This is a genomic window from Aeromonas intestinalis, from assembly GCF_054052485.1.
Map to the genome: position 1 here is coordinate 398449 of NZ_JBSTYK010000001.1, position 114504 is coordinate 512952.

General features: G+C 61.9%; 105 protein-coding genes and 9 tRNA genes (2 of these 114 cut by a window edge). 61 read left to right on the forward strand and 53 right to left on the reverse strand.

Features of this window, described 5'->3' with window-relative positions:
• The 17 genes from flhB to befA all read right to left on the reverse strand — a co-directional run.
• Positions 1-254, reverse strand: partial view of a flagellar biosynthesis protein FlhB gene (gene flhB / locus ACW5W7_RS01825; protein ID WP_434663426.1) — the beginning only. It extends 877 nt beyond the left edge of the window; the window shows 254 of its 1131 coding nt (coding positions 1-254); it begins with the start codon at positions 252-254; the stop codon falls past the left edge of the window.
• Between the two features lie 80 nt (positions 255-334).
• The gene (fliR, locus tag ACW5W7_RS01830; RefSeq protein ID WP_349918848.1) at positions 335-1132 is read right to left on the reverse strand and encodes a flagellar biosynthetic protein FliR; all 798 of its coding nucleotides are present in this window, start codon (positions 1130-1132) and stop codon (positions 335-337) included.
• A gap of 55 nt (positions 1133-1187) precedes the next feature.
• Positions 1188-1457 (reverse strand): flagellar biosynthesis protein FliQ, encoded by a 270-nt coding sequence (gene fliQ / locus ACW5W7_RS01835; RefSeq protein ID WP_349918849.1) that lies wholly within the window; start codon positions 1455-1457, stop codon positions 1188-1190.
• Between the two features lie 25 nt (positions 1458-1482).
• Positions 1483-2229, reverse strand: a complete 747-nt coding sequence (fliP, locus tag ACW5W7_RS01840) for a flagellar type III secretion system pore protein FliP (protein WP_434663430.1) — start codon at positions 2227-2229, stop codon at positions 1483-1485.
• Positions 2216-2590: a flagellar biosynthetic protein FliO gene (gene fliO / locus ACW5W7_RS01845; protein WP_434663432.1), complete on the reverse strand. Its 375-nt coding sequence runs from the start codon at positions 2588-2590 to the stop codon at positions 2216-2218. The genes fliP and fliO overlap by 14 nt, the downstream gene beginning before the upstream one ends.
• Positions 2587-2982 (reverse strand): flagellar motor switch protein FliN, encoded by a 396-nt coding sequence (gene fliN, locus ACW5W7_RS01850; RefSeq protein ID WP_025326247.1) that lies wholly within the window; start codon positions 2980-2982, stop codon positions 2587-2589. The genes fliO and fliN overlap by 4 nt, the downstream gene beginning before the upstream one ends.
• Before the next feature lie 58 nt (positions 2983-3040).
• Positions 3041-4111, reverse strand: coding sequence for a flagellar motor switch protein FliM (fliM, locus tag ACW5W7_RS01855; RefSeq protein WP_349918854.1), 1071 nt, complete (start codon positions 4109-4111; stop codon positions 3041-3043).
• A 31-nt stretch (positions 4112-4142) separates the two neighbouring features.
• On the reverse strand, positions 4143-4649 hold the full coding sequence (gene fliL / locus ACW5W7_RS01860; protein ID WP_434663436.1) for a flagellar basal body-associated protein FliL: 507 nt from the start codon (positions 4647-4649) through the stop codon (positions 4143-4145).
• Between the two features lie 57 nt (positions 4650-4706).
• Positions 4707-6698, reverse strand: coding sequence for a flagellar hook-length control protein FliK (locus ACW5W7_RS01865; protein WP_456500583.1), 1992 nt, complete (start codon positions 6696-6698; stop codon positions 4707-4709).
• Between the two features lie 90 nt (positions 6699-6788).
• Positions 6789-7229 carry a flagellar export protein FliJ gene (gene fliJ, locus ACW5W7_RS01870; RefSeq protein WP_349918860.1) on the reverse strand — a complete coding sequence of 147 codons (441 nt, stop codon included), beginning with the start codon at positions 7227-7229 and terminating at the stop codon, positions 6789-6791.
• Between the two features lie 23 nt (positions 7230-7252).
• Positions 7253-8584, reverse strand: coding sequence for a flagellar protein export ATPase FliI (fliI, locus tag ACW5W7_RS01875; protein WP_434663445.1), 1332 nt, complete (start codon positions 8582-8584; stop codon positions 7253-7255).
• Positions 8585-8690: 106 nt separating this feature from the next.
• A complete protein-coding gene (gene fliH / locus ACW5W7_RS01880) occupies positions 8691-9494 on the reverse strand; it encodes a flagellar assembly protein FliH (RefSeq protein ID WP_349918864.1) in 804 nt (267 codons plus the stop codon).
• Between the two features lie 69 nt (positions 9495-9563).
• Complete coding sequence (fliG, locus tag ACW5W7_RS01885; RefSeq protein WP_349918865.1) at positions 9564-10625, reverse strand: flagellar motor switch protein FliG; 1062 nt, start codon at positions 10623-10625, stop codon at positions 9564-9566.
• Positions 10618-12324 carry a flagellar basal-body MS-ring/collar protein FliF gene (gene fliF / locus ACW5W7_RS01890; RefSeq protein ID WP_349918867.1) on the reverse strand — a complete coding sequence of 569 codons (1707 nt, stop codon included), beginning with the start codon at positions 12322-12324 and terminating at the stop codon, positions 10618-10620. Before fliF ends, fliG begins: the two co-directional genes overlap by 8 nt.
• 54 nt (positions 12325-12378) lie before the next feature.
• On the reverse strand, positions 12379-12696 hold the full coding sequence (gene fliE / locus ACW5W7_RS01895) for a flagellar hook-basal body complex protein FliE (RefSeq protein ID WP_349918868.1): 318 nt from the start codon (positions 12694-12696) through the stop codon (positions 12379-12381).
• Positions 12697-12824: 128 nt separating this feature from the next.
• On the reverse strand, positions 12825-13211 hold the full coding sequence (locus tag ACW5W7_RS01900; RefSeq protein WP_456500584.1) for a hypothetical protein: 387 nt from the start codon (positions 13209-13211) through the stop codon (positions 12825-12827).
• 145 nt (positions 13212-13356) lie between these two features.
• Entirely contained in the window at positions 13357-14133 is a 777-nt protein-coding gene (befA, locus tag ACW5W7_RS01905; RefSeq protein WP_456500585.1) for a beta cell expansion factor BefA, read from the reverse strand.
• 353 nt (positions 14134-14486) lie between these two features.
• Here befA and rimO point away from each other — a divergent pair, with 353 nt between their 5' ends.
• The 12 genes from rimO to ACW5W7_RS01965 all read left to right on the forward strand — a co-directional run bounded on the left by rimO (position 14487) and on the right by ACW5W7_RS01965 (position 28943).
• On the forward strand, positions 14487-15815 hold the full coding sequence (gene rimO / locus ACW5W7_RS01910) for a 30S ribosomal protein S12 methylthiotransferase RimO (protein ID WP_456500586.1): 1329 nt from the start codon (positions 14487-14489) through the stop codon (positions 15813-15815).
• 580 nt (positions 15816-16395) lie between these two features.
• Positions 16396-18078 (forward strand): ABC transporter substrate-binding protein, encoded by a 1683-nt coding sequence (locus ACW5W7_RS01915; protein ID WP_456500587.1) that lies wholly within the window; start codon positions 16396-16398, stop codon positions 18076-18078.
• A 116-nt stretch (positions 18079-18194) separates the two neighbouring features.
• Complete coding sequence (locus ACW5W7_RS01920; protein WP_349918878.1) at positions 18195-19178, forward strand: ABC transporter permease; 984 nt, start codon at positions 18195-18197, stop codon at positions 19176-19178.
• A gap of 1 nt (position 19179) precedes the next feature.
• Positions 19180-20100, forward strand: a complete 921-nt coding sequence (locus tag ACW5W7_RS01925) for an ABC transporter permease (protein ID WP_349918879.1) — start codon at positions 19180-19182, stop codon at positions 20098-20100.
• On the forward strand, positions 20097-21119 hold the full coding sequence (locus ACW5W7_RS01930) for an ABC transporter ATP-binding protein (RefSeq protein WP_456500588.1): 1023 nt from the start codon (positions 20097-20099) through the stop codon (positions 21117-21119). The genes ACW5W7_RS01925 and ACW5W7_RS01930 overlap by 4 nt, the downstream gene beginning before the upstream one ends.
• A gap of 11 nt (positions 21120-21130) precedes the next feature.
• On the forward strand, positions 21131-22123 hold the full coding sequence (locus ACW5W7_RS01935) for an ABC transporter ATP-binding protein (protein WP_349918883.1): 993 nt from the start codon (positions 21131-21133) through the stop codon (positions 22121-22123).
• Positions 22124-22204: 81 nt separating this feature from the next.
• On the forward strand, positions 22205-23938 hold the full coding sequence (locus ACW5W7_RS01940) for a glycoside hydrolase family 9 protein (protein WP_456500589.1): 1734 nt from the start codon (positions 22205-22207) through the stop codon (positions 23936-23938).
• Positions 23931-24059, forward strand: coding sequence for a hypothetical protein (locus ACW5W7_RS01945; RefSeq protein ID WP_456500590.1), 129 nt, complete (start codon positions 23931-23933; stop codon positions 24057-24059). Before ACW5W7_RS01940 ends, ACW5W7_RS01945 begins: the two co-directional genes overlap by 8 nt.
• The gene (locus tag ACW5W7_RS01950) at positions 24052-24924 is read left to right on the forward strand and encodes a BadF/BadG/BcrA/BcrD ATPase family protein (RefSeq protein WP_456500591.1); all 873 of its coding nucleotides are present in this window, start codon (positions 24052-24054) and stop codon (positions 24922-24924) included. Before ACW5W7_RS01945 ends, ACW5W7_RS01950 begins: the two co-directional genes overlap by 8 nt.
• Positions 24909-26774 (forward strand): beta-N-acetylhexosaminidase, encoded by a 1866-nt coding sequence (locus ACW5W7_RS01955; RefSeq protein ID WP_456500592.1) that lies wholly within the window; start codon positions 24909-24911, stop codon positions 26772-26774. Before ACW5W7_RS01950 ends, ACW5W7_RS01955 begins: the two co-directional genes overlap by 16 nt.
• A gap of 195 nt (positions 26775-26969) precedes the next feature.
• The gene (locus tag ACW5W7_RS01960; RefSeq protein WP_456500593.1) at positions 26970-28523 is read left to right on the forward strand and encodes a methyl-accepting chemotaxis protein; all 1554 of its coding nucleotides are present in this window, start codon (positions 26970-26972) and stop codon (positions 28521-28523) included.
• 66 nt (positions 28524-28589) lie between these two features.
• A complete protein-coding gene (locus tag ACW5W7_RS01965) occupies positions 28590-28943 on the forward strand; it encodes an MGMT family protein (RefSeq protein WP_349918893.1) in 354 nt (117 codons plus the stop codon).
• A 9-nt stretch (positions 28944-28952) separates the two neighbouring features.
• Here ACW5W7_RS01965 and ACW5W7_RS01970 read toward each other — a convergent pair whose 3' ends face one another.
• Together ACW5W7_RS01970 and topA are read right to left on the reverse strand one after the other, a co-directional pair.
• Entirely contained in the window at positions 28953-29123 is a 171-nt protein-coding gene (locus ACW5W7_RS01970) for a hypothetical protein (RefSeq protein ID WP_456500594.1), read from the reverse strand.
• 113 nt (positions 29124-29236) lie between these two features.
• The gene (topA, locus tag ACW5W7_RS01975) at positions 29237-31861 is read right to left on the reverse strand and encodes a type I DNA topoisomerase (protein ID WP_456500595.1); all 2625 of its coding nucleotides are present in this window, start codon (positions 31859-31861) and stop codon (positions 29237-29239) included.
• A gap of 361 nt (positions 31862-32222) precedes the next feature.
• On the opposite strand from topA, the gene astB reads away from it, so the two are divergent.
• A complete protein-coding gene (gene astB / locus ACW5W7_RS01980) occupies positions 32223-33560 on the forward strand; it encodes an N-succinylarginine dihydrolase (protein WP_456500596.1) in 1338 nt (445 codons plus the stop codon).
• A gap of 64 nt (positions 33561-33624) precedes the next feature.
• Here the strand turns inward: astB and sohB are convergent, their stop codons facing one another.
• A complete protein-coding gene (gene sohB / locus ACW5W7_RS01985) occupies positions 33625-34632 on the reverse strand; it encodes a protease SohB (RefSeq protein ID WP_456500597.1) in 1008 nt (335 codons plus the stop codon).
• 220 nt (positions 34633-34852) lie between these two features.
• On the opposite strand from sohB, the gene ACW5W7_RS01990 reads away from it, so the two are divergent.
• Together ACW5W7_RS01990 and ACW5W7_RS01995 are read left to right on the forward strand one after the other, a co-directional pair.
• Entirely contained in the window at positions 34853-35608 is a 756-nt protein-coding gene (locus ACW5W7_RS01990; RefSeq protein WP_456500598.1) for a YciK family oxidoreductase, read from the forward strand.
• Between the two features lie 85 nt (positions 35609-35693).
• The gene (locus tag ACW5W7_RS01995; RefSeq protein ID WP_434663481.1) at positions 35694-36581 is read left to right on the forward strand and encodes a LysR substrate-binding domain-containing protein; all 888 of its coding nucleotides are present in this window, start codon (positions 35694-35696) and stop codon (positions 36579-36581) included.
• Between the two features lie 3 nt (positions 36582-36584).
• Here ACW5W7_RS01995 and ACW5W7_RS02000 read toward each other — a convergent pair whose 3' ends face one another.
• Positions 36585-37757, reverse strand: a complete 1173-nt coding sequence (locus tag ACW5W7_RS02000; RefSeq protein WP_456500599.1) for an MFS transporter — start codon at positions 37755-37757, stop codon at positions 36585-36587.
• 162 nt (positions 37758-37919) lie between these two features.
• On the opposite strand from ACW5W7_RS02000, the gene ACW5W7_RS02005 reads away from it, so the two are divergent.
• Both ACW5W7_RS02005 and ACW5W7_RS02010 read left to right on the forward strand, forming a co-directional pair.
• Positions 37920-39062: a MalY/PatB family protein gene (locus ACW5W7_RS02005; protein ID WP_456500600.1), complete on the forward strand. Its 1143-nt coding sequence runs from the start codon at positions 37920-37922 to the stop codon at positions 39060-39062.
• A gap of 136 nt (positions 39063-39198) precedes the next feature.
• Positions 39199-40539: a TAXI family TRAP transporter solute-binding subunit gene (locus ACW5W7_RS02010; protein ID WP_456500601.1), complete on the forward strand. Its 1341-nt coding sequence runs from the start codon at positions 39199-39201 to the stop codon at positions 40537-40539.
• Between the two features lie 69 nt (positions 40540-40608).
• On the opposite strand, the gene ACW5W7_RS02015 is transcribed toward ACW5W7_RS02010, so the two are convergent.
• Positions 40609-41517 (reverse strand): LysR family transcriptional regulator, encoded by a 909-nt coding sequence (locus ACW5W7_RS02015; protein ID WP_456500602.1) that lies wholly within the window; start codon positions 41515-41517, stop codon positions 40609-40611.
• A gap of 166 nt (positions 41518-41683) precedes the next feature.
• Here ACW5W7_RS02015 and ACW5W7_RS02020 point away from each other — a divergent pair, with 166 nt between their 5' ends.
• A complete protein-coding gene (locus ACW5W7_RS02020; RefSeq protein WP_349918911.1) occupies positions 41684-42940 on the forward strand; it encodes an adenylosuccinate synthetase in 1257 nt (418 codons plus the stop codon).
• Positions 42941-43321: 381 nt separating this feature from the next.
• Complete coding sequence (gene ygjK / locus ACW5W7_RS02025; RefSeq protein ID WP_456500603.1) at positions 43322-45799, forward strand: alpha-glucosidase; 2478 nt, start codon at positions 43322-43324, stop codon at positions 45797-45799.
• A 67-nt stretch (positions 45800-45866) separates the two neighbouring features.
• Here ygjK and tyrS read toward each other — a convergent pair whose 3' ends face one another.
• Complete coding sequence (gene tyrS, locus ACW5W7_RS02030; RefSeq protein ID WP_456500604.1) at positions 45867-47066, reverse strand: tyrosine--tRNA ligase; 1200 nt, start codon at positions 47064-47066, stop codon at positions 45867-45869.
• Between the two features lie 112 nt (positions 47067-47178).
• Between tyrS and ACW5W7_RS02035 the strand changes: the two genes are divergently transcribed.
• The gene (locus tag ACW5W7_RS02035) at positions 47179-48483 is read left to right on the forward strand and encodes a peptidoglycan DD-metalloendopeptidase family protein (RefSeq protein WP_456500605.1); all 1305 of its coding nucleotides are present in this window, start codon (positions 47179-47181) and stop codon (positions 48481-48483) included.
• Positions 48484-48510: 27 nt separating this feature from the next.
• Entirely contained in the window at positions 48511-49623 is a 1113-nt protein-coding gene (locus tag ACW5W7_RS02040; protein ID WP_456500606.1) for an anhydro-N-acetylmuramic acid kinase, read from the forward strand.
• Positions 49624-49811: 188 nt separating this feature from the next.
• Here ACW5W7_RS02040 and ACW5W7_RS02045 read toward each other — a convergent pair whose 3' ends face one another.
• From ACW5W7_RS02045 to ACW5W7_RS02065, 5 genes are all read right to left on the reverse strand, one after another.
• Positions 49812-50687 carry a patatin-like phospholipase family protein gene (locus ACW5W7_RS02045; RefSeq protein WP_456500607.1) on the reverse strand — a complete coding sequence of 292 codons (876 nt, stop codon included), beginning with the start codon at positions 50685-50687 and terminating at the stop codon, positions 49812-49814.
• A gap of 391 nt (positions 50688-51078) precedes the next feature.
• A complete protein-coding gene (locus tag ACW5W7_RS02050; protein WP_456500608.1) occupies positions 51079-51489 on the reverse strand; it encodes a hypothetical protein in 411 nt (136 codons plus the stop codon).
• A gap of 389 nt (positions 51490-51878) precedes the next feature.
• Positions 51879-52751 (reverse strand): hypothetical protein, encoded by an 873-nt coding sequence (locus ACW5W7_RS02055; RefSeq protein WP_456500609.1) that lies wholly within the window; start codon positions 52749-52751, stop codon positions 51879-51881.
• Positions 52752-53033: 282 nt separating this feature from the next.
• Positions 53034-53399, reverse strand: a complete 366-nt coding sequence (locus ACW5W7_RS02060; RefSeq protein WP_434663492.1) for a hypothetical protein — start codon at positions 53397-53399, stop codon at positions 53034-53036.
• Between the two features lie 75 nt (positions 53400-53474).
• Positions 53475-53936 carry a GNAT family N-acetyltransferase gene (locus tag ACW5W7_RS02065; RefSeq protein ID WP_434663495.1) on the reverse strand — a complete coding sequence of 154 codons (462 nt, stop codon included), beginning with the start codon at positions 53934-53936 and terminating at the stop codon, positions 53475-53477.
• 821 nt (positions 53937-54757) lie between these two features.
• Here ACW5W7_RS02065 and ACW5W7_RS02070 point away from each other — a divergent pair.
• Positions 54758-56023, forward strand: coding sequence for a Rid family detoxifying hydrolase (locus ACW5W7_RS02070; RefSeq protein WP_456500610.1), 1266 nt, complete (start codon positions 54758-54760; stop codon positions 56021-56023).
• A 77-nt stretch (positions 56024-56100) separates the two neighbouring features.
• Here ACW5W7_RS02070 and ACW5W7_RS02075 read toward each other — a convergent pair whose 3' ends face one another.
• Both ACW5W7_RS02075 and tkt read right to left on the reverse strand, forming a co-directional pair.
• Positions 56101-56622, reverse strand: a complete 522-nt coding sequence (locus tag ACW5W7_RS02075) for a hypothetical protein (RefSeq protein WP_456500611.1) — start codon at positions 56620-56622, stop codon at positions 56101-56103.
• A gap of 148 nt (positions 56623-56770) precedes the next feature.
• Positions 56771-58762: a transketolase gene (gene tkt, locus ACW5W7_RS02080; RefSeq protein WP_456500612.1), complete on the reverse strand. Its 1992-nt coding sequence runs from the start codon at positions 58760-58762 to the stop codon at positions 56771-56773.
• A 329-nt stretch (positions 58763-59091) separates the two neighbouring features.
• Here tkt and metK point away from each other — a divergent pair, with 329 nt between their 5' ends.
• The 8 genes from metK to aegA all read left to right on the forward strand — a co-directional run bounded on the left by metK (position 59092) and on the right by aegA (position 66998).
• On the forward strand, positions 59092-60243 hold the full coding sequence (gene metK / locus ACW5W7_RS02085; protein ID WP_349918934.1) for a methionine adenosyltransferase: 1152 nt from the start codon (positions 59092-59094) through the stop codon (positions 60241-60243).
• A gap of 77 nt (positions 60244-60320) precedes the next feature.
• Complete coding sequence (locus tag ACW5W7_RS02090) at positions 60321-60839, forward strand: SprT family zinc-dependent metalloprotease (protein WP_456500613.1); 519 nt, start codon at positions 60321-60323, stop codon at positions 60837-60839.
• A gap of 70 nt (positions 60840-60909) precedes the next feature.
• Positions 60910-61623, forward strand: a complete 714-nt coding sequence (locus tag ACW5W7_RS02095) for an endonuclease (protein WP_349918937.1) — start codon at positions 60910-60912, stop codon at positions 61621-61623.
• A 204-nt stretch (positions 61624-61827) separates the two neighbouring features.
• Positions 61828-62559, forward strand: a complete 732-nt coding sequence (gene rsmE / locus ACW5W7_RS02100; RefSeq protein ID WP_456500614.1) for a 16S rRNA (uracil(1498)-N(3))-methyltransferase — start codon at positions 61828-61830, stop codon at positions 62557-62559.
• Positions 62560-62680: 121 nt separating this feature from the next.
• Positions 62681-63631, forward strand: a complete 951-nt coding sequence (gshB, locus tag ACW5W7_RS02105; protein ID WP_434663515.1) for a glutathione synthase — start codon at positions 62681-62683, stop codon at positions 63629-63631.
• A gap of 157 nt (positions 63632-63788) precedes the next feature.
• Positions 63789-64343 (forward strand): YqgE/AlgH family protein, encoded by a 555-nt coding sequence (locus tag ACW5W7_RS02110; protein ID WP_456500615.1) that lies wholly within the window; start codon positions 63789-63791, stop codon positions 64341-64343.
• Positions 64344-64424: 81 nt separating this feature from the next.
• Complete coding sequence (ruvX, locus tag ACW5W7_RS02115; RefSeq protein WP_349918945.1) at positions 64425-64844, forward strand: Holliday junction resolvase RuvX; 420 nt, start codon at positions 64425-64427, stop codon at positions 64842-64844.
• 153 nt (positions 64845-64997) lie between these two features.
• A complete protein-coding gene (aegA, locus tag ACW5W7_RS02120) occupies positions 64998-66998 on the forward strand; it encodes a formate-dependent uric acid utilization protein AegA (RefSeq protein WP_456500616.1) in 2001 nt (666 codons plus the stop codon).
• 185 nt (positions 66999-67183) lie between these two features.
• On the opposite strand, the gene ampC is transcribed toward aegA, so the two are convergent.
• Positions 67184-68365 carry a class C beta-lactamase gene (gene ampC, locus ACW5W7_RS02125; protein ID WP_456500617.1) on the reverse strand — a complete coding sequence of 394 codons (1182 nt, stop codon included), beginning with the start codon at positions 68363-68365 and terminating at the stop codon, positions 67184-67186.
• A 187-nt stretch (positions 68366-68552) separates the two neighbouring features.
• The gene (locus tag ACW5W7_RS02130; RefSeq protein WP_456500618.1) at positions 68553-69992 is read right to left on the reverse strand and encodes an alanine/glycine:cation symporter family protein; all 1440 of its coding nucleotides are present in this window, start codon (positions 69990-69992) and stop codon (positions 68553-68555) included.
• A gap of 727 nt (positions 69993-70719) precedes the next feature.
• On the opposite strand from ACW5W7_RS02130, the gene tal reads away from it, so the two are divergent.
• Positions 70720-71670, forward strand: coding sequence for a transaldolase (gene tal, locus ACW5W7_RS02135; protein ID WP_349918950.1), 951 nt, complete (start codon positions 70720-70722; stop codon positions 71668-71670).
• 232 nt (positions 71671-71902) lie between these two features.
• Positions 71903-72082, forward strand: a complete 180-nt coding sequence (locus ACW5W7_RS02140) for a DUF3545 family protein (RefSeq protein ID WP_349918952.1) — start codon at positions 71903-71905, stop codon at positions 72080-72082.
• A 73-nt stretch (positions 72083-72155) separates the two neighbouring features.
• Here the strand turns inward: ACW5W7_RS02140 and ACW5W7_RS02145 are convergent, their stop codons facing one another.
• Together ACW5W7_RS02145 and ung are read right to left on the reverse strand one after the other, a co-directional pair.
• Entirely contained in the window at positions 72156-72704 is a 549-nt protein-coding gene (locus ACW5W7_RS02145; RefSeq protein ID WP_349918954.1) for a hemerythrin domain-containing protein, read from the reverse strand.
• 183 nt (positions 72705-72887) lie between these two features.
• Positions 72888-73571, reverse strand: coding sequence for a uracil-DNA glycosylase (gene ung, locus ACW5W7_RS02150; RefSeq protein ID WP_349918956.1), 684 nt, complete (start codon positions 73569-73571; stop codon positions 72888-72890).
• A 620-nt stretch (positions 73572-74191) separates the two neighbouring features.
• Here ung and grcA point away from each other — a divergent pair.
• Positions 74192-74572, forward strand: coding sequence for an autonomous glycyl radical cofactor GrcA (grcA, locus tag ACW5W7_RS02155; protein WP_349918957.1), 381 nt, complete (start codon positions 74192-74194; stop codon positions 74570-74572).
• Positions 74573-74667: 95 nt separating this feature from the next.
• Here the strand turns inward: grcA and ACW5W7_RS02160 are convergent, their stop codons facing one another.
• From ACW5W7_RS02160 to hemA, 7 genes are all read right to left on the reverse strand, one after another.
• Positions 74668-75963: a dicarboxylate/amino acid:cation symporter gene (locus tag ACW5W7_RS02160; protein ID WP_456500619.1), complete on the reverse strand. Its 1296-nt coding sequence runs from the start codon at positions 75961-75963 to the stop codon at positions 74668-74670.
• A gap of 307 nt (positions 75964-76270) precedes the next feature.
• The gene (gene kdsA / locus ACW5W7_RS02165) at positions 76271-77125 is read right to left on the reverse strand and encodes a 3-deoxy-8-phosphooctulonate synthase (RefSeq protein WP_349918961.1); all 855 of its coding nucleotides are present in this window, start codon (positions 77123-77125) and stop codon (positions 76271-76273) included.
• Between the two features lie 64 nt (positions 77126-77189).
• Positions 77190-77990, reverse strand: coding sequence for a SirB1 family protein (locus ACW5W7_RS02170; RefSeq protein ID WP_349918962.1), 801 nt, complete (start codon positions 77988-77990; stop codon positions 77190-77192).
• 11 nt (positions 77991-78001) lie between these two features.
• On the reverse strand, positions 78002-78385 hold the full coding sequence (locus ACW5W7_RS02175) for a SirB2 family protein (RefSeq protein ID WP_349918964.1): 384 nt from the start codon (positions 78383-78385) through the stop codon (positions 78002-78004).
• Positions 78385-79254, reverse strand: coding sequence for a peptide chain release factor N(5)-glutamine methyltransferase (gene prmC / locus ACW5W7_RS02180; protein WP_456500620.1), 870 nt, complete (start codon positions 79252-79254; stop codon positions 78385-78387). The genes ACW5W7_RS02175 and prmC overlap by 1 nt, the downstream gene beginning before the upstream one ends.
• Positions 79254-80342, reverse strand: coding sequence for a peptide chain release factor 1 (prfA, locus tag ACW5W7_RS02185; protein ID WP_456500621.1), 1089 nt, complete (start codon positions 80340-80342; stop codon positions 79254-79256). Before prfA ends, prmC begins: the two co-directional genes overlap by 1 nt.
• Before the next feature lie 51 nt (positions 80343-80393).
• The gene (gene hemA, locus ACW5W7_RS02190) at positions 80394-81653 is read right to left on the reverse strand and encodes a glutamyl-tRNA reductase (protein WP_349918969.1); all 1260 of its coding nucleotides are present in this window, start codon (positions 81651-81653) and stop codon (positions 80394-80396) included.
• 119 nt (positions 81654-81772) lie between these two features.
• Between hemA and lolB the strand changes: the two genes are divergently transcribed.
• The 7 genes from lolB to ychF all read left to right on the forward strand — a co-directional run bounded on the left by lolB (position 81773) and on the right by ychF (position 88672).
• Positions 81773-82357 carry a lipoprotein insertase outer membrane protein LolB gene (gene lolB, locus ACW5W7_RS02195; protein ID WP_456500641.1) on the forward strand — a complete coding sequence of 195 codons (585 nt, stop codon included), beginning with the start codon at positions 81773-81775 and terminating at the stop codon, positions 82355-82357.
• Positions 82354-83244 carry a 4-(cytidine 5'-diphospho)-2-C-methyl-D-erythritol kinase gene (gene ispE / locus ACW5W7_RS02200; RefSeq protein WP_456500622.1) on the forward strand — a complete coding sequence of 297 codons (891 nt, stop codon included), beginning with the start codon at positions 82354-82356 and terminating at the stop codon, positions 83242-83244. The genes lolB and ispE overlap by 4 nt, the downstream gene beginning before the upstream one ends.
• Positions 83224-83298 (forward strand) — tRNA-Gln (locus ACW5W7_RS02205). The genes ispE and ACW5W7_RS02205 overlap by 21 nt, the downstream gene beginning before the upstream one ends.
• A gap of 237 nt (positions 83299-83535) precedes the next feature.
• On the forward strand, positions 83536-84483 hold the full coding sequence (locus ACW5W7_RS02210) for a ribose-phosphate pyrophosphokinase (RefSeq protein ID WP_349918973.1): 948 nt from the start codon (positions 83536-83538) through the stop codon (positions 84481-84483).
• A 90-nt stretch (positions 84484-84573) separates the two neighbouring features.
• On the forward strand, positions 84574-86562 hold the full coding sequence (locus ACW5W7_RS02215; protein WP_456500623.1) for a bifunctional metallophosphatase/5'-nucleotidase: 1989 nt from the start codon (positions 84574-84576) through the stop codon (positions 86560-86562).
• Positions 86563-86749: 187 nt separating this feature from the next.
• The gene (gene pth, locus ACW5W7_RS02220; RefSeq protein ID WP_456500624.1) at positions 86750-87346 is read left to right on the forward strand and encodes an aminoacyl-tRNA hydrolase; all 597 of its coding nucleotides are present in this window, start codon (positions 86750-86752) and stop codon (positions 87344-87346) included.
• Positions 87347-87580: 234 nt separating this feature from the next.
• Complete coding sequence (ychF, locus tag ACW5W7_RS02225) at positions 87581-88672, forward strand: redox-regulated ATPase YchF (protein WP_456500625.1); 1092 nt, start codon at positions 87581-87583, stop codon at positions 88670-88672.
• 230 nt (positions 88673-88902) lie between these two features.
• On the opposite strand, the gene ACW5W7_RS02230 is transcribed toward ychF, so the two are convergent.
• The gene (locus ACW5W7_RS02230) at positions 88903-90102 is read right to left on the reverse strand and encodes a BamA/TamA family outer membrane protein (protein ID WP_456500626.1); all 1200 of its coding nucleotides are present in this window, start codon (positions 90100-90102) and stop codon (positions 88903-88905) included.
• A 528-nt stretch (positions 90103-90630) separates the two neighbouring features.
• Between ACW5W7_RS02230 and ACW5W7_RS02235 the strand changes: the two genes are divergently transcribed.
• From ACW5W7_RS02235 to ACW5W7_RS02270, 8 genes are all read left to right on the forward strand, one after another.
• Positions 90631-90707: transfer RNA gene (locus ACW5W7_RS02235), tRNA-Met, on the forward strand.
• 7 nt (positions 90708-90714) lie between these two features.
• A tRNA-Gln gene (locus ACW5W7_RS02240) sits at positions 90715-90789 on the forward strand.
• A 147-nt stretch (positions 90790-90936) separates the two neighbouring features.
• Positions 90937-91011: transfer RNA gene (locus ACW5W7_RS02245), tRNA-Gln, on the forward strand.
• A 38-nt stretch (positions 91012-91049) separates the two neighbouring features.
• Positions 91050-91126 (forward strand) — tRNA-Met (locus ACW5W7_RS02250).
• 9 nt (positions 91127-91135) lie between these two features.
• Positions 91136-91210: transfer RNA gene (locus ACW5W7_RS02255), tRNA-Gln, on the forward strand.
• A gap of 153 nt (positions 91211-91363) precedes the next feature.
• Positions 91364-91438, forward strand: a tRNA-Gln gene (locus ACW5W7_RS02260).
• Positions 91439-91476: 38 nt separating this feature from the next.
• Positions 91477-91553: transfer RNA gene (locus ACW5W7_RS02265), tRNA-Met, on the forward strand.
• 8 nt (positions 91554-91561) lie between these two features.
• Positions 91562-91644: transfer RNA gene (locus tag ACW5W7_RS02270), tRNA-Leu, on the forward strand.
• Between the two features lie 184 nt (positions 91645-91828).
• Here ACW5W7_RS02270 and ACW5W7_RS02275 read toward each other — a convergent pair.
• Positions 91829-93661, reverse strand: a complete 1833-nt coding sequence (locus ACW5W7_RS02275) for an SLC13 family permease (protein ID WP_349918983.1) — start codon at positions 93659-93661, stop codon at positions 91829-91831.
• Between the two features lie 276 nt (positions 93662-93937).
• Here ACW5W7_RS02275 and pnuC point away from each other — a divergent pair, with 276 nt between their 5' ends.
• The 5 genes from pnuC (at position 93938) to ACW5W7_RS02300 (ending at position 97179) form a co-directional block, all read left to right on the forward strand.
• On the forward strand, positions 93938-94660 hold the full coding sequence (gene pnuC, locus ACW5W7_RS02280; protein WP_456500627.1) for a nicotinamide riboside transporter PnuC: 723 nt from the start codon (positions 93938-93940) through the stop codon (positions 94658-94660).
• Between the two features lie 74 nt (positions 94661-94734).
• Positions 94735-95061 carry a N(4)-acetylcytidine aminohydrolase gene (gene yqfB / locus ACW5W7_RS02285; RefSeq protein ID WP_456500628.1) on the forward strand — a complete coding sequence of 109 codons (327 nt, stop codon included), beginning with the start codon at positions 94735-94737 and terminating at the stop codon, positions 95059-95061.
• A gap of 96 nt (positions 95062-95157) precedes the next feature.
• The gene (locus tag ACW5W7_RS02290; protein ID WP_456500629.1) at positions 95158-96078 is read left to right on the forward strand and encodes an alpha/beta hydrolase; all 921 of its coding nucleotides are present in this window, start codon (positions 95158-95160) and stop codon (positions 96076-96078) included.
• Between the two features lie 60 nt (positions 96079-96138).
• Positions 96139-96489 (forward strand): DUF1622 domain-containing protein, encoded by a 351-nt coding sequence (locus ACW5W7_RS02295; protein WP_456500630.1) that lies wholly within the window; start codon positions 96139-96141, stop codon positions 96487-96489.
• 93 nt (positions 96490-96582) lie between these two features.
• A complete protein-coding gene (locus tag ACW5W7_RS02300) occupies positions 96583-97179 on the forward strand; it encodes an HAD family hydrolase (protein WP_456500631.1) in 597 nt (198 codons plus the stop codon).
• Between the two features lie 58 nt (positions 97180-97237).
• On the opposite strand, the gene ACW5W7_RS02305 is transcribed toward ACW5W7_RS02300, so the two are convergent.
• The 5 genes from ACW5W7_RS02305 to ACW5W7_RS02325 all read right to left on the reverse strand — a co-directional run bounded on the left by ACW5W7_RS02305 (position 97238) and on the right by ACW5W7_RS02325 (position 102803).
• Positions 97238-98035, reverse strand: coding sequence for a DUF1338 domain-containing protein (locus tag ACW5W7_RS02305; protein WP_434663548.1), 798 nt, complete (start codon positions 98033-98035; stop codon positions 97238-97240).
• Positions 98036-98093: 58 nt separating this feature from the next.
• Positions 98094-99560: a succinylglutamate-semialdehyde dehydrogenase gene (gene astD / locus ACW5W7_RS02310; protein ID WP_456500632.1), complete on the reverse strand. Its 1467-nt coding sequence runs from the start codon at positions 99558-99560 to the stop codon at positions 98094-98096.
• Positions 99561-99630: 70 nt separating this feature from the next.
• Positions 99631-100650, reverse strand: a complete 1020-nt coding sequence (astA, locus tag ACW5W7_RS02315) for an arginine N-succinyltransferase (RefSeq protein ID WP_349918996.1) — start codon at positions 100648-100650, stop codon at positions 99631-99633.
• A 75-nt stretch (positions 100651-100725) separates the two neighbouring features.
• Positions 100726-101943 carry an aspartate aminotransferase family protein gene (locus tag ACW5W7_RS02320; RefSeq protein ID WP_456500633.1) on the reverse strand — a complete coding sequence of 406 codons (1218 nt, stop codon included), beginning with the start codon at positions 101941-101943 and terminating at the stop codon, positions 100726-100728.
• A gap of 278 nt (positions 101944-102221) precedes the next feature.
• Positions 102222-102803 (reverse strand): aminodeoxychorismate synthase component II, encoded by a 582-nt coding sequence (locus ACW5W7_RS02325; RefSeq protein ID WP_456500634.1) that lies wholly within the window; start codon positions 102801-102803, stop codon positions 102222-102224.
• A gap of 520 nt (positions 102804-103323) precedes the next feature.
• On the opposite strand from ACW5W7_RS02325, the gene kduI reads away from it, so the two are divergent.
• The 3 genes from kduI (at position 103324) to ACW5W7_RS02340 (ending at position 105580) form a co-directional block, all read left to right on the forward strand.
• Positions 103324-104160, forward strand: a complete 837-nt coding sequence (gene kduI, locus ACW5W7_RS02330; protein WP_349919001.1) for a 5-dehydro-4-deoxy-D-glucuronate isomerase — start codon at positions 103324-103326, stop codon at positions 104158-104160.
• Between the two features lie 83 nt (positions 104161-104243).
• Positions 104244-105005: a 2-dehydro-3-deoxy-D-gluconate 5-dehydrogenase KduD gene (kduD, locus tag ACW5W7_RS02335; RefSeq protein ID WP_349919002.1), complete on the forward strand. Its 762-nt coding sequence runs from the start codon at positions 104244-104246 to the stop codon at positions 105003-105005.
• Between the two features lie 65 nt (positions 105006-105070).
• Entirely contained in the window at positions 105071-105580 is a 510-nt protein-coding gene (locus ACW5W7_RS02340; RefSeq protein WP_349919004.1) for a YgjV family protein, read from the forward strand.
• Positions 105581-105649: 69 nt separating this feature from the next.
• On the opposite strand, the gene kdgR is transcribed toward ACW5W7_RS02340, so the two are convergent.
• On the reverse strand, positions 105650-106447 hold the full coding sequence (gene kdgR / locus ACW5W7_RS02345; RefSeq protein ID WP_349919006.1) for a DNA-binding transcriptional regulator KdgR: 798 nt from the start codon (positions 106445-106447) through the stop codon (positions 105650-105652).
• Between the two features lie 345 nt (positions 106448-106792).
• Between kdgR and kdgK the strand changes: the two genes are divergently transcribed.
• From kdgK to ACW5W7_RS02370, 5 genes are all read left to right on the forward strand, one after another.
• Entirely contained in the window at positions 106793-107764 is a 972-nt protein-coding gene (kdgK, locus tag ACW5W7_RS02350) for a 2-dehydro-3-deoxygluconokinase (RefSeq protein WP_456500635.1), read from the forward strand.
• Entirely contained in the window at positions 107748-108368 is a 621-nt protein-coding gene (locus tag ACW5W7_RS02355; protein WP_349919010.1) for a bifunctional 4-hydroxy-2-oxoglutarate aldolase/2-dehydro-3-deoxy-phosphogluconate aldolase, read from the forward strand. The genes kdgK and ACW5W7_RS02355 overlap by 17 nt, the downstream gene beginning before the upstream one ends.
• Positions 108369-108800: 432 nt before the next feature.
• Entirely contained in the window at positions 108801-109811 is a 1011-nt protein-coding gene (locus ACW5W7_RS02360; protein WP_349919011.1) for a TRAP transporter substrate-binding protein, read from the forward strand.
• A gap of 148 nt (positions 109812-109959) precedes the next feature.
• Entirely contained in the window at positions 109960-110424 is a 465-nt protein-coding gene (locus ACW5W7_RS02365) for a TRAP transporter small permease (protein ID WP_456500642.1), read from the forward strand.
• 2 nt (positions 110425-110426) lie between these two features.
• Positions 110427-111734 (forward strand): TRAP transporter large permease, encoded by a 1308-nt coding sequence (locus ACW5W7_RS02370; RefSeq protein ID WP_456500636.1) that lies wholly within the window; start codon positions 110427-110429, stop codon positions 111732-111734.
• A gap of 224 nt (positions 111735-111958) precedes the next feature.
• Here ACW5W7_RS02370 and ACW5W7_RS02375 read toward each other — a convergent pair whose 3' ends face one another.
• From ACW5W7_RS02375 to rpe, 4 genes are all read right to left on the reverse strand, one after another.
• Complete coding sequence (locus ACW5W7_RS02375; RefSeq protein ID WP_349919014.1) at positions 111959-112174, reverse strand: hypothetical protein; 216 nt, start codon at positions 112172-112174, stop codon at positions 111959-111961.
• A gap of 122 nt (positions 112175-112296) precedes the next feature.
• Positions 112297-113301: a tryptophan--tRNA ligase gene (gene trpS / locus ACW5W7_RS02380; RefSeq protein ID WP_349919016.1), complete on the reverse strand. Its 1005-nt coding sequence runs from the start codon at positions 113299-113301 to the stop codon at positions 112297-112299.
• A gap of 19 nt (positions 113302-113320) precedes the next feature.
• Entirely contained in the window at positions 113321-113983 is a 663-nt protein-coding gene (locus ACW5W7_RS02385; protein WP_456500637.1) for a phosphoglycolate phosphatase, read from the reverse strand.
• On the reverse strand, positions 113973-114504 hold the 3' portion of the coding sequence (gene rpe, locus ACW5W7_RS02390) for a ribulose-phosphate 3-epimerase (RefSeq protein ID WP_349919020.1). 140 nt of this gene lie beyond the right edge of the window; only the last 532 of its 672 coding nucleotides appear in the window; its start codon lies beyond the right edge, outside the window — the gene reads right to left on this strand; the stop codon is at positions 113973-113975. Before rpe ends, ACW5W7_RS02385 begins: the two co-directional genes overlap by 11 nt.

Consider the following 114504-nt stretch of genomic DNA (forward strand, 5'->3'; position numbering starts at 1 on the left):
AGCAGGGTCGGCAGCATGACCCCCATGGCATTGGGATCGAAGGCCTGCTCCCGCTCCAGGGTGAAGCCCATGGTGAGCACCTTGATCATGGCCCCCGCCAGGCTCTCCTTGATCATCAGCAGACCGAAGACGGTGGCCAGCAGGACGCTGGCGGTACCCAGCTCCTTGGAACGTGCAATCTGCCCTTTTTCCCGGGCCTGTTGCAGTCGTTTGCCCGTGGGTTGTTCTGTGCGTTCCTGATCGGTATCAGCCATGCTGACCTCCGAGGCAGGTCGCTCCTGGCGGCATGCCGCTCAGACCGACCATCAGGGCGAAGGATATCACCTCGGTGCGCTCAGCCATTCTGGCCCCCGAAGCAGCGCACATCAATCAGCTCGCAACTGGTCTCCTGCACCCGCTCCCAGATGGCCTCGAAGTGCCCCATGAAGCCGCCGATGGTGAGCCAGAGGATGAAGAGACCGGACATCATGCTGACCGCGAAGCCGATGCTGAAGATGTTGAGCTGGGGGGCGGCCCGGGTCATGACCCCGAATGCGAAGTTGATGAGCAGCAGCGCGACGATGGCCGACAGCGCCATCACCAGGGAGGCCTGATACATGACCCCGAGGAAGCTCACCAGGCTGCGGATGGCGGGCAGGGAGAGCCCCTGATCCGATACCGGCAGGGTCTCGAAGCTCAACACCACCATCTTGATCATCAAAAGGTGTCCGTCCACCGCCAGAAACACCAGGGTTGCCAGCATCAGGTAGAACTGGCCCACCACGGGGGCGGACTGACCATTCATGGGATCCACCAGGGTGGCGAAGCCCAGACTGGTCTGCATGGCGATCACCTGGCCCGCCATCACGAAGGTCTCCAGCAGGAACTGGGTCATCAGACCGAGCGCCACACCGATGAGCAGTTGCTGTCCCAGCACCAGGAAGCTGCCGACGGAGAAGAGCTCCACCTTGGGCATGGGGGGCAACAGGGGGGCGATGATGAAGGTGATGGCGAGCGCCAGCCCCATGCGCACCCTGGCGGGGGCCAGGCGGCTACCGAACACGGCCATCACCATCAGCAGGCTGCTGATGCGGGCAAGGGGCCAGACGATGGAGGCCAGCCACTCCATGATCACCGCCGTGGTGTAAGTCATGACCGCGTCCCTGCAACGGGCGGGCACGGTGGCCAGGCGCCTGCGCCCACAGGCATTACCCCACCACCTCGGGGATCTGGCTGACCATCAGCTGGAAGAAGTCGATCAGGCTCTGCAAGCCCCAGTGGGCGCCGAGCCCCAGGGCCAGCAGGGTCACCACCAGACGGGGCAGGAAGCTCAGGGTCTGTTCGTTGATGGAGGTCGCCGCCTGGAAGATGGCAACGATGAGGCCCACCATCAGGCTCGGCAGGATCACGGCGCACACCATGATGGTCACCAGCCAGAGCGCCTCGCGAAACACGTCGACAAAGGTTTCAGGACTCATGTGTCGGATCCTCTCGATTGACCGGCTAACCCGCGCCCAGCCCGAAGCTGTTGGCAAGGGACCCCAGGATCAGGTTCCAGCCATCCACCATGACGAACAACATCAGCTTGAAGGGCAGCGACACCAGCATGGGTGACAGCATCATCATCCCCATGGCCATCAGGATGCTCGCCACCACCAGATCGATGACCAGGAAGGGCAGGAACAACATGAAGCCTATCTGGAATGCGGTCTTGAGCTCGCTGGTGACGAAGGCCGGGATCAGCACCCGCAGGGGCACGTCCGCCGGCTTGTCCACCTGCACATTGGCTATCTCCATGAAGGTGTTGAGATCCTTGACCCGGGTCTGGGCCAGCATGAATTGATGAATGGGCAATTCAGCCTTCTCCAGCGCCTCCTTGGGCCCTATGGTCTCCGCCAGATAGGGCTGCAGCGCCTCCTCGTTGATGCGATCCAGCACCGGGGACATGATGAAGAACGACATGAAGAGGGCGATGCCGATCAGCACCTGGTTGGAGGGGCTCTGCTGCAGACCGATGGCTTGGCGCAAGATGCCGAGCACCACGATGATGCGGGTGAAGGAGGTCATCATGATGACCATGGCCGGCAGGAAGGAGAGCGCGGTCATCAGCGCCAGCACCTGCAGGGTCAGACTGTACTCCTGGGAGCCATCCGCCATGGTCTTGACGGTGAGGGCCGACATGCCGTCCTGGGCCAGGGCCAGGGGGGCAAACAGGCTGAGGAACAGCCAGATCCAGTTAGCTTTTTTCATGCTTGCCCATCAGTTTGCCGAGCTGCTGGGAGAAAGCCTGGGGCTGGCTCTCGTCCAGCGGCTCCTCCAGCCGGTAGAGGAAGTTGACCTGCTGCGGGGTCACCCCGATCAGCAGTTGCTGCTCCCCCACCTTGACCACCATCAGCTTCTCCTTGTAACCGAGCGGCAGGGTGGCGATCACCTTCATCTGGCCTCCCCCCATGACGCTGGTGAGCTTGCTCTTCTTGAGCAAAAAGCCCAGCACCAGGATGAGGCCGATGACCATCAGACTGGAGAGCAGCCAGGAGGTGATGCTGGGAGGGTTGACCCCCTCCGCCAGCGCCGGAGAGGCGAACAGTATCAGGGCGAGAGCGCGGATCATTTGAGTTTCTTGATCCGTTCAATCTGGCTGATGACATCGGTCAGGCGGATGCCGAACTTGTCGTTCACCACCACCACCTCGCCGTGGGCGATCAGGGTGCCGTTGACCAGCACGTCCAGGGGCTCGCCGGCCACCCGATCCAGTTCCACCACCGAGCCCTGGTTCAGTTGCAGCAAGTTGCGGATGCTGATCTGGCTGCGACCCACCTCCATGGCGATGGTCACCGGGATGTCCAGAATGGTGTCCAGCTTGCGACGCTCCTCGGCACTGATGGGGGCGTCATCCTTGAGCTCTTCCAGAGGGGCCGGCTTGGCCTCGGCCGTCACCTGCTCTTCCAGCGCGGCAGCCCAGGCGTCAGCCATCAGATCCTGCTCGTCATCGGTTCCGCTCATCTCGAATTCCTTATGCTGCTAAATGCTTCTATTCATGCCCGTGATGACGGGCCGTCAATCAGGGGTGTTTGTCGGCGATGCTGCGCTCGAGCTCTTCCAGCTCGGCTTCGCCATCGATACGCACGCCCCCCCGGGTCACCAGATGCATCTCTGTCTTGACCCCGTCAGGGCGCTTGATTTTGTCGGTGATCTTGAGCGCAACGTTCTCCTTGGTGCGCCCCATCTTGGCATGGAAGGTCGGCAAGTCCTCCACATAGACCAGCAGGTTCTCCGGCATCTCCACCGGGATGATGTCGCCGGGTTTGAGCTCCATCAGATCCCGCAGGGTCAGTTCGGTCTCCAGCAGCTTGGCCTTGAGCTCCACCTTGACGTCCATGATCTCGTCGCGCAGCGCCTTGCTCCAGCGCACGTCCGTGTCCCCCTTGTCACTCTGCACCCCCGCATCCAGCAACTCGCGAATGGGTTCGAGCATGGAGTAGGGCATGGCCACGTGGAAGTCACCGCCGCCGCCGTCCAGTTCGATGTGGAAGGAGCTCACCACGATCACCTCGGTGGGGCTGACGATGTTCGCCATGGCCGGGTTCACCTCGGAGTCAAGGTACTCGAAGCCCACGTCCATCACCGGGGCCCAGGCATCCTTGTAATCCTCGAACACCAGCTTGAGCAGCATCTGGATGATGCGTCGCTCGGTGGGGGTAAATTCGCGCCCCTCGATCTTGGCGTGGTAGCGACCGTCGCCACCGAAGAAGTTCTCCACCAGGATGAAGACGAGGCGCGCCTCCATGGTGATGAGAGCCGTCCCCTTGAGGGGGCGGAAGCGCACCATGTTCAGGCTGGTGGGCACGAACAGGGTGTGCACGTACTCCCCGAATTTCAGCATCTGCACGCCGTTGATGGAGACCTCGGCGGTGCGCCTCATCATGTTGAACAGGCTGATGCGCATGTGACGGGCGAAACGCTCGTTCACCAGCTCCAGGGTCGGCATGCGGCCACGGACGATGCGGTCCTGGGAGGAGAAGTCAAACTGGGCGATCCCGGGATCCCCGGCCGCCCCTAACTCTTCCTCTTCGACATCATCGACACCGTGCAACAGGGCATCAATTTCGTCCTGACTTAACAGATCGCTCACGCTTCACCTTTATCCATGACTGGTCGGCTCGTCACTGCATCACGAAGCCGGTAAACAACACTTGTTCTATGACGGGGGTAGCGACCAGATCGTTGAGCACCCGGCGACACTCCTCCAGTGAATCCTTGCGCAGCTTCTCCTTGCCCTCGAAGGTCATCAGCTGCTCGGCAGTGGCGGCGCTGAAGACCCGCAGCAGGGTCCCCTCGATCAGGGGGATGTTCTGCTTGGCCAGGGTCTCGTCGGCGGCGCCCCGCACCATCAGCTGGATCTTGATCTGCACCAGTCGATCCCGCTGGCCACCCGCCACGTTGAACACGAAGGGACGTGGCATGCCCACATAAAGCGAAGGCTGGGGCGCATTGTCGGCGGGCTTGGCCTCGGCAGCATCGGCCGCGGGCTTGTCACCGCCGGAGAGCATGAACCAGGCACCGGCCCCTCCGCCCCCGAGCAGGACAACGGCCAGGGCGATAATCATGATCAGCTTCTTTTTCTTGGCTGCCGCCGGATCCTTCAGCGTCAGTTCGTTATCGTCTGCCATCCCTCGTCCACCCTAGTCTCAAACTTGTTCGGTATCATAAACTTACTTAAGAATGCATCAAGCATAGAAATCAATTCCGGCATCGTTTGCCGATTCCACCAGCAGGCTGAGAGTATGGGCCGTACCCTCGCTCTCTCCCTGACCGCGGCCACCGGCGCCACCGTTCCCCTGTCGGCCCTCTCCCCCGGAGCTCGCCTGCCCCTGGGATTGTTGCTGCGCCAGCTGGGAGTGCTGCTGTGCTTGTTGTTGCGACTGAGGCTGTTGTTGCACCTGGGTCTGCCCAAGCTGGATCCCCTGCCCCGCCAGCATGTCCCGCAGGCGCGGCATGGCCTGCTCCAGCATCTCCCGGGTCTGGCCATGCTGGACCACGAAGTTGACGCTGGCCTGACTGTCCGCCCCCATCTGGATCTGGATTTTCATCTTGCCAAGCCCCAGGGGATCGAGCTGGATCTCCGCCTGCTGCAGCTTGTCCGTCAACATCAGATTCACTTTCTGGTGCAACTGGGTCGGGGTTTCTGGCGTCGCCAGCTTGAGGTGCGGCAGGTTCTGGGCATCCCGTCTGGCGCCGGTTTCGGCAACGGACTTCGACTCGTTACTCCCCTGGGAGGCCAGCTGCTGGGTGGTGGCACCCGCCTCGGCCTGCTGGGCGGGCTTGGCCTCCAGCCCCGCACTCTTGCCGACCTCGTCCAGGGATCCCTTCAATTCGGTTTTTCTGAGTTCGCTATTGGCCTTGACCACCACGGCCGGGGCACTCTCCATCTGCTGGATGCCGGCGGACAGGGCCGCCAGTGAGGCTTGTGGCCCCTGAGATTCGTGACGAGCCAGCACCTGCTGCGGCGCCGCCAGCGCCGGGGTCTGGGGATCGCTCACCTGAGCCGTTCCGGCAGGAGCCACCACTGGAGTCTGACTGCTCGCACCCCCATCGGCCTTGGCGACGGAAGCCTGGGCAGTGCCGCTCTCTTGCGCCCTGCCCCCTGTGCGGGCCTGACCTGATGCCTCATCGGTGCTGGCCGTCACGCCACCTGCGCCCTGTGCGCTGGCATCCGCCCCGCTTGGTGAGCGCCCGTCAGCCTTGCCCTCGGCACTGGCTGCGGGCTGATCGGCAGAGACCATAGTGGCACTGGCCACCCCTTCTCCAAAGACCCTGGCCACACCGGCCTGCTTGTCATTGGCGGTCTGCGCGGCGGACAGGTTTTCCCTGTTCGCGCCATCGGTCTCTCCCGTCACCACCTTGGCCAGCTGGGCTGCTCGCTCGGGGCCAGAGAGGGGCTGGGATTCCGGCTTGGATCCGGTCTCTTTGGCAGCGACGCCCTTGTCGGCCACAGACTTCTCTGATGCGTTCAGGTCTGCGCCAGTCTCGCGGCTGTCAACCCCGTCCGCCACCGGGGATGCAGCCTGTTTGCCCGGCAGGGCGGCATCGGCGCCGGCCACGCGGCCCAGGGCATCCGGGGACGCCGCGCCATGTGCCGCACTTTTTTCCGCCGCACTGTTCGCGGCATCACCCGTCCCCTTGCCGGATGGCGCCAAGGCCGCTGCTAGCTCCGTGCGCTGGGCCAGGTCGTTTTGGGGCAAAGTCCCTTGCTGCCCGGCACCGGCCACGGCGTCCTTGCCAGGGACTCCGGCGATGGAGGGCGACTCGGGCGGCAAGTCATTGCCGTCCGGATGGGCGGCAGGGAGCGGAGCCTGGGGAGGGGTCGCCACCTGCGCCACCAGGGTGGTGTCCTGGCGCAGCGAGGCTTGCAGCTGCTGCAGGAAATCGTCGGGGGGAAGCTCGGCCTCGTCGGCCTTCTCTACTTGATGAGGTGCATTCTGGCTCGTCTCGCTCGCCGCCAAAGATTTGGCATCCAGCGGAGACTTGAGTGCGCCATCCCCCTGACGGGCGGGATCCTGTTGCCCGAGCTGGCGGGCCATGGCATCGGCGAAGAGGGCCTTGCCCTCTCCCGGCAGTGGCAGATCCCCCTCGCCACCCAGCGCAGGCAACGCCGGGGTGGCGGCACCATCGACCGACTTGGCCTGGGCAGAGGCTGTAATCAACTGGGTCTGTATCATGCTGGGATCCCTGACGACAATCCGGTGATGACCGCGCGGCCTGGGGCTGGGGCGGTCGATGAATCGAGTGATTGACCGAAGAGAAGCAAATTACAGGCCAGAGTGGTGATAGCGTCGCTGGATGGCGTAATCATCCAGCATCTTCTGCTCCTGGCGCTGGGCCTTCAGGCGCAATTTGTCTGCCTGCTTCTCCAGCAACAGCTCGACGGCCTTGCGCCGCTGCTGGGCCTCCAGCCACTGGGTGCGGCACTGGGCCAGCGCCTCGCGCACCTGCAACACCCCTTCGTATTGCTGGGTCGCCGCATTTTCCAGCTTGTTGATGAAGGCGTGATACTGGCTGTTCTGCTGGGGACTGATCCCCTGCAGGCCGCGATCCGTCCACTGCTGGTGGTAAATCTGGCGGTACTGGTTCAGCGCGTTTTGCTGATCCATGAACAGCTTCAAGTCCTGCTGGGCCTTGGCCAGCGCCATGGCCGCTTGATGTTCGGCCTCCACCAGCCTGGCTGACAGCAACTCCAGTCCTTTACTCATCAATTGGCTCCCGATTCATCTCGTCAACGCATCAGGGGCATGGCCACCATGTGCAGGGATTGCAGGCCTTCATCATAGGGAATGACCTCGCGCATCTTCTGCTGCAAGAACTGATCCAGATAGGGCTTCTGGATGATGGCCCGGTCGATGCGGGGATCCGAGCCCTGGCTGTAGGCGCCGATGGTGATGAGATCCCGGTTCTGCTGATAGAGGGAGTAAAACTGCTTGAAGGTGCGCGCCAGCTCCATGTGCTCCGGCGAGGTGACCATGGGCATGACCCGGCTGATGGACTTCTCGATGTCGATGGCCGGGTAATGGCCCGCATCCGCCAGCTCCCGCGCCAGCACGATGTGACCGTCGAGGATGGCCCGCGCCGCGTCGGCGATGGGATCCTGCAGATCGTCCCCCTCCGTCAACACGGTGAAGAAGGCCGTAATGGAGCCCTGGCCGTCGCTGCCGTTGCCGGCCCGCTCCACCAGCGCCGGCAATTTGGCAAATACCGAAGGCGGGTAGCCCTTGGTGGCGGGCGGTTCCCCCACTGCCAGGGCGATTTCCCGCTGGGCCTGGGCATAACGGGTGAGGGAGTCCATCAAGAGCAACACGTTGAGCCCCTGATCCCGGAAATACTCGGCGATGGCCAGCGCCGTCTCGCACCCCTTGAGGCGCATCAGCGGCGAGGCGTCGGCAGGCGCCGCCACCACCACGGCCCGCTCGCGCCCCTCGGCCCCGAGGATCTCCTCGATGAACTCTTTGACCTCCCGACCCCGCTCACCGATGAGCCCCACCACCACCACGTCCGCCACCGAGCCGCGGGTCATCATGCCGAGCAGCACGGATTTACCGACGCCGGAGCCGGCGAACAGCCCCATCCGCTGGCCCTGGCCCACTGTGAGCACGGCGTTGATGGCACGTACCCCCACGTCCATCGGCTGATGGATGGGGCGACGGGCGAGCGGATTGATGCGGTGCTGGGCAAACTGCACCGTCTGGGAGGCGAGGATGGGGCCGAGCCCGTCCAGGGGCTGACCGATGCCGTCGATGACCCGGCCGAGCAGGTTCATCCCCACTGGAATGCCATGCTCCTCGGTGATGGGCACCACCCGGGCACCGGGAATGACCCCCTTGAGCTGCTCGCTCGGCATCAGGAACAGGCGATCCCCGGAGAAGCCCACCACCTCGGCCTCCAGCGCCCCCTCCTGGGTATCGATGCGGCACAGGGCGCCGATGGCGGCGCGACAGCCGATGGCCTCCAGGGTCAGCCCCACCACCCGGGTCAGCTTGCCTGCCACCGGCGGCGTGGGGCCGCTCTCGCGCACGCGGTAAGCGTGCAGCCGATTGAGCAAGGACGCGGTCATGAAGCCTCCGAAGGGGTGAAAAGTGCGGGCCGGGGCGAACAGGACGCCATCCCGGCCCTGATGTTGAATACGGCGGCGCCAGAAGGTGCAGGGCGATGCAGCACCATCAGTCCGCGTTGTCCCGCAGGAAGCTGCGCAGCAGTTGCTCGATGCGCCCCGCCAGGGTCAGATCGATGCTGGAAAGCTCGGTGGCGAGCTGCAGATCCCCCGGGGAGAAGGTGGGTTCGGCCTGCAACCGCCAGTGGCGCCTGGCGCACTCCTCGGCGCCGAAGGCCTCCTCGACCCGGGCTAGATCATCCGGATGCAGCATCAGGGTGACCCCGTGCTCGGCGGCCGGCAGCAGGGAGAGCCCCTGTTTGAGCGCCTCCAGCAGCAGCCGAGGCGAGGTTTGCGCCTCATGGCGGATGAGGGCGCGGGCGAGCTGCTGCACCAGGCTGATGAGCTGCTGCTCCACCGCGGCGTCCAGTTCGCTCAGGGGGTTGGCGAGGCGATCGGCAAGCCCCTGCCAGTGGGCAATCTGTTGCTCCACCTGTTCGCGGCCCATGGCGAGCCCCTCTTCCCTGCCCTGCTCCAGACCCGCCTGATGGCCCTGTTGCAAGCCTTCCAGCTTGCCCTCCTCCAATCCCTTGGCAAAGCCCGCTTCACGCCCCTCGCTCATCCCCTCTTCCCAGGCGGCCTGGCGAATGGCCTCCAGCTCCTCGGCGGTGATGCTGGGAGCGGGCTCCTCTTCCGGTTCGGGATCTGGGGTTTCGACCTCCTGCTCCTGCCGGTACCAGTCCGGGCTGAGCCCCAGGGCATTGCTCTGGATCTCGGATTCGACTTCCATCTCGGGCCAGCCCCAGGCCTGCGCCGGCAACTCGTCCGGCTCAGGCCGGACGTAACCGCGCAGCTTGTTATTCTTGCTGTTCATGCTCTAGTAGCACTCCTCACCAGAAACGGGTGGCATGACAATACAACACCATGGTGAAAGGCCAACATGTTAGAGGAACTCTTCGCCACCACCGGCCCCCAGCATGATCTCGCCCGCGTCCGCCAGACGGCGTGCGATGGAGAGGATCTCCTTCTGGGCGGCCTCCACTTCGGAGACCCGGATCGGCCCCATGGCCTCCAGATCGTCTGCCAGCATCTCGGCGGCCCGCTTGGACATGTTCTTGAACACCTTCTCCCGCATCTGATCGTCCGAGCCCTTGAGGGCCCGTTGCAGCAGATCCCCCGGTACTTCCCGCAGCAGGGTCTGGATACCGCGATCGTCCACGTCGATGAGGTTCTCGAACACGAACATCAGATCCTGGATCTGCTGACTCATCTCCTCGTCCGAGTCGCGGATGGAGTCCATCAGCTGGCCTTCGATGTTGGTGTCGAGGTAGTTCATGATGTTGGCGGCAGCCTTGAGGCCACCCATCTTGGCGGCCTGAGCCCCGGCCGCACCGGCGAACTGCTTCTCCATGATGTCGTTGAGCTCTTGCAGCGCCGCCGGTTGCACCTCTTCCAGGTTGGCGATACGCATCACCAGATCCAGGCGTACCTGCTCCGGGAACTGGCTCAGGATCTCCGCCGACTGCTCCGGCTCCAGATAAGAAAGCACTATGGTCTGGATCTGCGGGTGTTCGTTCTGGATGATGCTGGCCACCTGGCGCGCGTCCATCCACTTGAGGGAGTCGAGGCCGCGGGCCCCTGACCCCAGGATGATCTGATCCACCAGGTTGCTGGCCTTGTCCTCCCCGAGTGCCGCCACCAGGGCCTTGCGCACGAAGTCTTCGCTGCCGATACCGATGTTGGTGTATTTCTGGATGTCGTCGATAAATTGACGATGCACCGCCGCCACCCGATCGTGACTGAAGTCCGACATCGAGGCCATGGACATGCCGAGGCGCTGTACCTGCTTGGGTTCGAGATGACGGAAGATCTGGGCGGCGTCCTCTTCGTTGAGGCTCAGCATCAGCACGGCCGCCATCTCCATCCCGCTCATCTGATCCAGAAGCAGGCGCTGGCTGTCGGTAATCTCGTTACCGGTGATTTGGTTCTTGTTCTCTTCAGGCATCTCGGTTCGTTACCCATTCTTTAATGACCTGAGCGGCCAGATCCGGTTCATTCGCCACCAGCGCACGCACCGCCTTGAGCAAGTCTTCATCCTTGTGCAGATCCGGCAGTTTCAGGTGACCATCGCGCACCCCGAAGATGGGCTCGGCTTCCGCCTGGGCCGCCAGCAGGCTGAGCTCGTCATCCCCGCCCAGCACTATGCTGTTGTCCAGATCCAGCTCCCCTTCCGGTCTCGCATCCGGGTAGAGCAGGCGTTTGAGCATGGGCCGCACCACGGTGACGATGAGCACTATGATGACCAGCACGGAGGCGGCAATGCGCACCGCGCGCCAGAACCAGGGCTGCTCGTAGAGCGGGATGTCCGCCACGGCCTCGAGTTCGGGACGGTTGAACGGGATGGCGACCACTTCCAGGGTATCCCCCCGGGTCACGTCAAAGCCGAGGCCGCCGCTCAGCAACCGACGCAGGGTGTCGAGCTCGGCCTGGGTGCGGGGCTCGCGGGTGATGGCGCCCTCGGCGCCAGGCGTCGCCTTGTAATCCACCGCCACCGACACCGTCATGCGGCGAATGCCGCCCTGCTGGCGCCGGATATGGCTGATGGTGCTGTCCAGTTCGAAGTTGCGGGTCGCCTCCTTGCGGGAGCGGCCGCTGGCCGCATTGCCACCCTCGGCGGCCGTCGCCTCCTGGGGAATGCTGGAGGCGGCAGGGGGCTGGTTGGAGAGCGCGCCGGGCACGCCGCCGTTGCTGCCACCCGAGCTGTTCTCCTCCACCGTCATCTCGGAGCGCACGGCGGGCAAGTCCGGATTGAAGGTCTTGCGGGTCTGCTCCTGCTGGGAGAAGTCGAGGGAGAGATCCACCTCGGCGGTGTAGTTGTCCGCCCCGAGCACCGGGATCAGGATGGCGTCAATTTTTTGTTTGTACTCCAGCTCCTGCTTCTGCTGCATCGCAAACTCTTTGCGGGTCTGGGCGGAGAGAGGATCCTGGGAGCCGGAGTTGAGCAGGCGGCCATTCTGGTCGGTGACCGTGACCCGGGTCGGCTCCAGGCCGTGGACGGCGGAGGCCACCATGTCGACGATGGAGTCCACTTCCCCCTGGCCGAGGGCGCTGCCCCGCAGGCTCAGCACCACGGTGGCACTCGGCTTGCGTTCGTTACGGGCGAACACGTTGTCCTTGGGGATGGCCAGCAGCACCTGGGCCTTGGCCACGTTCTGGAACTGCTCGATGGCGCTCGCCAGCTGGCGCTCGCGGCTGAGCTTGAGACGCTCTCCCTCCATGCGCTGGCTGACGCCGAAGCTGGAGTCCTTGAGCAGGATGGACTCGCCGTCATTGCTCACGTCGCTGCTGCTGGCAAGGCCGGCGCGGGTAAGGCGCAGACGGATATCGGCATAGTTTTCGGCGCTGACCAGCACGCTCTTGCCGTCCACCTGATAGGGGATCTTCTGCTGATCGAGGTAGTCGAGGGTGGAGACCAGCTCCTGGGTATTGAAGGTGCCGAGGGGACGCATCTCCGGCTCCTTGCCCCACAGCAGGATGAAGACGGCGATGGCCAGACAGATAGTCAGCCCCAGGATCAGGGTGATCTGGCGCAGCACATCCGTGTTGGAGAGAAAGCCCAGCGCCGAGCTCTTCTGCTCCTGCTCGTCCAGGGTCGCCGCCCCTTCGTTGTTCATCAGCAGATCGCCGTTTTGATCGTTAGCCACGGTTTATGTCCTTGTTGCTGACATGTTCATGATGCTCAGTCGCCATGGATATGCTTATACCGGCATGTTCATGATGGTCTTGTAGGCATCGACCATCTTGTTGCGCACCTGGACGGTCGCCTCGAAGGCGATGGAGGATTTCTGGCCGGCGATCATCACCTCGGAGAGATCCACCGACTTGTCGCCCAGATCGAAGCGGGTGCGCAGATCGTTGGCGCTGCCCTGCAGCTCGTTGACATTGTCGAGAGCCAGCTTGAGCATCTGACCGAAATCCGAGCTGACCGGGCGACCAGGCTGGGCCAGCGGGGTGGCTCCCGCTTCGACCTTGAGTGCCTGCATCTCTTGCATCAGGCTGCTTGCACTTATTTCCATCTTTCATCCCCAGACAAATCATTGACGCTGACAGGCTTAAAGCAATAAGGGTGCCAACCAGAGCGAATAGAGAAGATCAGAAGTGAAAGAGGGGCGTGATCAGGCCGGTGCCACCAGCCGTCACGGATTCAGATCGCGGGCCAGGGCTGTTTGCCCAGCAGCAACCGCAGGTAACTCAGGTGCAGATCGTAGTGTTCGTCGGCGGGCAGCTTGGCCAGCACCTCATCACGCAGGTAGTGCGCCTTGACGCTTGCCTGCTCAGGGGTCACCAAGCCCACGGCCACCAGCTTGGCGATGATGGCGTGGGAGAGGGCCAGGCAGGCCTCATCGGCCTCTCCCCAACCAAACTGGCCCGCATAGGCTTCTGTCGGCAAGACTGGTTCCAGCGGTGCCACCAGATCCCCCCAGACCCAGAACGCCGTGGGGATCCCTTCCTGCAACCGCAGATAGATGCTCTGTTTTTCCCACTCCCGGCTCTGGGCCGCCATCACATCTTGCCCGGGCTCATGCGCCATATCCCTCTCCTTGTCCCACGACTCTGATCCGCGCCCATGAAAAAGAGGGCCGAAGGCCCTCTTTTTACTGCAAGTCTCGTCAATTAAACAGACTGTATTTCAATCTGATAGAAGAAAAAGAACTTGTCGGACCGAGAGGGATGTGTCACTTGTTCAAATCATCGTCAAGCCAGTACTTGGAGCCGGAAATATTGGCATCCAGCAGCAGCCCTTTCTCGCCAATCTGGTAGATGGCCATGCCGCCGTTGTACTTGGCGGTCAGCTCGGCACTCTCCTTGCCCGCCACGGCCCCCACCTCGGAAGTGGCTTCCCAGCCCTTGTTGACGAAGGCATCGAAGTGGGTCTGGTCTTCAAACAGGATCACCTGCTGATAGAACTTGCCGCCGAGCCCGGCCGCGAGGCCAGCCCCGAACATCTTCATATAGGTGTGCTTGCCGGTTTTGCGATTGACCGCGACCCCCGACCCCTGGTTGGTATGGATCATCAGGGAGAACTTGCGCGAATCAAACACCGCGTAGCCATAGGCCTGGTCAAACAGCAGCTTGGCGGAGGGCTGATCGTTGAACAGCCGCACCAGAGCGGTGTCGGCCATGGTATCGAGGGCCGTGCGTGCCTCTTCCGGGGTCTTGGGTTCCAACATGGTGTCGAGCTTCTTGTCCGCCGCATCCAGCCACTCCTTGCCGGTGGCCGCACTCTCTTCGGTCCAGGCGCCAGCCTTGTTATAGGCATCGGCTCCCCAGGTAGAGACGGACTCCCAGGTCTCCTTGGAGAAATCGGTGATCCCCTTCCATGCCTCCTTGCTGGTGTCGCTCACCGCGGTGCCGAGATCGGAGGCGGCCTCTTTCAGCTTGGCCCAGTCGGCATGGCTGGGAGTGGATGCCAGCAACAGGGCGGCGGCAATCAGCCAGGGTTTGCTCTTCATGGTCTGCTCCTTCTTCTGCTCGTCAGCGGATCACTACCCTATCAGATTTAATCGTACGCCAATAACAGTCCCGTTCACGACTATGCCTTGCGACTCAATCACCTGCGTCACTCTTTCGCCCATATTGCCGGGTGAGCAAGGCGTTTCCTGCCGTACTCTGCTTGAGGAAGCAAGGCTGCCGTGGTCGGACGATAACTGTCACCCGCAGAGGCGCTCATCCCCCTCGCCCTTGCCAATGCAAAGGGGATGAACCCGTAAATATTGTTCGGCCAGCCCCGGTTGTATAGTTTTTGGTTAGCCATTCCGGTAAAATCCGCGCCCTTATAATAGAGCCACCTAAGAGTGATTGAGCGATGTCCAACACAAAACAGGCCCCCAAAGTAGGATTCGTCTCCTTGGGTTGCCCCAAAAATCTGGTCGATTCCGAACGCATCCTGACCCAGCTGCGTACCGAAGGGTACGATGTGGTGCCCAGCTATGACGATGCGGAGCTGGTGGTGGTCAACACCTGCGGCTTCATCGACAGCGCAGTACAAGAGTCGCTGGAAGCCATCGGTGAGGCCCTGTCCGAAAACGGCAAGGTGATCGTCACCGGCTGTCTTGGCGCCAAAGAGAACCAGATCCGCGAGATCCACCCCAAGGTGCTCGAAATCACCGGCCCCCACGCCTATGAAGAGGTGCTGGGCCACGTCCACAAGTACGTGGAAAAGCCCACCCACAACCCCTTCACCAGCCTGGTGCCGGCCCATGGGGTCAAGCTGACCCCCCGTCACTACGCCTACCTGAAGATTTCCGAAGGCTGCAACCACCGCTGCACCTTCTGCATCATCCCCTCCATGCGCGGGGATCTGGTGAGCCGTCCCATCGGCGAGGTGCTGGCCGAGGCCAAGCGCCTGAAAGAGGCGGGCGTGAAGGAGATCCTGGTGATCTCCCAAGACACCTCCGCCTATGGCGTGGACGTCAAGCACCGTACCGGCTTCTATGACGGCATGCCGGTCAAGACCAGCATGGTGGCCCTGTGCGAAGAACTCGCCAAGCTCGGCATGTGGGTACGCCTGCATTATGTCTACCCGTATCCGCACGTGGATGACGTCATCCCGCTGATGCGCGACGGCAAGGTGCTACCCTATCTCGACATCCCGCTGCAACACGCCAGCCCGCGCATCCTCAAGCTGATGAAGCGCCCCGGCACCGTCGAGCGCACCCTGGAGCGCATCCAGAAGTGGCGCGAGATCTGTCCCGAGATCACCCTGCGCTCCACCTTCATCGTCGGCTTCCCCGGCGAGACCGAAGAAGAATTCCAGATGCTGCTGGACTTCATCGACAAGGCGGAGCTGGATCGGGTCGGCTGCTTCAAATACAGCCCGGTTGAAGGTGCCAAGGCCAACGATCTGCCGGATCCGGTGCCGGCCGAGGTGCAGGAAGAACGCTTCCAGCGCTTCATGGAACTGCAACAACAGGTCTCCATCCGCAAGCTGGCCCGCAAGGTGGGTCAGGAGATGACCGTTCTCATCGACGAAGTGGACGAAGAGGGCGCCACCGGCCGCTCCGCCGCCGATGCCCCCGAGATCGACGGCCTGGTCTACTTGAACGGCGAGACCGACCTCAAGCCCGGCGACATGGTCAAAGTACGCATCGACGAGGCGGACGAATACGACCTCTGGGCCAGTCTGGTGAACTAAACCCGCCGCTCAGCCCGAAAGCCAGTCAGCCCTGCTGACTGGCTTTTTTATTGCCCACCGTCAGCCAGCCACCATACGCCCATCGAAATCGTACCGGCCCTCCTTCATCCATTTCGGCACACCACGCTGTTACGGCTCTCCAGATCTCTGCCTGCGCACAAGAAAACGCTTTCACTCCTCTTCGTGACCCAGCGCACAAACCCGGGCCGCTTTCCCGGTCGCTTGCTTCATGCTTAAAAAAAAGACAGATGGCGAGCGTAAAAACCAGCACGATCCAGTTCACATAATCACTTTTCACCGACGTCAAAGGGTGACTTGATGCTCTGTGATAATTAACATAACAGTCTAATAATAAAGGATTAAAAATAGACTTTGACGAGATTGACGAGCGTCATTGGGTTTTTACGATATCGACGAAATGAAGAGTTGTTGTTTTCCTGTTAACTCTGCTTTTCTAAGGGCGTTGGATGACACAACTACAAGGGTGCAAAACCTGACCAACAGAGAGGGCCGGTGTCCAAGCATGCGATGTCGGTGCTCCATTCCAAAACCATGGAAGACCAATAAGAAAGGAAAAAATATGCTTGCCAAAGTATCCAAAATCGCTACCTCAGTCATGCTGGGGACCCTGCTCGCCGGTATGACCGGCACTGCCATGGCCGCCGAGAACAAGACGGTGCTGACCCTGGTTGCCCAGCAGGAAACCGCATGGGTGAAAAACTTCAACCCCTTCCTGCAGGCAGGTCTGCTGCACACGACCCGTCACTTCATCTATGAGCCGCTGGTGATCTTCAACGATATGCAGGGTGGCAAACCCGTCTATCGTCTGGCGACCCACTACGCCTTCAGCGATGATCTGAAGTCCGTCACCTTCGATCTGCGCGAAGGGGTCAAGTGGTCCGATGGTGAAGCCTTCACCGCCGACGACATCCTCTTCTCCTTCAACCTGGTCAAGGCCAACAAGGCGCTGGACGAGCGCTCCATCTGGACTCAGATCAAGGGTGTCGAGAAGCAGGGGGATCACAAGGTCAAGTTCGACCTGGCCGAAGTGAACACCAACGTGGTGAACGACCTGGTGCTGGTGCCCATCGTGCCCGAGCACCAGTGGAAGTCCGTCAAGGATCCGGTTGCCTTCACCAACGACAAGCCGGTCGGTACCGGTCCCTTCACCGAAGTGGACAACTTCTCCGCCCAGCTCTACACCCAGTGCCGCAACCCGCACTACTGGGATAACGCCAGCCTCTCCATCGACTGCCTGCGCATGCCGCAGATGGCCACCAACGACCAGGTACTGGCCGCCGTGATGAAGGGTGACGTGGACTGGTTCGGTTCCTTCGTGCCGGATATCGAGCGTCTCTACGTCGGCAACGATCCGAAGAACAACAAGTACTGGTTCCCCGCCTCCGGCACCGTGGCGTTCAACGTCAACTTCCAGAGCAAGAACCCGGGCAACCACGAAGCCTTCAACGACATCAACTTCCGCCGCGCCTTCTCCATGGCCATGGACCGCCAGTCCATGGTGGACATCGCGGGCTACGGCTACCCGACCGTCAACGAGTATCCGTCCGGTCTTGGCAAGGCATTCGCCTCATGGGACAACCCGGAAGTCGAGAAGAAATACGGCAAATACAACAAGTTCGACCTGGAAGGCGCCAAGGCGCTGCTGAAACAGGCGGGCTACAAGGATTGTGACGGCGACAAGTTCTTGGACACCCCGAGCTGCAAGAAGATCGAGTTCAAGGTACTGGTACCGAACGGCTGGACCGACTGGGTCAACACCGTCCAGATCGGGGTCGAAGGCCTGCAGGCCCTGGGTCTGAACGCCAAGACCTCCACCCCGGAAGCCACCGTCTGGACCGAGAACCTGATCACCGGTGACTTCGACGTCGCCCTGCAGGGTTACTTCGCCGGTGCCAACCCGCACAAGTACTTCGAGACCGCCTTCCACTCCCGCAACATGGGTGAACGTGGCAACCGCTTCGCGGCGCCCCGCTACAAGGATCCGGCACTCGACAAACTGATCGATGACTTCACCCAGACCGCCGACGCGGCCAAGCAGAAAGAGATCATGTTTGCCATCCAGGAGCGTGTCGGGGCCAACCAGACCATCATCCCGGTGTTCAACAACCCGACCTGGTACGAGTACAGCACCAAGCGCTTCAATGGCTGGTTCAGTGCCGACAACCCGGTCGCCAAGCCGCAGGTTCACCCGGATACCCCGGAGCGTCTGCTGCACGTGTTGTCACTCAAGCCAAACAGCTAATCACCTCGGCCCCCTGCGGGGGGCCTTCTTCCCCGCCCTCACTTCATCCCCCGGACCTCACGGGGTTGGGGTAGCTTTGCCCGGCGCGGGGCAGGCTTGCAGTAAAAGGTATCACCATGGGATTTATACTCAGACGTTTCTCCTTCTATCTGGTCGCTTTTCTGGTGGCCGCCACCATCAACTTCCTGTTACCCAGAGCCATGCCAGGGGATCCCGTCTCCGTCATGTTCGCCCGGGCCGGCGCCATGATGGAGCCCGCCGCCCTGGAAGCCCTCAAAGCCACCTTCGGCTTCGTTGACGGTCCTATCGGCACCCAATTCCTCACCTATGTGAAGAGCGTCTTCACCTGGGATCTCGGCACTTCGGTGCGTTACTACCCGCAGCCGGTCGCCGACGTGCTCGGCCGCGCCATCGGCTGGACCCTGTTCCTGGTGGGCACCTCCACCATCCTGAGCTTCTCCATCGGCTCCATCGTCGGCATCTTCGCCGCCTGGTACCGGGGGGGGCGCATGGACAGCATCCTCTCCCCGCTCACCCTGGTGATGCAGGCCATCCCGCCGGTGGTGGTCTCCCTGCTCGCCCTCTTCCTGTTCGGGGTAAGCCTCAACTGGCTTCCGATTGGCTACGCCTACAGCCCGGAGATCAAGGCCGATTTCGGCTGGGAACACATCAAGAGCATCATGCTGCACGCCATCATGCCGGTGGGCACCCTGGCCATGGTGCAGGTGGGGGGCTTCCTCATCACCATGCGCAACAACATGATCAACCTGCTGGGTGAGGACTACATTACCATGGCCAAGGCCAAGGGACTCTCCAGCAACCGGGTGATCTTCAACTACGGCGCCCGCAACGCCGTGCTGCCGAGCGTCACCGCCCTCTCCATGGCACTGGGTTTCGTCATCGGCGGCTCCCTCATCACCGAAGTCATCTTCAACTACCCGGGCCTGGGCCTGACCCTGTATCAGGGCATCCTCGCCCGTGACTACCCGCTCATTCAGGGCCAACTGCTCATCATGACCATCACCATGCTCAGCTTCAATTTCCTGGCGGACGTGCTCTATGTCTTCCTGGATCCCCGTCTGCGTACAGGAGGCAAATAAGATGCGTATGCCGACCATTCTCAAGATCCTGCTGGGCAACAAGAAGGCGGCCTTCGGCCTCGCCATCGTCGTCACCTTCGTACTGATGGCGCTGTTTGCCCCGCTCCTGACCAGCAACGAACCCACCAAGCGGGTCGCCCGCCCGCACCAGCCTCCCAGCGTGGAGCTGGTAATGGGTTCCAACCGCATGGGGCACGATCTCTGGTCCCAGTTCACCCACGGTGCCCGTATCTCCCTGCTGGTGGGCTTCGGGGCGGGTCTCCTGGTCTGCGCCCTCGCCATCACGGTGGGCATCACCGCCGGCTACTTCGGCGGTATCGTGGACGAGTGCCTCACCTTCCTGATGAACGTGGTGCTGGTGATCCCGAACCTTCCTCTCTTGCTGGTGCTCGCTAGCTTCATCGGGGAGGCGTCACCGACGGTGATTGCCCTCATCATAGGCTTTACCTCCTGGGCCTATGGCGCCCGGGTCATCCGCGCCCAGACCCTGGCCCTGCGGGAGAAGGAGTTCGTCATCGCCGCCGAGGTGCTGGGTGAACCGGCCTGGCGCATCATCCTGGTGGAGATACTGCCCAACCTTATCTCCATCATCGGGGTGAGCTTCATCGGCTCCATCATCTACGCCATCGTCACCGAGGCGACTCTGGAGTTCCTGGGTCTTGGCGACCCGACCGTGGTGAGCTGGGGCATCATGCTCTACAACGCCCAGACCTCGAGCGCCATCCTGGTGGGCGCCTGGTGGGAGATCCTGGCCCCCTGCTTCGCCATCGCGACCCTGGGCGCCGGCCTTGCCATGCTCAACTTCGCCATCGACGAGATAGCCAACCCCCAGCTGCGTTCCCACAAGGGTCTGAATCGCTGGAAGAAACTCGCCGCCCCCGCCCCAGTCACCGCTATGGCCGCACAGGAGAAGACAGCATGACCTCGCAACAACCCCTGCTGTCGGTGCGCCAGCTCTGCGTCGACTACATCACCGAGAACGGCGACGTGCGCGCCGTCAACTCGGTCAGCTTTGACATCATGCCGGGAGAGGTATTCGGCCTCGCCGGTGAATCCGGTTGCGGCAAGTCCACGGTCGCCTTCTCGGTGGCCAGGCTGCACAAGCCACCCGCCTACATCAGCGGCGGCGAGATCCTGTTCAAGGGAGAGAACATCCTCCACTTCGACGACGAGCGGCTGCGCAGCTACCGCTGGCGCCAGGCCAGCGTGGTGTTCCAGTCCGCCATGAACGCGCTCAACCCCGTGCTGCGCATGGAAGAGCAGTTCTGTGACGTGCTGCTGGCCCACAATCCCGGCCTGACCCGCTATGAGGCGATCAAGCGCGCCAAGGAGCTGCTGGAGATCGTCGACATCCACCCGAGTCGGCTCAAGGACTACCCGCACCAGTTCTCCGGCGGCATGCGCCAGCGGCTGGTGATCGCCATCGCCATGGCGCTGAACCCCGAGCTGCTGATCATGGATGAACCCACCACGGCGCTGGACGTGGTGGTGCAGCGGGAGATCCTGCAGAAGGTCTATGCGCTCAAGGAGAAATTCAACTTCTCCATCCTGTTCATCACCCATGACCTCTCCCTCATGGTCGAGTTCTGCGATCGCATCGGCATCATGTACGCCGGCGAGCTCATCGAGATTGCCCCCTCCAAGGCGATCCTGACCGCGCCGCTGCACCCCTATACCAAGGGGCTCGGCAACTCCTTCCCGCCCCTGCACGGCCCGAAAACCGTGCTGGAGGGGATCCCAGGCACCCCGCTCAATCTGCTGGAGGTGCCGGTCGGCTGCCGCTTCCAGGCCCGCTGCAACCGGGTACATGATCGCTGCCGTCAGGAATACACCAAGCTGGCCGAGATCCGGCCGGGACAACAGACCGCCTGCCACCTCTACGGCGTGGCGGAGCAACAATCGGATCTTCCGATCTACCTGGACAAGGCCGCTGGCTGTTAAGGATGTCTGTCATGCAAATCGCCAAAACCGACGCCCCCATCATCGAAGTCCAGCACCTCTACAAGGACTTCCCCGTCAACTCCAACGCCATCAAGAGTGGCAAGATGCGGGCCCTGTCCGACATCACCTTCAACCTGCACCGGGGCCGCGCCCTGGCGGTGGTGGGTGAATCCGGCTCCGGCAAGAGCACCATCGCCAAGATCATCGCCAAGATGTACAAGCTCTCCAGCGGCCGCATCCTCTACCGCGGCCGGGATCTGGAGGAGTTCGACAAGGGCACCGCCCTGCTCGACTACCGCCAGAGCGTGCAGATGGTATGGCAAGACCCGTTCGGTTCGCTGAACCCGACCCACACCATCTACCACCACATCGCCCGCCCCCTGCTGCTGCACAGCAAGGTGCTCGACAAGAAAGATCTGCCGGACATGGTCTACGCCTTGCTGGAGAAGGTGGGACTGACCCCGGCCAAGGCCACCGCCGCCAAGTATCCGCACCAGCTCTCCGGCGGCCAGCGCCAGCGGGTCAACATCGCCCGCAACCTGGCGGTGGAGGCGGAAGTGGTGCTGGCGGACGAGCCCACCTCCATGCTCGACGTCTCCATTCGCATCGGCATCCTCAACCTGATGGAGCAGATGAAGAACGAACTCGGCGTCTCCATGCTCTACATCACCCATGACATCGCCACCGCCCGCTATGTGGCCGAAGATCTCGCGGTGATGTACGTGGGTCACATGGTGGAGTGGGGCGAGGTGGACGAGATCCTGCACCACCCCCAGCACCCCTATACCCAGCTGCTCATCTCGGCGGTGCCGGATCCGGAGAAGAGCATCCACACCGAGCTGGAGGGGGGCCGCAAGGGAGAGATCCCGCTCTGGACCCCGCACTCTCGCGGGTGCCCCTTCGCCGGTCGCTGCCACCAGGCCATGGCCCGCTGCAAGGAGAGCCTGCCGCCGGTGACCAAGCTCGCCGACAACCACTTCGTGCGCTGCTACCTGTACGACTGAGTCAGCCTCTCGCTTCACTGCGGGCCTGCGGGCCCGCCAACCGCCTCGCCTGCTGCGGCAGGCCAGGGGAGTCACTCTTCGATGGAACTCTTGATCAATCAGGTGGGTTACGACTGCGATGGCCACAAGGTGGCCCTGCTGCAAGGCGCCTTTGAACAGCCCCTCAGCGGCCGGGTGCGGCTGCTGCGTCTGGACGATGGCCAGATCCTGTTCGACACCGAGTTGCAGGCCGCCGGTCAGGTTCCCGGCTGGCAGGGTCGCCACTTCTGGCGCGCCGACTTCAGCGCCTTTAAAGAGCCCGGCCACTATCGGCTGGAGGCCGTCACCCAGCGCGAGGGAGAGGCGACCCCCTCCGTCACCCGCTCCCCCCGCTTTGCCATCGGCCCTGGCTTGCTGAGTCGCACCTGCCTGTCCGATGTCATTCACTATTTCAAGGGGCAGCGCGCGAGCGGAGCCTTCGATCGGGCCGATCGCCAAGCCCGCCAGTTTGGCACCGATCAGCGCCGGGATGTGCGCGGCGGCTGGTTCGATGCCAGCGGCGACATGAGCAAGTACTTGAGCCACCTCTCGTACGCCAACTACCTCAATCCCCAGCAGACCCCCCTGGTGGTCTGGGCCCTGCTCAAGTGCCGGGATCTGCTCGGCACACGTACCGACATCGACGGCCTGAACCTGTGCAAACGGCTCGCCGACGAGGCCCTGCACGGGGCGGACTTCCTCTGCCGGATGCAGGACGAGAGCGGCTTCTTCTACATGACCCTGTTCGACAAGTGGAGCAAGGATCCCGAGCAGCGGGAGCTGTGTGCCTACGCCACCCAGCAGGGGCTCAAGTCCGCCGACTGGCAGGCGGGATTCCGGCAAGGGGGGGGCATGGCCATCGCCGCCCTGGCCCGTGCCGCGCGGGAGTCCGCGGTTGGTGATTTCGATGCCAGCCATTACGCCGAAGCCGCCCGCCGCGGCTATCTGCACCTGCGTGAGCACAACCTCGCCTATCTGGACGACGGTCGCGAAAACATCATCGACGACTACTGCGCCCTGCTCGCCGCCGTGGAGCTGACCCGCACCCTGGGCCAGGAGTGGCTCGGCGAGGCCAGAGACAGGGCCGCCCGGCTCTGTGCCCGTCAGCATCCCCATCCGGAGCTCGGCCATTACTGGTCCGCCGATGACGACGGGACACGCCCCTACTATCACGCCGCCGAGGCGGGCCTGCCGGTGCTGGCCCTGCTGGAATACCTGGCCCTGGAGCCGGAACCCGTGCGCAAACGCAAGGTGCAGGCCGTGGTGCAACAGGCGCTGGCGGCCGAGTTGGCGCTGGCCGCCCAGGCGGGTAACCCCTTCGCCCTCGCCCGCCAGTATGTGAAAGGAGTGGGCGAGGAGCCTCGCATTAGCTTCTTCATGCCCCACCACAACGAATCCGGTTACTGGTGGCAGGGAGAGAACGCCAGACTGGCCTCCCTCGCCGCCATGACATTTTCCGCTGCCTCAGTGCTGCCACAGCAGCGCAAACCACTACAGGCCTTCGGCCAGCGCCAGCTCGACTGGATCCTGGGGCAAAACCCCTTCAACGCCTGCATGCTGGCGGGGCACGGCATCAACAACCCGAGCTACACCGCCGGTTATCCCAATGCGCCGGGCGGGATCTGCAACGGCATCACCGCCGGTTTCGATGACGAGGCGGACATCGCCTTCATCCCGGATGCCTACAAGGAGCGGCTGGATCAGAACTGGCGCTGGGGGGAGCAGTGGATCCCTCACGCAGCCTGGTTCGCCCTGGCCATCAGCTGGCAGAGCACCCTCGGAGGTTCCCATGATTGAGACGTACAAGGATCGGCTCGATCAGAACTGGCACTGGGGGAGCCGTGGATCCTCCATGCAGTCCGCCTGGTTCGCCCTGGCCATCAGCTGGCAGAGCACCCTCGGAGGTTCCCATGACTGAATACTGGGTCGGCGTGGATGGCGGCGGCACCCATACCCGGGCCCGTATCCGCGACAGGGCGGGGAAGCTACTGGGTGAAGGGCGAGCCGCGGGATCCAATCTGGAGCTCGGCATTCCCTTGGCCCACCGCCACGTATTGACCGCCATCGATCTGGCCCGCACCGAGGCGGGTCTTGGCAAGGAGGCGGAACCGCAGATGAGCGTCGGGCTGGCGCTCGCCTCCGCCGAGCTGGCGGATTGCTACCACGCCCTCCTGGCCATGCCCTTCCCCTATGCCAACGTGCGGCTCACCTCCGATGCCTTCGGGGCCTGCCTCGGCGCCTTCGGTGGCCGGGAAGGGGCCATCCTCATCGCCGGCACCGGCTCCGCCGGGCTCATCTACCGGGAGGGGCGACTGCGCACCTGCTCGGGGCGGGGCTTCCCCATCTCGGATCTCGGCAGCGGTGCCTGGCTCGGGCTGCGCGCCCTGCAACAGGCCCTGCTCTGCCATGACGGCATCCTGCCCCCCAGCCTGCTCGCCGAGCGTCTGCTGGCTCACTTCAAGCAGGATCAGGCCGAGGTGGTGCGTTGGGCGAGTCGCGCCATCCCGGCGGACTATGGCCGCTTCACCCCCTGGGTGTTCGATGCCGCCAGCGACGGCGATGCCCTCGCCTGTCAGCTGCTGGATGAGACCTGCGCCCAGTTGCAGAGCCTGCTGGAAGGCATGCAGCAGCTCGGGGCCCACCGGATTGCCCTGCTCGGTGGCGTCGGCACGCGTCTGGCTCCCCGTCTTGCCCATCTCAACCTGGTTCCCCCCATGGCCGATGCCCTTGAGGGTGCCATCTTGTTCGCTCAATCAGAGGAATACCCATGTCTGCACCCCTGATCCATACCCAAGTTGACCGACGTGACGGTGATGATGTCTGGTTCCATTTCACCCTGAGCCAGTTGCCGGACAGCCCCTGGAAGCTGCACTTCTGCCTGCCGCGGCAGATCGACGCCAGCTCCGTCGAAGGAGGCACCCTGGAGCGCCAGAGCGGCAGCTACAAGGTGCTCGTCCCCCAGGATGGCGGCAGCGAACTGCGTTTTTGCTGTCGCAGCACCCCCATCAAGCGTAATTCCGATCTGCCTCAGGGCTTCTTCCTGAGCCTCGGCGACACGGGATCCGGCCCCCAGCTGCTGCCGGTGACCCTGGCAAGCCAGGCCCTCGGCCTGCCACCCCTGCCCGCCGCCGCCCCCGAGCTGCCCGAGGTGGAAGCCGCCAACGGCATCGTTCCCCAACCCGCCCACCTGCGGCTGCCCGAGGGCAACTTCCGGCTGGCGGAGCGGGCCCATGTCAGCGGCCCCCTGCCCCTTGGCCCCCTGCTTGCCCATTTCAACGAGCTGACCGGTCTGGCCCTCAGTCAGGATCACGATGCCGAGATCCACCTCGTCGAGGCCCCCCTCGCCCCGGAGGCCTACCAGCTCTCCATCAGCCCCCGTGAGGTGGTGATCCAGGCGGCGGGAGAAGCGGGCTGGCGCCATGGGCTGGTCAGTCTTGCCCAGTGGGCGCTGCAGCACGGGGAGAGCCTGCCCTGCCTCGAGCTTCGCGATGAGCCCCGCTTCGGTTTTCGCGGCATCTTCCTCGACTGCTCACGCCACTTCCATTCCATTGCCACCATCAAGCGGCTGCTCAAGCAGATGAGCCTCTTCAAGTTCAATCGCTTCCACTGGCACCTGACCGATGACGAGGGCTGGCGCCTCGAGATCAAGGCCTTCCCGCAACTGACCGAAGTGGCGGCCTGGCGTGGTCACGGCCTGGCGGTGGATCCTCAGTTGAGCGGCGGGCCGGATCCTTACGGCGGCTACTACACCCAGATCGAGGTGCGCGAACTGGTGGCCTATGCTGCCGGGCTTGGCATCACCATCATCCCGGAGATAGACATTCCCGGTCACTGCCACGCCGCCATCAAGGCCCTGCCCGCGCTGCTGCGGGAAGAGGCGGACAGCTCCCTCTACCTGTCGGTGCAGTTCTTCGATGACAACGTGCTCAACCCCGCCCTGCCCGGTACCTACGAGTTCCTCGACAAGGTGATGGAAGAGGTCTGTGCCCTCTTCCCCGGGGAGCAGATCCACATGGGGGGGGACGAGGTGCCCCACGGCGTCTGGACCGACAGCCCGGCCTGTCGACAGCTGATGCAGCAAGAGGGGTATCAGGATTGTCGTGAACTGCAGGGCCATGTGCTGCGCCACTGCCAGCAATACCTGGCCGCCAGGGGCAAGAAAATGCTGGGGTGGGAGGAGATATTGCACGGGGACAAGGTGAGCCGGGATGCCACCGTCTTCGCCTGGACCAGCTTCCAGGCGGGGCTCGATGCCGCCAGCCAGGGCTACCCCGTGGTGATGGCCCCCGCCCAGCAGCTCTATCTGGATCAGGCCTATAACCATGATTATCAGGAGCCCGGCCTCTACTGGGCCGGCCCCGTCAGCCTGGAGCAGGTCTACGCCTGCGACCCGGCCCCCATCGATTTCCATGCCAACGATAACATCCTGGGGGTGCTGAGCCCCTTATGGTCCGAGCAGATCATCTCGCGAGATCGGCTCGACTATATGTTGTTCCCACGCCTGCTGGCCACGGCCGAGGTGGCCTGGAGTGCCCCTGCCCACAAGTCATGGGAGCACTTCGTCGCCCGCCTGCCCGGCCAGTTGCAAATCCTTAGTCAGTTGCAGGTGCGTTACCGGGTGCCACAGAGGTAGTGTTATCTTTCTCTTTTCGGCGACCTTTTGGTCGCCGTTTTTTTACCTGGCTAACAAAATCACAACTAAACCCTACTTTTTATCCTCCTTTATAGGCAGAATAAGCCCCCGATGAAGCCTGGCGACGACGCCTATTTCGCAGCCAAACGTCCGGCCTACTGATAATAACTAAGCACAAAAATCGGAGTTTATTGCATGGCTCGCACTGAGGTTCCAATAGTAGACAGCGAAGTGGAGTTTCCTGCCGACGTACAACTCGTCTCCACCACTGACTTGCGCGGCGTCATCACCTACGCCAATCCCGCCTTCTGCCGCATCGCCGGCTATCAGGTCGATGAACTGGTCGGCCAGAACCACAACCTGGTGCGCCATCCCGACATGCCCAAGGTGGCCTTCGCCGATCTCTGGGATCGCCTCAAGGAGGGCAACCCCTGGCGCGGGGTGGTCAAGAACCGCTGCAAGGATGGCCGCTACTACTGGGTCGACGCCTATGTCACCCCCATCTACGAGCAGGGCCAGATCAGCGGCTACCAATCCGTGCGCTGCAAACCCGAGCCCCAGCTCAAGCAGGTGGCAAGCCAGGCCTATCAGGCCCTGCTCAAGGCCGAGCGAGGAGAGAGCCGCCCCCTGCCCTCCCTGCGCCGTTTCAGGCCCATGCTGCTCGCCGGGCTGCTGCTGGGGTTGCTGGGCTGGGCTGGTGCGACCCAGGGCATGATGACGGTCCTGCTGATGCTGCTGCCCCTGCTCCTCGTCACCGCTACTTACTGGCGCGAGATCATCGCGCTGCCGCGCTACCTCAAGCAGCTCGGCCAGCAATATGACAGCCTGACCCGGCTGGTCTACTCCGGCGATGCTCCGGGGGCCATCGCCGACTTCCACCTGAAGATGCTGCAGGCCCGCATCCGTACCGTACTGGGGCGGGTCAACGACGCCACTCACCCGCTGCAGACCCTGGCAACCGACCTCAAGGACTCCTCCCATCAGGCCTTCCTCGACATCAACGAGCAGGATGCCCAGACCCAGCAGATGGCTGCGGCCATGACCCAGATGGCCAGCACCGCCAACGAGATCGCCCGCAACATCCAGGACACCAACAGCCAGGTGACCGATGCCCGCAGCAGCTGCGAGCACACGGTAAGGCAACTGGATCAGACCGAGCGGCAGATGGAACAGCTGGCGCATCAGGCGGAGCAGGCCTTCCACTCGGCGGTGGAACTCGCCAGCGAATCCGAGCGAATTGGCAGCGTCATGGGGGAGATTCAAGGCATCGCCGAGCAGACCAATCTGCTGGCCCTCAACGCCGCCATCGAGGCCGCTCGCGCCGGCGAACAGGGTCGTGGCTTCGCCGTGGTGGCGGACGAGGTACGCACCCTCTCCACCCGCACCCACAAGGCCACCGAGCAGATCCAGGGCAGCATCCATCAGATCCAGCAGACCCTGGGACGCTGGCAGGGCATGATGCAGGACAACCTGGCCCATACCCGGGAGTACGCCGAGATGACCCGTCAGGGCTCTGGCAACCTGCACCTGGTACTGGGAGAGATAGAACAGGTCACCGAGTTCTCCACCCAGATTGCGGCGGCGGCAGAACAGCAACAGGCGGTGGTCGAGGAGATCAGCCGCAACATTCACCAGATCTCCCAGTATTCCCGCGCCAACAGCCAGAAGATGCAGGCGGTGGATGACTCCAGCCAGGCGCTGCTCCAGCGCGCCCGCGAACTGCGGGGATTGAGCCAAACCTTCGGCTAGGCCTTGCCCTGCAAACAAAGGAGGCGCCACAATGGCGCCTCCCCTCTTTCAAGCGATGACAATCCCATGATGGATCCCCCCAGCCCCTCCCTTGGCAAGGTCGCCCGTATCGAGGCGATCTTGGCCCTGATCCCCGCCGGTCGCGTGGTGAGCTATGGACAGGTAGCCGATCTCGCCGGGCTGCCGGGACGCGCCCGCCTGGTGGGCAAGGTGCTGAGAGAGACCGACAAGACCTTGCCCTGGCACCGGGTACTGGGCGCAGGAGGAACCATCTCGCTGCCGAAGGGATCGGCGGGATTCGATGAACAGACGGGGCGATTGCAGGAAGAGGGGGTAGTGGTCGTCGGGGGGCGGGTCAGGATGCGGGAGTGGCAGTGGCAGCCCGACCTGGCCGAGCTGCTCTTTCTCATCCCCTTCTAGGGATCCCGTTCATTCACTGGTGAGGGGGCCCAGGATCTCGTCGCTGCGTACCTGCACCGGGATGGTTTCATCTTCCCGCTGCAGCAGCACCAGCAGACCCTGTCTGTCCACTTCCAGCACGTAGGCCGTTCCTTCACGGGTCAGGCAGGTCATGCCCGGCCGGATTTCATGTATCTCCATGACAACCTCCGTGTCTTGCGCTGCCATCCATGCAGCCAATTCAGTATATCCCCTTCTCCCAATAAAAAGGCCCCTGCAAGGGGCCTCTTTCATCAATGTGTGAACCTCGGCGGTCAGGATTTCTTCGCCTTTGCCAGGCTCTCCTGCCATTTACCGTTGTCGTAATGGGCCGTCCAGCCCGTCGCCTTGCCGTTGACCTCGGTCATCACGTACTGCTCCTTGCTCTTGCGGCTGAAGCGTACCACGGAGGCGTTACCGTCAGGATCTGACGCCGGCGCGTCCGCCAGGTACTGATGCTTGGGCGAGAGGCGGTCACGGAAGCGCTTGAGCTCCTCAACCAGAGGCGCACGAGTCTCACGGGATTTAGGGAAGTTGCTGGCGGCGAGGAACAGGCCGGCGGCACCGTCCCGCAGCACGAAGTGTGCGTCGGACTGGGTGCATTTCAGCTCGGGCAGCGGCACCGGATCTTCCTTCGGCGGCGCGATGTCACCGTTTTTCAGGATCTTGCGGGTGTTCTTGCAGCTCTCGTTGGTGCAGCCCATGTACTTGCCGAAACGGCCGTTCTTGAGCTGCATCTCGGCTCCGCAGCGGTCACACTCGATGCTCGGCCCTTCGTAGCCCTTGAGCTTGAACTGACCCTGCTCGATCTCGTAGCCGTCGCAATCCGGGTTGCGGCCGCAGACGTGCAGCTTGCGGCTGTCATCGATGATGTAGGCATCCATGGCGGTACCACAGATGTTGCAGCGATGCTTGGCCCGCAGCGCTTCGGTCTCTGCCTCGTCACCGTCGTCGGTGGCGGAGACGAACTCGTCGGCACTGACCAGGTTGATGGTCTTCTTGCAGCGCTCCTTGGGGGGCAGCGCATAGCCGGAACATCCGAGGAAGACGCCGGTGGTGGCGGTACGGATCCCCATCTTGCGGCCGCAGTCCGGGCAGTCGATGTCGGTCAGCACCATCTGGTTGGCGCGCATGCCGCCTTCCTCGTGGGGCTTGTCGGCCTGCTCCAGCTCCTGAGTGAACTCGGCGTAGAAGGCGTCGAGCACCTTCTTCCACTCCAGGCTCCCCTCGGCGATGCCATCGAGCTTGTCTTCCATCTTGGCGGTGAACTCGTAGTTCATCAGCTCGACGAAGTTCTCCACCAGGCGGTCGGTGACGATCTCCCCCATCTTCTCGGCGAAGAAGCGGCGGCTCTCGACCCGCACATAACCGCGATCGACGATGGTGGAGATGATGGAGGCATAGGTGGAAGGACGGCCGATGCCGCGCTTCTCCAGCTCGCGCACCAGGGCCGCTTCGGTGAAGCGGGCGGGCGGCTTGGTGAAGTGCTGACGGGGATCCAGCTTGACCAGTTTGAGGATCTCGCCAACGGTGACCGCCGGCAGCTGGCTGTCTTCTCCCTTGCGACCCATGGGTGGCAGAGCCTTGGTCCAACCGGCGAAACGCAGGGTACGACCACGGGCCTTGAGCTCGAATTCACCGGCCTTGACGGTCAGGGTGGAGGAGTCGTACTGCGCAGGGGTCATCTGGCAGGCGACAAACTGACGCCAGATGAGGTCATAGAGCCGCATCGCATCCGGCTCCATGCCTTCGAGCATCTCTGCGGTCACCTGCACGCTGGAGGGACGAATGGCTTCGTGCGCTTCCTGGGCGTTGGCCTTGGCACCGTAGAGGTTCGGCTCGCTCGGCAGGTAGGCTGCGCCATACTGTTCGCCGATGTATTCCCGCACAGCTTCCACCGCCTCTTTGCTGAGGTTGGTGGAGTCGGTACGCATATAGGTGATGTAACCCGCTTCATAGAGGCGCTGGGCCATCATCATGGTCTTCTTCACCCCGAAGCTAAGACGGGTGGAGGCCGCCTGCTGCAGGGTGGAGGTGATGAAGGGGGCGGAAGGCTTGGAGCCGGTCGGCTTGTCTTCCCGGTTCACCACCTTGTAGTCGACTCCTTCCAGGGCGGCGACGGCGGCGAAGGTCTCGGCCTGGGTGACCGGCTTGAAGTCGGTACCGTTGCGGCTGACCACTTCCATGCGCAGGGCACTCTTGTCGCCAGTCAGCAGATCCGCGTTGAGATCCCAGAACTCCACCGGCACGAAGGCCTTGATCTCGCGCTCTTTATCCACGATGAGGCGCACCGCGACGGACTGTACCCGGCCGGCGGAGAGACCGCGAGCCAGCTTCTTCCAGAGCAGCGGGGAAACCATGTAGCCCACCACCCGGTCGAGGAAACGACGGGCCTGCTGGGCGTTGACGCGATGGATGTTCAGCTCGGACGGCTGGGCGAACGCTTCCTGGATGGCGGTCTTGGTGATCTCGTTGAACACCACCCGCTTGTAGCGGTTGTCGTCACCGCCGATGATCTCCCGCAGGTGCCAGGCGATCGCTTCCCCTTCTCTATCCAAGTCGGTTGCGAGGTAGATGGTGTCAGCCTTGGCGGCCAGACTTTGCAACTCGCTGACCACTTTTTCCTTGCCGGGCAAAATCTGGTAGTTGGCCTGCCAGCCTGCGGTCGGATTGATCCCCATCCGTGCGAACAGGGCGTTGCGATCCTTGGCCGCCTTCTCGGATTCGCTGAGCTTGATGCCGCGAATGACAGGTTTTTTGGGTTCGGTGCTGGCGCTGCCGCTGGTCGGCAGATCGCGCACATGGCCTACGCTGGATTTGACCACGTAGTCCTTGCCCAAATATTTGTTGATGGTCTTGGCCTTGGCCGGAGACTCCACGATGACCAGTGATTTGCCCATGCTGTAACTATTATCCTCATTGCACCCGACGGGGTTGGCGTGCGGTTTTGTGGGGCTGTATAAGAGATTTGACGGGAAAAAGCAATCTTGGCGACAAATTTGCTTGACCCATACGCCCCCTACCGACTCTTTATTTATTAATGCGAAGCCGACGCGAGGGAATCAACCGCTTTTTTGTTTTTATGCCATATACCCCCCTTTTTTAGATTGGAAATGACATATCCAGCCGCCCTTGTTACATAAAAAACCACCAGAGTTATCAGCTTGTTACAAAGGATGAAATCTCTTTATAATGGCCACTCGCCGCAGCTTTGTGCGCGGAAGGACTCGCAACCCATATAAAAATCGAAAGGATGTCATCATGAAGCACTTCGAGGTCAACTTCGACGGCCTGGTCGGCCCCACCCACAACTATGCCGGCCTCTCCTATGGCAACGTGGCCTCCCAGAGCAATGCATCGGCGGCATCCAATCCGAAGGAGGCCGCCAAGCAGGGATTGCGCAAGATGAAGGCGCTGACCGAACTCGGCATGGTGCAAGGGGTACTGGCTCCCCAGGAGCGCCCGGATCTCGCCACCCTGCGTCGCCTCGGCTTCACCGGATCAGATGCAAGCGTCTTGGCCCAGGCGGCGAAACAGGCCCCCGCCGTGCTGGCCGCCTGCTATTCCGCCTCCAGCATGTGGACCGCCAACGCCGCCACCGTCTCGCCGAGTGCCGATACCCAGGATGGCCGCATCCACTTCACCCCTGCCAACCTGACCAACAAGTTCCACCGTGCCCTCGAACCCGAGGTGACGGGGCGCATCCTGCGCGCCGTGTTCAACAACGATCGCCACTTCTATCACCACGCCCATCTGCCGGAAAACGATCACTTCGGTGACGAGGGTGCCGCCAACCACACCCGGCTGTGCCGCGCCTATGGCGAGGCCGGGGTCGAGCTGTTCGTCTATGGCCGCAGCGCCTTCGACGCCTCCCAGCCCGCCCCCAAACGCTACCCGGCCCGCCAGACCCTGGAGGCGAGCCAGGCCATCGCCCGCCTGCACGGCCTTGGCGAGGAGAGTGCCGTCTTCATCCAGCAAAACCCGGATGTCATCGATCAGGGGGTGTTTCACAACGACGTGATCGCGGTGGGCAACCAGAACGTGCTGTTCTACCACCAGCAGGCCTTCCTCAATACCGCCTCGGTCCTGGCCGAGGTACGCGCCAAGTTCGGTGACGGTGATCTGCACTTCATCGAAGTGCCCACCAACGAGGTGTCGGTGCAGGATGCGGTGAAATCCTACCTGTTCAACACCCAGATCCTGACCCTGCCGTCCGGCGAGATGGCGATCATCGCCCCGACTGAATGTCAGGGCAATCCGGCCGTGTCCGCCTATCTGGCCAAGCTGGTGACGCTGGGTACCCCCATCAAGGGGGTACACTTCATGGATGTGAAGCAGAGCATGCGAAACGGCGGTGGCCCTGCCTGCCTGCGGCTGCGAGTCGCCATGAACGACACCGAGCTCGCGGCGGTGAATCCGGCCTGTCTCATCGACGACAACCAGTTCACCCGTCTGGATAACTGGGTGGAGCGCCACTATCGCGACAGCCTGGCGCTGGACGACTTGCGGGATCCGGCCCTGGTGCTGGAGAGCCGCACCGCCCTGGACGAGCTGACCCAGATCCTGAAACTGGGATCCGTCTACCCCTTCCAGCGCTGAGGCGCAGACAACAAAAAGCCGGGCAAATGCCCGGCTTTTTCATTTGGTGCTACGTTGCCGCGACTCAGCGCCAGGGGCTCTGTTGCCATAGCCGCCCTAACCCAGCCTCCAGCGCCTGGGCGCCCTGCTGGCCCAGCTTCTGGGTCAGGCTCTTGGGCTTGCGATAACTGATGCCGATCACCTTGTGATGGCTGGCCTGGGCCAGCAGGTAGTCGTCACTGGTACTGAGCGCATCCACCAGCCCGAGCTGCTTGGCCTCGCTCGCCAGCCAGTGTTCTCCCGTGGTCACCGCATCGATATCGAGGGCCGGTCTGTGCTCGGCCACGAACGCCTTGAAACGCTCATGGATGGCACCCAGCTCCTCGCGAAACTTCTCCCGCCCCAGATCGTCATTCTCGCCAAACATGGTGATGGTGCGCTTGTACTGGCCTGCGGTGTGCATCTCGAACTCGATGTCGTGCTTTTTGAGCAGCTTGTTGAAGTTCGGCATCTGGGCAATCACCCCGATGGAGCCGACGATGGCAAACGGCGCCGCCAGGATCTTGTCCGCCACGCAGGCCATCATGTAGCCGCCGCTCGCCGCCACCTTGTCGATGGCCACCGTGAGCTTGATGTCTCTGTCCCGCAGGCGTTGCAACTGGGAGGCCGCGAGGCCATAACCGTGCACCACGCCACCACCGGACTCGAGGCGCAGCAGCACCTCGTCACCGGGTTTGGCGACCCCGATCACGGCGCTCACCTCTTCCCGCAGGGAGGCGACCTCCTTGGCATCCATGCTGCCGTGAAAATCGATGACGAACAGCCGGCTGCGCTCATCGTCGGCCTTGGCGCGCGCCTTCTGTTCGGCCTTGCGCGCCTTCTCCAGCTGCTTGCGCTGCCCCTTGTCGGCCAGGGCCGACTGCAACTGGTAGCGACCCTGCTCCAGTTCGCTGGAGAGATCGGTCACCACCAGTTCCCCCTTGCGCGCCTTGGGCTGGCGGCTGCTCACCACCATCAGGATGACGGCGGCAATGGCCAGCAGCAAGGTGAGAGTCTTGGCCAGAAACAGGCCGTATTCGGTCAAAAATGTCACTCGATACTCCGCTCTATGTTCGGTTTTTTCACATAGTAAGGAGTTTGGCTACGGGGTGCAAAAACTCTGCGTGCAACCGCCAATCTGCTGATAAGTCGACACAATCCCGCAGCTCGTTTCACATTTTTTCCCCTCTCGCACTGGTCAAGGGCGGGGCCGGATCAGTACACTGCCCTCCATTGCCGCCATGAGGCCGCCCACATTGTTAACAGGAGTCCACATGCTCGACTATCAGGCCCCCCGGGCACTGCTCAAGGACAAGGTCATTCTGGTGACGGGTGCCGGTGACGGCATCGGCCGGGAAGCGGCCCTCACCTACGCGGCCCACGGCGCCACCGTGATCCTGCTCGGGCGCACCAGCGCCAAGCTGGAGGCCGTCTACGACCAGATTGAAGCGGCCGGCCACCCCCTGCCTGCCATCGTGCCGGTGGATCTCAAAGGCGCCACTAAGAGCCACTACCTCGGTATGGCCGAGACCTTCGCCCAGCAGTTCGGCCGTCTCGACGGCGTGCTGTTCAACGCCGGCTTGCTCGGCACCTTGTCGCCCTTCGAGCAGATCCCCGAGCAGGAGTGGGACGAGGTGATGCAGGTCAACGTCAAGTCCGAGTTCCTGCTGACCCAGGCCCTGTTGCCCCTCATTCGCCAGACCGCGAAGACGCACGGTGATGCCTCCATCGTCTACACCTCTTCCAGCGTGGGTCGCAAGGGTCGTGCCTACTGGGGCACCTATGCCATCTCCAAGTTTGCCATCGAGGGGATGATGGAGGTGCTGGCGGACGAGCTGGAAAATACTGCGGTGCGGGTCAACACCCTGAACCCGGGCGGCACCCGCACCAGGATGCGGGCCAGCGCCTTCCCGGCAGAAGATCCCCAGACGCTGAAGACACCGGCCGACCTGATGCCGCTCTATCTCTATCTGATGGGCAGCGACAGCCGGGGCAAGACCGGGCAGACCTTCGTGGCCCAACCCAAATAAATCAACAAACTAGGCAAATGGGGTTACAGTCAATGAGGGCAACAACGGACTCTGTTGCCCCCATCCTCCCCTGACAGGTTGAACTATGTTTCGTCCCAAGAGCACGTTTGAGCAATGGCGGATTTTTCAGGCCGTGGTGGACTGCGGCGGTTATGCTCAGGCCGCCGAGGCACTGAACAAGAGCCAATCATCCCTCAATCATGCGGTGGCCAAGCTGCAGCAGAGTCTGGGGGTGGCCCTGCTGGAAGTGCGGGGGCGCAAGGCCGTCCTGACGCCGTCCGGGGAGATCTTCCTCAAACGGGCCCGTCAGCTCAGCCAGCAGGTGGAAGAGCTCGAGAATCTGGCCAACAACCTGGAGCGGCAATGGGAGCCGCAGATCAATCTGTATGTCTCGGCCCTGCAGCCCAGGGAGCGCCTCTACCGCGCCCTGGCCAGCTTCTCCCCCCGCAGCCGCGGTTGCCGCATCAACCTGCACGAGCGTATCCACTGCCATTTCAACGCCTTGCAAGTCGGGGATCTGATGCTTTCCGAACATCTGCCTCAGGATCGCACCGGCCTGCCCCTGGACGAGGTCTGCCTGCTGCCCTTGTGTGCGGCCGGCCATCCCCTCGCCAGCCATGAGGTGCCCGTCACCGCCGAACAGCTCGGCAACCACCACCAGATCAGCCTGCACCCGCCGATCCACCGCTCGGTGGACTGGAACGATGCGGACGACACCGGCTGGAAGGCGACCCACTACCACGAGGTGCTCAGCATGCTGCGCCTCGGTCTCGGTTACGCCTGGGTGCCACGCCACCTGGTGCGCGGTGAACTCGCCGACGGCAGCCTGGTCCAGCTCAATCTGGAAGATGGCAGCGAGCGCTACCTATATACCTACCTGCTCACCCCCTCGGTGGACGCGCTGGGGCCGGCAGCCGAGTTGCTGCTGCGCTGCCTGCGCAACGAATATCAGCAAGGCGAGCGCGGCAAGTAAGCCTTAGACGTTCGGCACCCGCCAGCAGGCGGCCAGTGCCGCCAGTGCCAGGGCCGTGGCCACCATGAAGACCCCGTGGAAACTCCAGATCTCCGCCACAGTCCCGGCGATGGCTCCCGCCATGATGGATCCGGTGCGGATGCTGTTGGCAAACAGGGTGGTCGCCACCCCGGCCCGGCCCGGCATCAGATCCTGGAAATAGGACATGCCGATCCCGGCCACGATGCCGATGAAGATGGCGTTGAGCAGTTGCAGAGCGATCAGCGCCGTCTGGCTCGACAACGTCACCAGCCCCACGTAGAAGCCCACCCCCGCCAACACCGCCACCAGCATCATGGGACGCTTGCCAAAACGGCGGGTGTAGTAGCCAGCCAGCAGCATGAAGGGGATCTCCAGCGCCGCTGCCGTCCCCATCAGGATGCCCGCCAGTTTCTCCTCCAGCCCCAGTTCGCGGGTGATGTAGAGGGGCATGTTGATGAGATACATGCTGTTGCAGGTCCACATCAGGGTGGAGGCGATGAAGAGCGCCCTCACCGAAGGCATTCGCCAGCTGCTGACTCGCTCCTGCTCTCCTCCCGGCTTGGGGAGCGGCAGGGAGGGCAGCCAGCGCCAGACCACGAAGGCGCAGAGCAGGTAGGCAAAGGCAGAGGCCAGGTACATCACCTCGAAGCCATAACCGATGGCCAGCGCGAAGGCCGCCGGCGGGCCGATGACCCAGGCCAGGGAGAACTGGGCTCGCAGCACGGAGCTGAACATGTCGGCCCGCTTGTTGCGGCTGTCGGCATATTCGCGCGCCAGGGCGAACAGCTGCGGGCTGGCGGTGGCCGTCAGGCTCGCCAGCACCACCCCCAGGCTCACCAGCAGCCAGTATTGCCGGTTCCAGGCGAACAACAGGGAGAGCACGATGCCGGCGAAGCAGCAGCGCAGGATCAGCTGCTTGCGATCCCCCTTGTTGTCGGATCGATGACCGAGCCATTGGCTGATGAGGATGCCGATAACGGCGTTGATCGTATAGAAGAGCCCCACCAGGAAGGGGCGTACCTGCACCTCCTCGGCGAGAAACAGACTCAAAGTGGGCACCTGCAGGGCCACCGCGACCCCGGTTATGAAGGTTACCGCCAGGAAAGAGAGGGAGACGGGATCCGGCCTCTGGCGGACAGATGTCAGCAAACGCATGAGAGATACCATTGATATGGAAGAGAAAACGTCGCCAGAGAACGGCGGGAGCATAGAATAACGGCAGCTATCTTATGCCATTATCAACAGGCATCTCAAGGCTTGCGAGGCCGGGCCCGAGCCCGTACATTGAAAGCCCATTGGCCAGCACAAGGATTTCACATGTTTGATTTTGATCGGGAGATAGATCGCCGCCACACCATGAGCGCGAAATGGGACAAATACAAAACCCAGGATGTCTTGCCCATGTGGGTGGCCGATACCGACTTTGCCTCTCCCCCCGCCGTCATCGAGGCACTCACCCAGCGGGTTGCGCACGGTATCTTCGGCTACTCTCGGCCCTCTCCCCGTCTGATTGAACTCATCCAGGATCGGCTGCAGACTCGCTATGATTGGGCCATCGAGCCCGAATGGATCGTCTTCCTGCCGGGCGTGGTGCCGGGCCTGAACCTGGCTTGCAAGGCCTGGAGCCAGCACGGCCGTGGCATCATCACCCCCAAGCCCGTCTATTACCCCTTCCTGCAAGCCCCCGGCTTCAACGATCGCCCCCTGCTCACCGTCCCCATGGTGGAAGAGGCCGGTCGCTGGGTGCTGGATCTGGAGGAATTGGAGCGACAAGCCCCGAGCGCAGACCTGCTGCTGCTCTGCAACCCCCACAATCCGGGGGGAACCGTCTTCACCCGTGAGGAGCTGCTGGCCATCGATGTCATCGCCGAACGCCACAACCTGGTGATCTGTTCGGACGAGATCCACTGCGATCTGCTGCTGGACAAGAGTGCTCGCCACATTCCCTATGGCGCCCTCAGCCCGCAGGCTGCCGAACGCAGTGCCGTCATGATGGCGCCGAGCAAGACCTTCAATATCGCCGGGCTCTGCTGCTCCTTCGCGGTGATCCCGAATGCCAGGCTGCGCCTCAAGCTGCAACAGGCCATGCGCGGCATCAGTGCCGACGTCAACCTGCTGGGATTCGTGGCGGCGGAGGCGGCCTACGAGGGGGGAGAGCCCTGGCTCGTGGAACAACTCGACTATCTGAGGGCCAACCTAGCGTTAATAGAAGAGGCAGTGGCCCGCTGGCCCGGCGTCACCTTGGCTCGCCATCAGGCGACCTACCTCGCCTGGCTCGACGTGAGCGGCCTCGGTCTGGATGATCCCATCGCCTTCTTCGAGCAGGCAGGTGTCGGCCTCTCACCGGGTACCCAGTTCGGGGACAGTCACTTCGTGCGCCTCAACTTTGGTTGCACCCGGGCGACCCTCGTCGAGGCGCTGGCCCGTATGGAAAAAGCCATACTCCGGCACAACCGCTGATGGGACAGGCGCCGACACCGGCGCCCGACCTCCATGGCGAAAGCCATTTTTCCCCATATCTGGTATAGATAAGGTGTGACTCATGACGGGATGGGCTGGGCTCATCCCTTTTTATCCGCCATTGATCCGGTTTCCTATGCACCCACGACTCCCGCGCCGACTCCTGACACTGCCCCGACTCGCCCTGCCCTGGCTGGCGGCCATGCTGGCATTGCCGCTCGCCGCCTCCCCCGCCTATCTCACCATAGGCACAGGGACGCTCAATGGGGTCTACTACCCCACGGGAGGTGCCATCTGTCGCCTGCTCAATGCCGACAGCGCCACCCACGGGGTCCATTGCAGCGTGCAGAGCACCTCGGGCTCCCTGGCCAATCTGGCCGCCCTGGCCAAGGGAGAGGTCCAGCTCGCGCTGGTGCAGTCGGATGTGCTCTATCACGCGGTGCACAGCACAGGCCCCTTCGCGGGCAAGGCACCCGACGAGACCCTGCGCAGCCTGTTCCGGCTGCATCAGGAGCCCCTGACCCTGCTGGCCAGCGCCACCAGCAACATCAACACCCTGGCCGATATCGAGGGCAAACGGGTCGATCTGGGGGCCCCCGACTCCGGGGACAGGGTCACCAGCCAGGCACTGCTGGAAGCCATGGGCTGGCAGGAGAGCAGCTTCGCGCCGCCCCCCGCCGCCGCGCCGGGCAACCGGCTGGAAGGGCTGTGCAACGGCACCCTGGATGCCGCCCTGCTGGTCGCCGGCCACCCCAATCAGGGGATAGGGGATCTGACCGGGCGCTGCAAGGCGCGCCTCATTCCCATCGAAGGGGAACAGATAGACAACCTGCTCAAGCAGCATCCCTATTACCAGCGTGGCCGCATCGGTGCCAACCTCTATCCGGGGCAGATGGGCAGCGTCAGCACCTTCACCGTGACCGCCGAACTGGTGGCCGAGGCCAGCCTCCCCGACGAGACGGTGCGCACGGTGCGAGACGTGCTCAGCAACCAATTGCAGCAGTTCACCCGCTTGCACCCGGCCCTGACCACCCTGACACCGGAATCCATGCAGGCGGGGGCCATCATCCCGCTCCACCCGGGCATGCAGGATGCCCCGTCGACCCCGACCCTGGCTCCTGAATCCCTGGCCCCATCGGACACGGCGACCACGGGTGAAGCCCAGACTCCCTCACCGGAAGGGTCGCCCGCCACCGCCCATGAGCAAGCCGGTGGTGCCACCCTGCCCACGGCATCGGGGGCGACAGGCACAGATCCGGATGCCGCCAAGGTGCTGGAAGGGGCCGCCGTGAGCCAGGGTGCCCCCCTGGCCGATGGTGGCCTGACCGCTCCCCCTGCGACCGAGGGGACAGAGCAAGAAACCGCGCCTGCTCCCTCATCTGCCGTGCCCGCCTCCCCGGCGCAGCCCCCTGCACTTGACGCCCCTGCCAGTGGCGCCGTCACCACCAGCCCGGCACCGGCAACCCCCGCCCAGTGAGCAGACCGATAAGACGCAAAGGCCACCCTCAGGTGGCCTTTTTCATGACGACGCCTTGGACTCCCGGTCTCACTCCCGGGGAGACGGCCCCAGCGCTGGTCCCTGAATTGCCTCTTCGACCCAGTGCAACAGTTGCTTGATGGCCCGGGAGAGCACCTGATTCTGGCGCACCACATACCCCAGGCTGGTGCCGGGGAAGTCGGTCAGCCGGGTGACGGGGGCGCTCAGCTTGAGGCGCGGGTGGAGGGAGAAGTCCGGCACTATGGCCACCCCGAAGCACGCCTCCGCCCAGTCGAGCTGGGCATCCACGCTGCCCACCTCCATGATGCGGCAACTCGGCAGCCCCAGCAGGGGCAGGGAAGGGTCGATCAGCGCCCGGGTACGGGTGTCGTGGCCCAGCAAGATGAGGGTGGGTTCGTCCTGCGGATCGCTCTCACCGGCCTGGCTACGGGCCTGCCAGCGTGCCAGCCCGTCCCCCAGGGCGCACCAGGTCACCTGTTGCAGCTCGGTATAGGAGAGCGGCTCGCTGCGCTTTTGCGCCATCACGAAGCCAAGATCCGCCCGCCCCGTCTTGACCAGCTCGGCGGCCTGATCCGAGGTGGTGTTGAACAGGGTGAGATCGATGCCCGGGAAGGTCTGCTTGAAGCGCTGGAACGGCTGGATCAGCAAGAGCCGTGACAGAATGTCGCTGGCGGCGATGGCCAGGGTGCCCTGGCTGTGCTGGTTGAGGGCATTGAGATCGGACTGGCAGAGCTGCAACTCGTTGATGGCGCGCTCGGCGCTTTGCAGCAATCGCTCCCCCGCCTGGGTGAGGCGAAAGGGGCTGCGCTCGATGAGCTTGACCCGGGTCGCCTGCTCCAGGTTCTTGAGGTGCAGGCTGACATTGGGCTGGGTCATGTGCAATTCGGTGGCGGTCTGGCCGAAGTGCTGCAGACGGGCCAGGGTGACGAAGGTATTCAACCAGTGGATATCCAGCATGGGTCGCTCTCGTTTGCCGTTGACGCACGAGGTGCGTCCTGACGGGCATTGCCGATAAAGTGACCTGGATTATATGCCTTCCTTATTGGAACTATAAAGATAATTAATTTTTCTAATCCACCCCGGCCTCCTAGGATGAACGCCTAACGTCTTAGGAGAATGAGTCATGTCGTCTATCGTAGTCGTAGGTGCTAACTGGGGTGATGAAGGCAAGGGCCGCATCGTCGATTATCTGGCCGGTGAATCCGCCGCCAGCATCCGCTTCCAGGGCGGCAACAACGCCGGCCACACCGTGGTCAACGATCTCGGCACCTTCAAGCTGCACCAGCTGCCGAGCGGCGTCTTCAACCCGGATTGCCTGGTTGTCCTCGGCCCTGGCATGGTCATCAGCCCCGAGCCCCTCACCAAGGAACTGGCCGAAGTGAAGGCCGCCGGCGTGACTCCCAAGCTCGCCATTTCCGACAGAGCCACCTTCTGCCTGCCGATCCACGCCCTGGAAGACACTTTGGAAGAAGTACGTCTGGGTGACGGTGCCTATGGCTCCACCCGTCAGGGCATTGCCCCGGCTTACGGTGATCGGGTCATGAAAAAGGCGATTCTGGTCGGCTGGCTGAAACAGCCGGACGTACTGGTCGAGCGCATCCAGTTCTTCCTCGACTGGAAACTGCCGCAGCTCAAAGCCCTCTACCCGAGCTTCGAGTTCAAGCAGACCGCCCAGGAGATGGCCGACTGGCTGCTGGAAGTGTCCGCCTCCTGGCGCGATGCCATCTGCAACGTCAGCGAGCCGCTCAAGGCGATCCAGGCCCAGAACGGCACCCTGCTGTTCGAAGCCCAGCTGGGCGCCGGCCGTGACCTCATCTACGGCGAATACCCCTGGGTGACCTCCTCCCACGTTTCCGGCGCCTACGCCGGTATCGGTGGCGGCCTGCCGGCCCTGCGCCCCGAGCGCGTCATCGCCGTGGCCAAGGCGTTCAGCACCTCGGTCGGTACCGGCACCCTGATCACCGCCATGGAGAATCAGGAAGAGTTCCGCAAGTTTGCCAACGAGTTCGGCGCCACCACCGGCCGTCCCCGTGACATCGGCTACTTCGATGCGGTCGCCACCAAGCAGGGTCTGGAGATCCAGGCGGCCAACGAGATCGCCCTGACCAAGCTGGACTGCCTCTCCGGCATGCCGGATCTGAAGATCTGCGTCGCCTACGAAGGTGCCCACACCGAGAACCCGATCTGGCCACAGACTGCCGGTCTCAAGCCGGTGTACGAGTCCATGGAAGCCTGGAGCGAAGACATCTCCCACATCCGCAAGTTCGAAGACCTGCCCAAGGCAGCCCAGCACTATGTGCTGCGTATCGAAGCTCTGCTGGGTGTTCCTGTGCCCATGGTCTCCGTAGGCCCGGGTCGCGATCAGATGATCCTGCGCTAAGCAGCACGATCGTCTCGCAGCAAGATATCAAAGCCGGCCTCCTCGAGGCCGGTTTTTTTTATGGCTTCAGTCCCTCTCCGGGACGTTTTCCGCTTTCCCCTCACCCCTGCTTCACCCTGCCGTTTTGCCCCTCTCCCTACCCATGTCGGCCTGCTCATCCTCTCTTGGCTACACGCCGAGAGTAAAACAGTTACTAAAATAACCATTCTGTAACAGCATGTAACCAGGTGATCCACCTCACACAGTCCCGCTTGAGAAGTGTGACGCAGCGCCAAAACTTCCCGACTCTTTGCCCTAAAATGACCAACGCAAACGATTTCACTAAAAATAAGATAAAAAAACACCTTCTTTAACCTACAAAAACGTAATTGGAGTGTTCCGATGTTTCGTAAAAGTTTACTTTCCATCGCCCTCGGCGTCGCCCTGTTTGGCCTCACCGCCTGCAACGGCAATGATTCCAGTGCCCCGACCACAGCCACCCCGACCCTGGCCGGCCAGTACCAGGATGTGATCGACCGCAGCGGCACCCCGCTCCAGTTCCGAGATTTCGACAGCTACGCCAACCTCAAATACAACCCGCTGCTGGATCTGGGGGCCTGGCACGGCTTCCTGCTGCCCGCCAGCGAAAACGAATGGGGCGGCTTCACCGGCCCCATGGTGATCGCCGAGGAGTACAGCCTGTTCTTCGCAAGCGAGCTGGACAAGCTGACCCTGAGCGATGAGGACGGCCGCCAATATCCGCTCACCACCGCCAGCAAGCACGACATCCACGCCATCCCGGGGGCACTCATCCAGCGCTTCGAGTTCGAACCCTTCACCCTGGAGCTGGAGCTGCGCTACGGCGATGCCCGCACGGCGCTGGTTCGCACCCGATTCATCAACAAGCAGGACGCGCCGCTGACCCTCAACCTCAGCTGGCAGGGGGAACTGCTCCAGCAGTGGGATGCCAAGAAGACGGTGGCCGAGCAGTACCCGGACTGGACTCGCACCATCAGCCAGAACGAGCGGGGGGTCGAGTTCCAGTTCGGCGAGCTGCGCAGCACCTGGAACATGATGCAAAGCGGCAGCGCCCGTTATCGCATCGATCGCACCCTGCCGACCCGCACCACCCTGGATGAGAAGGCACTTGGCTATGTGAGCGAGGCCAGCCTCACCCTGGCCGCCAAGGGCCAGCAGGATCTGTTCACCCTGCAGAGCTATGTGCACTCGAGCGATGAGGCGAACCGCTTCGAGCAGAGCCGCCAGGCCCTGCTCGCCAACCCCGCCCGCTATTTCGACGACTCCATCCACCGCTGGGAAGGATATCTGGAGCGCGGCCTCTCCAATCAGGGGATCAGCGAGTCCGAGCGACGCATCGCGGTCAAGGCGATGGAGACCCTCAACGGCAACTGGCGATCCTCGGCCGGGGCCATCCTGCACGACGGGGTGACGCCGTCCAACACCGCCCGCTGGTTTGACGGCATCTGGGCCTGGGACAGCTGGAAACAGGTCTACGCCATGGCCCACTTCAACCCTGAGGTGGCCAAGAACAACGTGCGGGCCATGTATGACTACCAGATCCAGCCCGATGATCCTGTACGCCCCCAGGACGCCGGCATGGTGATCGACGCCGTCTTCTACAACAAGCTCACCGATCGGGGCGGTGACGGCGGCAACTGGAACGAGCGGGATACCAAGCCACCTCTCTCCGCCTGGGCCATCTGGGAGGTTTACAGCGCGACCCAGGACAAGGCCTTCATCGCCGAGATGTATCCCAAACTCCAGGCCTACCACGACTGGTGGTATCGAGCGCGGGACAACAACCACAACGGCATCATCGAATACGGCGCCACCCGCCACGTCGAGCAAAACGACGAGTTCGGCAACATCACCTTCAAGGTGCAGTACGCCAGCGTGCCAGCCGGGATTGACCTGTCCAGCTGCACCGCCGAGGGGGATGGCTGGTACGCCTGCGCCGGCATGCCGCTCTACCAGCAGGTATTGAGCGTCGGCGGTTACAGCGACATGGACATCGGGGCCCAGCACGGCGCCGGCTGGGAGTCCGGCATGGACAACGCCGCCCGCTTCGGCTTCATCGAGCAGGATCAGTTGCAGCGCTACGCCGACAAGACCTATGGCGGGGATCTGGCCAAGGCTCGCCAGGACTGGAACGTCGCCTTCTTCGAGAACCACGAGGATGACGGCAGCCTCATCGGCTTCTCCATCGATCAGGAGTCAGTGGAGCTCAACGCCTTCCTCGCCAAGGAGAAGCGCATCCTGGCGGACATGGCGGATCTGCTCGGCAAGCCGGATGAGGCAAGCCGCTACCGCGAAGGCGCCAGCCAGCTCGCCGGTTACATCAATACCTGCCTGTTCGATGAGGCTTCCGGCTTCTATTACGATCGCCAGATCCATCAAGGGGACGTGGCGGACGCCAACGGCTGCGTCGGCAAGCTGCTGACTGCCCGCGGCCGTGGCCCGGAAGGCTGGAGCCCGCTCTGGGCCGAGGTGGCGGATAAAGAAAAAGCCGCGCGGGTGCGCGAGGTGATGCTGAGCAGCGGCGAGTTCAATACCAAGGTGCCGCTCGGCACGGCGGCGCTGACCAACCCGGCCTATGACCCCAACATCTACTGGCGTGGCCGGGTCTGGCTGGATCAGTTCTACTTCGGGGTGAAGGGGCTGGAGAACTACGGCTATCGCAGCGATGCCCAGGCGCTGGTCAACAAGCTGTTTGCCAATGCCGAGGGGCTGGCGGGCAGCGGCCCCATCCGCGAGAACTACAACCCGGAGACCGGCGCCATGCAGGGGGCCAGCAACTTCAGCTGGAGCTCGGCCCACCTCTACATGCTCTATCGCAACTTCCTGAAAAAAGAGGGCTGATCCCAAGCGATCATCAGCCAACAAAAAGGCCTCCAGATGGAGGCCTTTTTTATCGGGAGGGTCGCTCTTACTTGACGGTGACCCGGGCAAACTTGCGCTTGCCGACCTGATAGACGGCGGTGCTGGCACCGATCAGCGCCTTGCCATCGTCCAGCTTGTCGCCGTCACGCTTGACCGCGCCCTGCTTGATCATGCGCAGCGCCTCGGAGGTGGTCTCCACCAGACCGGCCTCTTTGAGCAGGTTGGCAATGGGCAGGCCTTCCCCTTCCAGGGCCAGCTCGACCTCCGGCATCTCGTCCGGGATGGCGTTCTTGGAGAAGCGCTGGGTGAAGTCTTCGTGGGCCGCTTCGGCCGCCGCGGCGTCGTGATAGCGGGTGATGATCTCCTTGGCCAGCCAGATCTTCACGTCACGCGGGTTCAGGGTCCCGGCTTTGATCCCGGCCTTGAAGCCCTCGATCTCGGTGAGCGGGCGGAAGGAGAGCAGCTCGTAGTAGTTCCACATCAGATCGTCGGTGATGGACATGATCTTGCCGAACATCTCGCCCGGGGCATCGTGCACGCCGATGTAGTTGGCGGCGGACTTGGACATCTTCTTGACGCCATCCAGACCCACCAGCAGCGGCATCATCAGCACGCACTGGGTCGCCATGCCGGCGTCTTTTTGCAGCTCGCGGCCCATCAGCAGGTTGAACTTCTGATCGGTACCGCCGAGCTCCACGTCCGCCTTCAGCGCGACCGAGTCATAGCCTTGCAGCAGCGGGTAGAGGAATTCGTGAATGGCGATGGACTGGCCGCCGGAATAGCGCTTCTTGAAGTCGTCGCGCTCCATCATGCGGGCCACGGTCTGCTTGGCCGCCAGCTTGATCATGCCGGTCGCGCCCAGCTCTTTCAGCCAGGTGGAGTTGTACTCGATGCGGGTCTTCGCGGGATCCAGGATCTTGAACGCCTGCTCCGCATAGGTGAGGGCGTTGTGCTTGATGGCCTCTTCGGAGAGCGGCGGACGAGTAGCGTTCTTGCCGGAGGGGTCCCCCACCATGGCGGTGAAGTCGCCGATCAGCAGGATGATCTCGTGCCCCAGATCCTGGAAGGTCTTCAACTTGTTGAGGATCACGGTGTGGCCGAGGTGAATGTCGGGAGCCGTCGGATCCATCCCCAGCTTGATGCGCAGCGGACGCCCTTCCTTCAACTTGGCGACCAGTTCTTCTTCCACCAGAATTTCTTCCGCTCCGCGCTTGATCTCGGCTAGCGCCACCTCGAGCTGGGACATTTTTTGACTCTCCAATCACGATTCCACAGGGCCAGACATATTACTGGAATGGCGGGCCAATTGGAAAGGCTGTAAAATCTGCCACTCTTTCTCCTCTCGACCTGCTGCCTCGATGATTATTTGGAACGCCTTCAACTCTCTTCCTACCTGGCACCGCAAGATGGTGCTGATCCTGAGCATCATGGTGATGATGCTGGCAGCCTGGCCAAGCGAACAGGCGGTGGCGACCCGGGTCGATGAGGCGCCCGCCCTCGACACCGCAGCCCTCAGCGAGGGGGAAGCCCAACCCCAGGCATTGGCACTGCAGCCCCCCAAGCCGAGTTATGTCACCCGCCAGGTCAAGGTGCGCAGGGGTGACAACATGGGGGTGATCTTCCAGCGCCTCGGCCTGAGCACCACGGATCTGCATCTCATCGATCAGCTCGATGAGGCCAACACCCTGCGCATGCTGCAACCGGGTCAGGAACTCACCTTCAAGCTCACCCGAAGCGGCGAGCTGCACAGCCTCTATTACCCCCACAGCCTGGAACAGGCCCTCAAGGTGAGCCGCAAGGCCGAAGGCTTCGTGGCAAGGCCGGTCAAACTCGAACTCGACACCCGCGAGCAGGTGGCCAGCGGCGAAATCCGCTCCAGCTTCTGGGGGGCCGCCGCCGAAGCCGGCATGACCGAGGATCAGATCATGGACCTGGCCGCCATCTTCGGCTGGGACATCGACTTCGCCCAGGACTTGCAGCCGGGGGACAGCTTTCGGGTGGTCTATCAGGACAAGTATCAGGATGACGAGCGGGTCGCCTCCGGCGATATCCTGGCCGCCGAGTTCATCAACCAGGGGGCCATCTACCGCGCCATCTTGAACGAGGATGGCAACTACTACACCCCGGAAGGCAAGGCGATGCGCAAGAGCTTCCTGCGCGCGCCGGTCAACTTCAAATACATCAGCTCCAACTTCAATCCGCGTCGCCTGCATCCGGTCACCGGCAAGGTACGCCCCCACAATGGCATCGACTATGTGGCGCCGGTGGGCACCCCCATCATGGCGGCGGGCAGCGGCAGCGTGGTGGCGGCCGGTTACAACCAGTTCAACGGCAACTATGTCTTCATCAAGCACGCCGGCAACTATGTGACCAAGTACCTGCACCTCTCCAAGCGCACGGTGAACAAGGGCCAGCGGGTCAAGCAGGGGCAGACCATCGGTCTTCTGGGCGGCACCGGTCGGGTCACGGGCCCGCACCTGCACTATGAATTCGTGGTGGGGGGCGTGCACAAGAACCCCCGTACCCTGACCCTGCCCCAGGCAGAGACCCTCAGCGGCCGGGCACTGGCCAACTTCAAGGCCGAGAGTCGGCCCCAGCTCGCCAAACTCGACGGTGGCGAGCTGCAACTGGCGCAGCACAAGCAGGACAATGACGACATCTAGCCCTGATGGCGGGCCAAGGAGTGTGGAATGAGTGAGCGTTATATCGGATTGATGTCCGGCACCAGCCTCGACGGCATCGATGCGGTGCTGATCGAAGCGAATGGCGACGGGCTGCGGGTCGAGTCGGCCCTCTGCCACCCCTGGCCCGCCGACACCGCCCGCGAGCTGCACGCCCTCTGTACCCCGGGTGATAACGAAATCGATCGCATGGGAGTGGCGGACAACCTGGTGGCACGGGAGTTTGCCGCGGCCACCCAGGCGCTGCTCGCCAAGGCCGGGCTCAGCCCCGCCGACATTCGCGCCATCGGCTCCCACGGCCAGACCATTCGCCATCGTCCCCAGCTCGGCTTTACCCTGCAAATCGGCAACGCGGCCCTGTTGGCGGCCCTCACCGGCATCGACGTCATCAGTGATTTTCGCACCGCCGACATGGCCCTCGGCGGTCAGGGAGCGCCGCTGGTGCCCGCCTTCCATCAGGCGCTGTTCGCTCAACCGGGGGCCTTGCGGGTGGTGCTCAACCTCGGTGGCATCGCCAATATCTCGGTACTGCCGGGCGCGGCTGACGGCGCTGGAGTCTACGGCTTCGACACCGGCCCCGCCAACACCCTGCTCGATGGCTGGTATCGCCGCCATCACCCGGCAGGCGGGGACTACGACGCAGGCGGCCAATGGGGGGCCAGCGGTACCCTGCACCCGACCTTGCTCGCGCAGCTGCTGAGCCACCCCTACTTCGTCGCCCCCTGGCCCAAGAGCACGGGGCGGGAGATGTTCACCCTCGACTGGCTGGACGGCGAGCTGGCAGGTCAGAACCATGCCCCTGCCGACGTGCAGCGCACCCTGCAGGCGCTGACCTGCCACAGCATCGCCAGTCAGCTCCCCCCCCTTGAAAGCGGCGAGAGTGGCGAGCTCTTTGTCTGCGGCGGCGGCGCCCACAACGACCCGCTGCTGGCCGAACTCGCGGCGCTCCTGCCCCAGTGGCGCATTGCCAGCACGGCAACGCTCGGGCTCGCCCCCGACTGGGTGGAAGGAGCCGCCTTCGCCTGGCTGGCAAAGCGCTTCATTCACCGCGAGCCGGGCAATCTGCCCGCAGTCACCGGCGCCAGCCGCCCCACGGTATTGGGCGCCCTCTATCCCGCCTGAGCAATATCTGCCTCTGCCTCAATCCCGGGAGGGCACACAGCCCTCCTGCCCTCTTAGTGCCGGTGTCGGCACCCCAGCCGTTCATGTCTCGGTCACGGGATAGGCGGTGCCTTGAAGCGGTGCCGTACTTTCTTGCAGCTCAAGCAAATCCGTAGCACAGCTCAAGCGATGTGATGAGACTGATGTTTTCAGGCCACTTGTTCAGGCACTCGCCTCCCCTCGTCACCCGCCCGCAGCAGGCTCTGACGACCGAGCCAATAGCCCTGCAGATAGCCGGATTCGAGCTTGGAGAGATCCTGGGTAAAGCGGGAGACCGGAAAATCGGTCGGCGGCGCTATCACCTCAATCTCGCAATCAGCGGGGGGATGGGCGATGAAATCCAGAGCACGGTTGTAGGAGCGATCCCGCTCCAGCATGGCCTGCGCCAGTGCCGGTTGGGTTTTCAACAGCGCCTTCACCATCCAGCAGAATTTGGGGGGCTTCTTGCGATAGCCGTAGGGCTCGGACAACACCACCGTCATCCGGCGCACACCGCGACGATAGGCCTCTATCACAGGGATGGAGTCGCTGATCCCGCCATCGGCCATGGGACGACCATCGACACAGGGCGTACCGTGCTGAACCACCGGCAGCGCACAGGTGGCGGTCAGCACCTCGTCCATGTTATCGGGTCGCACCGGCAGGTAGGCGGCGGCCCCCGTGCTCACGTCGGTGGCGACCGCATAGAAGGCGATCTGGCGAGCGCAGAAAGCCTCGAGATCCAGCGGGAAACGATGGCGACTGGTGTGCCACAGCCAACTGATATCCACCAGGTCGCCCCCTTTCACGAAACGCAGGGGATCGAGGAAATCACTGCTGCAGGCCAGCTCTGTGATGATGTGATGGCTGCGGCGCGGCTGCTCGCTCAGGTAGGAGACCAGGTTGGTGGCGCCTGCCGACACCCCCATCACCAGATCAAAGGGGTAGTACCGGCTTTCGACGAAGGCATCGAGTACACCGCTGGCAAAGATGCCGCGCATCGCGCCGCCCTCGACGATCAGAGCAGCAGAGTGGGAACTGGACATGGCAAGGCTCCGTCATCGGCAATGGGCGCAGGGTCTGACCCTGCCCAGTGATGGGCGCCTTCATGCAAAACACCAAGACGCCGCAGCGGGGCGGCTCAGGCAAGCAGTGGGTGGGGAGAGGCGCTGCAAACCCGAGATTGTGAAGCAGGTCACAGTATATGCAGTGCTACTACCATCAAAAAATGAATTTAAATAATAAAAAACATGTGATTTTGGAATGATTTATGGACTGGTGCTGGGCTGACCAACCCCATCAGTTGCGCCACCTGCACGGCCGCGAGACTCAATCCCGGTCGGAAGGTTATTTAGGGAGTATCGTGGCCCTGGCTGGCGGCCAATCTTCCTATAGGAGTTGCGGGCTTGGTCGATCGCCGCCGAGAAACCTTGCCACTTATATATTGATGAGGCGCTTTAGCTCCATCGCCTGTGCCTTGAAGAGGTCATAGTCGGCGTCATGGCGGCTCCTGGCCACCGTGATCCACTGCACGCCGGTTTCATCGCTGTGAGCAAACTCGATGCGAAACTCGTATTTCGCACAGGATAGCAGTGCCATCAATGCTCCCGCGACGAAAGCCACCAGAGGTAGAAAGAGGACGAGCAGCGCACTCTTTGCCTGCTCTTCGGTGGGAATAAAATAGAAGAGCACGCTGGAGGTCACCAGGCCCAGCAATACCATCTTGCGCAGATGATCTTTCCAGCTCAGCGTCCTCACCTCAACTCCCTTTATTTTATTCAGGTCATATCCGTCGTTGTTGATCTGCAATCTGTTGTCTGACTGCCGGATGGAAATAGCACACGCCATGATGAATACCCCTGGATGCGAAAAGCATACGGCAATCTGTCTCCTGTCTTGAGATGACCATTTCGCCGGCGCTGATGAAGATGGAATGGGTGACCCTATCGGCACTGAGCAGACAGTCATTACCCATACGAGTCACATGCGGCAAATAGTACCGAATGGCGCCAAATTACCAAGGGCATTGAAGAAAAATAGCGACCGGGGTCAAATTCGAGTGCCCTGCGCCCCCTATGGGGCGCATCACACCGTACAGACACGCTCCCGGCGACGATGGCGGTATAGCGACACGCCCTCCATCCAGTCGCGGGAGGCACACATCGAGCGGCTTGTGAGATACACCGTTGGCTGGCAAGAGGCGCTCCTGATCAGAGCGCCTCGCGCACTCCGCGTCCCTAGAAGGCCCACCTCAGGAAGCGGCTCACCTGGCGCTTGACCGGCGCGCAGAGCGGGGGCTTGGGGGGCACCAGGTTGATCTCGGCGCGGCCGACTCTGGCCTCACCCCGCTGCAGGATCTGCAGATAATGGGGATGATGGCGCTGGATAAACAGGGACACCTGATAGGCCCAGGGCTTGGGCACGCCCCAGAGGGTGCTGGCCAGGGCGCCGACGATGCAGAAGAAGGCGGGCTCGCGCAGCCCCATCTTGATGCCGTTCTCCAGCGCCTCTTTGAGGGAGCTCGAATGGGCGATGCAGGTCATGATGTTGACCATGAAATCCACGTAGTCCGCTTCCCCCCCGTTGCCGACCCGGGCCACCAGCTCGGGCTCGGGTCCAAAGCCAAACTGGTGGCCGATGTTCTCCAGCACGGCGTTGCGCTGGCGAATGACCTTGGCATAGAACATCAGCATGGCGGTGCAGTCGAGCACCTGGCACAGCACATCGTGGTGAGGGTGGGTTTTGGTGGGACGCGGGGTGGTCAGCAGGGCAATCTCTTCCGAGATGGCGAGCAGGCCGATGGGCACCGCCGTGCTGATGAAGGAGAGATCGATGGCGACCTCCAGATCCTGGCTGCCCTCCATCTGGGCGATGACCACATGTTCGGCAAACAGGCGGCGCTGACGCTCGATAAAGGCGCCATAGACCAGGGATCGGTACTTCTTCTGGGGATAGGGGGTATCGAGCAGGGTCTCCATGGTCATGATGGCGGCACCGGCACGGCCACGCAGCTGGTAATCCGGCGCCAGGGGGAAGTGTTTGCCAAGACGGGGGGGCGGCCTGAGGGTACAGGTTCGACAGTACATATCACCCAATATATAACCCAGCATAAATCCTCCACAGTCAGCTCATGATGATCACGGGCGCCGCTGCTGGAGAGTCTCTACTTGTGCGTCCAGTCGCCCCGTCGGGGGTGCTAGCGGCACAGCTAATATTATGATTAATAACAAGTTCAAAAAGCGATCCCCCTCCCATTTGAGCCACTTATTAACTTTTTAGTCAAAAAGTGTGAACTGGATGGCCTGTCGAGCGCGCCCCGGCAGCGGCTCCGTTGACCCCCATGGGCTGATCAGATGAAGGGAGCCACGCCCGGATGCCACCCTGGATGAGCGTCAGCGCCTCAGCAGGCGAGCGAGGAAATAGGCCACCACGAGCAGGGGCCAGAGGGAGAGCCACTGCCCCGGCAGCAGCCACAGCAGGGATAGCGAGGCTATCGTGCCGGCCAACAGCCCTGCCAGCGCCCCGCGGAGATGGCCGAGGGGGGCTCCCAGCCGAAAGTGACGGTCAAGACGGGAGAGCGTCAACAAACCGAGGCAACCGAGCAGCAAGGCGGCGCCCAGCAGCAGGGAAATGGTACCCCCCTCGCGGCCCATGCCAAGCAGGGCCGCCAAACCCATCAGCAGAAAAATGGGGCTCATCAGGGCGGTGGGCAACAACACCGACCACCAGACGAGGCCATAGAGGAGGGAGCGATTCATATCGATTTTTTGAACCCCATCAGCGATAAACACTGCCTTTCATCACCATGGCAGGTGTCATGGCATGCATCACCGTCACTGTTCGATGGTTAATGCCATAAACAGACTGTTGGGATCTGGCTGGTAATCCCCAAAGGGCTCGCAGTCCACAAAGCCGTGCTTGCGATAGAGGCCATGGGCCGGGGTGAAGAAGGCCATGGAGCCGGTTTCCAGCTTCAGCGTGCGATAGCCCCTGCCCCGCGCGATGGCAATCAGGTGCTGCAAGATGGCCGAGCCCACTCCCCTGCCCCTGGCTGCGCCGTGCACTCGCATGGATTTGATCTCCCCGCCGTCGGCGTCAAGCTCCTTGATGGCGCCGCAGCCCACCAGGGTCTGCTCGTCATAGGCGGACCAGAAGGTGATGGCCGGTGCCCTGAGCCCGTCGAGATCCAGCGCATGCTTGCTCTCTGGCGGCGAGACGGCGCGCATGTCATCCAGATGGGCCTGCAAAAAAGCGGCTATCTCGGGGCCGTCGAGCCTGTCGATGACGATTTCCATGAAATGAACTCCTTGACAAAGGGATGGCAAACACTCGGGTGGCCGATGTCAGCCACACCGGAGCAGCCTCTATTGATACGCCATGGCAGACGCCAGATCCAGTTGCCCTCTTGCCGAAAAGTGACAACCCCGGACATGTATCCTCGGCATTCGTATCTCGTGGTCATATCCGGCCAGCGGGCCGGAAAATATATTCCATATTGGGCGATGAATATCGGGCATTGGCGCGCCATCCATCAATATCTCATGCAGAAGCGGTGAATCCTATTTCAGGGCATGGCGTGATAACGGCGACGCCGTGACTGGCTAGCATATTTCTCCTCGCCGAGATAGCCCCCGTCAGATGGCTAAAATGCATAGTCATGCACCATATATTCTATTATCTGCAAGGGCATGAATATTTTTAACCTGTTATTCACAGAAACCGGCCACCAAGACAGCATGAAACCCCAGCCCCTGCGGGCCTGCATCGTCGAACATGCTAATTGAGGCGAGTTTCACCCTCTTTTATCGTGCATCAATGCGCAATCTGGCGATATTTCAGAGCGTTGAGCCATCTCATAGAATTGAGATCCCGGTTTGCATCGCGGCCAGACGCACTCCTAGAATCCACCCGTCTGAAATAATCCAAACCAACCCTCTCTTATCCAATCCCTCTGCCTGGTGGATTGCCGCAATAACCGAGGAAAGGTTGTCGTTGATGGTTGTTCATCGAAACGGGCTCGCCGATATATTGGGCGACCCAGGATGGCCGCCGTCCGGCAATCCCTGGTCAGGATCCTACCTATCTCAATAATGAATATTTAGAAGAGGAACATCCTATGAGTGGCATCATTATCAAGGCGGCAAGAAATACCGAACACGCTCCCCAGCAACTGGGCCCCTACACCCAGACCGTGGCCTTCTCCCACTACAACAATATTTCGGCCCAGCTGCCCGTCGATCCCCAAACCGGCAAGATGATCGGTGGTGATATCAGGGATCAGGCCAGACAGTGCCTCACCAATATCAAGGCCATCGTCGAGAGCATCGGCCATGTGATGGATGACACGGTGAAAGTCACCCTCTTCCTCAAAGACATGGCGGATCTGGACGCGGTGAATGGCGTCTATCGCGAATTCTTCCCAGGCTATGTACCGGCCCGCACCGTGCTCGCCGTGGCCGCCCTGCCGATGAATGCCCTGGTGCAGATGGACGCCATCATCTCCAACGGCGAAGGCACCTTCCCGCAAGATCCCTGCCCCCTGGTGAAACTCGCCCGCAACAGCGACAAGGCGCCGCAGTGCGCCCTCTCCACCCAGACCGTGGCCTTCTCCCACTACAACAACATCGGCGCCCAGCTGCCCATCGACATGGCATCGGGCAAGCTGGTCGAAGGGGGCATCAAGGCGCAGGCGGCCCAGTGCCTGGCCCATATCAAGGCTGTGCTTGAAGGCATCGATGTGCCGTTCGACGATATCGTCAAGGTCACCGTCTACCTGCAGAGCCTCGCGGATCTCGACGCCGTCGACGAGGTCTACCGCACCTTCTTCCCGGACTCCGCCATCGCCCGCGCCGTCGCCTACCTGCCGGCCCGCAGCGTGATCGCCGCCTCCGCCCTGCCCATGGGCGCCCTGGTGCAGATGGATGCGGTCATTTCCCACGGTGACGGCACCCCGCCGCAGCTGGTGGAAGACAGACACAACCTGGTGATCCGCGCCCGCAACACCGACAAGGCGCCGCGCAGCCCGCTGCACACCCAGACCGTCGCCTTCTCCCACTACAACCATATCGCGGGCCAGCTGCCGCTCGATATGGCCACCGGCAAGGTGCTGACCGGCTGCGTCCGTGAGCAGACCGCTCAGTGCCTCGGCCATATCAAGGCCATCGTCGAGAGCATCAACCATGTGATGGACGATATCGTCAAGGTCAATATCCAGGTGAAGAACATCGAGGATCTGGAGGCGGTCAACGCCATCTATAGCCAGTACTTCCCGAGCTATCACCCCGCCCGCACCGTGATCGGCGTGAGCGAGTTGCCCGCCGGCGCCCTGGTGCAGATGGATGCCGTGATGTCCAATGCGGAAAGCACCCCGCCGCAGGTTTAAGACTTTGCTTTAACGATAAAAAGACACCGGCTTAGCCGGTGTCTTTTTATTTAAAAATTCAATAGCAACTGAGAATATCATTTTTTATCTTCGTCAGTACTTGGACTTATTTCATCAACCAAATCACGAATGGACTCAATACAATAGAACAATTCAGCAATGCTAATGGTCGGCAACCCTAACTTCTCATATGAATATCGGCTTCTCACGAAAAGCTTATCGTAAGGCTTAACCAACTCGATTAATTCATCGAATGAATGTTGTATCCTTCCATTATTAAACAAATCACCAATGTTGATTTTAATAGCATTATCGACATTAGACAAAATAACGCTTAAGTCGTGTTCGCGTGTCCCTGTTTTTTCCGTAACCACACAGCCTTCACTACCATCTGAATATTTTTCATAATTTTCAATAACTGACAGTGTGTTTAGTGACTTTATGTATAGCTCCATTGCCAGTGCTGCATTTGTGAGCATTGGCAGTAATACTCCGGAGCCTGGAGGCATATCTTTAAGGATTTTTGCACTTTGATAAAACTGTTCAGCTGCATCCAATACAACGATATTAGGTATATCCAAACGTTGATATTTACTCATCATGCTTTACCATTTTCAGCCTCACATTGATAAGACTGATCAAATCACTGAATAGCTGACATGTACAGATAATAGAATTCATGCTAGCTAAATAAAAAAGCGCCTCCCGAGGGAGGCGCTTTTCAGTTCAGTACCAAGCAATCAGGGATTACAGGGATTCAGCGGTCGCAACCACGTTTTCCACGGTAAAGCCGAATTCCTTGAACAGCAGCTCGGCCGGTGCGGACTCACCGAAGGTGTGCATGCCGATGATCTTGCCGTTCAGGCCCACGTACTTGTACCAGTAGTCGGCGATGCCCGCTTCGATGGCGACGCGCTTGGTGACGGAGGACGGCAGCACGGATTCCTTGTACTCGGCGGATTGGGCGTCGAATACGTCAGTGGCCGGCAGGGAGACCACGCGCACGGCACGGCCCTTGGCGGTCAGCTCGACGTAGGCGGCCACGGCCAGCTCCACTTCGGAACCGGTGGCGATCAGGATGATTTCCGGGGTACCGGCACAATCCTTCAGCACATAACCACCCTTGGCGACATCGGCCAGCTGCTGGGCGGTACGATCCATCTGGGCCAGGTTCTGGCGGGAGAAGATCAGGGAAGTCGGGCCGTCGGTACGCTCGATGGCGTGCTTCCAGGCTACTGCGGACTCCACCTGGTCACAGGGACGCCAGGTGCTCATGTTCGGGGTCAGACGCAGGGAAGCGATCTGCTCGACCGGCTGGTGAGTCGGGCCATCTTCACCCAGACCGATGGAGTCGTGGGTGTAAACGAAGATGGCGCGCTGCTTCATCAGGGCGGCCATGCGCAGGGCGTTGCGAGCGTATTCCATGAACATCAGGAAGGTCGCGCCGTACGGAATGAAGCCACCGTGCAGGGCGATGCCGTTCATGATGGCGGACATGCCGAACTCGCGCACACCGTAGTGGATGTAGTTGCCGGAGGCGTCGTCGTTGGTCAGGGACTTGGAACCGGACCACATGGTCAGGTTGGACGGCGCCAGATCCGCGGAGCCGCCCATGAACTCGGGCAGCAGCTTGCCGAAGGCTTCCAGGGCATTCTGGGAGGCCTTACGGGTAGCGATCTTGGCCGGGTTGGCTTGCAGGGCTTCGATGATCTTGGCGGATTCTGCGGCCCAGTTGGCCGGCAGCTCGCCAGTGGTGCGACGCTTGAACTCGGCAGCCAGGGTCGGGTGCGCGGCTTCATAGGCGGCAAACTTGGCAGCCCAGTCGGCTTCCAACTTGGTGCCTTTCTCCTGGGCATTCCACTCGGCGGCGATGTCAGACGGGATGACGAAGGGCGCGTGGTCCCATTTCAGGAAGGCACGGGCGGCGGCGATCTCGTCGTTGCCGAGCGGTGAACCGTGGCAATCGTGGGAGCCGGACTTGTTCGGGGAACCGTAGCCGATGATGGTGCGGCAGCAGATCAGGGTCGGCTTGCCGGTCTCGGCCTTGGCGGCTTCGATGGCGGCATTGATGGCTTCCGGGCTGTGGCCGTCCACGGCCGGAATGACGTGCCAGCCGTAGGCTTCGAAGCGCTTGGGGGTGTCATCGGTGAACCAGCCTTCGACGTGACCGTCGATGGAGATGCCGTTGTCATCCCAGAAGGCAATCAGCTTGCCGAGCTGCAGGGTGCCGGCCAGGGAGCATGCCTCGTGGGAGATGCCTTCCATCAGGCAGCCGTCGCCCATGAAGGCGTAGGTGTAGTGGTCGACAATGTCGTGACCCGGCTGGTTGAACTGTTCGCTCATGGCCTTCTCGGCGATCGCCATGCCCACGGCATTGGTGATGCCCTGACCCAGCGGGCCAGTGGTGGTTTCGATGCCAGGCGCATAACCGTACTCTGGGTGACCCGGGGTGCGAGAGTGCAGTTGACGGAAGTTCTTCAGGTCATCGATGGAGAGATCGTAACCGGAGAGGTGCAGCAGGGAGTACAGCAGCATGGAACCGTGGCCGTTGGAGAGAATGAAACGGTCGCGATCGGCCCACTTGGGGTTGTTCGGGTTGTGCTTGAGGTGGCCGCGCCACAGCACTTCGGCGATGTCTGCCATTCCCATGGGGGCGCCCGGGTGACCGGAGTTGGCTTTTTGAACGGCATCCATACTCAATGCACGAATGGCATTGGCAAGCTCTTTACGAGAAGGCATCTGTATCTCCTGCGATTGCTTCATTTGATGACCAAGAATAAGGCGCGTTATTGTCCCAGCAGGGCGCGCGGCGTGCAAATGTTATCTGGGCGAATAAAGCCGCTTTGAGAGCACAATCGCTTTTCTTGGCCAGGCAAACGATTCAATCCGACACTCCCCTCCCCCCGAATGGGGTAGACGCCGACTCGGGCGGCGCCAAACCAAAATAGTGCTGGCAATCACCCATGGGGCTAATTAAAATAGACGTCCAGATGTAGATACCTCTACAGATTACCTGTCATTTTCCGGTTATGGCCGCGGCGATAACCCCATACGATTGAGAACCAAACATGGCAAAGCTGTTTACTTCCGAGTCGGTCTCCGAAGGCCATCCCGATAAAATCGCCGACCAGATCTCCGATGCGGTCCTGGACGCCATCCTGGTACAGGACACCAAGGCGCGCGTCGCCTGTGAGACCCTGGTCAAGACCGGCATGGTGATGGTGGCCGGTGAAGTGACCACCTCTGCCTGGGTCGACATCGAGCAGATCGTGCGCGACACCGTGCGCGAGATTGGTTACACCCACTCCGACATGGGCTTCGACGCCGACTCCTGCGCCGTGCTGAACGCCATCGGCAAACAGTCCCCGGACATCAACCAGGGTGTTGACCGTACCGATCCGTACGAGCAAGGCGCCGGTGACCAGGGCCTGATGTTCGGTTACGCCACCAACGAAACCGACGTGCTGATGCCAGCACCCATCACCTACTCCCACCTGCTGGTCAAGCGCCAGGCCGAAGTACGCAAGAACGGCACCCTGCCGTGGCTGCGTCCGGATGCCAAGAGCCAGCTGACCTTCGCCTACGACGACGCTGGCAAGATCCTGGGTGTGGATGCGGTGGTGCTCTCCACCCAGCATTGCGACTCCATCAGCCACACCGATCTGGTGGAAGCGGTGCGCGAGGAGATCATCAAGCCGGTGCTGCCGACCGAGTGGATCACCAAGGACACCAAGTTCTTCATCAACCCGACCGGCCGTTTCGTCATCGGCGGCCCCATGGGTGACTGCGGTCTGACTGGTCGCAAGATCATCGTCGATACCTACGGCGGCATGGCCCGTCACGGTGGTGGCGCCTTCTCCGGCAAAGACCCCTCCAAGGTTGACCGCTCCGCCGCCTACGCCGCCCGCTACGTGGCCAAGAACATCGTCGCCGCCGGTCTGGCGGATCGCTGTGAAGTGCAGGTCTCCTACGCCATCGGCGTGGCCGAGCCGACCTCCATCAGCGTCGAGACCTTCGGCACCGGCAAGGTCGCCGAGGAGCTGCTGGTGAAGCTGGTACGCGAGCACTTCGAGCTGCGTCCCTACGGCCTCATCGAGATGCTGGATCTCAAGCGTCCCATCTACCAGGCAACCGCCGCCTATGGCCACTTCGGCCGCGACGAGTTCCCCTGGGAGAAGACCGACAAGGCCGCCCTGCTGCGCGACGTCGCCGGTCTGTAATGTCCCAAGGCATGAGCCTGTGATAAAAGGGGAGCCTGGCTCCCCTTTTGCTTATCCGCCGACCGACAGGATTGCCCATGACGGCCCTCCCCTCCCCCGATGCCCTGCTCGCCGAGCGGGTCGACGCCTGCTTCACGCAGGCCGAGGCACGCCTCGGCCGTGCCTTTCCGCGCCCGCGCATCCACTGCAATATGCGGGGCCGGGCGGCGGGGTCGGCGCGGCTGCAGACCTGGGAGCTGCGCTTCAACCCCGCCCTCTATCAGGCCAACCAGCAGGCCTTCATGGACGAGGTGGTGCCCCACGAGGTGGCGCACCTGCTGGTCTATGCCCTCTGGGGAGAGGGGCGCGGCAAGAGCCGGGTGCTGCCCCACGGCCGCCAGTGGCAGTCGGTGATGCGGGAGGTGTTCAACCTCGAACCCAGAACCACCCACAGCTTCGATCTCACGGTGCTGAACCAGAATACCCAGCCCTATGCCTGCGCCTGCCAGCAGCATCGGCTCTCCATTCGCCGTCACAACAAGGTGATGCGCGGGGAGGCCCGTTACCACTGCCGCCGCTGTCGCCAGCCGCTGATACATCAACCGGGTACGGATTGAGTCAACCCGTGGCGCATCTCTGTGATAGGGTGCCCGGCGTCGCTTCATCGTTTCATTTTCAAGGATCCCCATGTCTCGCCCCCAGCTTGCTTTTCATCTGCCCCTGCTCTCCCTCGGTCTCACCCTGCTGATCAGCGCCCCGCTCCAGGCCCAGGAAGCCCAGACCTTCCGCGCCGCCAAGCAGGATCTCGTCAAGCTCTACCAGAGCCATCCCAGCACCTTCTATTGCGGTTGCAACATCAAGTTCAACGGCAAGAAGATGGCGCCGGACTGGGAGAGCTGTGGCTACCTGCCCCGCAAGCAGGCCAATCGCGCCGCCCGCATCGAGTGGGAGCACGTGGTGCCCGCCTGGGAGTTCGGTCATCAATTGCAGTGCTGGCAGGACGGCGGGCGCAAGAACTGCGGCAAGAGCGATGAGTTCAACAGGATGGAGGGCGACATGCACAACCTCTTCCCCGCCATCGGCGAGGTGAACGGCGACAGAGCCAACTACGGCTTCTCCGACTGGAACGGCAAGCCGAACCAGTACGGCAAGTGCCAGATGCTGGTGGACTTCAAGACCCGCCAGGTGCAGCCGCCCAAGGGGCCGGTGCGCGGCCAGATCGCTCGCGCCTACCTCTACATGGGGGAGCAGTACGGGCTGCGTCTGGCGGCGCAGCAACGTAAACTGTTCGAAGCCTGGGACAGGCAGTACCCGGCGGATCGCTGGGAGTGCGAGCGCAACCGCCGCATCGGCAAACTGCAGGGCAATACCAATCCCTTTATTGAAAAGCAGTGCCAATGACCCCATCTAGCGGGGAGGGCCGGGCCCTCCCTCGTCAGCCGTGGTGCCCACCGGGCCCGCCCGGCTGCCCGCGGGCGGCAGGCGGCATCGACCACCCTGTTTCATGCTGCCGGATGATGATTTATTGATTCATTTGAACCATGAAATGGCTGTTTGACAGCAGACTGAACCATTCAAGCGTCAGCCAAGAGACAAATAGACAGCATGCGCATTCCACGTATCTATGAGCCGGCCTCCCTGCAGGTCGGTCAGACCCTGGCCCTGTCGGAAGACGGCGCCAACCACATCGGCCGGGTGCTGCGCATGCAGCCGGGCCAGCCCCTCGAGCTGTTCAATGGTGACGGCCACCAATACCCCGCCACCATCGCCAGCGTCGGCAAGAAATCGGTGGAAGTGCATATCGACCGCTGCGAGACCCAGTCGGTGGAGTCGCCGCTTGCCATTCATCTGGGCCAGGTCATCAGCCGTGGCGACAAGATGGACTTCACCATCCAGAAATCCGTGGAGCTCGGCGTCACCTGCATAACCCCGCTCTTCTCCGAACGCTGCGGCGTCAAGCTGCCGACGGATCGGCTGGAGAAGAAGCGCGAGCAGTGGCAGAAGGTGGTGATCAGCGCCTGCGAGCAGTGCGGCCGCAACGTGGTACCCGTGGTGCGCATGCCCATGGAGCTGGATGCCTGGCTGGCGGAAGAGACGAAAGAGCTCAAGCTCAACCTGCACCCGCGCGCCGAATACAGCATCAACACCTTGCCGGTACCCGAACATGGCGTGCGCCTGCTGATCGGCCCGGAAGGGGGCTTGTCTAGCGATGAGATCGCCCGTACCGTGCAGGAAGAATTCAAGGAGATGTTGCTGGGGCCACGGGTGCTGCGCACCGAAACCGCCGCCCTGACCGCCATCACGGCGCTGCAGTGCCGCTTTGGCGATCTTGCCTAATGCCATCGGGCAGCGTCGATAAGCCGCATGGCGGCATCATCGAACGATTGCAGCCTCAAACGGCCGATTACGCTTCGCTAATCGCCCCTACAACCCAATCGAGCCACAGAAGGAATTTCGGATGAGCATCAAACTCGGCATCGTGATGGACCCCATTTCGGCCATCAACATCAAGAAAGACTCCAGCTTCGCCATGCTCGAAGAGGCACAAAAACGCGGCTACGAGCTCTTCTATCTGGAGATGTCGGATCTCTACATGGAGGCGGGCCGCGCCTTCGGCACCATGCGCCCCCTCAAGGTGCAGTACGACTACGCCAACTGGTTCGAACTGGGCGAGGTGGTGGATCAGCCCCTCTCCACCCTGGACGTGATCCTGATGCGCAAGGATCCGCCGTTCGACACCGAGTTCATCTACGCCACCTATATGCTGGAGCGGGCCGAGGACGAGGGTACCCTCATCGTCAACAAGCCCCAGAGCCTGCGTGACGCCAACGAGAAGCTCTACACCGCCTGGTTTGCCGAGCACACCCCCACCACCCTCGTGACCCGTCGCGCCGACAAGCTGCGTGCCTTCCACGCGAAGCACAAGGACGTGATCTTGAAGCCCCTTGACGGCATGGGCGGCGCCTCCATCTTCCGCATGAAGGAAGATGATGCCAACGTCGGCGTCATCATCGAAACGCTCACCGAGCACGGCAGCCAGTACTGCATGGCCCAGACCTATCTGCCCGCCATCAAGGACGGCGACAAGCGGGTGCTGGTGGTGGACGGGGAACCCGTGCCCTATTGCCTGGCCCGTATCCCGGCGCAAGGGGAGACCCGTGGCAACCTGGCGGCCGGTGGTCGCGGCGAGGCGCGCCCCTTGAGCGAGGCGGACTGGGCCATCGCCCGCGCCGTCGGGCCCACCCTGAAAGAGAAGGGCCTCATCTTCGTCGGTCTGGATATCATCGGCGATCGACTGACCGAGATTAACGTCACCAGCCCGACCTGCATCCGCGAAATTGAGGCGGCCTTCGACGTCTCCATCACCGGCATGCTGATGGACGCCATCGAGCGTCGTCTCGGCAAGTAAGGGATCTCCCACCTAACAGGGGCCCGCGCGGCCCCTGTGTTCATTGCGCCAAGGCACAGGCTTTCGGCCACGCTGGCCCTTGCCGTGAAAAAGCGGTTTTGCCCACCGCCCCTAACTGCCATAATCACCCCAAATACCTTTGCACTATTTGATATCTATGCAAACACTGCAAAATCACTACCTGCTCGCCATGCCGAGCCTGACGGATGCCTACTTCGAACGTTCTCTCGTCTACCTGTGCGAGCACAGCAGCGAGGGGGCCATGGGGCTGGTGGTCAATATTCCGGTCGACATGTCCCTGGATACCATGCTGACCAAGCTCAAGCTCAATCCCCCCGACACCACCCAGATGAAGCAGCCGGTGCTGCAGGGGGGGCCGGTTCATGCGGATCGCGGCTTCGTGCTGCACAGCTTCCGCCCCGGTTTCAGCTCCACCCTGCAAGTGAGCGACGAGATGATGGTCACCACCTCCAAGGACATCCTGGAGACACTCGGCACCGACGAGGCACCCAGCCACTGGCTGGTGGCCCTGGGTTACGCCGGCTGGAGCGCGGGTCAGCTCGAACAGGAGCTGGTGGATGGCGCCTGGCTGGTGATCCCCCCCAACGCGGATCTGGTGTTCAACACCCCCATCCACCAGCGCTGGCAACAAGCCGCCGCCAGCATCGGCGTCAATCCGTTGCACCTCTCCAGCCAGGTGGGACACAGCTAAGCCCCCGGGCCGTCCTGACTTCCCTCTGCTTTCAGGGAAGTCAGGACACCTATTTCATGTACCCCAGTTTCGAGGACTCTCATGTCATCACGCAGCATCATGGGCTTTGACTACGGCACCAAGAGTATCGGTGTCGCCATCGGTCAGGAGCTGACCGGCACCGCGCAACCCCTTCGTTCCCTCAAGGCCAACGACGGCATCCCCAACTGGGACGACATCGAGAAGCTGCTCAAGGAGTGGCAGCCAGACCTGCTGGTGGTGGGTCTGCCGCTCAACATGGATGGAACCGAACAGGAGATCACGGTGCGCGCCCGCAAATTCGGCAATCGCCTGCACGGCCGCTTCGGCAAGCCGGTGGAATTCAAGGACGAGCGCCTCACCACCACGGACGCCCGTGCCCGCCTGTTCGAGCGCGGCGGCTACAAGGCGCTGGACAAGGGCAGCGTGGACGGGGTCTCCGCCCAGCTCATCCTGGAAGCCTGGATGGAAGAACAATACTGACCATACCGGGAGCCAAGGCTCCCGGTGTTGCATCCTGTCGCACACCTCCCGCCATGTACGATTCTGTCGCCTGTATCCCGGTTTGGCATTTCCCCTTCCTTTATCATGGATAAACTATAAAACAGCGTTTCTAATTTATAGGCCTATCCAGATATGAACCAATTTGTCCTGGCCGATGCCAGCCGCTGCATCGGCTGCCACGCCTGTGAAGTGGCCTGCGTGATGGCGCACAATGGGGAGCAGCACGTCGCCGCTGCCGCCGACTTTCACCCGCGCCTTCAGGTGATCCGCCATCAGGCGCTGCGTACCGCCGCCCTCTGCCGTCACTGTGACGAGGCTCCCTGCGCCGCCTCTTGCCCCAGCGGGGCCATCATTCAACGCAACGGGGGCGTTCAGGTACTCCCCGAGCGCTGCATCGGCTGCAAGAGCTGTGTGCTCGCCTGCCCATTCGGTGCCATGCGGATGGCCCCCCAGGCTGGCAGCCAACGCCATGTGGCCCACAAATGCGACCTGTGCGAGGGGCGTGAACAGGGTCCGGCCTGCGTGGCGGCCTGCCCGAGCGAGGCCTTGCAGCTGATGGACGACGCGGCGCTCGCACGGCTGCGCCGCCAACGTCAGCAGTGCAGCGCCACCGGGGAAAGACCCCACCCCTTTAACCACAAGCGCGACCAGCTGGCGCGTACCGCCCCTCGCTGCGATCCCGCCAAGATCCCCCTCAGTCTGCGCCGAACCACCTTCACCGAGCTCTATCCCACCTACACGGCCGAGCAGGCCAGCCAGCAGGGGCAGCGCTGCCTCGGCTGCGGCGACCACAGCATCTGCGAATGGCGTTGCCCCCTGCACAACCGGATCCCCCACTGGATTGAGCTGGCTCGCGAGGGGCGCATTCTGGAGGCAGTGGAGCTCTCCCACCAGACCAACAGCCTGCCCGAGATCACCGGCCGCATCTGCCCGCAGGATCGCCTGTGCGAAGGGGCCTGCACCCTCAAGGAGGAGTCGGGATCCATGACGGTCGGGGCGCTCGAGCGCTATATCACCGAACAGGCGCTGGCGCTCGGCTGGCGACCGGATCTCTCCTATCTGCAACCGACCGGCAAGCGGGTGGCCATCATAGGGGCTGGGCCTGCCGGGCTGGGGTGCGCCGACATTCTGGTGCGCAACGGCATCTCGCCCGTGGTGCTTGATCGCCATCCGGAGATAGGCGGCCTGCTCACCTTCGGCATCCCGGCGTTCAAACTCGACAAGGGAGTGCTGAGCCGCCGCCGCAAGCTACTGACGGAGATGGGAGTCGAGTTTCGGCTGGGCGTCGAGGTGAGTCACGATCACCTCACCCGGTTGCTGCGCGAGTTCGATGCGGTCTTCGTCGGCGTGGGCACCTACAGCGCCATGAAAGGCAACCTTCCCAACGAAGAGGCGCCGGGCGTCCATGCCGCCCTGCCCTACCTGATGGCCAGCACCCGTCATCTGATGCAGTTGCCCCAGCCCCAAGACGAACCCTATCTCGATCTCGCAGGCCAACAGGTGGTGGTACTGGGAGGCGGCGACACCGCCATGGATTGCGTGCGCACGGCGCTGCGCCAAGGGGCGACCCGCGTCACCTGCGCCTATCGCCGGGATGAAGCCAACATGCCGGGTTCGCGCAAGGAGGTGAAAAACGCCAGGGAAGAGGGGGCCGAATTCGAGTTCAATGTGCAGCCTGTTGCCATTGAAACCGATGAACAGGGTGCCGTCTGTGGTATCCGCATGCAGCGCACCCGCATGGGAGACCCCGATGCTGCCGGCCGCCGCCGTCCCGTGGTGATCGAGGGCTCAGAGTTCCTGATGCCAGCCGATGCGGTGCTGATCGCCTTTGGCTTCAACCCTCATCCATTGCCCTGGCTCGAAGCCCAGAGGGTGCGTCTCGATCGCTGGGGCAGGATCGCCACCTCCCAGGCAGCCCCCTTCGCCTTCCAGACCAGCAACCCGCAGATCTTCGCCGGGGGCGACGCCGTGCGGGGTGCCGACCTGGTGGTGACCGCCATGGCCGAGGGGCGCCAGGCCGCCGCCGGCATCATGCAATACCTGGGGGCCAGGCCACAACGCCCCGAGGTCACGGCAACCGGCCTCAGCCGTCAGGCCTCTCACATAGGCACAACGTCGGCCAGTCCGACCTGAACCACAACGCAACAACGCAATTGAAGCTGAAAAACAAAGGGGGAGCCGGTGGCTCCCCCTTTGCGATGCCGGCGCCACGACCCGCACGGCGGTCACGGGCTCGAGGTGCCCCGTTGACACGCGGGACCTTGCCGTGGGCGCCAGCGTGTTCACTTCGCTCGCCCAAGGGGACCTGTCTGCGCGTTCTACTTGTCCAGCTGTTGCAGTATCCGGTAAGCGGTCTGGATGCGCACCTCGTTGGGGTAGTTGCGATTGGCCAGCATGACGATGCCTATCCCCCTGGCAGGTACGAAGGCCACGTAAGCACCGAAGCCATTGGTGGAGCCCGTCTTGTTGAAGAGGATACTCGCCTTCGCCGGAGCGGGCTTGATCACAGGGGTCACCGGCTGGGGCTTTAACACCATGTCGTTGCTGTTGCCAGCCAGCAGGGTCTCCAGGCTCAGCGGGTAATCATACATCTCCCACCCCAGCCCCTGGGTCATGGGCCCCACCGAATAGATCCCGGTGTGAGTCAGGGAAATGGCGGCCTGCAGCCGCTCGCCCGGCTGCCCGGCCTTGTTCGTCCCGCCCCTGCTTTCCTCGGCCATATTCGCCTCCACGAAGCGGAGCAGATCCCGCGCCGAGGTCTTGATGCCGTAAGCCTCGGCGGCCAGCATGCCCGGGTTGATCCGGATGGCCTTGTCACCCTTGTCATAGCCGAAGGCATAGTGCGCCATGGCCGTCTCGGGCACCCTGAGATAGGTGTGGCTGAGGCCAAGCTGGGGTAACAGGGTCTGCTCCATCAGTTGCTCGAAGGAGCTCCCCTGGCTGCGGGCCGCCAGATGGCCGAACAGGCCGATGCTGGGGTTGGAATATTGGCGATGGGTACCGGCCGGATAGGCGGGCGACCACTGCCGATAGTAGGCCTGCATGCTGACATCTGAGTTCACCTCATCCGGAAATTGCAAGGGCAGGCCGCCGGCGCTGTAGGTGGCAAGCTGCCCCATGGTCACCCGATCAAAGGCGCTGCCCTTGAGGGCAGGATCGAGCGTGCTCACCGGGTCGTTCAGGCCAAAATGGCCACCGACGACCCCATAGGCCCCCAGCGTCGCGGTGAGCGTCTTGCTGACCGAGCCTATCTCGAACAGGGTCTGCTCATCGACCGGAATACCCGCCTCCTTGTTGGCGAGGCCATAGTGGAAGAGATGGGTTTGGCCGCCTTTGAGCAGGGCCACCGCCATTCCCGGGATCCGATACTGTGAAAGCACCGGCGCTATGGCCTCGTCCACCGAGGCCTTGAGGGCCTCCGGCTCGGTGCCAGCCTGAACCAGACCGGCCCACAGCAAGCTGGTCAGGGCCAGCCAGTTCATCCCCAGTCGTTGTTCCATGCGCTTCTCCTCTCTATCGGTTTGGATTGCAGCCTCGACGGCAGGCAGTAACACCATCCTAAACCGGTTGAGTGTGCTCACTGTGAAGTCTGGGGAAGATGATGATCGGGGTCGCCATCGGCCAGCCAGCATAAAAAAGGGGAGCCAATGCTCCCCTTGTTCATTCTGCCTTTGAACGGCGCGGCACTCAGGCCTGCTTGTTCTTGGGAGGGTTGTCCCAGATCCCCTCTTCCAGCTGGCTGCGCAGCTCGGGGTACTTGTTCGCATCGAAGGTCGGCAACCGGCCCAGCTTGAGCTGATCGTTGTAATCCTTGGCCAGCTTGATGGCGACCCCGGAGAGCAGCAGTATGGCCACCAGGTTGACGATGGCCATCATCCCCATGGAAACGTCCGCCAGCGCCCACACGGTCGGCAGCTCGCCCACGGAACCGAACATCACCATGCCCAGCACGAACATGCGGAACAGCATCAGACCGCCCTTGTGGTTGTGCTCGAGGAACACCAGGTTGGTCTCGGCGTAGGAGTAGTTCGCGACGATGGAGGTGAAGGCGAAGAAGAAGATGGCCGCGGCGATGAAGATGTTGCCACCGCCCCCGATCTGGGAGGAGAGCGCACGCTGGGTCAGCTCCACGCCGGTCACCCCGGAGCCCGGTTCAAACTGGCCGGACATCAGGATGATGGCGGCGGTACAGGTACAGATGACGATGGTGTCGAGGAAGACCCCCAGCATCTGCACATAGCCCTGGGAGGCCGGGTGCGGCGGATAGGGAGTGGCGGTAGCGGCAGCGTTCGGCGCCGAGCCCATGCCCGCCTCGTTGGAGAAGAGACCGCGCTTGATGCCGTTGATCATCGCCTGGGAGATCGCATACCCCATGGCGCCAGACCCCGCCTGCTCGATGCCAAATGCCGACTTGATGATGAGGGCGAACACATGGGGCAGCTCGGTGATGTTCATCACCACCACGAACAGCGCCATCAGGATGTAGGCCATCGCCATGAAGGGCACCACCAGCTCGGCGAAGCGGGCGATGCCGCGAATGCCGCCGAAGATGATGAGACCGGAGAGGACCACCAGGGTCAGACCGCTCACCCAGTCGGGAATGCCGAAGGCTACGTTCATCGCCAGGCTGATGGAATTGGCCTGCACCGCGTTGAACACCAGACCGAACGCCAGCAACAGACAGAGGGAGAAGACCACCCCCATCCAGCGCATGCCAAGGCCGCGCTCCATGTAGTAGGCCGGGCCGCCACGGTAGTTGCCGTCCTCATCCTTGACCTTGTAGAGCTGGGCCAGGGTGCTCTCCACGAAGGCGGTCGCCATGCCGATGAAGGCGATCAGCCACATCCAGAAGATGGCGCCAGGGCCACCCAGATAGATGGCGACGGCCACACCAGCCAGGTTGCCGGTGCCGACCCGTGCCGCCAGGCTGGTGCACAGGGCTTGGAAGGAGGAGATGCCGGCCTTGTCGGATTTACGGCTGTTGCGCAGTACCGAGAACATGTGGCCGAAGTGGCGAACCTGGATAAACCCCAGGTGGAAAGTGAAAAAGATCCCGACCCCGATGAGCAGGTAGATGAGCACGGCTCCCCACATCAGGTCGTTAATCATTGCGATCAAGGTGTCCATAATTCTCTCGTTGTTGTTATCACATCCATGGTCAGTCTGCGCTGACCGCTCTCTGTCTATGTTGGAATTAGCTTTTCGCTAAAGGGGCGGAATCTAGCATAGGGAGACGGTTCGGAATAGTGATTCAGTTCACTACAAAGACAAAAAACGAACGATTTGACCCAATAAAGCTTCATTTAGCACGCAAATTTTCAACAAATTTTGGTGTGCAATTCATCCATCGACAAGTTAGCGCCAAAAGGATACCTGTCGCAATTCCCCCTTGGGGAGAGACGCACTGAGCTGCGCTCCGGTGGGCGGGAGACAAGCGTTTACCTGTAGAGAGGTGGGCCAAACCGGCTGTAACGCAAAACGTTTTACACGTAGTAAAATTTCAAGTGGTTGATGGAAGTATTTATGTGATCGACTTAACAGATTTGATAATCAACTAAAAAATTTGCATTTATTCAGCCTGCAACCCGCCAGGATGAAATTCGTTAAAACTACCATTAATCAGATGGTTAGCACTCATCTTCAACCTCGCTTGCCACAACTGCGCGAGAAGCATACACCCCCCCCTATTGCAGGATGCGCCACATCCGTATTAATTAGGCAGGCAATGGCGATGGGCCCTGTCCATCGTGCTTTTCTGAGCCTGAGCCGTCGATATCCTGTAATTTAATTTCAGAGCTGCCGTCTCACGCCCGCCACCCCGGGATCGCTCCCGCATAAAGAGATGATATTTGCTATGGCCGATAAATTGACCCAGCTGAAAGCCCTGACCACGGTAGTTGCCGACACCGGCGACATCGAAGCCATCAAGCGCTACCAGCCCATCGATGCCACCACCAACCCCTCCCTGGTGTTGAAGGCATCCGAGATCCCCGAGTATGCGGCACTGATCGACGACGCCATCAGCTGGGCCAAATCCCAGAGCCAGGACAAGGCACAGCAAATCATCGACGCGGGCGACAAGCTGGCGGTCAACATCGGTCTGGAAGTCCTGAAAATCGTACCGGGCCGCATCTCCACCGAAGTGGATGCCCGTCTCTCCTTCGATACCCAGGCCAGCATCGCCAAGGCCCGCAAGCTGATCCGCCTCTACAACGAAGCCGGCATCAGCAATGATCGCATCCTGATCAAGCTGGCCTCCACCTGGGAAGGGATCCGCGCCGCCGAGGTGCTGGAGAAGGAAGGCATCCAATGCAACCTGACCCTGCTGTTCTCCTTCGCCCAGGCCCGTGCCTGTGCCGAAGCCGGCGCCTTCCTGATCTCCCCCTTCGTCGGTCGCATCCTCGACTGGTACAAGGCCAAGCACAACCGTGACTACACCGCGAGCGAAGATCCGGGCGTGGTTTCCGTCACCGCCATCTACGACTACTACAAGCAGCACGACTACCCGACCGTGGTGATGGGTGCGAGCTTCCGCAACACTGGCGAGATCCTGGAGCTGGCTGGTTGCGATCGCCTGACCATTGGCCCGGCCCTGCTGGAAGAGCTGAGCAAGGCCGAAGGTACCGTGGTTCGCAAGCTGAACTACACCGGCGAGCGCAAGGCCAAACCGACCCCCATGACCGAAGCCGAATTCCGCTGGGAGCTGAACCAGGACGCCATGGCGGTCGAGAAGCTGGGTGAAGGCATCCGCATGTTCGCCGTCGATCAGGGCAAGCTGGAAACCATGCTGGCCGGTCGTCTGTAAGGAGGAGCGCGTCCCCCGCTCGTCGCCAGGTCGCTGTTTTCACACCGAAAACAAGAGCGACCCCCTCGACGACTGACGCCGCATATCCCCGAACAAAACCGGGCTCCCACAAGGGCAGCCCGGTTTTTTTATGGGCCTTATTCAGTTGTCACAAGGTCGTCACAAAAACGTTTTATTTTCAATGTCACCGTGTTATACGGATGGTGACAACCATAAAACCAAGGAGGGAGCCATGGACATGTTCAACTTCGATTTTGACGAGGTCGTTGAGCTGGGTTCACGTAGCCGCGGGACATCGGGAAAAAAACGTAAATGGCGCGAGATCGAGGCGCTCAAAGACAAGCACCGCCTGCAAAAGGAGTTGCAGTCCATCGATATCGCCTATGAAGGTTCGGACGATCTGGAGCTCTGAGCCACGCGCAGCCAGCGCGACCCCATAACAAAACGCCCCGCAAGAGTCGGGGCGTTGTCGTTTCTGGCGGGGCTCAGGATGAGAGCGGCTGGGAGAGCTGCTTGGCCAGGGCCTGGAAGTGCTGGCTCACTTCGGCCCCGAACAGGGGGTCATGGTCCGCTTTGTTGTGCCAAAGCTGCTCCAGGTGGCGCCAGTCATCCTCGGTCAGGGAGCTGCGCAGGTGAGGGAAGATAACCCCCTCCTCATAGTTCATGTGCGCCTCCTGCTGATCGATGAACTGCTCCAGGCGGGTAGTAAACTGATCCAGCGGGATGACCGCATCCATCAGGATCATCTCCACCATCTCTTTTAGCTCAGTGCCCGCCTCCATCAGCCTGGCGTGCTCCTCATGCAGGCGGTTCGCCACCTCCCCCTCCACCACCCTGTACTTCAGGTAGTAGTCGTAAATCATGTCCTCCTTGGGGTGATGGACCTTGTCAGACACCTCTCGCAGATAGTCCACCACGTCCCGGATCAGGAAGTAGCTGACGGGCTGCTCGCCGCGAATGGCGACAAGCTTGTACTTCAGCAGCTGCAGCAGCTTGGCGATGTTGAGGTGATCCTTGTGCAAACTGGATAACATGGGCACTCCTTGCGCTCGGTAAATGAAGGTTCTTGCTCGAGTATACGGTCATTTATTGCGCCAACTTTGCACTCAATCAAATCTGGCGCAGACAATTCCCCTCGTTGACCCGACCTCACACCAGGCGTCTAGCCCCCCAGTCAGCCAAGCCACCCGGCCACCGCCACAGACCCGTGGCCATCCTCAACCGGCGCTGGGCGCCGAGCAGACCGAGAGCCAGTCGATGGGCGCCTTGCCCTGCGCATCCAGCAGGCGGTTGGTCTCGGAGAAGTGGCCGCAGCCGATGAAGCCGCGATGGGCGGAGAGCGGGCTCGGGTGCGGCGCACTCAGCACGTGGTGGCGCTGCCTGTCGATGAAGCGCCCCTTCTTCTGGGCATGGGATCCCCACAGCAGGAAGACCACCCCCTGGCAGCTGGCGTTGACCTGCTCGATGACTCTGTCGGTGAAGGTCTCCCAGCCCAGATGTGCATGGGAGTGGGCCATGCCGGCTTGCACCGTCAGCACGGTGTTGAGCAGCAGGACGCCCTGTGTGGCCCAGGACTCCAGGAAGCCGTGGTTGGGCGTGACAAATCCTGGCAGATCCCGCTGCATCTCCTTGTAGATGTTGACCAGAGAGGGGGGCGTGCGCACCCCGGGCAGCACGGAGAAACAGAGGCCGTGGGCCTGGTTCGGGCCGTGATAGGGATCCTGACCCAAAATCACCACCTTGACCTGGTCCAGCTCGGTCAGCTTGAAGGCGTTGAATACCTCGGTGGCGGGAGGATAGATCACCTTGCCCGCCTCCCGCTCACTCCTGACGCTCGCCAGGGTCGCCTTGAAATAGTCCTGCTCCTTCTCGGATCCAATCACATCAGTCCAGGTCTGCACGCCACTCTCCTCTTCAATACCCCAAATACCCGGTCCAGGGCGCCCGGTGCATACACACAGGCCCCGGACGCAACGAGGGGCCCAGAATAGGGGGCAAGGAGTGCGGACGCAACCGTGGCCGGACAACACAGGCCCCGCCCAGACAGGGATCCGCCTCTCTTTCGCCCCAAAATCCATCCAGTTAAACGATAGACAAGAAGAGATACCATCTTTTATATCGATAGATTTTGGCCAAAATAGGCCCTGTCATCCCTGCGCCCTGACCACCTTGGCCACGTGTTTGCCCGATGGGGCGCCATCCCGGCAACAAAAAACCCGAAAAGATGTAGTTAAATTACTAGATTTGAGAAATATAAAATGCATAATCCATATATCTTACGAAATCATAAAAATGATAGATTTTTGATTAAACTCAATTATTTAATATCATTCACACGGCGCTATTGACGTATTTTTTGATTTAGATCAATTTTCGTATTATTACCTCCGTGGTATATATGACCCCAACGAAGTAAAGGTGTAAGGCAAGCCCCCTTTAAATCATCCCGCTGCCGAGGTGGTTTAAAAACATCAGGGGTATCTCCTTACCATTGAAACCCCTTCCTATGAGGAGTCATACCATGATCAAGGGCATCCAAATCACCCAGTCCGCCAACGCCGCTCTGCTGAACTCTTTCTGGCTGCTGGACGAAGAGAAGCAACAGGCCCGTTGCATCTGCGCCAAGGGCGACAGCTTCACCGCCGACCAGGAAGTGTCCCTGTCTGACCTGGGTCAATTCGAATACCGTGAACTGCCGGTGCAGACCGAACCCGTGGTGGAAGGTGGCCAGCACCTGAACGTCAACGTGCTGCGCCGCGAAACCCTGGAAGATGCCATCGCCAACCCGGAAAAATACCCGCAGCTGACCATCCGCGTCTCCGGCTATGCAGTGCGCTTCAACGCCCTGACCCCGGAACAGCAGCGTGACGTGGTCACCCGTACCTTCACCCAGAGCCTGTAATAGCCTCTGCGGTCAAGTGACCATGAAAAACGGCCCATCAGGGCCGTTTTTTTATGGGCGATCCACACCCGTTTCGATAAAGCCCCTCGTCGCCCCTAGGCTTGCCGATCGAGCGTTGGGGTAGCGGCCGGTACCGCAGCAGGCTTGGCCAGCGCCGCCTGCATCTGCCCCTCGTCCAGCTGATCGCAATAGCGAGCCACCACCAGGGTTGCCACCCCGTTGCCAATGAGGTTCGTCAGGGCCCGCGCCTCCGACATGAAGCGATCTATCCCGAGGATCAGCGCCAGCCCGGCCAACGGCAGATGCCCCACCGCCGAGATGGTCGCCGCCAGCACGATGAAGCCGCTGCCGGTAACCCCGGCCGCCCCCTTGGAGGAGATGAGCAGCACCACCAGCAGGGTGATCTGGTGGAACAGATCCAGCGGGGTATTGGTTGCCTGGGCGATGAACACCGCCGCCATGGTCAAATAGATGGAGGTGCCGTCCAGGTTGAAGGAGTAACCGGTCGGGATCACCAGGCCCACCACCGACTTCTTGCAGCCGAGCGCCTCCATCTTCACCAGCATGCGTGGCAGCACGGATTCCGACGAGGAGGTGCCGAGCACGATCAGCAACTCTTCCCGGATATAGGCGATAAAACGCAAGATGCTGAAACCATTGGCTTTGGCAATGCTGCCGAGCACCAGGAAAATAAACAGCAAACAGGTCAGATAGAAACTCGCTATCAATTGTCCCAATTGAACCAGAGAGCCGATGCCATATTTCCCTATGGTAAATGCCATGGCGCCAAATGCTCCCACCGGTGCCAATTTCATGATCATGTTGATGATCCCGAAAATAACCTGGGAGAAACTGTCCACCATATTGAAAATCAGTTTTCCCTTCTCGCCGATATGGTGCAAAGAGAAGCCAAACAGCACCGCAAATAACAGCACCTGCAGAATATTGCCGCTGGCGAAGGCACCGATCACGCTGGCGGGGATCACGTCCAGCAGGAAGGGAATGATGCCCTGCGACTTCGCCTGCTCTGCATAGGCCGAGATGGCGCTGGCATCCAGAGACGTCGGATCCACGTTCATGCCGGCCCCGGGCTGCAGCAGATTCACTACGCACAGGCCGATGACCAGCGCCAGGGTGCTCACCACCTCGAAGTAGACCAGGGCGATGGCCCCGGTCTTGCCGACCGCCTTCATGCTCTCCATGCCGGCGATCCCGGTCACCACGGTGCAGAAAATCACCGGGGCGATGATCATCTTGATTAATTTCACGAAGCCATCGCCAAGGGGTTTCATATCGGCGCCCAGGCTCGGATAGAAGTGTCCCAGCAATACTCCGACGGTGATGGCCAATATCACCTGAAAGTAGAGGCTGCTTAATATTTTCTTGTGCATGCTCAACGTCCTGTTAATTAATTGACACGGGCGATGGCAAAAAACGCGTGCAAGGATCCGGGGCGAGATAATTAATGCCTCTCGCCCGTTTCATGCCATTTCGCCATTCCAACGGCGGCACTGTCACACGTTATAAGAAGCAGTTTTGGGACATCAATCACACAATATATTTAACATCATTAACACCACAGAAACACCCAAGTGCCTGGTCAATGATTTATTTAAGACCTTAATGAGGATGTTTTTGATATGACGCGGATATAAAAATGCCCCGCATGGCGGGGCATTGGTCGGCAAGGTGTGCGCGTCAGGCTGAGGTATCCAGCGGCTCGAAACCCTTGACCAGATCGTCGATGGCCTTCATCTGCTTGAGGAAGCCTTCCAGCTTGTCCAGCGGCAGGGCGCTCGGGCCATCGCAGCGGGCGCTCTTCGGATCCGGGTGGGATTCGATGAACAGGCCAGCCAGGCCGACTGCCATGCCGGCACGGGCCAGCTCGGTCACCTGATCACGACGGCCACCGGAGGCGGCACCCAGCGGATCCCGGCACTGCAGGGAGTGGGTCACATCGAAGATGACGGGGTAGCCACCCGTGGTCTTCTTCATCACCCCGAGGCCCAGCATGTCCACTACCAGGTTGTCGTAGCCGAAGTTGGCGCCGCGCTCGCACAGGATCAGGCGATCGTTGCCGCACTCCTCGAACTTGTCGGTGATGTTCTTCATCTGGCTCGGGCTCAGGAACTGCGGCTTCTTGATGTTGATGACGTTGCCGGTGCGGGCCATGGCCTCCACCAGATCGGTCTGGCGCGCCAGGAAGGCGGGCAGCTGGATGACATCCACCACCTCGGCGACCGGCTTGGCCTGATGCACTTCGTGCAGATCCGAGATGACCGGCATGCCGAAGGTGGCTTTCAGTTCCTGGAAGATCTTCATCCCCTCCTCCAGACCCGGGCCGCGGTAGGAGTGGATGGAGGAGCGGTTCGCCTTGTCCCAGCTCGCCTTGAACACGAAGGGAATGCCCAGCTTGGTGGTCACCTCGACATACTTCTCGCACACGGCCATCGCCATGTCGCGGGACTCCAGCACATTCATGCCGCCAAACAGCACGAACGGCTTGTCATTGGCCACGTCGATGTCGTTGACCTTGATATTTTTCTGTTCCATCTCAGGCTTCCTTAGGTGAAGAGGCATGGTGTATGAGTGTTTCTGTTTCAGTTGCCAAGCACGCTCAATGGAGGGGCTTGGGGCTCAGATCCAGGGCGGCCAGCTGTGTCTTCAACACGTCGGCCACGGGATCGTCCGGGCATTGTTCAATAAAGTATTCGAAATCGTCGGCGGCGAAGCGGGGGCAGTCGAGCTGCTCGTAGATGAAGCCCCGATCCCGCGTCTCCAGCGGATCACCCGGCTTCATGCGCAGCAACAGCTCGCTGCAACGCAGCGCCTCCGTCATCCGCTCCTCCCGCAGCAAGGCCCCCTTGCTGACGTTGAGCAGCCGCTCGATGATCTCCCACTGGCCGGAGGGTTGCAGCAGATCGTCGCTCAGGGTCGCGAGGTTGCCGAGGGCGCCGCGCAGCAGCAGCTCGATGCGATGCAGGCTCAGCTCATCGCCATTGAAGGGGTCCACATAGACCTCCCCCTCGCTGCCGGCGAAACTCACCAGGAAGTGGCCGGGGAAGCAGATCCCCTCCACATCCAGGCCAATCTTGCGGCCCAGCTGGATGATGAGGATGCCCAGGCTCACCGGGATGCCCTTGCGCCGCGCCAGCACCTTGGCGAGATCGCAGTTTTCGCTCGAGAAATAGTCCTGCCAGTCCCCCTGAAAGCCCAGGGTCTGGTAGAAACCGGCCAGCAGCTGGCGGCGCACCTCGTCGCAGTCCCCCGGGGCTATCGCCTCGTCGAGCCAGGCGTCGAGCCAGGCCAGCTGTGCCTCACCGTCCCGACGACCGCCCTGGATCTCGTCGCTGACGCACAGCGCCAGCTCGGCCAGATCATGAGCCTCGAAGTCGGTCCATTCATCCACACGCATCATCTTCGTCATTCCTAGCCGAACAGGCTGGCCTGTTTCAGGACAGCGAGCTTGGCGATAAAGAAGATCCACCCCAGGGCCCCCAGAAAGGCGAACCAGCGGATGGCGTTGCTGCGTGCCAGACGCAGCGCCATCATGGCCAGGAACGCCACCACCAGGACTGAGGTCAGCTTCTCGCTGAGCCAGGGGGTACCATTGTTGAGGGGATTGAGATCCAGCACCATGCACAACAGCACGCCAGAGAGCACCACCAGGCCGTTCAACCAGCCCGCAAGCTTCATGACCTGACCGCTGTAGGCACGGCCAGAGCCGGTCTGCACCCAGTAAAACCGCAGTATAAACATCAGCACCGCCGCCGCGATCAGCACCAGATGCAGATGTTTGAGCGCAAAATACATCACTTTTCCTTACCAATGTGTGAGTCGGGTGCCCCTTCGCCGGGCCACTGCCCCAGGCTCACCCTGTCGTTATCCCCGTAATCCCGCACCGTGGCTACCTGCTGGTAGCCCTGTTGCAGCAGGAGTTGACGCACTGCGTTCCCCTGCTCCCAGCCGTGTTCCAGCAAGAGCCAGCCAGCGGGCAACAGATGGGCCCTTGCCTGCGCCACGATGAGGCGAATATCCGCCAACCCCTGCTCGTCCGCCACCAGGGCGGAGCGGGGTTCGAAGCGTACGTCCCCTTCATCGAGATGGGGATCCGCCCCGTCGATATAGGGGGGGTTGGAGACGATCATGGCAAAGGGCGGCGCCTCTTGCAGCGGCTCGAACCAGCTGCCGTCGCGCACCTGGATGGACAGCCCCAGGGCCGCACTGTTGTGGCGGGCCAGGGCTGCCGCCTCCGGCATTCTGTCCACCGCCCAGACATCGGCATCGGGCCGCTCTGACTTGAGCGCCAAGGCGATGGCGCCGGTGCCGGTGCCGAGATCCAGCACGGCGCAGGGGCTTGCCGGCAGGCGGGCCAGCGCCTGCTCCACCAGCACCTCGGTGTCCGGGCGCGGGATCAGGGTCGCCGGGCTCACCTTCAGCGGCAGGGACCAGAACTCCCGCTCGCCGACGAGATGGGCGATGGGCTCCCCGGCCAGGCGCCGTTCCAGCCAACTTTGCAGGGTTACCTGCTGATCGGCATCAAGCTCACGCTCCGGCCAGGTCATCAGGTAGCTGCGCCGGCACCCCAGCAGGTGACAGAGCAGCGCATCGGCATCGGCACGGGGGGATTCGCCCCCGGCCAATACCGTCATTATGTGGGTTCTCGCCTGCTGAATTTGCATCAGCCGTTGTCTGCCAGAGAGGCAAGCTGATCCGCCTGATACTCCTGCACCAGGGGGGTGATGACGCAGTCCAGATCCCCCTCCAGGATCTCCCCAAGCCGGTACAAGGTGAGATTGATGCGGTGTTCGGAGAGACGTCCCTGGGGGTAGTTGTAGGTACGGATGCGCTCGGAGCGATCACCGGAGCCCACCAGGTTGCGACGGGTGCTCTGCTCGGCGGCGCGGTGGCGCTCATCCTCGGCCGCCTGCAGACGGGCAGAGAGCACCGACATCGCCTTGGCGCGGTTCTTGTGCTGGGAGCGCTCATCCTGGCACTCCACCACCAGCCCGGTGGGCAGGTGGGTGATGCGGATGGCGGAGTCGGTCTTGTTGACGTGCTGACCACCGGCCCCGGAGGCGCGGAAGGTGTCTATCTTCAGCTCGGACGGATTGATCTCGATCTGCTCTGCTTCCGGCACTTCCGGCAGCACGGCGACGGTACAGGCGGAGGTGTGCACCCGGCCCTGGGATTCGGTTTCCGGCACCCGCTGCACCCGGTGACCGCCGGACTCGAACTTGAGGCGACCGTAGACGCGCTCGCCATCTACCTTGGCGATCACCTCCTTGTAGCCGCCGTGCTCGCCGTCGTTGCAGCTGACGATGGAGACGCGCCAGCCCTGGCGTTCGGCGTAGCGGGAATACATGCGGAACAAGTCCCCCGCGAAGATGGCCGCCTCGTCGCCACCGGCGCCGGCCCGGATCTCCAGATAACAGTTGTTGTCATCCTTGGGATCCTTGGGCAACAGCATCACCTGCAGTGCCTGCTCCTGCTCCTCGAAGGCGGCCTTGGCGAGCGGCAGCTCCTCCTGGGCCATCTCCCGCAGATCGGCGTCATCCTCCTCCAGCATCAGCTTGGTGGTCTCCAGATCCTCTTCGGCCTGGCGGAAGCGCTGGAAGGCGTGAACGATGTCTTCGAGCTGGGCATATTCCCGGGTCAGGGCACGGTATCTGTCCTGATCCGAGGCCACGCCGGGTTCGCCGAGCAGGGCCTGTACTTCTTCGTGGCGCTCGATGAGGCCTTCCAGCTTTCTGATCAATGACGGATTCATAAATCTCGGTTTCTCGATGGAGGACGGGACGGCCGGCTGGCCAGCCCGCAACTATGACTCTTGTGACAATCCCAGCACCTGACGCAGCTGGGACAGCTTGTGGACATCCCCCTGGGCGGCTGCCTGGCGCAGGGCCTGGGTCGGGGCGTGGATCAACTTGTTGGTGAGGCGGTGCGCCATGGCCTTGAGGGCCTGCTCGGCATTTTCACCTTGCTGCAGCGCCAGCAGGGCCCGTTGCAGCTCCTCGTCGGCCACCTGTTGGGACTGGTGGCGATAATCGCGGATGAGATCCACCGAGTGCAGGCTGCGATACCAGCCCATGAAGTCGTCACGCTCTTCCTGCACGATGAGCTCGGCCTCGGCGGCGGCCCGTTTGCGGGTCTCGAGGTTCTGCTCGATGATCCCCTGCAGGTCGTCCACCGTGTAGAGATAGGCATCCGGCAGCTCGTCCACTTCCGCCTCGATATCCCGCGGCACGGCGATATCCACCAGGAACATGGGCTTGAAGCGGCGCGCCTTGAGGGCCCGCTCCACCATGCCTTTGCCGATGATGGGCAAGGGGCTGGCAGTGGAACTGATGACGATGTCCGCCTCGTGCAGGTAGTCCGGGATCTCCTCCAGGGTCATCACCTGGGCGCCGAACTCCTCGGCCAGCAGTTGGGCCCGCTGCAGGGTGCGGTTCGCCACCATCATCTGGGTGACGTTCTGCTCGCGCAGATGGCGGGCCACCAGTTCGATGGTCTCGCCCGCCCCGACCAGCAGCACCTTGGTCTGGGAAAGATCGGAGAAGATGCGCCGTCCCAGACTCACGGCGGCGAAGGCCACCGACACGGCGCTGGCGCCGATCTCGGTATCGGTGCGCACCCGTTTGGCCACGGAGAAGGATTTCTGGAACAGTCGCTCCAGCGAGCCTTTAACCGCCTCGGCTTGCTGGGCATGGGCATAGGACTGCTTGATCTGCCCCAGGATCTGGGGCTCCCCCAGCACCAGGGAGTCGAGGCCGCAGGCGACCCGCATCAGGTGACGTACCGCCTCCTCATCCTGGTGGCGGTAGATGGCGGAGACCACCTCGGCCGCATCCAGCTGATGGAAGCGCTGCAACCAGTGCAGCACCTGCTCCCCCTCTCCCTGCTCCAGGCTGCAATAGAGCTCGGTGCGATTGCAGGTGGAGACGATCACCGCCTCGCTGACGCCGGGCTGATCCACCAGCTCACGCAGGGCGCGATCGATGCAGTCCGGGCCAAAGGCGACCCGCTCCCGCAAGGCGACACTGGCGGTGTTGTGGTTGATTCCGAGGGCAAGCAGACTCATGAGTGGGTGGCGATCATTTCGTGCACAGGGTGTAAAGGCCGTCAATTGTACGAGAAAGGGTAAGTCTTTAAAAGCGATACGGCCGCCCCTTATACTGTGGCAAATTCCTTGTCCGGAGCCTGACCTTGTTCTTGCGCATCTTCTCTCTCGCCTGCCTGCTGGTGCTGGCTGGCTGTACCACCACCTCCCCCCAGCGGGATCAGGTCAACTGGCAGCAGGAGCGGGCCCGCCTCGAGCGCCTCGATCACTGGCAGTTGTCTGGCAAGATGGCCATCATCACCCCCCAGCAGAAAGGCAGCGCCCGCCTCAACTGGCAGCAGGACGGGGAGGACTATCGCCTCAATCTCAGCAGCATTATCGGCACCCATATCCTGGAGCTCTCCCGCACCCGGGGCGAGGTGACCCTCATCGACAACGACGGCAAGACCCATCGCAGCGAGGATGCCGAAGCGCTTGTCTACCAGCTCACCGGCTGGAACATCCCGGTGAAAGGGCTGCCCGAGTGGATCAAGGGGCTGCCCGGTCAGGCCGAGTTCGAACTCAACCCCGACGCCAGCCTGGCCTCGGTGCGGGACGGCCAGTGGCAGATCGTCTACGGCGACTATCGGGATCAGGCCGGCTATCGCCTGCCCCACCTGCTGACCATGACCGGTCAGGGCAGCCGCCTCAAGCTGCAGATCAACCAGTGGAACCTGGTGCCATGATGGAGCAGCCATCCCGACACCAGGCCATCCGCTGGCCCGCTCCCGCCAAGCTGAATCTCTTCCTGCACGTCAATGGCCGCCGTGCTGACGGTTATCACGAGCTGCAGACCCTGTTTATCTTCCTCAGTCACGGCGACTGGCTGACGTTCGAGCCCCTCGAGGGCACCAGTCTGCTCACCCTGAGCCCCGCCATCCCGGGGGTGCCCGATGAGCAGAACCTCATCATCCGTGCCGCCCGCCTGTTGCAGGCGCGGTTGCCAAGTCCGCAGGGGGCCCATATCCGGCTGGAGAAGGTGCTGCCCATGGGGGGTGGCATCGGCGGTGGCTCGTCCGATGCGGCCACCACTCTCGTCGCATTGAACCATTTGTGGCAGGCGGGGCTTGGCGAGGATGAGCTGGCGGAGCTTGGCGTGCAGCTCGGGGCCGACGTGCCGGTGTTCGTGCGTGGGCGAGCCGCCTTCGCGGAGGGGGTGGGTGAGCAACTGCAACCGGTCGAGGTACCGAGCGCCTGGTATCTGGTGCTCAAACCCGATTGCCATGTGGCGACGGCCGCCGTCTTCCAGGATCCGGACCTGCCGAGAAATACCCCCAAGATGGCATTGCACAACCTGCTGGGCGGGGAGTGGAAAAACGATTGCGAGTCGCTGGTGAAAAAGCGCCACCCCGAGGTTGCCAATGCGCTCGGCTGGTTGCTAGAATACGCGCCGTCAAGAATGACGGGCACTGGAGCCTGCGTCTTTGCTCAATTTGAAGACGAAAAGGCTGCTCGGAAGGTGTTGGCAAAGGTGCCGGAAGGCTGGGATGGGTTTGTCGCCAAGGGCGAGAACATATCACCACTCTTCGCCACTTTGCAACAAGTCAGTGATTGGGGTATCGCCAAGCGGTAAGGCAGCGGGTTTTGATCTCGCCATCCCTAGGTTCGAATCCTAGTACCCCAGCCATTCTCTTGGTGAATGAGACAGGCAATCGATGACGATCCGGGAAGTGTGAAGAGTGCATTCTCGTCAAACGCCCCGTTTTCGCCTTGATGACCTCCCATCACCGATAGCTGACTGCAATCCCGACCGCTGACAACCTGTGGTGACCTCGCCCGTCATCGCTATGAATCGTTTGCCAAAGAACGATATGGGTCCAAACAGACCCTCCACAAACTGGATGCAACCCCGAGGTTTCAAACCGTGCCTGACATGAAGCTGTTTGCTGGTAACGCAACGCCGGAACTAGCCCAGAAGATCGCAGATCGCCTGTTTATCAAACTCGGCAACGCTGCCGTAGGTCGCTTTAGCGACGGTGAGATCAGCGTACAGATCAACGAGAATGTACGTGGTGGCGATATCTTCATCATTCAATCCACCTGTGCCCCGACCAATGACAATCTGATGGAATTGATCGTCATGGTGGATGCACTGCGTCGTGCTTCAGCTGGCCGTATCACTGCCGTTATCCCCTACTTTGGTTATGCCCGTCAGGACCGCCGCGTCCGTTCCGCCCGTGTACCCATCACCGCCAAGGTCGTCGCCGACTTCCTCTCCAGCGTGGGTGTGGACCGTGTGCTGACCGTTGACCTGCATGCCGAGCAGATCCAGGGCTTCTTCGATGTCCCGGTAGACAACGTGTTCGGCAGCCCCGTGCTGCTCGAAGACATGATGTCCAAGAATCTCGAATCCCCCGTGGTTGTATCGCCGGACATCGGCGGCGTGGTGCGTGCCCGTGCCATCGCCAAGCTGCTGGATGACACCGACATCGCCATCATCGACAAGCGTCGTCCCCGCCCGAACGTCTCCCAGGTCATGCACCTGATCGGTGACGTGGCCGGTCGCGACTGCATCATCGTCGATGACATGATCGATACCGGTGGCACCCTGTGCAAGGCGGCCGAAGCGCTGAAAGAGCGTGGCGCCAAGCGTGTGTTCGCCTATGCGACCCACCCGGTCTTCTCCGGCTCCGCCGTGGAAAACATCAAGAATTCGGTCATCGATGAGCTGATCATCACCGACTCCATCCCGCTCACCGCCGAGATGAAAGCCGTCGGCAAGGTCAAGCAACTGACCCTGTCCACCGTGCTGGCCGAAGCCATTCGCCGTATCAGCAACGAGGAGTCCATCTCTGCCATGTTTGAGCATTGATAGACCCCGTTGTGACAAAAACCGCCAACTGGCGGTTTTTGTCTTTTTAGCTCCCCGGTATTGCCCTGCCCCGCAGGTTAAGGATTGTCCATGAAGTGCCCCCGTCTCCTATTCGTTTTCCCGCTCTGCGCCCTGCTTTCCGCCTGCCTGTCCGATAAGGAGAGCACGCCCTTCTCTCTCACCCTGGCGCACATGAACGACACCCACTCCCAGTTCGATCCGGTCAATGCCGAGTTCAAGGGGGCCATCTTCGGCAAGTCAGCCGAGGAAGATACCCTCTATACCCGCATCGGTGGCTACCCGCGCCTGCTCACCATGGCCAAGGCCTACCAGGCCGAGGCGCTGGCCAAGAATGAACCCCTGTTGCTGCTGCACGGCGGCGACGCCTGGCAGGGCAGCGGCTACTTCAAACTCAACGAGGGGATGGCGAACGCCGAGCTGCTGAGCCAGTTCGGCCTCGATGCCATGGCCCTTGGCAACCACGAGTTCGATCTCGACAACCAGAAGCTGGCCCGCTTCATTCAGGGGGTCAACTTCCCGGTGCTGGCCGCCAACCTGGATGCCAGCGATGACGAGGATCTCGCCCGGGCCGACAACCTCAAGCCCTTCGTGGTCTATGCCTTTGAAGGCCATCAGAAGAGCCCGGTCCCGGATCTCGACCACCTGCCCCAGGGCAAGCAGCTGGTCGCCGTCATGGGGCTGGTGCTGGAAGACATGGCCAACATCTCCCCCAACGTCGGCAAGCTCCATTTTCGCAAGGAGGTCGAGGCGGCTCAGGCCACGGTGGATCTGCTGCAAGCCAGGGGGATCCACCAGATCGTCGCCCTGACCCACATCGGCAATGCCCGGGATCTGGCGCTCGCCGCCGAGGTGAACGGGCTGGACGCCATCGTCGGCGGCCACTCCCACAGTCTGCTCGGCGACTTCACCAACATCGGCTGGGGCAACACCGGGGAATACGCGGCCCTGGTCACCAACCCGGATGGCGTCGGCCTCACCTGCGTGGTGCAGGCAGGCTCCTACGCCCAGGCCATCGGTCTGGCCCGCATCAGCTTCGACGGTCAGGGCCGGGTGATCGGCTGCCAGGGTCAGAACCAGCTGCTGGCGAGTCGCGACTTCTTCGCAGATCCCGCTCGCCAGCAGCCACTCGACAAGAAGCGCGGCCAGCAGGCGAGCAAGTTTATCGACGCCCAGCCCAACCTGGTGGCGGTAGACGAGGATCCGCGCCTGCGCGGCCTCATCGACAGCCACTTCAAACCGGCCCTGGACAAGGCGTTCGGCCCCGTCATCGCCACCCTGCCGGCGGCACTGCAAAATGCCCGCCGCCCCGGTGACAACGGCAGCGACCGCCACGGCTCGGACGTCGCCCCCCTGGTGGCCGAGGGGCAATACTATTGGGCCAACACCCCGGCGGTGCAGGCCCTGACCGGCGGCCCGGTGGATTTCGCCCTGCTGGCGGTGGGGGGCGTGCGCGCCGACCTGCCCGCCGGTGAGCTGCGACAAGGGGATCCCGCCCTCACCCTGCTGCCGTTCAAGAACCCCCTCAGCGTGCTGACCCTCTCCGGCGCCGACGTGCGGGCCCTCTTGACCGAGACCATCACCGCCACCCTGGCCCCCAGCGCCCACGCCGGCAAGTTCCCCTATGGCGGGCACCTGCGCTACACCTTCACCGAAACGGTGGCGGGCAAACAAGGCAATCTGACCCAGCTGCAATGGCAGGGCGTCGATGGCCAGTGGCAGAATGTCGTGGATAGCCAGCGCTACAAGGTGGTGACCAATGCCTACAGCGCCAATGGCAACGACGGCTGGCAGGCCCTGGCTCGCGCCCAGGCGCAGCAGGCCGAGCGGGTGGACATTGCCTGGGTCGATGGCAAGCTCACCCCCTTCCCCGTGCTGCGCGTGGAGCAAACGGGCTCTCTGCTCAGTGCCCGCTACGGCGAGGGTCAGGATTTGGATTGCAAGGCCAGCAACGTGGATTGCGGCACGGATGCGGCCTCCTTCGTGCAATACGTGAAGGAGCAGCGGCCGACCCTGACGGCGCTCGGCGAGGAGACAGTCACCCTGCTGCGAGCCCGATGATGCTCACAGGCGCCAAGCGACACGGGCCCGGCAGGGCCCGTTTGCCAGCGGCTTCGCCCTAAATCCCCCGCAAGTCCGCACTTTGGTTGAGTGATCGCCACTCGGCGGCTAGAATATTGCGTCCCATTGCCCTGGGCCATCGGTTGATGGTGACCAGCAGTGCAACCAGCGAGTGAAGACATCAAGCGTGACGCATCAAATCAAACTGATTGTCGGGCTGGGTAACCCCGGCCCCGAATACGCCAAGACCCGCCACAACGCGGGGGCCTGGTATGTGGAGCAGCTGGCCCGCTGGCACAACGTCAGCCTGCGCGAAGAGCCCAAGTTCTTCGGCCACACCGCCCGCATCCTGGTGGAAGGGCAGGATGTGCGCCTGCTCATCCCGAACACCTATATGAACCTCTCCGGCAAGGCCGTGGCGGCGCTGGCGCGCTTCTACCAGATAGCCCCGGAAGAGATCCTGGTGGCCCACGACGAACTGGACCTGCCTCCCGGCATCGCCAAGTTCAAGCAGGGGGGCGGTCACGGCGGTCACAACGGCCTCAAGGACATCATCGCCAGGATGGGCAACAACAATAACTTCTTCCGCCTGCGTCTGGGGATAGGTCACCCCGGCGCCAAGGATCTGGTGGCCGGCTTCGTGCTGACCAAGGCCCCCAGCAGTGAACAGAACCTGATCGAAGCCGCACTGGACGAGTCCCTGCGCGCCACCGACATCCTGTTCAAACAAGACATGACCAAGGCCATGAACCGCTTGCACAGCTTCAAGGCCGAGAAAGTCTGAATACGGATACCTGGCAAGTGCCAGGGTCACACAATATGACAGGGCTGCCTAAGAATCTGTTCACTCTCTGTCACGAGAGGTTGTCAGCAAGGTGAAGCGCAGCACAGGAACCGGAGCGTATAGATATACGTGAGGATTCCGAGCAGCACATGAGCCTTGATCACGGCCTCGCAGTAAGAGCGTGAGCAGGTTCTGCGGCCCTCACACAGCATCCATCACGTAAGGTAACAATCCATGGGTTTTAAATGCGGTATCGTGGGCCTGCCCAATGTAGGCAAATCCACCCTGTTCAATGCGCTGACCAAGGCCGGCATCGAAGCCGCCAACTTCCCGTTCTGCACCATTGAACCGAACACGGGTGTGGTCCCCATGCCGGATCCCCGTCTCGACGCCCTGGCGGCCATCATCAACCCCCAGCGCGTGGTGCCGACCACCATGGAATTCGTGGACATCGCCGGCCTGGTGGCGGGCGCCTCCAAGGGTGAGGGTCTGGGCAACCAGTTCCTGGCAAACATCCGCGAAACCGAAGCCATCGGCCACGTGGTGCGCTGCTTCGAAGACGAGAACATCATCCACGTCGCGGGCAAGGTCTCCCCGGCCGATGACATCGAGGTGATCAATACCGAGCTGGCCCTGTCTGACCTGGACGCCTGCGAGCGCGCCATCCACCGTCAGTCCAAGCGCGCCAAGGGTGGCGACAAGGATGCCAAGCTGGAAGTGGAGACCCTTGAAAAGATCAAGGTGGCTCTGGAAAACGGCCAGATGATCCGCGGCATGAAGCTGGACAAGGAAGAGCTGGCCGCCGTTGCCCACCTCAACTTCCTGACCTTGAAGCCCACCATGTACATCGCCAACGTGGCGGAAGACGGCTTCGAGAACAACCCCTTCCTGGACAAGGTGCGTGAAATCGCCACTGCCGAGAACGCCGTGGTGGTCGTGGTCTGCTGCGCCATCGAGGCGGACATCGCCGAGCTGGACGATGCCGACCGCGCCGAATTCATGGCGGATCTGGGCATCGAGGAGCCAGGTCTGAACCGGGTGATCCGCTCCGGTTACGAGCTGCTGAACCTGCAGACCTACTTCACCGCCGGGGTGAAGGAAGTGCGCGCCTGGACCATTCCGGTCGGTGCCACTGCGCCGCAGGCCGCTGGCAAGATCCACACCGACTTCGAGAAGGGCTTCATCCGTGCCCAGACCATCGCCTTCGACGACTTCATCACCTACAAGGGTGAGCAAGGCGCCAAGGAAGCGGGCAAGATGCGCGCCGAAGGGAAGGACTACATCGTCAAGGATGGCGACATCATGAACTTCCTGTTCAACGTCTGACGACAGCGCCATCCCAAGGGGCATCGCCAGGCTGGTCTGCCCCTTCGAGCGGTAAAAAGCCCGTCCATCTCTGGACGGGCTTTTTTATGGCAGGATAAAACGCTGCCACCTTGCCATTTAGACGCTCGCAACTGATGTCATCTGAATACTTTCAACACGACTATACATAAAAGCCACATCATTTCAGTTCAATGTGCTGTCAAAATGACAGGGCATTCATCATCCCGCCCTCATGGTCGCATCCAGGCGCTGCCAAATTGCACGTAGACGGCGCCCCCCTCCCGGCTCCAGGCCAGATCCAGTCCCATGTGCAGACCATATTTTCGCGCAATCTCGTAGCGCACGCCGACGCCTCCCGCCGCCACGCTGCGCTCGTCGAACAGGGCGCTGCCTGAGTCGCCAAACCCCTTCCCCACCCCGCCAAAGCCCACCAGGCTGTAGCGATCCCAGATGGACCACAGCAGCTCGGCTTCCACCTGTGCCACCCGCTGCCCCTGATAGCGCATGGCCGGCACCCCGCGCAGGGAGACATAAGGGGACATATAGAAGGGGGTATCACCGGCATTGCCGCTCAGGGAGCCGTTGATCCCGAGACTGGCGTTGTGCGCCAGAGGGAGGTATTGAATGGCGGTCAGGCCATAGCGGGTAAAGTCGATGTCACTGCCAAGGCCGCGGGCGAAGCGGGTGGCGCTGGCCTCCAGATAGCTGCCCGCCCTCGGGGTGAACATGTTGTCCCGGCTGTCGTGGGTGAAACTGGCCCCGAGGCCGCTGATGCGCTGCTCACGATCGCTTTGCAACCATGCCATGGGTGAGTCGAAGGTGGCCCGGGTATTGGCGAACAGGTAATTCATCCCCAGCCAGTTGTCGCTCTCCCCCAGTCGATAGCGCCCCCGCACCATGCCGCCGGTGAGATCCAGGGTATAGGCGTAGGATCTGGGCGTCCTGTCTCCTCGCCCACCCCCGTAGTAGTCGAGGTTCAGGCTGGTCTTGATGGCGCCCACGTGGGTATTCAGGCGATTGTCCAGCCAGTAACGCAGGTCGCCGCCAAAATAGCCGCGGGTTCCCTGATCGGTGCCAAGCCCCCCGACCAGGGTGATATTCGGGCGATTGAAGCCGCTGCCCGGGGCGGGTTTGTCGATGAAGGCCAGGGCCCCCACCGCCCCCAGCCCCAGGGCCGGTTCGGTGATGGGGATCACCACCGGCATGAAGCCATAGGCCTGATCGATGAAGCGGCTCACATCCAGCTTGCCATCGTCGCCACGGATCAGCGATGGCGCATCGGTACTGGCCGTCTCCGCTCCCGCCTCCTTCTGTTTCGCTGTCGACTCCTTGTCCGCGTCGTCCACGGCCCGGGGCTCGGGCACACGCCCGACGGCCAGGGATGACCCTGGCGCCAGCAGCATCAGCAGGCTGGCGCACAGGAGGCTCACGCACAGGAGAGTGGCGCCAGATCCCGGCCGCAAAGCGCGGCCCCCCGCAGGCGGCAGAGAGTCAGACCTCTTCAATCCAGGGGCGCAGTCGTACAAGCGAATACCTCATCTTATGGGAGTTTGACTCCGCCGAGCCGGACGCCTTCTCATCATCCGTCGGGGCTTGCCTGCGAAACGGCGAGGCCGTACAAAGCGACAGAGGATGAAGGGCCAAAAATGATTGTCGAATAAAGCAACAAGCTGATTTTAGATGATATTTAATCGCCAGACTGCGCAGGTTATCACCTTTGTGACGCGGACCTGGCCTTCGCGAAACGGGCCAGCCCGCCCCCTGATTTCCCCTCTTTGCACACCTTGCCGGTCGCCAAGATCCGCGAATTGTTGGGGTTTTGTTCAATACGGGCGAAGAAGTCGCCAAACACACTGCTTTTGCGTTTTTCAGGGGAAAAAAGGGTTGACGCCCCAGAGCCAGATACGCATAATTCCGGCCGCACAGTGATGAGGCAACGACTCACTGGACGCAAGGTTGGCTATGTAGCTCAGTTGGTTAGAGCATCGCACTCATAATGCGGGGGTCACAGGTTCGAATCCCGTCATAGCCACCATCTCAGTTGGGGTATCGCCAAGCGGTAAGGCAGCGGGTTTTGATCTCGCCATCCCTAGGTTCGAATCCTAGTACCCCAGCCATTATTTCTGGTTATCGATGTTTATCCGTCGGTAGCAAGCTGAGGAAAGCATTGAGAGATTTCGATCTCGTCAATGTGCACCAGGTTCCTATCCTGGTGACCCAGCCATTTTTAAAGATGTTGGACAGTCTCTGTCGGGCATCGCTGTTGGGGTATCGCCAAGCGGTAAGGCAGCGGGTTTTGATCTCGCCATCCCTAGGTTCGAATCCTAGTACCCCAGCCATTTTTCTGTTCTCTTCCACTCCGGTGGTCGATGACAACGGCTATGTAGCTCAGTTGGTTAGAGCATCGCACTCATAATGCGGGGGTCACAGGTTCGAATCCCGTCATAGCCACCATTATTCTGTTGGGGTATCGCCAAGCGGTAAGGCAGCGGGTTTTGATCTCGCCATCCCTAGGTTCGAATCCTAGTACCCCAGCCATTATTTTTGGTTATCGATGTTCATTTGTCGGTAGCAAGCTGAGGAACGCGTTGAGAGATTTCGATCTCGTCAATGTGCCTAGGTTCATATCCTAGTGCCCCAGCCATTTTTAAAGTTCTTTGTCTGTCATTCGTGATGGTTGAAGAGCGTTGTTGGGGTATCGCCAAGCGGTAAGGCAGCGGGTTTTGATCTCGCCATCCCTAGGTTCGAATCCTAGTACCCCAGCCATTTTTCTGTTCTCTTCCACTCCGGTGGTCGATGACAACGGCTATGTAGCTCAGTTGGTTAGAGCATCGCACTCATAATGCGGGGGTCACAGGTTCGAATCCCGTCATAGCCACCATTAATTTTGCGGAAGTGGCGAAATTGGTAGACGCACCAGATTTAGGTTCTGGCGCTTAGGCGTGAGAGTTCGAGTCTCTCCTTCCGCACCATTGATAGCAGTACCAAACAGACCAGCTCAGGCTGGTTTTTTTGTGCCCGTCTTCCGGCAACCCGCTTCATGCCACCGCGCTCAGCCCATGCCCGCCAACGACTGCTCGGCGACGCCTCCACTCCCGCCATCTCCCATCCGGCCATGAAAAAGCGGCCCGCAGGCCGCCTCTCATCCCTCACCCGTCAGAACGGGAAGAACCAGGGGATGGCGATGACGCTCACCACCATCACCAGCAGGGTGAAGGGCACCCCGATGCGGATGAAATCCACGAACTTGTAGTTGCCAGGGCCCAGCACCAGGGTGTTGACCGGCGACGAGACCGGCGTCATGAAGGCGGCGGACGCGGCGATGGCGATGGTCATGGCGAAGGGATAGGGAGAGACCCCCATCTGCTGCGCCGTACCAAGGGCAATGGGGGCCATCAGCACGGCGGTGGCGGTGTTGGAGATAAAGAGCCCGATGACGGCGCACAGCACGAACAGGCTCGCCAGCATCACCCTTGGTCCCATCTCTCCCACGGCGCTGATGAGGGCGCCGACGATGAGATCCACCCCGCCGGTCTTTTGCAGCGCCAGGGCAAAGGGCAGCATGCCGACGATGAGGATCAGGGTGGGCCAGTGAATGGACTTGTAGGCGCTCTCCAGATCGATGCAGCGGAACTTGCCCATCAACAGGCAGGCGATGAGCGCCGCGATGACGTTGGGCACCGGATCCGTCACCATCAGGGCAATCATGACGCCGAGACAGATCAGGGCATGGATCGCCTGGCTGCGGGCGGGCGCCATCTCATCCACTTCGGCAGGCAGGCCCAGTAGCAGAAAGTCCCGTACCTTGGCCTGCAACTGGCGGATCAGACTCCAGTTGCCCACCACCAGCAGGCTGTCCCCCATCTGCAACTCCTCGTCCACCAGCTTGCCGGCGAGGGCCTCGCCACCGCGGCGGATCCCCACCACGCTCAGGCCGTAATGGGTACGAAACGCCACCTCGCGGATGCTCTTGCCCAGCAGGCGGGATTCGGGGATGAGGGAGACCTCGGCCATGCCCACCTCCCGCGCCTGATCGGAGAAATATTCCCCCCGCAATATCATGGGCTCGAGCCGCGCCTCGCTGCAGAACTCGCGGATATCCACCTCGGGATCGGACATGTCGATGAGCAGCACGTCTTTTGCCTGGAACTCGGTGACGCCGGAGACGGTCACCATCACCCGCCGAAACTTGCGCCAGCGCTCCAGTCCGATGACGTTGGCGCCGTAGCGGGCCCGCAGTTGCAGCTCGTCCAGGGTCTGACCGATGAGGGGGGAGTCGGGGCGGATCGCCAGGCGGCGGGCTCGTCCGGCCAGCCGGTAGTCACGGATGAGGTCACGCAGGGTGCTGCGCCCCGCCGGTTTGCCCTTGCCCTCTTCCCCGCCCCGCACCAGACGGTTGCGCATCAGCAGCATGTAGAGCACCCCGAGTCCCAGGACCAGTACCCCCATGGGGGTGAAGCCGAAGAAGCCGAAACCCTGGATGCCGTGGCGCATCAGCTCGCTGTTCACCACCATGTTGGGCGGGGTCGCCACCAGCGTCATCATGCCGCTGATGAGGCCGGCAAACCCCAGCGGCATCATTAGCCGTCCGGCCGGGATCCCCATGCGGTTCGCCACGCTCAGCACCACGGGGATGAAGATGGCCACCACGCCGGTACTGCTCATCACCGCCCCCAGGGTCGCGACCGCCACCATCAGGAGCACCAGCAACCGGGTCTCGCTGTTGCCCGCTACCTTCACCAGCGCATCCCCCACCTGATAGGCGATGCCGGTGCGCACCAACCCCTCCCCCACCACGAACAGGGCGGCGATCAGGATGACGTTGGGATCGCTGAAGCCCGCCAGCGCCTCCGGCAGGCTCAGGGTGCCGCTCAACACGAACAGGATGATGATGGAGAGGGCCACCACGTCCATGCGCACCTTGTTGGTAATAAACAGATAGATGGCGCCCACCAACATGCAGAGGACCCAGATCAGCTCGGAATTCACACTCGCTCCTTATGTTCAGCTCCACCCAGGCCTGGCCGGGGCGATCCCATCAGACCACAGCTTGTCTGTCCCCGATTTGTTACATGTCAATAAAGGGGGGGCCCATCATCGCATATCAGGGCTCGTGTGCGACCGCAAAAAATATTGCCTGCGCAGCCCCTTGGCTGCCACGCCACCATACCAGGCGGGGATTGACAGCCAAAAACCCTGCGGCATCCCGCATTTGCCCACTAAAATAGGCCGGCTTCACCCTCCCCCCATGCAAAGGAAATGACCATGCACCCATTCGAGTGGTTCAGCATACAGCACACGCTCGTGACCATCCCCCTTGGCGAGGGTTACGCCATGTCCTGGATCGAGGCCATCGGCACCCTGTTCGGCTTGGCCTGCATCTGGCTCGCCAGTCAGGAGAAGACCATCAACTACCTGTTTGGTCTCATCAATGTCAGCCTGTTTGCCATCATCTTCTTCCAGATCCAGCTCTACGGCCTGTTGCTGCTGCAGCTGTTCTTCTTCTGCGCCAACCTCTATGGCTGGTACGCCTGGAGCCGCCCTGCCAACGCCCAGGGGGAGAGCCTGCAGATCCGCTGGCTCAGCAGGCCCAAGCTGCTGCTGACGGTACTGGTGAGCGTCATCGCCATCGCCCTGCTCACCCGCTATATCGACCCCGTGTTCGCCGCCCTGGCCCGCACCGCGGTCGCCCTGCTCAATCTGTTTGGCGCAGACCTCGCCCTCCCCGAGCCCTCCCCCGATGCCTTCCCGTTCTGGGATGCCTGCATGACGGTGCTCTCCGTGGTGGCCCAGATCCTGATGACCCGCAAATACGTGGAGAACTGGATCCTCTGGGTGATCATCAACCTCATCAGCATCGGCGTCTACGCCGCCCAGGGGGTCTATGCCATGTCCCTCGAATACCTGATCCTGCTGTTCGTCGCCGCCAACGGCACCCGCCTCTGGATGCTGGCCGCCAGACGCTCGCCAACCGGGGCTGCAGCATAAGGTTGCGGTATCATGAGTGCCGCTGACGGGTCTGCCCTCGCGGGCCCGCTCTTTTCACTCTCATCGGAGATCCCATGCCTGCTCACACAGCTCCCTACCCCGAGTTCACCTTCTTCAGCCGCTTCGTGGATGACATTCAGGCGGGCCGCAAGACCATCACCATCCGCGACGAGAGCGAGGCCCACTGGCAACCGGGCCAGCGGCTCGCCCTCTTCACCAACCCGGAGCACCACCCTTTCGGCGCCATCGAAGTCATCTCGGTCAGCCCTGTCCCCTTCGAGGCGCTAAATGACGAGCACGCCCGTCAGGAGAACATGACGCTCACCGAACTCAAGCAGGTGATCCGGGACATCTACCCCGCCCTGCCACCTCTCTATGTGATTGAATTCAAGCTTATTTAATCACCGCGCTGTGAGCCTCCTCACGGCGCCCCTCTTGCCATCCTCGGTGGGCGGCGCATAATAACTGTGTTTATATACAGTTATTATGGAGACCCCATGCACACCGCTCTCGAACCCGCCATCGCCGAGATAGTCGATGGCTTCATCGCCGCCGGACGCCCCAACGCCAGTGAGCAGAGCTGGCAGGCCAGGCGGGAAGGCTATCTCGCCTCGGCGCCGCTCGGGGGCGAACGGGAGGCGGTCGGCAGCCTGGAGGAGTGGCAGCAGGAGGGGTATGCCGTGCGCCTCTACCGGCCGCAGCAACACATCTCCACCCCTCTCCCCGCCCTCCTCTATTTCCACGGCGGCTGTTTCGTGAGTGGGGAGTTCGAGACTCACGATCGCCAACTGCGCATGCTGTGCAACCGGGCCCAGGCCCTGGTATTCGCGGTGCACACCCGCCTCGCCCCGGAGCATGTCTACCCGGCCGCCCATGACGACGCCCTGGGGGCCACCCTCGCCATCATGGAGCGCCTGCCCGAATGGGGCGGACAAGGCAGCCGCCTGATGCTGGCCGGTGACAGTGCCGGCGGCCATCTCGCCCTGGTCACGGCGCTGCGCCTCAAGGCCATGCAGGCCCCCCTGCCCGCGGCGCTCTGCCTCATCTACCCCATGCTCGACGCCGCCGGGACGAGCGAGAGCTATCGGCGCTTTGGCGAGGATTACCTCATCACCGCCGACATGCTGCAAAGCGGCTATCGCGCCTATCTGGGGGATCTGTCCATCGCCCATCCCGAGGCGAGCCCTCTGCACCACCCGGAGCTGGCCGGACTCCCGCCGACCCATATCCTCACCGCCGAGTACGATCCCTTGCGCGATGAGGGGGAGGCACTCTACCGCGCCCTGCTCGCGGCCGGCGTGGAGGCGAGCTGCCAGCGTCAGCTCGGCGTCATTCACGGCTTCTTCCAGCTGGCGGGCATCAGCCCGGCGGCGCGGCAAGCCATCGACCAGGTGGCCACCTTGCTGCGGCATCTCTGAGTTGGCCCCCTCCGGCCATTGTGCTAAAAGTGTCTCTTTTGAATCGATAAGGAGCCGAACGTGCTTGAGATAACCAGCCTGCGGGAAGTCATGATGTACGGGGTCGAGTTGTTCCAGCTGCTGCTGGAGCTCATCTCCATCGCCTGCGTGGTCATCGGCCTTGGCAAGACCCTCTGGCTGGCGGCACGGGTGCGGGATCACGAACCCGGCTTCCCGCGCATCCGGCTCAGCTTCGGCAGCTGGCTCATCCTGGCGCTGGAGTTCCAGCTCGCCGCCGACATCCTGGCCACCACGGTGGCGCCGAGCAAGGAGGAGCTGATCCGCCTCGCCATCATCGCGGTGATCCGTACCTTCCTGAACTACTTCCTCGGCAAGGAGCTGGAGGGCCAGACGGGGCGCAAAGAGGCCTGAGATGTGCGAAGAAATGGCTGCGTTGGCCACAAAGACGGCATCTGGCCGCCAGATCTGGTAGGGTGGGATTTTCGCCCAAGAGGAATCAGGCCCATGACTGAGCAGCACCACTTCGAGCAATACGACGCCCTCATCTTCGACATGGATGGCACCCTGGTGGACTCCATGCCCCAGCACCTGGATGCCTGGCAGATCACCAGCGCCGAGTTCGGCCTGCCATTCGACAGAACGACTCTCAACGCCTATGGCGGCATCCCCACCCGCAAGATAGTGGCTATCCTGGCCGAGCAGCATGGGCTGGAGATCGATGTCGAGGCCTTCACCCGCCGCAAGATTGCGCTCTATCTGGAACACATTGACCAGGTCAGCGTCTTCCCGGCCATGTGGGAGCTGGTCAAGCGCCACCATGGCAAGATCCCCATGGGCATCGGCACGGGGTCGCCGCGCAATCAGGCCGATCGCATCCTCAAGAGCACCGGTCTTGACGCCTATATCTCGGTGGTGGTGAGCGCGGACGACGTAGTCAATCACAAGCCCCATCCCGACACCTTCCTGAAAGTGGCCGAGCAGCTGGGGGCCGACCCCGCCCACTGTCTGGTGTTCGAGGACACCCTGATCGGCATCCAGGCGGGGAAGGCCGGTGGCATGAGCACCATGCTGGCCACCGAGGGGGAGCTGCAACCCGCCTGACCCCGGTTTTTTCCATAAAAAAACGCCCCATCGGGGCGTTTTTTAGCATCAATGACTGCTACATGGCGTTGGTGGATTCGAAAATCTTGTCCGCCGAGGCTTCCACGAAGCCCGGGTAGAGCACGCCGTCCGCCTGGGGGTAGCGCAGGGCAAACTCGTAGAAGCAGCTCGGGATGGGACGTACACCATCGCTGAAGGCGACATCGGCCTTGTCCGCCATGGTGGAGGATTGCTCCAGCATCACGGCGGCGTCCCCCTTCACCTCGCCGCCCACGCCGTTGAGCACGAAACCGGCGGCTTTGAGCGCAGCGTTCACCTGCAAGATGGTGTCGAAGTCCGCCAGGCGGTTGATATTGACCGTGAAGTGGTTGGCGCGGTAACCCCAGGCCGCCATCCAGGCCGCATACTCGCTCTCGGCCAGCAGGGTCTGGTAATCGGCCCAGGAGACCTGCCAGGGAGCGCCCGCATAGAGGAAGGCCTGGGTATCGGTCAGGTGCGTCGGCACCTGGGCCACCAGCCTGTGGATGATGGCCTGAACAGGCTCGGAGAGCTCCTCCACCTTCAACTCGCTGATGAACACCTTGGGGGCGTCCGGATCGGCATGTTCGAAGTGCTTGGCGTAGAGCTTCTTGGCCTTGAACACATACTCCCCCTTCTCCTCGTACCCCAGGGCACGGAAGTGGGCCGCCAGCCTCTCCAGCCCCAGACCCGGCAGGTTGTAGGTTCGAAACGCGACGTGATCGTTGATGATGGGGGCACCGCCGCCCAGCAGCTGATGAACCTTGTGAGCACTGGGGGTGACTTGAATGTAGTTGTCCCACAGATGGTCAAACAGGGTCTCGATATCCTTTTGCATCTCTCTTTCCTTTGATTGCGGGTACAGACAAGGGCACCGGTTCAGTGCCCCTTTGTGATTAGAAGGTCAAACCCGGCGACAGCTGATCCGGCATGCTCGCCTTGCTGTCCTCGACAGAGGCAACCGGGTACGCACAGTAGTCGGCGGCGTAGTAGGCGCTCGCCCTGTGGTTGCCGGAGGCGCCGATGCCACCGAAGGGGGCGGCGCTGGAGGCACCGGTGATGGGCTTGTTCCAGTTGACGATACCGGCGCGGATCCGCTTGAAGAAGTGATTCCAGTCCGCCTCGCTGTCGCCGAGCAGGCCGGCCGACAGGCCGAAGCTGGTGGCATTCGCCTGCTCGATGGCGGCATCGAAGTCGTCGTAGCGGATGAGCTGCAACAGGGGACCGAAGTACTCCTCATCCGGCAGGTCACTCACTGCGGTTACATCTATGATGCCCGGGGAGACAAAGCCGGTACCCGCTTCCAGGTGCTTGAGGGCAAGCAGACTCATCCCGCCGAGGCGCTGCAGGTTGGCCTGCGCCTCCACCATGCCGAGGGCCGCCTTCTCGCTGATCATGGCCCCCATGAAGGGTTGAGCCGCGTCATCGTACAGGCCGACCCGGATCTGGCCGACCACGTCCACCAGGCGCTTGACCAGGGCATCGCCCTGGGTGCCACGCTCCACGAACAGGCGGCGCGAGCAGGTGCAGCGCTGACCCGAGGTGATAAAGGCGGATTGCACTATCGCGTGGACGGCGCCGTCGATGTCGCTCACGTCCTTGACGATCAGCGGGTTGTTGCCCCCCATCTCCAGGGCCAGGATCTTGCCCGGCTGACCGGCGAACTGCTGATGCAGGAAGTGACCGGTGCGCGATGAACCGGTGAAGAAGAGGCCGTCGATGTCCGGGTTGCCGGCCAGCGCCTTGCCGGTCTCCACCTCGCCCTGCACCAGGTTCAGCACCCCCTTGGGCAGGCCGGCATCGATCCAGATCTTGAGCATGGCTTCGGCCACCATGGGGGTCAGCTCGGAGGGCTTGAACACCACGGTATTGCCGGCAATCAGCGCCGGCACTATGTGACCGTTGGGCAGATGGCCCGGGAAGTTGTAGGGGCCGAACACGGCGACCACGCCGTGGGGCTTGTGGCGCACGAACGCCTTGGCGCCGGGCATGGGGTTTTCCACCGTGCCGGTGCGCTCCTCATGGGCGCGGATGGAGATGGCAATCTTGCCCTGCATGGCGGCGACCTCGGTACGGGTCTCCCACAGCGGCTTGCCGGTCTCCCGGGCGATGGTGAGCGCCAGGGCTTCCTTGTGTTCACCCAGCAGGTCGGCGTAGCGGCGCACGATAGCGAGACGATCCTCAAGGCTGGCATCGGACCAGTGATAGAAGGCGCGACGGGCAGCCTTGACGGCGGCCTCCACCTGCTGGCTGCTTGCCGCCCCCCCTTGCCAGATCACTTCATTCTTGGCCGGGTCTTTTGACGCGAATGCCTTGCCTTCACCGGCAAGCCACTGACCATCGATAAGCTGAACTAAAGACATAACAGATTCACTCCCTGTGGTTCACAGGCAGCCGAGGCTGCCTGCTGCATGTGCTGTGGTATTGGGCCGCTTATTCCAGATCGACGACGCGCACCATGTCGCCATTTTCCACCTTGAGGGCGGCCGCCATCTTGGGGGGGATGATGGCTTCGTGCTTGTCCAGATCGACCCGGATGTTGCCGTAACAGGCGCGGTACTGCTCGAAACGGGTATTGCAGATGAGATAGGTGTGGCCGCCGATGGGCTCCCCCACCAGCACCGCCAGCTTCTGGCTGCGGCGCACGCTGCGGATGTGCTTCACGTCGCACTCGACGGTGGGACCCGCATCGAAGATGTCCACGTAACCGCGATTCACGAAGCCCTCGTCCTGCAGCATCTTGATGGCCGGACGGGTCTTCTCGTGGGTCTGGCCGATGACGGCGCGCGCCTCGTTGCTCAGCAGGTTGACGTAGATGGGGTACTTGGGCATCAGCTCGGCGATGAAGCGCTTCTTGCCGATGCCGGTGAGATAGTCGACGGTGGGAAAATCCATCGAGAAGAAGTGCTTTTGCAGCCACTCATAAAACGGGCTGTGACCGTTGCCATCGGAGACGCCGCGCATCTCGGCAAAGACGGTGGTATCAAACAGCTCGGGGTGTTCGGCCATGAACAGGAAACGGTGCTTGGAGAGCAGCCGGCCGTTGAGCCCTTCCCGGGCGCATTCGCGCAGAAACAGGGTGCACAGCTCGGAGTTGCCGGTGTAGTCGTTGGAGAGGGTCAGCGTCTCCACCACGTTGTAGATGCCGAGCTTGGGGGAAGAGTGCACCACCTTGCCGATGTGATAGTTGTAAAACGGTTGGGACAGGCCGACGGCGGCGTCGATGGCGCAGGTGCCGACCATCTCGCCGGTCTCCATGTCTTCGGCCACGAAGAAATAGAGGCAGTCTCCCTTGCCGGCGGGCTTGTCCAGGAAGGTCTGGGTGGATGCATCGATCTTGCGTTGCAGCAACTCGTCGTTGACCGGCAATGAAGTCATGCCGGTGCCGGATTCGATGGCACAGGTTTTGAGGCCGGCGAAGTCGCGCTGCTCGATAGGACGGATAACCAACATAATGACAACTCCCTTTCATTGACGACAGGTGGGGTCCCGGCTCCTGCCGGGAGGGCTCCCCACCTCAACTGCGGATCAGGCGTTGATGACCTGAGCGACCGCTTTTTCGAACCGGGCCAGACCTTCCTTGATATCCGCTTCCGGGATCACCAGCGAGGGGGCGAAACGCACCACGTTGGTACCGGCCACCAGGGCCATCAGCCCCTGATCGATGGAGGCCAGCAGGAAGTCGCGGGAGCGGCCCTTGAAGTCATCGTTCAGCACGGCGCCGAGCAGCAGACCCTGACCACGCACTTCGCTGAAGCAGTGATACTTGGCGTTGATGGCCTCGAGGCCGTCGCGGAACAGCTGCTCACGCTGCTTGATGCCGCTGAGCACTTCCGGGGTATTGATCACGTCCAGCACGGCCTCGGCCACGGCGCAGGCCAGCGGGTTGCCGCCGTAGGTGGAGCCGTGAGTACCCACTTTCAGGTGAGCCGCGATCTCGCTGGTGGTCAGCATGGCCCCGATGGGGAAGCCGCCGCCGAGCGCCTTGGCGCTGGTGAGGATGTCCGGGGTGACGCCCAGCCCCATGTAGGCGTACAGCTCGCCGGTGCGGCCCACGCCGGATTGCACCTCGTCATAGATGAGCAGGGCATTGTGCTTGTCGCACAGCTCGCGCACGCCCTTGGCAAACTCGTCGGTGGGACGAATGATGCCGCCCTCTCCTTGCAGCGGCTCCATCACCACGGCGCAGGTGTTGTCGGAGATGGCGGCAGCCAGCTCGGCCAGGTCGTTGTAGGTCACATGGGTGATGTCGGCAGGTTTCGGACCGAAACCATCGGAGTAGGCCGCCTGGCCGCCGACACTGACGGTGAAGAAGGTGCGACCGTGGAAGCCCTGATGGAAGGCGATGATCTGGGTCTTGTGGGCACCAAACTTGTCGATGGCATAGCGGCGGGCCAGCTTCAGGGCGGCTTCGTTCGCTTCGGCGCCCGAGTTGCAGAAGTAGACCTTCTCGGCGAAGGTGGCGTCCACCAGCTTCTTGGCCAGGCGCAGGGCCGGCTCATTGGTCATGACGTTGGAGAGGTGCCACAACTTCTCGCCCTGGGTTTTCAGGGCCTCGACCAGCTTGGGATGGCAATGACCCAGGCCATTGACCGCGATCCCGCCGGCGAAGTCGACATACTCGCGACCCGCCTGATCCCAGACACGTGAACCTTCACCGCGCACCGGAATGATCTTGGCGGGGGCATAGTTCGGCACCATCACTTCATCAAACACTTCACGTGTCACTGCCAACAACTCTGACATCTTGCTCTCCTGCTGATTGGCGGCAGAATAATCCACCACTCAAAAGTTAAATCCGTGTAAACGTGGCGGAATTATCACAGAAAAAAAGCAAAAAGTCTGCAACATCCCGGCCTACGAGGAACATTATTCGATTGCCCGTGAGATTTTAGGCAACCGCATTGCATAACGGCTCAGGGGGTATTGGCAAGAGATAATTTGGGCTGGCGGAGAGGTGAATAAAGTGTCAGGGAGATTATTTTTGGCCTCATGTCGATTCTGAGACCAGGATCACGATTTTTTCAGGAAAAGGCCAAAAAATTGGCCAGCAACTGATGGCCCTGCTCGCTCAGAATGCTCTCCGGGTGGAACTGTACCCCCTCCAGTGCCAGTGTTTTATGCCGCAGCCCCATGATCTCGTCGACGGCGCCATCGGCGTGTTCGCTCCAGGCAGTGACCTCGAAGCAGTCCGGCAGGGAGCCGCGATCCACGATGAGGGAGTGATAGCGGGTGACCCGCAGCGGATCCTGCAATCCTGCGAATACCCCCTGCCCATTGTGGCGGATGAGGGAGGTCTTGCCGTGCATGACCTGGCGGGCGCGCACCACCTGGCCGCCGAAGGCCTGGGCCAGGGACTGATGGCCGAGACAGACGCCAAGGATGGGCAGTCGGCCCGCGAAATGGCGGATGGCCGCCAGGGAGATGCCCGCCTCGTTCGGCGTGCAGGGGCCGGGGGAGATCACCAGATGGCTGGGGGCGAGGTGGGTTATCTCCTCCAGCGTCAGCTCATCGTTGCGCTTCACCCGCACCTCCTGCCCCAGGGCGCCGAAGTATTGCACCAGGTTCCAGGTGAAGGAGTCGTAATTGTCGATGAGTAGCAGCATGCAAAAACCCGGGTATTGAACGCGAAAAGAGGATGGCCCGCCCGTTGGCAGGCCGCGGCGACGGGCATTCTGGCACGTCTGCCCCGGTTAATAAACGCCGGCCGGCCGCATCCGGCGAGCGGGCCCCGCTCCATCATCGCAACCACCCTCGCCCAGCGCCCGGGAGCATGCCTCCTGACAGCCCACCGGCGCCAGGGTCCAGCCAGCGTCTTCATATGCCTTATATAGGGCAATCCAGACTCCGCCATCTCCACTCGCCCGGCCCTCGTCCCCCGCGACAACCACGTCCACTGGCGCCTCCGCTGCCAGGTTAGGCCCGCACGCCCTCACCACGATATGGCGAGGGATGGGCTTGCCCGCCCCCCTCAGACACCAAAAATGCAAACTGAATCGCAAATTTCAAAACGAAGTTTCATATTAAATTGATCGCAGTTTTTCATTTTGCTATCGTAGCTTCAACGACAGGATTTACCGACACATTGTCATTGATGCCGCGTGCGGCCCGGAATTGAGGTTCACTATGCAAACTCGTCAAAGTATCCACAGCGATCATGCCAAGCAGCTCGACACCCAGGGCCTGCGCCGTGAGTTCCTGGTAGAGGAAGTCTTCACCCAAAACCAGCTCACCATGACTTACAGCCACATCGATCGCATCGTGTTCGGTGGCATCATGCCGGTGGACGCGCCGCTCACCTTCTCCGATGAACTGGGCAAGGCCTTCGGGGTCACCTATTTCCTCGAGCGCCGCGAGCTCGGCCTCATCAACATCGGTGGTCCGGGTGTGGTGGTCGTGGATGGCAAGACCTATGAAGTGGGCAAGGCCGAGGCCCTCTACGTCGGCCAGGGTGCCCGCGAGCTGAGCTTTGCCAGCGTCAGCGCCGCCCAGCCTGCCAAGTTCTACTACAACAGCGCGCCGGCCCACACCAGCTACCCGACCCGCGTCGTCACCCAGGCCCAGGCCTCGCCGGCCACCCTGGGGGATGCCTCCACCAGCAACCGTCGCACCATCTACAAGTATCTGGTGCCGGACGTACTGCCGACCTGCCAGCTCGTCATGGGCATGACCCAGCTCGAAGAAGGCAGCCTGTGGAACACCATGCCTTGCCACACCCACGAGCGCCGCATGGAGGTCTACTTCTACTTCAACATGAAGGATGACGCCGCCGTCTTCCACATGATGGGCAAGCCGGACGAGACCCGTCACCTGCTGGTCCACAACGAGCAGGCCGTCATCTCCCCGAGCTGGTCCATCCACTCCGGCGTCGGCACCCAGGCCTACACCTTCATCTGGGGCATGGTCGGCGAGAACCAGGTGTTCGGCGACATGGACCATGTGGCCGTCAAGGACATGCGCTAATCAACTTCCCGTTGCGAGCCGCCAGCCCGGCGGCTCCTGCAGACACTTAATTCCACACCTTCCCGTGGCTTAGAGGTAACAACATGATTCTTAATGCATTCGATCTGAAAGGTAAGGTCGCCATCGTCACCGGTTGTGACACCGGTCTGGGCCAGGGCATGGCACTGGGTCTCGCCGAGGCGGGCTGTGACATCGTCGGCATCAACATCGTCGAACCCACGGATACCATTGCCAAGGTCGAAGCCATCGGTCGTCGTTTCCTGAGCCTGAAGGCGGATGTCAGCAAGGTCGATACCCTGCCGGCCCTGGTGGATCAGGCCGTCTCCCACTTCGGTCGCGTCGACGTGCTGGTGAACAACGCCGGTATCATCCGCCGGGAAGACGCCATCAAGTTCAGCGAGAAGGACTGGGACGATGTGATGAACATCAACATCAAGAGTGTCTTCTTCATGTCCCAGGCGGTGGCCAAGCAGTTCATCGCCCAGGGGGAAGGCGGCAAGATCGTCAACATCGCCTCCATGCTCTCCTATCAGGGTGGCATCCGCGTGCCCTCCTACACCGCCTCCAAGAGCGGCGTCATGGGCATCACCCGCCTGCTGGCCAACGAATGGGCGAGCAAGGGCATCAACGTCAACGCCATCGCCCCGGGTTACATGGCCACCAACAACACCGCAGCCCTGCGTGCCGACGATGACCGCAACGCCGCCATCCTGGAGCGGATCCCGGCCGGTCGCTGGGGTGTACCGGATGACATGATGGGCCCGGTGGTATTCCTGGCGTCCTCTGCCTCCGACTACATCAATGGCTACACCATCGCCGTCGATGGCGGCTGGCTGGCCCGCTAATCCCGCCCAGTTTGACAAGGCGCCGCAAGGCGCCTTTTGTCGTTGTCCCCAGACAGGAAGGCCCCATGCTGCTCGATAATCTCTGGTTTGCCCAATCCGTCGGTCTGCTGGCCTGCCTCGTCGGGGCCACGGCCTTCATGCAGCGCCAGGATCAAAAACTCCGGCTTCACCTCACCCTCAACGGCACCCTGATGGGCCTGCACTTCCTGCTGCTGGGCTCCTCCGTCGCCGCCATCAACTGCCTGCTGTGTGCCGTGCGCAACTGGGTCTCCGGTTACTACCGCGGGCTCGGCGTCATGCTGACCTTCCTCGCCCTGGCCTGGGCCCTGGTCATCCCCCAGCTCTCCCATCCGGTGCAGATCCTGACCCTGGTGGGCACCACCCTCAGCACCTATGCCCTGTTCAGACTCAACGGCATTGCGCTGAGACTGTGCATGCTGAGCAGTACGATCTGCTGGCTGACTCACAATATCTGGGCTGGATCCATTGGGGGTATCTTGCAGGAGAGCATTTTCTTCGTCATCAACAGCCACACCATCTTCAAGCTCTACCGCGCCGACCCCCAGCCGCTCTAGTCGAAGAAGCCGCCCATAAAAAAAGCAGGCAAGGCCTGCTTTTTTTATGGGATGAGCGAGGCGTCTTGCCTAGCTGCGCGTGCCGAAGGGGTAATCGTGGAACCCCAGCCCGGCGGAGATATTGGCTGCCGCCTCGTGCAATTGGGCCACCAGGTTCGCCTGGTCCTCCGGGTGGAAACGCACCAGCGGCAGCGACAGAGAGAGCCCCGCGATGATCCGCCCCATGCGGCTGTAGATGGGTACCGCAAAGCAGCGCAGGCCGTGCTCCATCTCTTCTCTGTCTTCCGCATAGCCTTGTTCGCGCACCTGGGCCAGTTCCGCCAACAGGGCATCCACATCGGCAAGGGTATGCTCGGTGAATCGCTCGAACGTCACGCCAGCCAGCATGGCACGCACTTCCGTTTCCGGCAGCCAAGCCATCATCACCTTGCCAAGGCCGGTGCTGTAGAGCGGACGGCGGCGGCCGATGCGGGAGTACATCCGCAGGTTGTATTCGGAATCTATCTTGTGCAGGTAGACGATGCTGTCTTCATCCAGCATCCCGAGGTGCAGGGTCTCCTTGGTCTGCTTGCCGAGCCGGTACATCTGCTCGTCAGCAATCTGGATCAGATCCTGATGCTCGAGGGCCTTGGCGCCCAGTTCAAACAGCTTGAGGCTGAGAGCGTACTTGTCGGTTTCCCCCTCCTGGGAGACATAACCCAGGGTCTTCATGGTCTGCAGGAAACGGTAGACGGTACTCTTGGACATCATGATCCGCTGGGACAGCTCGGTCACCCCGATCTCCTTCTGTTCCCCCAGGGCCTGCAATATGCCAAACACCTTGAGGACAGAAGAGACCGATTCGGGTGAGTTGTCTATCATCGACATGTTCTACTTCCAAAAAAAATGACTGATTGTTTCATTGTATTTGAAATGAATTGGCCGTCATAGTGGACGAGACGATTATCCAGTCAAATCATCCACTAATAGATGGATAATGTGGTGCCGCTCACGCTGGCACTGACCAGCCCTCCTCGTCTATCTGGCCGGCCCGCTTTCACGCCCAGCCTCGCATCCCTCACCTGGCCACGACAGAGCCAAGGCAGCCGTCACGCCACCGTCAACACAAGACCAATGTCACAACTTTAATGAAATCACGTTTCAATTGTTTTTTATGTCTCGCGAATTAAATAGAATAGCGCCATCAGCAACGCGGCAAACGCGGGAGGCATAATGTCAGTCAAGGTAGCCGTCATCGGCGAGTGCATGATCGAATTGTCCGAAAACAAGACGAACATAGTGCGTCATTTTGGAGGGGATACCCTCAACACCGCCGTCTACCTGACGCGGGCAAACCCGGACGTCGCCGTGCACTATGTGAGTGCTCTCGGCACGGATCCCATGAGCGGCGCCATGCTGGCGCAGTGGCAACAGGAGGGGGTGAACACGGATCTGGTGCAGCGCCTTGGCCACAAGTTGCCCGGACTCTACCTCATCGAGACCGACGAACGGGGGGAGCGAACCTTCCACTACTGGCGCAGCGATGCGGCAGCCCGTTACTGGCTGCAAACCCAGCAAGCCAGTGAAATATGTCAACAGCTCAAGGGTTTTGACTATATCTATCTGAGCGGGATCAGCCTCGCCATCCTCTCCCCGGCCGACCGCCTCACCCTGCTGCAGGTGCTGGGGGATTGCCGCGCCGCCGGGGCAAAAATCGCCTTTGACAACAACTACCGCCCCCGCCTGTGGGAGAGCAAAGAGGTCGCCAGACAAGCCTATGCCGCCATGCTGGCGCTGACCGATCTCGCCTTCCTGACCCTGGATGACGAACTGGCGCTCTGGGATGACAGTGACGAGGCCCAATGTCTGGCCCGCACCCGCACCCTCGGCGTGAACGAAATCGTGGTCAAGCGTGGCGCCGAGCCCTGCCTCATCGTGCAGCCGGGCAGTCACACTGAAGTGCCGGCGGTCAGCCTGCCCGGCGAGCGCATCGTCGACACCACGGCCGCCGGCGACTCCTTCAGCGCGGGCTATCTCGCCAGCCGGCTGGCCGGTGGCACCGTGGCCGGATCGGCCCACTACGCCCATCTGCTCGCCAGCACCGTCATTCAACACCGTGGTGCCATCATCCCCCTGACGGCGATGCCGAGCCCCATCAACACCGCTCATCACTCCAACGAGGTTTCCCATGTCCACACTGCTTGAACAACTCGCCCTGCTGAAGATCATCCCGGTCATCGCCATCAAGGATGCTGACGACGCCGTCGCCCTCGGCCGTACCCTGATGGAAAACGGCATGCCCAGCGCCGAGATCACCTTCCGCACCCCGGCGGCGGCGGAGGCCATTCGCCGGCTGCGCCAGTCCTTCCCCCAGATGATCATCGGCGCCGGCACCGTGCTGACCACGGCCCAGGTCGATCAGGCCATCGAGGCGGGCGTGGACTTCATCGTGAGCCCGGGCCTCAATCCGCGCATCGTGCAGTACTGCCAGGCTCGCGGCGTGCCCATCATCCCCGGCGTGAACAACCCCAGTCTGGTCGAACAGGCCATGGAGCTCGGGCTGACCACCCTCAAGTTCTTCCCCGCAGAGCCCTCCGGCGGCCTCGGCATGCTCAAGGCCATGAGCGCCGTCTACCCGGTCTCCTTCATGCCAACCGGCGGCATCAGCCCGAGCAATGTGAAGGATTACCTGGCCCTGCCGAGCGTCTTCGCCTGCGGGGGCACCTGGATGGTGCCCGCCAACCTCATCGACAACCGCGACTGGAGCAAGATTGGCGCGCTCGCCAAGGAAGCCATGATCGCACTCTGAGTCAGCAGGGCCCGTCTCCCGGGCCCTCACTCCTCTGCCTGCGATCCGCGCCCGCCCCTTTCCTGACACGCCAGCCCTCTCCAGCCGCTTCCCCTGGCGCCCTGTTCATCCTTGCGCGAGGCTGCACGCCAGTCCGGCGCTCTCGCCTCCAGCAAGGCCAGGATCGATAAACCGGTCCGGCATCCCCTCTTCACTCTCTCTTCTCGTGGCCCTTTTGGGAGCTCAGGCTCCCCCTTTTACCCCGCGAAACACCCGATGGAGCCAGACGCGGCACCATCAGTAGAATGCACTTAACCGCCGTCACAAAATTTGACTTTTGATTCCCACAAATTCGGAACGCCATTTCATTACCTTGAGTTTGATCACTGAAATAGCGCCGGATTCGCGTAGCATGAACACCATCAAAATAACCAGACCCATGAGGGGTTACACATGCGTACAATGAATGCTCTGCCCAAGCTGTCTCTGATTGGAACAGTTGTCGCCGCAAGTCTGTTGTTGGCTGGATGTGGTGAAGACAGCAAGGCTGCTGGCCCCATCATCCTGAAGACCGCCTTCAACCAGTCCGAACACAATCCCCAGTTCAAGGCCCTCGAAGATTTCAGCCAGAAGCTGGAAGCGGCCACCGGTGGCAAATACAAACTGGAAATCCATCCCAATGAGCTGCTCGGGGATCAGCGGGCTGCCTTGGAATTGGTCCAATCCGGCGCCATCCAGCTGGCGGTCGTCGCCAACCCCCTGGTCGAAAACTTCAACAAGAACTTCTCCGTGCTGGCCATGCCGTACATCTACGACAACCCGGAGCACCAGCGCAAAGTGTTCACCGGCGACACTCTGGACGCCCTGTTCGCCTCCAGCAAGGGCAATGGCTTTGAGGTGCTGACCGCCTATACCGCTGGCGCCCGCAGCATGTATGTCAAAGGGGCCCCCATCAAGACGCCGGAAGACATGAAAGGGAAGAAGATCCGGGTCATGCAGTCCGACACCATGGTCAAGATGCTGACCTGCATGGGCGGCACCGGCGTGCCCATGGGCCAGGGGGAGGTCTACTCCGCCATCCAGCAAGGGGTGCTTGATGGAGCCGAGAACAACGAGATCACCTATGCGGATCTCAAGCAGTACGAAGTGGCGCCTCACTTCTCCTACACCCGCCATGTGATGGTGGCCGACCTGCTGGTTGCCAGCGAGTCGTTCCTGGCGAAGATGGATGCCGCCGATCAGGCGACCTTCCGCAAGCTGGCAAAAGAGAGCACGGAGACCGAGTTCGACCTCTTTGCCCAGGCGCTGGAAGCCGCCAAGCAGACCGCCACCAGCCAGGGAGCCACCTTCACCGAAGTGGACATCGCCCCCTTCCAGGCCCGCTGCAAGCCACTGCAAGAGACGCTGCTGACCACCCCGGAGCAGAAAGACATCTTCACCAAGATCCGCGCGCTGGCCAACTGATCGCCGCTGCCGCCAGGGGCTGCCACCACAGCCCCTCTCATGAGGCTCTTCTATGAAATCCACTCAACAAGCCGCAACCTTCTCAGCCCCACCCGAGCCACCCGTTCAGCACGGCTTCTATGCCGCACTGACCGGGTTCAAACAACGAGTGGATTTGGTTGTTTCCTATTTCTGCATCGCCATCGTGGCCACCATGACCGTGCTGGTGACCTATCAGGTGGCGACCCGTTATCTGTTCAACAGCCCGAGTGCCGTGAGCGAGGTGCTCTCCCGCTACCTCTTCATCTGGCTGGTGCTCATCGGCAGCGCCTATGTCTTCGGCCTGCGCGAACACATGGCGATCACCTTCATGCGCGATCGCATGTCCCACAATGTACGCATTGTGATGGAGATGCTCGGTGAACTGGCGACCACCGCCTTCGCCCTGCTGGTCCTGAGCGTGGGGGGTTATATCGGCATGAGTCGCCAGATGGGACAGCTCGACTCTGCGCTGCAGATCCCCATCGGTGTCATCTATGCCGCCATTCCGCTGTGTGGCGTGCTGACCGTCTTCTATTGCCTGTACAACCAATACGGGTTGGCCAGACAACTCTCCTTCAAGCAAAAGGTATAACCATGGATATTGCGGTTGTTGTCGCGCTGGTGATGTTCATCGGTGCCTTTTTCCTGCTGTTTATCGGCACCCCCATCAGTATCAGCATCGGGCTTTCGTCCTTCCTGGCCATGGCGCTCATCCTGCCCTTCGACGGGGCCATTCTGACTTCGGCCCAGCGGGTTTTCGTCGGACTGGACTCCTTTGCCCTGCTGGCCATCCCTTTCTTCATCCTGGCCGGCAACCTGATGAACAACGGTGGCATCGCCATCCGTCTGATCAACTGCGCCAAGATCATCAGTAACTTCCTGCCAGGCCCCCTGGCCCAGACCAACGTGGTGGCCAACATGCTGTTTGGCTCCATCAGCGGCTCTGGTGTCGCCTCGGCCGCCGCCATCGGCGGCATCATGTCCCCCATCCAGAAGAAGGACAAATACGATCCCGCCTTCAGCGCCGCGGTCAACATTGCCTCGGCCCCGACCGGCATGCTGATCCCGCCGAGCAACTCCCTGATCGTCTATGCCACCGTGGCTGGCAGCGTCTCCATCACGGCTCTGTTCATGGGCGGCTACCTTCCCGGCATACTCTGGGGTCTGGGGGTCATGCTGGTGGCTGGCTTCATCGCCAAGCGCCGTGGCTATGTGGCCGACAAGGGCTCTCTCAAGGGCCAGCACCTCAAGCTGCTGCTCGATGCCATCCCCAGCCTGATGATGATAGTGGTGGTGATAGGCGGCATCCTCGGCGGCATCTTCACCGCCACCGAAGCCTCGGCCATCGCCGTGGTCTACTCCCTGGTGCTCGGCGTCTGCTACCGGAACATCAAGGCGGTCGATCTGCCTGCCATCTTCCTGGCCACCGCCAAGATGACCGCCATCGTGATCCTGATGCTGGCCGCCTCCTCCATCATGTCCTGGGTGATGGCCTTCACCAAGATCCCGGCCCTGATCGCCTCGGGTCTGCTCTCCTTCACCGACAGCTTCCTGCTCATCCTGCTGATCATGAACCTGGTGCTGTTGCTGGTGGGCACCTTCATGGATCCCACCCCGGCGGTGCTGATCTTCACTCCCATCTTCCTGCCCATCTGCACCCAGTTCGGCATGGATCCGGTGCAGTTCGGCATCATGATGATCTTCAACCTCTCCCTCGGCACCATCACGCCGCCCGTGGGTCCCATACTGTTCACCGGCTGCAAGATTGGGGAGATAAAGATAGAAGGGGTCATCAAGCCGCTGCTGCCCTTCTTCGCCGTCATCGCCCTGGTCCTGATGCTGGTCACCTATGTACCGGCCATCTCCATGGCCCTGCCGCAAGCCATGGGACTGGTCAACTGATCCCGGCATAGGAACGCAGCAGTACAGACTTGCCAAAGACAAGTCAGGCATCAGCCCCGGATGATCGGATCATCCGGGGCTTTCTTATGGGGAGTGTGCAATAGAAGAACGGACAGACGAAAACCCCGCAGGCGACTTGCGCAAGCCCTACGGAGAGTTGATAGAGAAAAGAGATGAGGAGAGCAACGCCGACTGGCAGGCGCCGCCACAGCGGCAAAGGGGGATCAGCGATCCAGCAGGCGACCTTGCTCCAGCTCGCGCTCACGCTGGCACTCGGCCAGATAGATGGCTGCCGCGATGGCGGGCGTCTTGTAATGCTTGTCGATGGCGTTGGAGACCATCAGCTGCAGGGTATTGAGATTCTTGGCCTTGCGAAACTTGCGCAGCCAGTGACCCTTGTCACTCAGTTCTTCAATGACGGAATGTGATTCGACGGACATGCTTTCTCTTGGGGTAAAAACCCGCATTGGCAACGGGAAGGTGAATGCTCGAATACCAGGCTGGTAAAACAAAGAAAGCCAGGCAGATACCCAGCTCTCTTCAACTACACCTTCCCAGTATGTCAGGCTCGAGGAACGAAGCCGACTACATCATAAACGCTGGCCAGTGTTTTTTCAGCCCTTTCCCGCGCTTTTTGTGCACCGGCGGCCAAAACGGCCTGTAGATGAGTCTCATCCTGACGCAGCTCGCGGAAACGCGCCTGGATGGGCTCCAGCAGGGCGACCACGGCATCGGCGGTCTCACCCTTGAGGTGGCCGTACATTTTACCCTCGAAATGCTGCTCGAGTTCTGCAATGGAGCGACCGGTTACCCCGGACATCAGGGTCAGCAAGTTGGAGACCCCCGGCTTGTTCTCCGGATCGAAGCGCACCACGGCCGGCTCGTCGGAGTCGGTCATCGCCCGCTTGATCTTCTTGACGATCTGCTTGGGATCTTCCAGCAGGCCGATGAAGTTGGCCTCGTTGTCATCCGACTTGGACATCTTCTTGGTCGGATCCTGCAGGCTCATCACCCGGGCACCCTCGGTGGGAATGAAGGGCTCAGGCAGGGTGAACACCTCGCCATGCAGGTTGTTGAAACGGGTGCAGATGTCACGGGTCAGCTCCAGATGCTGCTTTTGATCGTTGCCGACCGGCACCTGGTTGGCCTGATAGAGCAGGATGTCGGCCGCCATCAGCACCGGATAGCCGAACAGACCGACGTTGACGTTGTTCTCGAAGCGGGCGGACTTGTCCTTGAACTGGGTCATGCGTGACAGCTCGCCCATCTGGGTGTAGCAGTTCAGGATCCAGCCAAGCTCCGCGTGCTGCGGCACATGGGACTGGATGAAGACGGTGCTCTTGGCGGGATCGATCCCCACCGCCAGATAGAGGGCGGCGGCATCGAGGCAAGCCTTGCGCAGGGCGGCCGGATCCTGGCGGGTGGTGATGGCATGCAGGTCGACGATGCAGTAGAGGCAATCGAAGTCATCCTGCATGTTGACCCACTGACGCAGGGCGCCCATGTAGTTGCCTATGGTCAGCTGGCCAGAGGGTTGGGCACCGCTCAGTACGATTGGTTTGGTCATGAAGTGTGAGTCCTTGTTGTTAAGCCAGCAGGGCATCGAGTTCGGCAAACTGCTCGCAGACCCAATCCGGATGGGAGTCCGCGATGGGGCGGCCATAGTTGTAACCGTAGGTCAGGCCTGCCACCTTCATGCCGGCGGCCTGGGCGGCCAGCACGTCATTCTCGGAATCCCCCACCATCAGGGTACGGGACGGGTCTATGCCGAGCTCGTGGCAGGCGTGCAGCAGGGGGGCGGGGCTCGGTTTTTTCTCGGGCACGCAGTTGCCGCCGAGCCAGAGCGCGAAGCAATCACCGATACCGAGGGCATCCAGGATGGGTTGCACGAAGTGGCTCGGCTTGTTGGTCACCACGGCCTGCTGGTAGCCGAGGCGCTGCAGGCGGCGCAGACTCTGCTCCACCCCGTCATACATGGTCAGCCCTTCCAGCAGACAGGCACGATAGTGACTGTCGAACAGGGGCCGCGCCTTGGCAAAGAGATCCGGCGCACCGTGGTAATCCAGTGCTCGCTGGATCAGCTTGTCGGCACCATTGCCAACCCAGGTCCGGACCACGGCCTCGTCGGCCTCGGCCAGACCCAGTTCGACGAGCGTGCGGTTGACCGCCAGAGCCAGCTGTGAGGCGCTGTCAATCAGGGTGCCGTCCAGGTCAAACAGCACCAGATCGAAGGGACGTTCAACGGACATGAGCCAACTCCGCACGCATCTGGTCGATCACCGCCTTGTAGTCCGGCTTGCCGAAGATGGCGGAACCGGCCACGAACATGTCGGCACCGGCCTCGGCGATCTCGCGGATGTTGTCCACCTTGACGCCACCGTCGATCTCGAGACGAATGTCACGACCACTCTCGTCGATCAGGCGACGCACCTGGCGCAGCTTGGCCAGGGTACCGGGGATGAAGCTCTGGCCACCGAAACCAGGGTTGACCGACATCAGCAGGATCACATCCAGCTTGTCCATCACGTATTCGAGGCAGGAGAGTGGTGTGGCCGGGTTCAGCACCAGACCGGCCTGGCAGCCCTGCTCCTTGATGAGCCCCAGGGTGCGATCCACATGATCGGAGGCTTCCGGGTGGAAGGTGATCAGATTGGCGCCCGCCTTGGCGAAGTCGGGCACGATGCGATCCACCGGCTTGACCATGAGGTGCACGTCGATGAGTGCCTTGATGCCGTAATCACGCAGCGCCTGACAGACCATGGGGCCTATG

Bases quoted from the DNA above. Each gene is read 5' to 3' on its own strand.
- fliR (WP_349918848.1), bottom strand. From the start codon at position 1,132: ATGACTTACACCACGGCGGTGATCATGGAGTGGCTGGCCTCCATCGTC.
- fliQ (WP_349918849.1), bottom strand. From the start codon at position 1,457: ATGAGTCCTGAAACCTTTGTCGACGTGTTTCGCGAGGCGCTCTGGCTG.
- fliP (WP_434663430.1), bottom strand. From the start codon at position 2,229: ATGAAAAAAGCTAACTGGATCTGGCTGTTCCTCAGCCTGTTTGCCCCC.
- fliO (WP_434663432.1), bottom strand. From the start codon at position 2,590: ATGATCCGCGCTCTCGCCCTGATACTGTTCGCCTCTCCGGCGCTGGCG.
- fliN (WP_025326247.1), bottom strand. From the start codon at position 2,982: ATGAGCGGAACCGATGACGAGCAGGATCTGATGGCTGACGCCTGGGCT.
- fliL (WP_434663436.1), bottom strand. From the start codon at position 4,649: ATGGCAGACGATAACGAACTGACGCTGAAGGATCCGGCGGCAGCCAAG.
- ACW5W7_RS01865 (WP_456500583.1), bottom strand. From the start codon at position 6,698: ATGATACAGACCCAGTTGATTACAGCCTCTGCCCAGGCCAAGTCGGTC.
- fliJ (WP_349918860.1), bottom strand. From the start codon at position 7,229: ATGAGTAAAGGACTGGAGTTGCTGTCAGCCAGGCTGGTGGAGGCCGAA.
- fliI (WP_434663445.1), bottom strand. From the start codon at position 8,584: ATGACCGCGTCCTTGCTCAATCGGCTGCACGCTTACCGCGTGCGCGAG.
- fliH (WP_349918864.1), bottom strand. From the start codon at position 9,494: ATGAACAGCAAGAATAACAAGCTGCGCGGTTACGTCCGGCCTGAGCCG.
- fliG (WP_349918865.1), bottom strand. From the start codon at position 10,625: ATGCCTGAAGAGAACAAGAACCAAATCACCGGTAACGAGATTACCGAC.
- fliE (WP_349918868.1), bottom strand. From the start codon at position 12,696: ATGGAAATAAGTGCAAGCAGCCTGATGCAAGAGATGCAGGCACTCAAG.
- ACW5W7_RS01900 (WP_456500584.1), bottom strand. From the start codon at position 13,211: ATGGCGCATGAGCCCGGGCAAGATGTGATGGCGGCCCAGAGCCGGGAG.
- befA (WP_456500585.1), bottom strand. From the start codon at position 14,133: ATGAAGAGCAAACCCTGGCTGATTGCCGCCGCCCTGTTGCTGGCATCC.
- rimO (WP_456500586.1), top strand. From the start codon at position 14,487: ATGTCCAACACAAAACAGGCCCCCAAAGTAGGATTCGTCTCCTTGGGT.
- ACW5W7_RS01915 (WP_456500587.1), top strand. From the start codon at position 16,396: ATGCTTGCCAAAGTATCCAAAATCGCTACCTCAGTCATGCTGGGGACC.
- ACW5W7_RS01920 (WP_349918878.1), top strand. From the start codon at position 18,195: ATGGGATTTATACTCAGACGTTTCTCCTTCTATCTGGTCGCTTTTCTG.
- ACW5W7_RS01925 (WP_349918879.1), top strand. From the start codon at position 19,180: ATGCGTATGCCGACCATTCTCAAGATCCTGCTGGGCAACAAGAAGGCG.
- ACW5W7_RS01930 (WP_456500588.1), top strand. From the start codon at position 20,097: ATGACCTCGCAACAACCCCTGCTGTCGGTGCGCCAGCTCTGCGTCGAC.
- ACW5W7_RS01935 (WP_349918883.1), top strand. From the start codon at position 21,131: ATGCAAATCGCCAAAACCGACGCCCCCATCATCGAAGTCCAGCACCTC.
- ACW5W7_RS01940 (WP_456500589.1), top strand. From the start codon at position 22,205: ATGGAACTCTTGATCAATCAGGTGGGTTACGACTGCGATGGCCACAAG.
- ACW5W7_RS01945 (WP_456500590.1), top strand. From the start codon at position 23,931: ATGATTGAGACGTACAAGGATCGGCTCGATCAGAACTGGCACTGGGGG.
- ACW5W7_RS01950 (WP_456500591.1), top strand. From the start codon at position 24,052: ATGACTGAATACTGGGTCGGCGTGGATGGCGGCGGCACCCATACCCGG.
- ACW5W7_RS01955 (WP_456500592.1), top strand. From the start codon at position 24,909: ATGTCTGCACCCCTGATCCATACCCAAGTTGACCGACGTGACGGTGAT.
- ACW5W7_RS01960 (WP_456500593.1), top strand. From the start codon at position 26,970: ATGGCTCGCACTGAGGTTCCAATAGTAGACAGCGAAGTGGAGTTTCCT.
- ACW5W7_RS01965 (WP_349918893.1), top strand. From the start codon at position 28,590: ATGATGGATCCCCCCAGCCCCTCCCTTGGCAAGGTCGCCCGTATCGAG.
- ACW5W7_RS01970 (WP_456500594.1), bottom strand. From the start codon at position 29,123: ATGGAGATACATGAAATCCGGCCGGGCATGACCTGCCTGACCCGTGAA.
- topA (WP_456500595.1), bottom strand. From the start codon at position 31,861: ATGGGCAAATCACTGGTCATCGTGGAGTCTCCGGCCAAGGCCAAGACC.
- astB (WP_456500596.1), top strand. From the start codon at position 32,223: ATGAAGCACTTCGAGGTCAACTTCGACGGCCTGGTCGGCCCCACCCAC.
- ACW5W7_RS01990 (WP_456500598.1), top strand. From the start codon at position 34,853: ATGCTCGACTATCAGGCCCCCCGGGCACTGCTCAAGGACAAGGTCATT.
- ACW5W7_RS01995 (WP_434663481.1), top strand. From the start codon at position 35,694: ATGTTTCGTCCCAAGAGCACGTTTGAGCAATGGCGGATTTTTCAGGCC.
- ACW5W7_RS02000 (WP_456500599.1), bottom strand. From the start codon at position 37,757: ATGCGTTTGCTGACATCTGTCCGCCAGAGGCCGGATCCCGTCTCCCTC.
- ACW5W7_RS02005 (WP_456500600.1), top strand. From the start codon at position 37,920: ATGTTTGATTTTGATCGGGAGATAGATCGCCGCCACACCATGAGCGCG.
- ACW5W7_RS02010 (WP_456500601.1), top strand. From the start codon at position 39,199: ATGCACCCACGACTCCCGCGCCGACTCCTGACACTGCCCCGACTCGCC.
- ACW5W7_RS02015 (WP_456500602.1), bottom strand. From the start codon at position 41,517: ATGCTGGATATCCACTGGTTGAATACCTTCGTCACCCTGGCCCGTCTG.
- ACW5W7_RS02020 (WP_349918911.1), top strand. From the start codon at position 41,684: ATGTCGTCTATCGTAGTCGTAGGTGCTAACTGGGGTGATGAAGGCAAG.
- ygjK (WP_456500603.1), top strand. From the start codon at position 43,322: ATGTTTCGTAAAAGTTTACTTTCCATCGCCCTCGGCGTCGCCCTGTTT.
- tyrS (WP_456500604.1), bottom strand. From the start codon at position 47,066: ATGTCCCAGCTCGAGGTGGCGCTAGCCGAGATCAAGCGCGGAGCGGAA.
- ACW5W7_RS02035 (WP_456500605.1), top strand. From the start codon at position 47,179: ATGATTATTTGGAACGCCTTCAACTCTCTTCCTACCTGGCACCGCAAG.
- ACW5W7_RS02040 (WP_456500606.1), top strand. From the start codon at position 48,511: ATGAGTGAGCGTTATATCGGATTGATGTCCGGCACCAGCCTCGACGGC.
- ACW5W7_RS02045 (WP_456500607.1), bottom strand. From the start codon at position 50,687: ATGTCCAGTTCCCACTCTGCTGCTCTGATCGTCGAGGGCGGCGCGATG.
- ACW5W7_RS02050 (WP_456500608.1), bottom strand. From the start codon at position 51,489: ATGGCGTGTGCTATTTCCATCCGGCAGTCAGACAACAGATTGCAGATC.
- ACW5W7_RS02055 (WP_456500609.1), bottom strand. From the start codon at position 52,751: ATGCTGGGTTATATATTGGGTGATATGTACTGTCGAACCTGTACCCTC.
- ACW5W7_RS02060 (WP_434663492.1), bottom strand. From the start codon at position 53,399: ATGAATCGCTCCCTCCTCTATGGCCTCGTCTGGTGGTCGGTGTTGTTG.
- ACW5W7_RS02065 (WP_434663495.1), bottom strand. From the start codon at position 53,936: ATGGAAATCGTCATCGACAGGCTCGACGGCCCCGAGATAGCCGCTTTT.
- ACW5W7_RS02070 (WP_456500610.1), top strand. From the start codon at position 54,758: ATGAGTGGCATCATTATCAAGGCGGCAAGAAATACCGAACACGCTCCC.
- ACW5W7_RS02075 (WP_456500611.1), bottom strand. From the start codon at position 56,622: ATGAGTAAATATCAACGTTTGGATATACCTAATATCGTTGTATTGGAT.
- tkt (WP_456500612.1), bottom strand. From the start codon at position 58,762: ATGCCTTCTCGTAAAGAGCTTGCCAATGCCATTCGTGCATTGAGTATG.
- metK (WP_349918934.1), top strand. From the start codon at position 59,092: ATGGCAAAGCTGTTTACTTCCGAGTCGGTCTCCGAAGGCCATCCCGAT.
- ACW5W7_RS02090 (WP_456500613.1), top strand. From the start codon at position 60,321: ATGACGGCCCTCCCCTCCCCCGATGCCCTGCTCGCCGAGCGGGTCGAC.
- ACW5W7_RS02095 (WP_349918937.1), top strand. From the start codon at position 60,910: ATGTCTCGCCCCCAGCTTGCTTTTCATCTGCCCCTGCTCTCCCTCGGT.
- rsmE (WP_456500614.1), top strand. From the start codon at position 61,828: ATGCGCATTCCACGTATCTATGAGCCGGCCTCCCTGCAGGTCGGTCAG.
- gshB (WP_434663515.1), top strand. From the start codon at position 62,681: ATGAGCATCAAACTCGGCATCGTGATGGACCCCATTTCGGCCATCAAC.
- ACW5W7_RS02110 (WP_456500615.1), top strand. From the start codon at position 63,789: ATGCAAACACTGCAAAATCACTACCTGCTCGCCATGCCGAGCCTGACG.
- ruvX (WP_349918945.1), top strand. From the start codon at position 64,425: ATGTCATCACGCAGCATCATGGGCTTTGACTACGGCACCAAGAGTATC.
- aegA (WP_456500616.1), top strand. From the start codon at position 64,998: ATGAACCAATTTGTCCTGGCCGATGCCAGCCGCTGCATCGGCTGCCAC.
- ampC (WP_456500617.1), bottom strand. From the start codon at position 68,365: ATGGAACAACGACTGGGGATGAACTGGCTGGCCCTGACCAGCTTGCTG.
- ACW5W7_RS02130 (WP_456500618.1), bottom strand. From the start codon at position 69,992: ATGGACACCTTGATCGCAATGATTAACGACCTGATGTGGGGAGCCGTG.
- tal (WP_349918950.1), top strand. From the start codon at position 70,720: ATGGCCGATAAATTGACCCAGCTGAAAGCCCTGACCACGGTAGTTGCC.
- ACW5W7_RS02140 (WP_349918952.1), top strand. From the start codon at position 71,903: ATGGACATGTTCAACTTCGATTTTGACGAGGTCGTTGAGCTGGGTTCA.
- ACW5W7_RS02145 (WP_349918954.1), bottom strand. From the start codon at position 72,704: ATGTTATCCAGTTTGCACAAGGATCACCTCAACATCGCCAAGCTGCTG.
- grcA (WP_349918957.1), top strand. From the start codon at position 74,192: ATGATCAAGGGCATCCAAATCACCCAGTCCGCCAACGCCGCTCTGCTG.
- ACW5W7_RS02160 (WP_456500619.1), bottom strand. From the start codon at position 75,963: ATGCACAAGAAAATATTAAGCAGCCTCTACTTTCAGGTGATATTGGCC.
- kdsA (WP_349918961.1), bottom strand. From the start codon at position 77,125: ATGGAACAGAAAAATATCAAGGTCAACGACATCGACGTGGCCAATGAC.
- ACW5W7_RS02170 (WP_349918962.1), bottom strand. From the start codon at position 77,990: ATGATGCGTGTGGATGAATGGACCGACTTCGAGGCTCATGATCTGGCC.
- ACW5W7_RS02175 (WP_349918964.1), bottom strand. From the start codon at position 78,385: ATGTATTTTGCGCTCAAACATCTGCATCTGGTGCTGATCGCGGCGGCG.
- prmC (WP_456500620.1), bottom strand. From the start codon at position 79,254: ATGCAAATTCAGCAGGCGAGAACCCACATAATGACGGTATTGGCCGGG.
- prfA (WP_456500621.1), bottom strand. From the start codon at position 80,342: ATGAATCCGTCATTGATCAGAAAGCTGGAAGGCCTCATCGAGCGCCAC.
- hemA (WP_349918969.1), bottom strand. From the start codon at position 81,653: ATGAGTCTGCTTGCCCTCGGAATCAACCACAACACCGCCAGTGTCGCC.
- ispE (WP_456500622.1), top strand. From the start codon at position 82,354: ATGATGGAGCAGCCATCCCGACACCAGGCCATCCGCTGGCCCGCTCCC.
- ACW5W7_RS02215 (WP_456500623.1), top strand. From the start codon at position 84,574: ATGAAGTGCCCCCGTCTCCTATTCGTTTTCCCGCTCTGCGCCCTGCTT.
- ychF (WP_456500625.1), top strand. From the start codon at position 87,581: ATGGGTTTTAAATGCGGTATCGTGGGCCTGCCCAATGTAGGCAAATCC.
- pnuC (WP_456500627.1), top strand. From the start codon at position 93,938: ATGCACCCATTCGAGTGGTTCAGCATACAGCACACGCTCGTGACCATC.
- yqfB (WP_456500628.1), top strand. From the start codon at position 94,735: ATGCCTGCTCACACAGCTCCCTACCCCGAGTTCACCTTCTTCAGCCGC.
- ACW5W7_RS02290 (WP_456500629.1), top strand. From the start codon at position 95,158: ATGCACACCGCTCTCGAACCCGCCATCGCCGAGATAGTCGATGGCTTC.
- ACW5W7_RS02300 (WP_456500631.1), top strand. From the start codon at position 96,583: ATGACTGAGCAGCACCACTTCGAGCAATACGACGCCCTCATCTTCGAC.
- ACW5W7_RS02305 (WP_434663548.1), bottom strand. From the start codon at position 98,035: ATGCAAAAGGATATCGAGACCCTGTTTGACCATCTGTGGGACAACTAC.
- astD (WP_456500632.1), bottom strand. From the start codon at position 99,560: ATGTCTTTAGTTCAGCTTATCGATGGTCAGTGGCTTGCCGGTGAAGGC.
- astA (WP_349918996.1), bottom strand. From the start codon at position 100,650: ATGTTGGTTATCCGTCCTATCGAGCAGCGCGACTTCGCCGGCCTCAAA.
- ACW5W7_RS02320 (WP_456500633.1), bottom strand. From the start codon at position 101,943: ATGTCAGAGTTGTTGGCAGTGACACGTGAAGTGTTTGATGAAGTGATG.
- ACW5W7_RS02325 (WP_456500634.1), bottom strand. From the start codon at position 102,803: ATGCTGCTACTCATCGACAATTACGACTCCTTCACCTGGAACCTGGTG.
- kduI (WP_349919001.1), top strand. From the start codon at position 103,324: ATGCAAACTCGTCAAAGTATCCACAGCGATCATGCCAAGCAGCTCGAC.
- kduD (WP_349919002.1), top strand. From the start codon at position 104,244: ATGATTCTTAATGCATTCGATCTGAAAGGTAAGGTCGCCATCGTCACC.
- ACW5W7_RS02340 (WP_349919004.1), top strand. From the start codon at position 105,071: ATGCTGCTCGATAATCTCTGGTTTGCCCAATCCGTCGGTCTGCTGGCC.
- kdgR (WP_349919006.1), bottom strand. From the start codon at position 106,447: ATGTCGATGATAGACAACTCACCCGAATCGGTCTCTTCTGTCCTCAAG.
- kdgK (WP_456500635.1), top strand. From the start codon at position 106,793: ATGTCAGTCAAGGTAGCCGTCATCGGCGAGTGCATGATCGAATTGTCC.
- ACW5W7_RS02355 (WP_349919010.1), top strand. From the start codon at position 107,748: ATGTCCACACTGCTTGAACAACTCGCCCTGCTGAAGATCATCCCGGTC.
- ACW5W7_RS02360 (WP_349919011.1), top strand. From the start codon at position 108,801: ATGCGTACAATGAATGCTCTGCCCAAGCTGTCTCTGATTGGAACAGTT.
- ACW5W7_RS02370 (WP_456500636.1), top strand. From the start codon at position 110,427: ATGGATATTGCGGTTGTTGTCGCGCTGGTGATGTTCATCGGTGCCTTT.
- ACW5W7_RS02375 (WP_349919014.1), bottom strand. From the start codon at position 112,174: ATGTCCGTCGAATCACATTCCGTCATTGAAGAACTGAGTGACAAGGGT.
- trpS (WP_349919016.1), bottom strand. From the start codon at position 113,301: ATGACCAAACCAATCGTACTGAGCGGTGCCCAACCCTCTGGCCAGCTG.
- ACW5W7_RS02385 (WP_456500637.1), bottom strand. From the start codon at position 113,983: ATGTCCGTTGAACGTCCCTTCGATCTGGTGCTGTTTGACCTGGACGGC.